The organism is Nonomuraea sp. NPDC049158, from assembly GCF_040648335.1.
Lineage (GTDB): Bacteria > Actinomycetota > Actinomycetes > Streptosporangiales > Streptosporangiaceae > Nonomuraea.
In genome coordinates this window covers 521,131-634,741 of the sequence record NZ_JBEZDM010000001.1, presented here as the reverse complement: position 1 = coordinate 634,741, position 113,611 = coordinate 521,131, and the positions used below count along the sequence as shown (strand labels likewise).

The following is a 113,611-nucleotide window of genomic DNA, read 5'->3' as shown; positions in this document are numbered from 1 at the left end:
TGGGGCTTCATCCTCTCGTGCGACGCGATCGGCATGATCCTCGGCGGCTTGCTGATGGTGCGGTTGCGGCCGCCACGGCTGCTGGTCACCGGCGTTTCCGCGGCCGCGCTGCTCGTACTGCCACTGGCGGCGTTCGCGGCCGGGGCGCCGCTGCCGGTGATCTGCGCGGCGTCGCTGTTCGCCGGGGTCGGTGTGGAGATCTCAGCGTCAACTGGATGACCACGATCCAGCAAGAGGTGCCGCACGAGAAGTTCTCGCGAGTCGCGTCGTACGAGGCGCTGGGCTCCTTCGGAATCACCCCCTTGGGAGCGGTCATCGCAGGCCCCGCCGCGGACCGGTTCGGCCTTGACCGAACGCTGTGGGCCGCGACCGGCGCGATCCTGGCCGCCACCGCGATGGTTCTTACTGTCCCGGACGTACGAAGAATGCGACGCGCACCAGAACAGGACGCGGCCCGCCGCCGCTGATCATTTGCCCGCGGCCACGGCCTTCAACTCGTCGAATGATTCTCGGATGAGTTGCGGGAAGTCTGGCTGGCCGGTGGCGAGCCAGCGCACGAACGCGATCTTGAAGACCGCGATCCCCGCCTCGGCGGCCAGGCTCGCGGCCATGTCCGCGACGCCGCGCAGGCGCAAGGCGTCGGTGAGCGCCGAGGCGAATGACTCGAGTTTGATCAGCTCACGCTCTCGAAGCTCCGCGTTCGCGACGATGATGGCCTGGCGCTGCCGGGAGTGTTCGCGGCGCTCCTGAAGCTGAGCGGCGGCGGCCTCAAAGGCCGCGGCAACCGCGTCGATCGGCGCTGTGGATTCAGGGGCCTCGCCGACGGAGCTCACGAGGAGCTCTTGCAGCGCGCCCCCGCCCCAGAACAGCACCTCGCGCTTGTCGGCGAAGTGTCGGAAGAATGTTCGCTCCGTGAGCCCCGCCCGGTTGGCGATCTCGGCCACCGTGGTCTGTTCGTACCCGCGTTCGCCGTAGAGCTCCATTGCCGCCTGCACCAGCCGGCCGCGCGCGTTCGGCTCCCATCGCCCCATGCCCTCGATCGTACCTTGATGACAGCGACTGACATGCTTGCTACTGTGATGACAGCAACTGACATCAGTCGACCGCTCGGCCGGCTCATTCGGAGGTCTTCTCATGCGTGTTTTCGTCACCGGCGCGTCCGGCTGGATCGGCTCCGCCGTCGTACCCGAGCTCATCGGCGCTGGTCATCGGGTCACCGGACTGGCACGCTCGGACGCGTCAGCCGCCGCCCTCACCTCGGCCGGGGCTCAGGTGCATCACGGCACACTCGATGATCTCGACGGCCTGCGGAAAGCGGCCGCCGCGTCGGACGGCGTGATCCACCTCGCGTTCAAGCACGACCTCGCCTTCTCCGGAAACTTCCAGGGCGCCGTCGACACGGACCGTCTCGCCGTCGAGACGATGGGCGAGGCACTCGTGGGTTCCGATCGACCGTTCGTCCTCGCCTCCGGGCTGGTCGGGCTGGCACCAGGGCGGGTGGCGACCGAGCAGGACGGGCGTGATCCCGCATCGGATGCGGCGCGGCCGAGCAGCGGTCCGCACGCACGTCAGGCCACCGCGCAGCTGACGCTCGCCCTCGCTTCCCGCGGCGTCCGCTCATCGGTCCTGCGACTCCCCCCGACGGTGCACGGCGAAGGAGACTACGGCTTCATGGCGACCTTGGTCGGCATCGCCCGCGACAAGGGCGTCTCCGGCTACATCGGCGACGGATCCAACCACTGGCCCGCGGTGCACCGGCTCGACGCCGCCCGCCTGTTCCGCCTGGCGCTGGAGCAGGCCCCGGCGGGGTCGGTGCTGCACCCTGTCGCCGACGAGGGCGTACCGATCCGCGCCATCGCCGAAGTGATCGGCCGGCATCTCGGCATCCCGGTGGCGGCCATCTCTCCGGAGAGCGCGGGCGAGCACTTCACCTGGCTGGCCGGATTCCTCGCGACCGACTGCCAGGCCTCGAGCACACTGACCCGCGAGCTACTGGGATGGCAGCCGACCCACCCCGGGCTCATCGACGACCTCGACAAGGGGCACTACTTCCACAATCCATCCGCTTGATCAGCTGCAGCACTCCAGACGAGTAGGTCCCGTCATCTCCGGGCTCACGGTGCGAATGCCTCGCCGTGCTCCTCATCGGGCAGCGGCTGAGCCGCCTGCGCCGCCAAGGCGGGATCGGCCAGGATTCGGGCGGTCGCCCGCCATTCAGCCGTAACTCGATGCAATGTGGCATGTACGTCGAGATCGACGACATCGCGAGTGGCGTCGACGATGTCACGAACGAATTCCTGACGCTCGCCATGCGAAAGATGGCGGACCCACGGGAAGACCACCGGTAGCGAACGTTCGACCGCCCGAGCCCCCTCATCGCTCGCAACCAGTGCGGCAAGCAGGCGAGACACGACATCGGCCGTCTCCTCGCGCTCCCGATCGTGCCGCGCGGTGGTGATGTACAGGTCTTCGCCGTCGCGGCGCTTGACATGCAACCGGTGCACTCGGTCGAGGGCGTCGGCGACTCGTTTGGAGTGCTTCGAGAGGTCGGAGAAGGGCACGGTCGGAGTGGCCATACGGCAAATCTACTTCGGAATAAATTCCGAAGTCAACGGAATCGGCCCTGGCCAAAGCGATCCCAGCCTGCCGCAGCCGGACGCGCTCAGGCCAAAGGTCCGCCTGCGTTCCGGAGGGCGGAGCCCTCCTGTGGGAGGACGCCCGAGCGCAGCGAGGACCATGCCTTTGTGGGGGTGTGGGGGGCGCCGAGCCCCCCACAGAACACAGCCTGACCCTCAGAGCGCGAAGCGCCCAAAGGGGAGGACCATGCTTGTCAGAGGTCGCCCTCGACCCGCATCACGCTGGCCACCGCCCGGACGATGTCCAGGTCGCGCAGGCCCTCCATGGTGGCCGTCAGTGCCGCGTCCGTTGCCCGGTGGGTCACGATGACGAGTTGGGCGTCGTCGCCGTGGCCCTCCTGGCGTACCGTCTGGATCGACACGTCGTGCTTGGCGAACAGGTCCGCCACCCGGGCCAGCACGCCCGGCTTGTCCGCCACGTCCAGTGCCACGTGGCAGCGCGTGACGGTCTCCCCCATGGGGTGCACGGGCAGGTCCGCGTACGTCGACTCCGAGGGGCCGCGCGTGCCCGCCAGGCGGTTGCGGGCCACCGCCACCAGGTCGCCGAGCACCGCCGAGGCCGTCGGTGCGCCGCCCGCGCCCTTGCCGTAGAACATGAGCTGTCCCGCCGACGCCGCCTCCACGAAGACCGCGTTGTACGCCTCTCCCACCCCGGCCAGCGGGTGCGTCCGGGGGATCATCGCCGGGTGTACGCGGACGCCGATGGAGCGGCCGTCGTCGGAGCGGGCGCAGATGGCCAGCAGCTTGATGACGTAGCCCATGGCCTTGGCCGAGGCCACGTCGGTGGCGGTGATCTCGGTGATGCCCTCGCGGTGCACCTCTTCCGCCGTCACCCGGCTGTGGAAGGCCAGGCCGGCCAGGATCGCGGCCTTGGCGGCGGCGTCGAAGCCCTCGATGTCGGCCGTGGGGTCGGCTTCGGCGTAGCCGAGCGTCTGGGCCTCCTCCAGGGCGTCGGTGAACGAGGCGCCCGTGGAGTCCATCTTGTCGAGGATGTAGTTGGTGGTGCCGTTGACGATGCCGAGGACCTGTTTGACGTGGTCGCCGGCGAGTGATTCGCGCAGCGGGCGCAGCAGCGGGATGGCTCCGGCCACGCTGGCCTCGAAGTAGAGGTCGCCGCCGCCCGTGCGGGCGGCCTCGTGCAGGGTGGCGCCGTCCTCGGCGAGCAGGGCCTTGTTGGCGGTGACGACCGACTTGCCGCTGGACAGGGCGGACACGATCAGCGAGCGGGCGGGCTCGATGCCGCCGATGACCTCGATCACGATGTCGACGTCGTCGCGGGTGACCAGCGACTCGGCGTCGGTGGTCAGGAGTTCGGGGGCCACCTCGACGTCGCGCTTGCGGCCCAGCCGGCGTACGGCCACACCGGCCAGCTCCAGCGGCGCCCCGATGCGGGCGGCCAGGTCGTCGCCCTGCTCGTGAATCAGCCGGATGACCTGCGAGCCCACCACCCCGCAGCCCAGCAGGGCCACTTTCAGCGGTTTCACAACTGCCCCCTCAACAGGTCGTCCTCGGTCTCGCCCCGCACGATGACGCGCGCCTCGCCGTCGGTGACGGACACCACGGCGGGCTTGGGCAGGTAGTTGTAGTTGCTGGCCAGCGACCGGCAGTAGGCCCCGGTGGCCGCCACGGCGATCAGGTCGCCCGGCGCGAGGTCGGCGGGCAGGAAGCAGTCGCGCACGATGATGTCGCCGCTCTCGCAGTGCTTGCCGACCAGGCGGCTGAGCATGGGCTTGGCGGAGCTCTCGCGGCTGGCCAGCACGGCGGTGTATTCGGCCCCGTAGAGCGCGGTGCGAACGTTGTCGCTCATGCCGCCGTCGACGCTGACGTACGTACGCAGCCCCTCGACGTCCTTGACCGTCCCGACCTCGTAGAGCGTGATCCCACCGGGCCCGACGATGGTGCGGCCGGGCTCCACGGTCAGCCTCGGCACCGGCAGCCCGGCGTCGGTGCAGACCTTGCTGACGATCTCGCGCAGGCCGTCGGCGATCTCCTTGATGTCGGGGGCCTCGTCGCCCTCGACGTAGGCGATGCCGTAGCCGCCGCCCAGGTCGAGCTCGGGCAGCACCACGTCGTGCTCGTCCTTGATCTGCACGAGCAGCGTGGCCAGGCGGCGCGCCGCCACCTCGAACCCGGCCGTGTCGACGATCTGCGAGCCGATGTGCGAGTGGAGCCCGACGAGCTCCAGCGCGGGCAGCGCGAGGATGCGGCGTACGGCCTCGGCGGCGGCGCCGGTGTTGAGCGACAGGCCGAACTTCTGGTCGTCGTGCGCGGTGGCGATGAACTCGTGCGTGTGCGCCTCGACCCCGGTCGTCACCCGGATCATGACCTTGGGCCGCGTGCCGTGCTTCTCGGCGAGGAACCCGAGCCGGGCGATCTCCTCGTAGGAGTCGACGACGATGTGCCCGACCCCCGCCTCCAGCGCCCTGGACAGCTCGGCGGCCGACTTGTTGTTGCCGTGCAGCGTGATGCGCGCGGCCGGGAAGCCGACGCTGAGCGCCACCGCCAGCTCGCCGCCGCTGGCCACGTCGAGGCCGAGGCCCTCGTCCTGGAGCCAGCGGACGATCTCCTTGCACAGGAACGCCTTGCCGGCGTAGTGGACCTCGGAGCCCGCGAAGGCCGTGGCGTAGTCGCGCATGCGCGCGCGCACGTCGTCCTCGTCGAACACGAAGAGGGGCGTGCCGTGGTCGCGGGCCAGATCGCGGACGTCCACGCCGCCGATCGTGAGCGCGCCATCGGTCCGGCTCGACGTTCGCGGCCAGATCGAGGGGTTGATCCGGTTGAGGTCGGCGGGCGCCAGCGGCGGGCGCTCGTGGGGCAGCATCTCTGCGTGCCGGTCCCCGGCGGGATGGACGAATCGACTCACCCGAACGAGGCTATCGGAACCGTCGAACCGCCCGGACCCGCTGCCCACGTATCGAGACGCGATCAAGCTCCACGAGGGATATTTTTACGCTTTTTCGCCCTTTGGCCGGATATTTTGCCAATCACAGACGCTCCGGCCCCGGCAACACCTTGAGCACCGCCGCCGCGAGCCGGACGCGCGCCGTGTGCACCGGTGCGGGCGGATCGTCCCCCACGGGTACGGCGGGGGCCAGCTCGTGGGCGTCGTGGTAGGCCGTCGCCAACCGCACCAGATAAGGCTCCCACCCCGGAGACCTGCTCAGCCGCCGCCCCGGCAGCTCGGCCAGCACCCGCAGCACGGCGCGGTCACGCGGATCGGCGAGCAGCTCCGGGCGGAACGGCCCGGCCGGGACACCCAGGTCACGCGCCCACCGCTGAACGGCCGCCGCCCGCGCGTGGCCGTAGCGCACGACGAAGCCCGGGTTCGCCCACGTGCGGGGGAAATCCGGCCAGCAGTCATCCGGTACGTCGAGCGGCTCCACGGAGTCCACCAGCGTCCCCGGTACGTCCACGACGATCCGCAGAAACCCGTTGTCCAGCACCTCACCGGAGACGCGCGCCGCCAGCGAGGCAGGAGGCACGCCGCGACGGAGCGCGGCGGCCGAGACGTAGACCGCCTCCCGCTCCCACGTCCCCTCCGGCACCGGCGGCTCCCCCAGCGCCTCGGCGAGCTGCTCCGGCGTCACAGGACAGCTCTGGACGCTAGATGAGCGCGTGCGGCTCGGCCGAGCCGTACTCGACCAGTTGGGCGGCCCCGAGCAGCCACCGGTCCTCCTCGCGTACCCGCACATAGCCGAACCGGTCGGCCGAGAACACCTTGATCCCGTCAGCCCGGCACTGCCGCATCAGCACCTCGTCCCACCCGTCCGTGAGGTCGGCGAAGCCGAGCTCACGGAGCGTGTTGCGACGGGCCAGGAGCGTGGCGCCGGCGATCTCCGGCAGGTAGGAGTATTCGGCGTCCGGCTGCTTGAGCAGGGTCGCCTGCGGCTTGCGGAGGTGGGCGTAGAAGGCGGCCTTGCCGACGATGTCGGCCGTGCTGAACAGGAACGCCCTGCGCAGGTCGGTCAGATAGTGGGCGCCGTAGACGTCGCGCGGGTCCATCACCGCGACCAGGTCGGCCTCGCACAGGTCGAGACCGTGGTTGAGCATGGCGCCCGTGCTGGCGGCCGGGTCGAGGTCGCGGAAGACCACGTCGACGCCTGTCAGGACCTCGCGGACGCGCTGCTCGGCCCCGCGCCAGGCGAACACCACCACCTGGGTGACCCCCGACTGCCTGGCCACCTGGGCCAGCGCGTGCTCCAGCAGCGCCGAGTCGGGCACCGGCAGCAGCACCGAGACGTCGAGCGTGGCGCGTACGGCGGGCAGGCCGATGGCCTCCAGCAGTTCGTCGGTCCGCTCGGACATCGTGCCGGTGGCGTGGGCGCGGCGCAGGGCCGCGTGCGCGCGGCGCGCGTCGGGCTCGGTGCCGATCGAGGTGTTGCAGGCCGCGAGCTCGGCCAGCACCCACTGCGGGGTGCCGGGCGGGCACTCGACGGCGGCGGGCCAGCGGTAGGAGGTCAGCACGTCGGGGTAGGTCAGGTGCTCGGGCAGCAGCTGGTCGAGGGTGAGCACCCGGTCGATGCGGCCGCCCGAGAGCGGGATCGGGTTGTGCACCCGCGGCTGCACCCCGAAGTGCAGGCGCGGCCAGCCTACGGTGAGGTCGTTGGTGAAGCGGTGCTCGAACAGCTCGGCGGCGGCCGTGTAGGGGGCCACGTCGCCCTGCGTGTGCCAGAACACCGTGCGGATGCCCCGCTCGGCGCACCAGGCCAGCAGGGCCTTGAGCCCCTCGCCCGGCTCGCCGGTGATCTCCTCGGCCCACGGCCCCCGGGTGACCGACTCGACCACGAGCAGGTGGGGCACCTCCAGCGGCAGCACCCTGGCGAAGTCGCGCGGCGTGAAGCCGGTCGTCTGCCGCCACTCGTAGCGCAGCAGCGCCTCGGTGTGCGGGTCGGCGATCACCGCGGCGGTGATGTGCGGGCGGGTGTTGGGCCCGGTGGGCACGCGGAACGGCTTGAGCTTGAACGAGGAGCCGTTGAGCGTACGCATGGAGGTGGTGGCCTGGTAGGCGGCGCCCGGCCGCTCGTCCTTGTCCTTGGCCGCGGCGGCGACCGGCTTGCGCTTGGGCGCGGTGGGTCGTTTGACCGGTTTGGCGGCGCCCTTGAGACCTCTGGCCAGGCGGACCGGGTTGCTCTTGCCGCTCCTGATCGCGTCGCCCAGCCGGTTCCAGCGGGCCACCTTGATCGAGGAGAGCTTCCAGTTGGCCACCTCGGCCTGGAAGCGCTGCTCGGCCAGCTCTTTGCGGAGCTTCTCGGCGGCGGCGCGCTCGATCTCCAGCCGCTCCTCCGCGTCGGTGAGCCGCTCGGCGAGCGCCTTGGCCTCCGCGGCGTGGTGCTCGGCCTCCACGAGCCGCGCCTGGGCCGCGTCCAGCAGCCTGGCCAGCTCGGCCGCGTGCTCGGCCTGGGCGATCGCCTCACGCAGCGCTCGCCTAGTGCTCTCCAGCTCAGTGCTCACCGAGACCTCCGATTCCTAGCCCGGCAAAGGATACTCTTTTGCGGGAAGCAGCTCGAAGGGATGAGATCCGGTGCAGTTCAACGTGCGGCCCTATGTCTGCGGCGGTCTCGGCCGGATCGACACCGTCATACTCGGCAAGCTCGCCGCCGCGGGGCCTCGGGTCAGACCGGCGCTCCAGACGGCCGAGGCGGCGCTGTTCAGCTCGACGCCGCTGCCGCCCTATCACCGCGCGGGGGGCTCGTTCGCGTTCTCCTGGGGTGAGCGCAGGCCCTCGGCTCTCGACGGCTGGATGTCCATCGCCGAGACGTACGAGGTGCCGGGGCTGATCGGCGACGGCCCGCGGATCACGCTGCACGCGGGCGCGCTCGGGCTGGTCGACGTCTATTACGTACGCCATGGCGACGCGATCTATTTCTCGTCCCTGATCCAGCCGTTGCTGTCGCTGGTCCCGGTCGAGATCGACTGGTCGGCCTGGGCATCGATCCTCCAGGTGACGTTCCCGCTCGGCGAGGCGACGCCCTACCAGCGGATCAAGCGGCTGCCGGGGTCGAGCGCGCTGGTGTTCGACGGCGAGCGGCTGGCCACCGAGCGCGGGCTGCCGCGCTGGCTGCGCCGCGAGCCGTACGAGAGGTGGACCAGCGCCCACGAGATCGTCGAGCTGCTGCACGAGGTCTACAAGGACTACGACGGGCGCAAGCTGCTGGTGCCGGTCAGCGGCGGCTACGACTCGCGGCTGCTGGCCAGCGTGGCGAAGGCGCGCGGGTTCGACGTGGAGTCCTGGACGACCAGCCCCGACGAGGGCACCGACACCGACATCGCCTTCGCCCGCTCGATCACCCGTGAGCTGGGCATCTCGCACCGGGTGATCACGCAGTCCGCCGACGCCTACCCCGGCGACGCGGCCGAGGTGGCGCGCCGGCTCGAATACCTGACGCCGCACCACGCCTGGTACGCCCCGTTCGCCAAGGAGGTGCAACGGGCGGGCCGGGTGCTGGTCGACGGCCTGGCCGGCGGCCCGCTGCTGAAGAACTTCATGGTGAGCGGGGCCGCGCTGGGGGCCACCTCGCAGGCCGAGCGGTCGGCCGCGGTGCTGAAGTCGCTCAGCCTCGGCGCCCCGTCACAGCCGTTCCTGTCGGCGGCGGCCGAGGCCTGGATGGAGGAGGCGGTGCGCGAGCAGTTCGACGCGGCGACCTCCATGCTGCACGGGCACCGGGCCGAGCTGCCGCTGTCGGTGCTGCACACCCGCACCGTGCGGGGCATCGCCCGCTCGGCGGTCAACCTGGTCGGGCCCGAGGCGTCGTTCGCGGCGCCGTTCATCCACCCCGACTTCTTCGACGCGGCGCTGTCGGTAGGGGTGGTCCGAAAAGACAAGGGCCGCTTCTATCGCGAGATCTTGCACGCCGCCAACCCGCGGGTGGCGGCCCTGCCGTCCACGAACGTGGTCAAGCAGCCGCTGCTGCGGGTCCCGCTGCGCTCAACGGCCGCTCCCGCGCGGGCGTACTCGCACCGCATGCTGGAGACCGTCGCCGCCCGGGTGCCCGAGCTGCTGTCGGATGAGCTGCACATGGTCATCGCGGGCGGCCCCGACGCGCTGACCCGGTTCAGCGGGTGGAACGACCGGTTCTGGGTGCGGGGGCTGGTGCTTTTCGGGCTCTGGCTGAGCGACTTCGAGAACGATCTCAGTGATGTGTCGTCCCCTTTCTGATGAACTCTCGGTAACATCACGGTTACGCAGTGATCTCGTGGGTATTAACTCGAGCACAGCACAAGCGGGTTCCGGAAAGCCAACGGGCTGGTAGTGTTCGGCCCGTAAGCGCCGCACAAGCGGGCACCGGGTCACAAATCCGGTCCGTTCAGGGCATGAGGTTCGCAGGGATGACGACCTCAGGCGGCGCGGTCACCAGCTAGTTAGCGCCGGGGAAACCGGTGACTCCGTCCTGCCCACATCTCCTTCTGTGAGCGACATATGATCAACGCATCCCCAGCACCGGAGCCGATTTCCGAGGCGTTCGTCTCGGAAGATCCCTCCTGGTACAAGCGGGCGGTGTTCTACGAGGTTCTTGTCCGAGGGTTCAAGGACTCCAACGGCGACGGCACCGGAGACCTGCGTGGTCTCACGGAGAAGCTCGGCTATCTGGAATGGCTGGGCGTCGACTGCCTTTGGCTACTGCCCTTGTACGAGTCGCCGCTGCGCGATGGCGGGTATGACATTTCCGACTACATGAAGATCCTTCCGGACTTCGGGGACCTCGGGGATTTCGTCCATCTGATCGAGTCGGCGCACGAGCGCGGGCTGCGGATCATCACCGACCTGGTGATGAACCACACGAGTGACCGTCATCCCTGGTTCCAGGCGTCGCGGCACGACCCGGAAGGGCCGTACGGCGACTTCTACGTGTGGTCCGACGAGCCGACCGGCTTTCCCGACGCCCCGATCATCTTCATCGGCGCGGAGGAGTCCAACTGGACCTACGACCCGGTGCGCAAGCAGTACTACTGGCATCGCTTCTTCCACCACCAGCCGGACCTGAACTATGACAACCCGGCTGTGCAGGAGGCCATGCTGGAGGTGCTGCGGTTCTGGCTGGACCTCGGCATCGACGGTTTCCGGCTGGACGCGGTGCCCTACCTGTTCGAGCGCGAGGGCACGGCGTGCGCGGGGCTGCCCGAGACGCACGCGTACCTGAAGAAGGTCCGCGCCGAGGTCGACCGCCTCTACCCTGACCGGGTGCTGCTGGCCGAGGCGAACGGCTGGCCCGAGGACGTCGTCGAATACTTCGGCGACCCCACCGTGGGCGGCGACGAGTGCCACATGGCCTTCCACTTCCCGCTCATGCCGCGCATCTACATGGCGGTCAAGAAGGAGACGCGCGAGCCCATCTCGGAGATCATGTCGCGCACTCCCAAGCTGCCCGACACGGCCCAGTGGGGCATCTTCCTGCGCAACCACGACGAGCTCACGCTCGAGACGGTGACCGAGGAAGAGCGCGACTACATGCACAGCGAGTACGCCAAGGACCCGCGCATGCGGGCCTACCTGGGCATCCGCCGCCGGCTCGCGCCGCTGCTGGACAACGACAGGGACCGGATCGAGCTGTTCACGGCCCTGCTGCTGAGCCTGCCGGGCTCGCCGATCATGTACTACGGCGACGAGATCGGCATGGGCGACAACATCTGGCTGGAGGACCGCGACGCGGTGCGCACGCCGATGCAGTGGAGCCCCGACCGCAATGCCGGCTTCTCCTCCGCCGACCCGGGGCGTCTCTACCTGCCCGCGGTCATGGACCCGATCTACGGCTTCCAGGCGGTCAACGTGGAGGCGCAGCAGCGCAGCGAGGGTTCGCTGCTCCACTTCACCCGCAAGATGCTGGAGATCCGCCGCAGTCACCCGGTGTTCGGCCTCGGTGCCTACACCGAAATGTGGTCCTCCAACAACAGCGTGCTCACCTACGTCCGCGAGTACGGCGACGACGTCATGCTGTGCGTGAACAACCTGTCGAAGTACCCCCAGCCGGTGGAGCTCGACCTGCGCCGCTTCACGGGCATGACGCCGGTGGAGGCGCGGGGCGGGGTGCACTTCCCGGTGATCGGCGAGCTGCCTTACCTGCTCACGCTGCCGAGCCACGGGTTCTACTGGTTCGCGCTGAAGAATCTCCAGGCCGCTGAGGTCGTCTCAGCGTGAGGTGACGGGCACCTGGGCGCGGGCCGCGCGGCGGGCCGGGATGAGCGCGACCGCGAGCGCCGCGCCCACGGCGACCAGCACGGCGACGATCAGCGTGAGGACCGAGGGCGGGCGGCCGATGCCCGCCCCGACTCCGCTGGTGTAGCCCTGGAGATCGATCAGCCCGGTCACGACCGAGGCCCCGGCCGCCGTGCCGGCCACGATGCCCAGCACGACCAGCAGCCCGGTCCCCGTCACCAGGGTGGCCATCACCTGCCGCGGGGTCAGCCCCATCGCCTTGAGCACGGCCAGATCGAACGCGTGGTCGCGCAGCCCCAGGGCGCTGGCCGTGAGCAGGTTGGCCAGGCCGATCAGCGCCAGCACCGCGATCAGCGCCACGATCACCACCCGGATGACCGACAGCCGGTCGGCCGGGTTGACCACCCGCTGCACGTCGAGGCTCTCCCCCGAGGCCGCCAGCAGCCTGTCGCGCACCTCGCCAGGATCGGCGCCCTTGCGCAGCGCGAGGGCGTAGAACTCGGGCGGCACGGAATCCTTGGCCGCCAGGCTGTCCAGCCCCACGGAGAGCACCTCGCCGTCGAGGTCCGGCTCCACCGTGCGGCCGACGATCCGTACGATCAGCGGCGAGCCGCCGACGGTCAGCCGGATCCGGTCACCGATCCTGGCGCCGAGCAGGTTGAGCAGCCCCTGCCCGGCGACGGCCTCGCCGGGCTGGCCGTACATGCGGCCTTCGACGACCGGGAACGGGTACGGCTCGGCCGAGCTGCCGATGGCGCGGACCCTGACCGAGCGGGCCGCCCCGGGGGCCAGGGCGTTGACGTCGGTGCCCGCGTAGACGCTCTGAACGGCCCTGTCGGACTCGGCGATGCGCTGGGCGTCGGCCGCCTCCAGCTTGCCCGGCCGGACGTACAGGCTGGCGTGCTGGCCCACCTGCTCGGGGTGGCTGAGGAAGTTGTCGAGCGTGGCCCAGACGCCGAGCCCGATCGTGATCATCATCATCGGCACGGCCAGGCCGAACGCGGTCAGGAACGCCGGCAGCTGCCTGGTGAAGGCGTCGCGGGTGCCGAGGATGAGCGCGGGTGGCAGCCGTACGAGCAGGCCCAGCCTGGCCAGGCGGGACAGGTGGCCGCGTGGCGGCGCCGCGGGGGCGCCGGGGATGGGCGGCGTGCGCCCGCCGCGCCAGGCGGGCACTCCGACCGCGGCGAGCACGGTCAGCGCGGTGCCGCCGACGATGGCCAGCACGGGCACGGGCGCGACGGAGGTCGTGCCGAGCACCGCCACGGTCACCGCCCATCCGGCGAGCGTGCCGACGCCGACGCCGAGCAGGCCGAGGGCGCCGTGCTCGACCAGGAGCAGCAGGGCGACCTGGCCCCTGGTGAAGCCCATCGACTTGAGCGTGGCCAGGTCGCGCAGCTGGCCGAGCACCCGCCCGCCGGCCGCGTTGGCCAGCGCCAGGGCGGCGGCGACCAGCCCGACCACGCCGAACAGCGCCAGCAGCGTGCCGAGCAGCCGGTTGTCGAGCTCCATCGCGGCGCGTACCTCGCGCCAGGTGTAGACGCGCTGCAGCTGGTCCTCCAGCATGACCACGACGCGCTGGGAGACGACCTGGGTGGCGTCGGGGTCGGCCAGGCGCAGGCCGGTCACCCACTCGCTGCGGCCGAGCATGGGCTCGATCCGGTCGAGCGTCGCCGGCAGCACCCAGGCCAGGCCGGGCGTCCACTCGGGGTAGAAGCCCTGCTCGGCGGAGTCGGCGATGCCGCGTACGTAGAGGGTGTGGCGCTCGCCGCTCAGCGCGATGATGGAGAAGGCGTCGCCGAGCTTGAGCCGCAGCGCCCTGGCGAAGGAGCGCTCGACCACCACGCCGTCGGACTGGGCGGGGTCGAGCCAGCGGCCTTCGGCCACGACCGGGTGCGCCACCCGGGGCGGCGTGGCGGGCATCGCGCGCAGCGCCGCGGGCTCCTTCTTGCCGTCCTGGACCACGGTGACGGGCGCGGACCTGTAGGGCCCCGCGGTCTGGGTGACGCCGTCGATGGCGCCCAGCCCGACCTGAGGGCTGTCCTTGGTGTAGAACCACACGTGGGCGCCGTCGGTCTGGGCGAACAGGCTGCGCCACGGGTTGGTGCCGTCTTCCAGCAGAGTGACGGCGGTGATCAGCGCGGCCACGATCCCGGCCACGGCGAGCACGGTGAGCAGCGCCTGGCCCCGCCTGGCCCGCAGGTCGGCCCTGATCCACCGGCTGCCCGCCCTGGCCGTGCTCATCGGAGGTCGATCACCTCGCCGGCCGTGCCCGTACGCCTGCGGGCGATGCGGCCGTCGTCGACGATCGCGCCGTCGAACAGCGACACCAGGCGGTCCGCCAGGGCGGCCACGCGGGCGTCGTGGGTGACCATGACGATGGTCTGGCCGTCCTTGTGCACGTCGCTGAGCAGCCGGAGCACGTCGCGGGTGTTGCGGCTGTCGAGGTTGCCGGTCGGCTCGTCGGCCAGCAGCACGCTCGGCTGGTTGGCCAGCGCGCGGGCCAGCGCGACCCGCTGCTGCTCGCCGCCGGACAGCTGGCCGGGCGCGGCGTCGGCGCGTTCGGTGAGGTTGAGGGCACCCAGGAGGTTCTGGCGGCGTTCGCGGGCGTCTCTGGGCGAGGCCCCGGCCAGCAGCGCGGGCAGCTCCACGTTGTCGGCCACGGTCATGTTGGCGACCAGGTTGAAGAACTGGAAGACGAAGCCCACCTTCTTGCGCCGCAGCAGCGCCCAGGCGCTCTCCGACAGCGTGTCGACGCGCTTCTCGTCGAGCCAGATCTCACCGCTGGTGCGGGCATCGAGCCCGCCGAGCATGTGCACCAGCGTCGACTTGCCCGACCCCGACGGCCCCATGATCGCGACGAACTCGCCCGGCTCCACCTGCAGATCCACCCCGCGTACGGCCGGTACGGGCACCGCCCCGTCGGAGTAGATCTTCACCAGGTTGACGGTCTTGATCACGCTCATGCCAGATCCTCCTGACACCGGGCCAGCCAGTCCAGGTCGGCCTGCAGGTGCAGCATGGCCCCCTCGATGAGCAGGACCGCGACGGTGTCGGCGGGCGCCGTGCGGGAGAGGAGGTCGTTGAGGTCGCTCATGAGCGAAAGATAGTGCCGGCGCTGCCGGTTGATGAGGGCCATCCGGTCGGCGATGCCGGTGAGCGGGGCCAGCACGAGCTTCATGAAGAACTCGTCGCGCACCCGGGGACCCTCGGTCGGCTCGTCCACCCAGGTGGTGAGCACGTCGCGGCCCGTGGCCGTCAGGTAGTAGACCTTCTTGTTCGGCCGGTTGGACTGCTCCACGTCGACGGCCCTGACCAGGCCGTCCTTCTCCAGCCTGCCGAGGGTCACATAGATCTGGCCGATGTTGGGAGAGGGATAGGCGCTGCCGAAGGTCTGCTCAAGGGCCTGTTTGAGCTCGTACCCGTGGGCAGGTTCCTTGGCCAGGAGCGCCAGCAGGTGCAACCGCAAGCCCCACCTCCCCCTTGTGTTACGGATGCGTTACGCGCTTCTCCGTTGACCGCCAGATTACATGTGTGCATAACATGAATGCATCTACCTAACACGAATGTAATCCTTCTGAACTGGGAGGTCATCGGGTGCATCGCTCGTTGCCCATCATGCTGGCCGCCTCTCTGGCGGCCGGGTGCGCGGCGACGGGTGACGAGGTCGGCGGCGATACGGGCACGGGCGGCACCGGCCCGATCACCTTCGCCACCGGACGCGACACGACGGCGTACCTGCAACCCCTGCTGGATCGCTGGAACCAGGCCCACCCGGCCGAGAAGGTGACGCTCCTCGAACTCCCCGAGGCCGCCGATGAGCAGCGCGCGCAGATGGTGGCCAACCTCCAGGCCCGGAGCAACCGCTACGACGTGCTCGGGCTGGACGTGGTGTGGACCGCCGAGTTCGCGGAGAACGGCTGGATCATCCCCCTGGAGCGCGGGCTCTTCCCGCTCGACAGGCTCCTGCCACCCGTCGTGGACACCGCGGTCTACAAGAACAAGCTGTGGGCGGTGCCGTACACGAGCAACGCCGGCCTCCTCTACTACCGAACCGACCTGATCAAGAAACCGCCGCGCACCTGGGCGGAGCTTCGCGAAAAAGCCCTAGAGATCACGAAAAAGCGAGACATCGGGGGTTACGCCGGGCAGTTCCTCGCGTACGAGGGGCTGACCGTGAACTTCTCCGAGGCCGTGCAGTCGGCGGGCGGGCAGATACTCAGCCCCGACGGCACGGAGGTGACCCTTGACCCGGCCAAGGCCAGGATCGCGCTGGACTTCCTCATCCAGGGCCTGCGCGAGGGCTGGATCCCCAAGGAGTCGCTGTCGTACAAGGAGGAGGAGTCCCGCCTGGCCTTCCAGGAAGGGCGGCTGGCCTTCGCCCGCAACTGGCCCCACGCGTACGGGCCGGCGACGGCCAAGCTCGGCGGCAAGTTCGCGGTGACCCGGCTGCCCGGGCTCAACGGCCCGGGGTCGAGCACGCTCGGCGGGGTCAACCTGGCCGTCAGCGCCTACTCCAAGCACCAGCACACCGCCCAGGAGTTCATCCGCTACTTCACGGGCCTGGAGAACGAGCGGCGGGTGCTCACCGACGGCTCGTTCCCGCCGGTGTGGACCGAGCTCTACGACGACCCGGCCCTGATCAAACGCTTCCCCTACCTGCCCGTACTCAAAGAGAGCATCCTCGCCGCCAAGCCGCGGCCGGTCAGCGCGAACTACAACCAGCTCAGCCTGGTGATCGCCAGCTCGGTCGCCAAGGCGCTGAGCCCTCCCTACACCGAGTCCGCCGACGATGTGGCGGCCTCCATGAAGTCCGAACTGCAAGAGATCATCAGAACACAGTGAGGCAGCCATGCGAAAAGCCAGAGCAGCAGCGATCCTGGCCGGGCTCGCGGTAGCGGTCGCCGCCTGCGGAAACGCACCGACGACCACCCAGCCCACAGCGTCGGGCTCAGCGCCGGCGAGCGACGGCGGGGGCAAGACGCTCCAGGGCGTCAAGCTCGAGATCGCCGCCAAGTGGACCGGCGAGGAGCAGAAGAACTTCGAAAAGGTGCTCAAGGCTTTCTCCGACAAGACCGGCGCCACGGTCACCTATGCCTCCACCGGTGAGGACACCGGTGCCTACCTCGGCCCGCGCATCCAGGGCGGCAGCCCGCCCGACGTGGCGGTCCTGCCGCAGCCGGGCCTGGTGCAGCAGTACGCCAAGCAGAACGCGCTGAAGCCGCTGACCTCCGAGGTCACTCAGGAGATCGACACCAACTACACGCCGTACTGGAAGGAGCTGGGTTCCGCCGACGGCAAGCCCTACGGCGTGCTGATCAAGGCCGCGCACAAGTCGCTGGTCTGGTACCGCGCGCCGGCGTTCGAGGACGCGGGCGTGCAGCCGCCGACGAACTGGGACGAGCTGGTCAAGGTGGCCCAGACGATCGCCGACTCCGGCACGGCGCCGTTCTCCCTCTGCGGCGCCTCCGGCTGGACGCTGACCGACCTGTTCGAGAACATCTACCTGTCGAGCGCGGGTCCGGACAACTACGACAAGCTCTCCAAGCACGAGATCCCCTGGACCGACCCCAGCGTGGCCACCGCGCTGCAGAAGATCCAGCAGATCGTGGGCAAGAAGGAGTTCGTCCTCGACGGCAGCTCCGGCGCGCTGCAGACCGACTTCCCGACCTGTGTGACCAAGGTGTTCAACCAGAAGAAGGCGGCCATGGTCATCGAGGCCGACTTCGTCGCCACCCAGGCGACGCAGGACGGCGCCAAGGTCGGCGAGGATGCCAAGATCTTCCCATTCCCCAAGGCCGGTGACACTGCTCCGGTCGTGCTGGGCGGCGACGTTGCGGTCGCGATGAAGGACTCCCCCGGCGCCATGGCGCTGCTGCAGTTCCTCGCCTCCAAGGAAGGCGGCGAGATCTGGGCCAAGCTGCCCGGTTACCTGTCGCCCAACAAGAACGTCTCCCCCGACAACTACCCGGACCCGCTGACCAAGCAGCTCGGGCAGACGATCATCTCCGCCGGTGACGCCGTCCGTTATGACATGTCCGACCTGGCGCCCAGCGCCTTCGGCGGCACCGACGGCAAGGGCGAGTGGAAGGTGCTGCAGGACTTCCTGCGCAACCCGAGTGACATCAAGGGCGCGCAGACCAAGCTCGAAGATGAGGCCAAGAAGGCCTGGAAGTAAGAGGTAAGGCCGTGACCGAAAAGGTGGACGGCCCGAAGGCCCCGCGCGAGGACGACACCTCGCGCGGGCCCGCCTCCGGACCGGCTGAAACCCCCCGCACGCAACGACGCCTCGGCCCTTCGCCGACGGTCGCGATCGCCTTCCTTCTCCCCGCGGCCCTGCTGCTGGGAATCTGGGTGGTCTACCCCATCGTCTACTCGATCTTCCGCAGCCTGTTCGACGCGACCGGCAGCGGATTCGTGGGCCTGGGCAACTACGCCACGATCTTCACCGACGCGGGCATGCTCACCACGATCAGGAACAACCTGATCTGGGTGGTCGTCGCCCCGATCGTGGTGACGACGCTGGGCCTGATCTTCGCGGTGCTCACCGAGCGCATCAAGTGGGCGACCGCGTTCAAGCTGATCGTCTTCATGCCGATGGCGGTCTCGCTGATGGCCGCGGGCGTGATCTTCCGGCTCGTGTACGACGAGGACCCGGGCAAGGGCGTCGCCAACGCCATCCTGACCACGGTGCACGACACGTTCTCCTCCTCCAAGGGCTACCCGGACGCGCGGCCCCGCGAGGGCGACCAGTCGGCGGTCGTGGCGGACAAGGGCGCGATCGTCACCAAGGCGCCCGTCCAGCCGGGCCAGCCGGTGCTGATCCCGATCGTCGGCATCAAGCCGAACATCATGCCGAGCGCCGCCCAGCCCGCCAAGGCCGCGCCGCCGGGCAACGCTCTGTCCGGAACGGTGTGGTTCGACTTCACCCCGGGCGGCGGCGGCAAGAACGGCGCGCCCGACGCCACCGAGAAGGGCCTGCCCGGCATGACCGTGGAGGCGGTCAAGGACGGCCAGGTGGCCGGCACCGCCACGACGGCCGACGACGGCTCCTTCCGCTTCGACGGGCTGGCCGCGGGTTCCTATGTCGTACGGCTGCCGCAGTCGAACTTCGAGGCGGCCTACCACGGCCTGACCTGGCTCGGCCCGACGCTCATCACCCCCGCGATCATCGGCGCGTTCGTCTGGGTGTGGGCCGGGTTCGCCATGGTGCTGATCGCGGCCGGGCTGGCGGCCATCCCGCGTGACTCGCTGGAGGCGGCCCGCATCGACGGCGCCACGGAGTGGCAGGTGTTCCGCCGGATCACCGTGCCGCTGCTGTCGCCGGTGCTGCTCGTCGTCTTCGTGACGATGATCATCAATACCCTGAAGGTCTTCGACCTGGTCTTCATCATCGCGCCGCCATCGGTCCAGCCGCAGTCGAACGTGGTCGCGCTGGAGATGTGGCGGGTCTCGTTCGGCGGTGGGAACAACCAGGGGCTGGGCAGCGCGCTCGCCATCTTCCTGCTCATCCTGGTCCTCCCCTTCATGATCATGAATATCCGCCGGTTCAGAAGGGAAGACACGTGACCACGGCAACCGCCCCGGCTTCTGCCGAGGTCTACGCGGGCGCTCCCCGCCGGAGTGTGATCACGCGCATCGCCGACCGTCTCGGCGGCGGCGCCGTCCAGGTCGTGATGGTGCTGCTGGGCCTGTTCTGGCTGGTCCCGACGCTCGGCCTGATGGTCGTCTCGCTGCGCACCCCGGCGGTCAACGGCGCCGAGGGCTGGTGGACCATCTTCACCAAGCCCGCCGAGCTGACCATCGAGAACTACAAGAACCTCCTGGCCAGCGGTTTCACCTCCTCCTTCTGGAACACCGTGTTCATCACGGTGCCGACCACGGTCCTGGTGATCGGGATCGCCGCGATGGCCGCCTACGCGTTCGCGTGGATGGACTTCCCGGGTCGTGACCTGTCGTTCCTGATCGTGGTCGGGCTGCTCATCGTGCCGATCCAGATCGCGCTGATCCCGGTCGCCATCTTCTACGGCGGCGTCGGCATCTTCGGCACGATCCCCGGCGTGGTGCTGTTCCACGTGGCGTTCGGGCTGCCGTTCGCGATCTTCCTGCTCCGGAACTTCTTCGTCGGCATCCCGGCCTCCCTGCTGGAGGCGGCGCGGATGGACGGGGCGTCGGAGCTGAAGATCTTCGTGCGGGTGGTGTTCCCGCTCGGCAAGCCGGCGATCGCCTCGCTCGGCATCTTCCAGTTCCTGTGGGTGTGGAACGACATGCTCATCGCGCTGGTCTTCGCGGACACGAACAACCAGCCGATGACCAAGGCGCTCCAGTCTCAGATGCGGCAGTTCGGGTCGAACGTCGACATCCTCTCGTCGGGCGCCTTCCTGTCGTTGATCATCCCGCTGGTCCTCTTCTTCGCCTTCCAGCGCTACTTCGTGCAGGGCATGATGGCCGGTTCGGTGAAGTAGCTCCACATGTGCCAGCCAGATGCGGGGGCATGGGCACCCGCCTGCCGAGGGGGGCAGGCGGGCGCCCGTAACGCTCTCTCTGACGGCCCCTAAAATTCACTCATGAAGCTCCTCGCGGCGGCGGTCGCCACCTTCATCGCTCTTGGCCCCGGCTCCGCCGGTGCGGGCGCCGGCGCCGAGGGCGCGGGTGATCCGTACTTCCCCAAGCAGGGCAACGGCGGCTACGACGCCACGCACTACGACCTCGCGCTGGGCTACGAGCCGGGGGCCAACCAGCTGAGCGGCGTGGCGACGATCGCCGCCCGGGCCACGCAGGAGCTGAGCCGCTTCGACCTGGATCTGGTCGACACCCTGACCGTGCGGTCCGTGGTGGTGAACGGCGCGGCGGCCTCCTTCCGGCGCAGCGGTCCTGAGCTCGTGGTCACCCCGCCCGGCAGGCTGGCCTCGGGGCACCCCTTCTCCGTCGTGGTCCGGTACGACGGCAAGCCGACGTACGTCGTCGACCCGGACGGCTCACACGACGGCTGGATCCGTACGGATGACGGGGTGTTCAACGCCAACGAGCCGCAGGGGGCCATGACCTGGTATCCCGGAAATCACCACATGACGGACAAAGCCACGTATCGCTTCACGGTGACCGTGCCGAGCACGCGGGTCGCGGTGGCGAACGGCGACCTGGTGTCGAAGACGTCCCAAGGCGGTCACACGACGTACGTGTGGGACGAGAAGGAGCCGATGGCCAGCTACCTCTCGACCGTCACCATCGGCAAATTCCAACTTTCCGACACCAAGATCGGAAATTTCCGGGTAATCACCGCCGTGGACCCGCGGAACGCTGCGAAAGCCGGAGACTTCGCGAAGCGCCACAAGCCCATCCTTGACTACTTCGGCTCGCTCTTCGGCCCCTACCCGTTCTCCTCGACCGGCGGCATCATCGACCGCGCGTCGGACGTCGGCTACTCGCTGGAGACGCAGACCCGCCCGATCTACCCCCAAGTGCCGAGCGAGCCGCTGCTCTCCCACGAGCTCGCCCACCAGTGGTTCGGCGACGCCGTGACGCCGACACGCTGGAAGGACATCTGGCTCAACGAGGGCTTCGCCACCTACGCCGAATGGCTCTGGCAGGACAAGCTGGGCACCAAGAAGCTCCAGGACTCCTTCGACGAGGCGTACCGCCGTACCCCGCAGGACGAGTTCTGGCAGACGCCCCCCGCCGACCCAGGCGGCGCGGCCGGGCTCTTCAAGGACGCCGTCTACTCCCGCGGCGCGATGACGCTGCATGTCCTGCGCGGCGCGGTCGGCGACCGCGCGTTCTTCACCATCCTCAGGACCTGGGTCAATGACCACAAGTACGGCAACGCCGACACCGCCGCCTTCATCGCCCTGGCCCAGCGAGTCTCGGGCCGGGATCTCGGCACGCTCTTCGACCAGTGGCTGTTCCAGCGGGGCAAGCCCACGCTGTGATCATTCTGGTACGGCCGCCCACCGGATTCGGACCGCAAGCCGTACCAGACCTGGCTAAGCTCAACAGCCATGGCCAGTCGTCCCTTGAACGAAGTCGTCGAAGCCGGATGGGCCAGTGCGCTGGAGCCCGTCTCCGAGCGCATCTCCCATATGGGCGAGTTCCTCCGCAACGAGATCGCCGAAGGCCGGCAATACCTCCCCGCGGGCGCCAACGTACTGCGCGCCTTCAACCAGCCCTTCGACGAGGTCAAGGTGCTGATCGTGGGCCAGGACCCCTACCCCACGCCCGGTCACCCCATCGGGCTGTCGTTCTCCGTCGCCGCCGACGTGCGGCCGCTGCCCGGCAGCCTGCTCAACATCTACAAGGAGATGGAGACCGACCTCGAGCTGCCGCGGCCGTCCAACGGCGACCTGACCCCGTGGGCCGACCAGGGCGTACTCCTGCTCAACAGAGTCCTCACCGTGATGCCCGGCAAGCCCGCCTCCCACCGGGGCAAGGGCTGGGAAGAGGTCACCGAGCAGGCGATCCGCGCGCTGGTGGCCCGCGACAAGCCGATGGTCGCGATCCTGTGGGGCCGTGACGCGCGCAACCTGGCACCGATGCTCGGCAGCGTGCCGCGCATCGAGTCCGCGCACCCGTCTCCGCTGTCGGCACGCAACGGATTCTTCGGCTCCCGGCCCTTCAGCCGCGCCAATGAGCTCCTAGTTCAGCAAGGCGCCGGTCCTGTCGAGTGGAAGCTGCCCTAGCATCTTCGCCATGAGTGATAACGAGAAGTTCCTGCGCCTGACGGTCGAGCTGACCGTCGAGGTGCTCGACGTGGACGCGCTGCAGGCCGCGGCGCTGGCCGAAATCCGGCACCCCGACGCCGACCTCACCGAGGAAGAGCGGGCCGAGCAGGTGGAGCTCGTCAACTCCGACGACACCGGCGCGTCGGCCCTGCAGTGGCTGATCGAGCCGGACCACGTCCTGCAGCTCGTCGACCACATCGACGAGATCGAGCCGCGCGAGGCCGTCCTGGGCGTCGAGCCCTCCGACGGCCCCAGCGAGGAAGAGGAAGAGGACGACCACGAGCACGCCTGAGTCCGGTGCGGGCCACGAGGTCTGTTCGATCAGCTTCGATCGGCATCGTGGCCCGCGCTGTGAGCTTTGAGAGGACACTGAGTTGATCGTCGCGTTCTCGATCACGCCGCTGGGCGTCGGCGAGGGGGTCGCCGAGCCGGTCGCGCGCGCCGTCAAGGTGGTGCGGGAGAGCGGGCTGCCCAACCGGACGGACTCCATGTTCACCACCATCGAGGGTGAGTGGGACGAGGTCATGTCGGTGGTCAAGCGGGCGGTGGACGCGGTGGCCGAGGTGGCGCCGCGAGTCAGCCTGGTGCTGAAGGCCGACCTCAGGGCCGGTGTCACCGACGGCATGACCAGCAAGATCGAATCTCTCGAACGCCACCTGTCCTGACCGGCGGTTGCGGCTGGGGTCGGCCAGGAAGGCGACCCCTGACCCGCCCGGGATTATCTGTCCGGACGTCCAGGCTTACGTGAGCGTTCATGGCTCGGTTAGTGTGAGCCGGTGTGATCACGAGGTGTTCTCTCCCCGTTCGTGGCTCGCCGCCGCCATCGTCGGCACCGTGCTCAGCACGGCCGTCGCCGTCCCGGCAGCCGCAGCCTCCTCCCCCGCCAAGGTCACCGATCCCGTACGCCACGTCGATCCGCTGATCGGATCGGCCAACGGCGGCAACACCTACCCCGGCGCCGTCCTGCCGTTCGGGATGATCTCGTGGAGCCCGACCAACACGGCGGGCGACCAGACCAACGCCGCAGGCGCCAACGGCTACTCCTACAACACCCCCCGCGTCAGAGGCTTCGCGCTCACCCACGTCAACGGCGCGGGGTGCCATCCGGGGGCCGCTGGCGACATCCCGATCATGCCCTTCGCCGGCCCGATCACGTCCTCACCCACCGCGGACACGACAGACTCGATCTACGCGAGCAGCTTCAGCCACGACAACGAGAGCGCACGGCCCGGCCGATACACGGTCACGCTGGACTCCGGCGTCAAGACCGACCTCGCGGTCACCACCCGCGCGGGCATGGGCGAGTTCACCTTTCCGAAAGGCGCACCCGCCAGCCTGCTGTTCCGCGTGTCCAACTCGCTCAACGGCAGCGAGAACGCCGAGATCACGATCGACCCCGCCACCCGTACGGTCACCGGCTCGGTGCTGACCGGCGCCTTCTGCGGCCGCCGGGCCAACGGCGGCGTCAACAACCGCAAGAGCTACTACCGGCTGCACTTCGCGGCCTCCTTCGACCGCGCCTTCTCCGGCACCGGCACCTGGGTGAACGGCGACCTGCGCCCCGGCACCACGACGGCCGCCGGCGGCGAGGGCTACGCCACCGGCGCCGACCGCGCCGGCCGCGGCTCCGGCGGGTACGTCAGCTTCGCCGACACCGATGTCCGCATGAAGGTCGGCATCTCCTACACCAGCCTCGCGGCGGCCAAGCGGAACCTGAGCCAGGAGATCTCGGCACGGGACGACGTCACGTCCGTGGCCGCCAGAGCCACCCGCGCCTGGAACGAGCGGCTCCGCTCAGTCGAGGTAGCCGGCGGCTCCACGGATCCGCTGACCACCTTCTACACGGCGATGTACCACTCCTACCTGCAGCCCAACGTCACCAGCGACGTCGCGGGCACCTACCTCGGCAGCGATCAGAAGGTCCACGGACTCGCCCGCGGACAGCGCGTCCAGTACGGCAACTTCTCCGGCTGGGACCAGTACCGCGCGCACACCCAACTCCTGGCGCTGCTCGAACCACAGGTCGCCGGCGACTACGCCCAGTCCCTGTACAACCTGGCGCAGCAGAACGGCGGCGTCTGGGACCGCTGGGTACACGTCAACGGCCCCACCCACGTGATGACCGGCGACCCGTCGGCCCCCGCGCTCGCCGGCTTCTACGCGCTCGGCGTACGCAACTTCAACGCACGCGCGGCCTTCGACTCCCTGCTCCAGCAGGCCACCGTGCCGCACCCGTCCGGCCTGTCCGACAAGGGCTGCCCCGGACAATGCGAGGGCCAGCGCCCCAACCTCGCCGAATACCTGCGGCTCGGCTACGCCCCCCAGGACACCTGCCACTGCTGGGGCGGCGCGGCGGAGACGCTCGAGGACGCGACCGCCGACTTCGCGCTCGCGGACTGGGCACGACGGCTCGGCCGCGACCGCGAACACGACCTGCTGCTGCCCCGGGCCGGCTGGTGGCGCAACACCTTCAACCCGTCAGCCGGCCAGGAGGGCGGCTACCAGCAGGCACGCAAGTCCGACGGCAGCTGGCTGTGGCCGTTCTCGGCCACCTCCGACGCCGGATTCGCCCAAGGCAGCAGCGCCACCTACACCTGGATGGTCCAGCACGACATCGCCGGCCTGGCCGCCGCCATGGGCGGCAAACAGCAGGCGGCCAAGCGACTCGACACCTTCTTCCACCGCGCCGACGGCACGTGGGCGACCGGCGGCGACGGCTTCCGCTACGACCCGACCAACGAGCCCGGCATCCACGTCCCCTGGCTCTACAACGCGCTGGCCCAGCCGTGGAAAACCCAGCAGACGGTACGCGCGATGGCGTCCCTCGTCTACAAGACCGGCCCCGGCGGCCTGCCCGGCAACGACGACCTCGGCACCATGTCCGCCTGGTACGTCTTCGCCGCCCTCGGCATGTACCCCCAGACGCCGAGCCGGGCCGAGATGCTGCTGTCCAGCCCCATCTTCCCCAAGGCGTGGATCAAGCGCGGCAACGGCACGACGATCACGGTCAGCGCCCCGCAGGCCGCCCCCGAGGCCGTCTACGTCCAGGACGTGAAGGTCAACGGCAAGACCCACACCCGCTCCTGGCTTCCCGAGTCCCTGCTGAACACGGGCGGCGACATCGTGGTGAACGTCGGCGCCGCCCCCAACACCTCGTGGGCGACCGGATCCGGCGACCTCCCCGTCGACCACGTCCCCACCGCCGGCACCCCCATCCCGAACCTGCCCGCCGCCTGCCAGCCGTCCGGCTCCTCCTGCGCGCAGAAACTCCAGTACGACGTGGACGGCGTAGCCACCACGGACGCCAAGTCCCAGGGCAACCTGGACGGCAAGGGCTGGAGCTTCCCCGCCGAGCAGCTGCCCGAGCCCGGCACGCGCACCGTGGCGGACGGCCCCTACCTGATTCCGGAGACCAAGGGCACGACAGGCAACTTCCACAGCCTGCGCGGCCAGCGCACCTACCTCACGCCAGGCCGCTACCAGGCCCTCGACCTGCTGGTCACGGCCGTGAACGGCGACCAGCAGACCGAGCTCACGATCACCTACGCGGACGGCACAACCTCCACGGCCCCGCTCAAGGTGACCGACTGGGCCGGCGCCGCACCCCACTTCGGCGAGGCGGCGGCACTCACGGCCGACACCCGCTACAACGTCAACAACACCGCCGACGGTCGCAGGGTGACCATCTGGCGGGTCTCGGTACCCGCCGACGCGACCCGCGAGGCGGTCTCGTTCACCAGCCCCGCGGTGCCGAACGTCAAGATCTTCGCACTCACGACCCGCGCGTGACCCGGTCGCGTGGGGTGCCTGCCTGGACGGGCAGGCACCCCACGCCGCATCTCCGTTGGCCTCGGCCATTCCAACGCACCAGCCACATCGGACTGGCTTCTTCCCCTCCCCGGAGGGGTGTCCCTCCCTGAGGACGCCAGCCGTCTTCTTCCCCTCCCCCTGAGGGGGTGTCCCTTCCTAAGGACGCCAGCCATAACGGACCGTCACCGGGACCGAGACGGTCGTGTGGCGAACCCCGTGAGTCACCACGCCAGGCGTCCCTTGACCGGCACAGTCCCGGTCAACCGTTGCGACCCCCGGCCGCCTGCTTCCGGTTCGCTGCTCACGGGATTTCGCCCTGCCCGCCCTCTAGTACATTTCGAGATATGTCTTGACCCGCCCCGCAGACGCGACATATCGTGTCGCTCGACAACAACGCGATACTACGCGTTCCAGGAGGTGGGTTGAGTGCACGAGCGAGTACCCGTTCTTGTCGTCGGCGCCGGTTACGCCGGGCTGAGCGCGGCAGCGCTGCTGGCCTGGCGTGGCGTGCCGGTCATGCTGGTCGAGCGACACCCCAGTACGTCGGTCCAGCCCAAGGCGTTCGGGATGGGACCCAGAGCCGTCGAGTTACTGCGGCCGGTGCCCGGGGTCGAGCAGTCGCTGCGGGACATCTGGCAGGGCATCGGTGACGGCATGCGCATCGCGATCGCGGCGAACCTGGCCGACCCGAACCCGCACATGATCATGACCGGCGACCAGGAGGACTTCGCCTTCCTCGCCGAGATCACGCCTGCCGTCCAGGTGGGCGCCCCGCAGGCGGAGGTCGAGCGGGTGCTGCGGGGCAAGGCCGAAGAGCTGGGGGCCGACCTGCGCTTCTCCACCGAGCTGGTCTCGCTGGAGCAGGACGCCGAGGGCGTCACGGCGGTCATCCGCGCCGACGGCGTCGACAGTGTCGTACGGGCCGACTACGTGGTGGCCGCCGACGGCTTCCGCAGCCCGCTCCGTACCCAGCTCGGCATCCCCACGTCGGGGAAGGGCGAGCTGGGGCTGATGTGCTCGATCATGTTCGATGCCGACCTGACCAGGCTGGTACGGGATCGCGAGGTCACGCTCTGGTACCTGCAGAACGAGGTCTTCACCGGCGTCATCGTGACCGGCACGGGCGTGGGCGCGCACGTGGTGGGCGTCAACTACGACCCCGCCAAGGGTGAGAGCGAGGCCGACTTCACCGAGGAGCGCTGCGTCGAGCTGGTACGAGTGGCGACCGGCGTGCCCGACCTCGACGTAAGGGTGCTCGACAAGACCACCTTCGCCATGGCGCACGTCCTGGCCGACCGCTACCGCGACGGGCGGGTGTTCCTGGCCGGCGACGCGGCCCACACGATGCCGCCCACCGGCGGGCAGGGCGGCAGCACGGCGCTCCAGGACGGCTGCGACATCGCGTGGCGGCTCTGGCTGGTGGCGACCGGGCAGGCCGGACCGGATTTCCTCGACACCTACGAAGCCGAACGCCGTCCCATCGGCACGCTGACGGCCGACGCGCAGCTCGCGAACCTCGGCCACCGGATGCCTCCGGCGATGCGTACCGAGTACCCGGAACCGCTCGAAGACCCCATGGCCGCCATGATCGGATACCGCTACCACTCCACGGCGATCCTGGAGGAGCCCGATGACGACGGAGCGATCCTGGAGGATCCGCGCGTACCGACCGGGCGTCCGGGCAGTCGCGCCCCGCACGTACCGCTCGACTGGGACGGGCAGCTGATCTCGACCATCGACCTGTTCGGATCGGGTTTCGTGCTGATCGCCGGGCCTGGGGGGCAGCACTGGATGGACGCGGGGCGGCTGATCAAGGAGCGGCTGCGCATCCAGCTGACGCGTGTGCTGGTGGACGAGGAGCTGATGGACGTCCAAGGCTGCTGGACGGAGAGGTACGGCGTGGACAGGGGTGGCGCCGTGCTGATCCGGCCCGACGGCTACGTCGCCTGGCGCTCGCCGTACGCCGACCCGGACCCCGCGACCACCCTCGAACGGGTGCTCCGGCAGGTGCTCAGCCGCTGACGGCGACTCAGGAGGCGCGCCATCGGCCGCCCGGTTCGCTGGATCGCCTCAGAAGAGGCGCAGCCGTCCGGTTCGCTGGATCGCCTCAGAAGAGGCGCAGCTGTCCGGTTCGCTGGGCTCGTGCCTCTCCCAGCCGGAGCGCGACGGCGGCCGCGAGCAGCAGGACTCCGGACAGTAAGGCCAGCCCGGCCAGCTCCCCGGCCAGGTCACCGATGCGCTGCCCGTCGAGCAGCGCACCACGTACGACCGCCAGGCTGCCGGTGAGCGGGAGCACCGAGCCGACGGCCCGGATCCAGCCGGGCAGCGCGAACACCGGCAGCCGTACCCCGCTGGCGAACCACATCGGATCGTCCAGCAGCGTGTAGAGGAAGGCGGCGTCCCTGGAGAAGATCAGCAGGCTGTTCAGGAACGCCCCCCACGCGACCGCGGGCACCAGCATGGCCAGGAAGACCACCGCGTACATGGCCGGGTGGGCCACGTTCACCACGTCCAGCAGCGTGAACATCGCCACCGCGAAACACACGAACAGCCAGGCGTTCTGCACCAGCGCGCCGAACCCGTTGGCGACGACCACGACCAGCCGGTTCGCGGGTGACAGGAAGAGGAGTTCCAGCGTGCCGGTCTGGCGCTCGAAGGAGAAGTGCCAGGCCGACTGCACCAGCGAGAAGAAGAACGTGAACCCGAGCGCGCCCGTGGCCAGGAAGGCGAGCAGCCGTTCCGGGTCGGCGGCGAGCGGCCAGCGCTCGGCGATGCCCGGTGTCGCGGCCAGCGGCCGGAGCGTGTAGTAGGTTTCGGCGAGCTTCAGCAACGGCCAGACCAGCATCGAGAGCAGGACCAGCTTGCTGCCGAAGATCTGGCGATGCTGCTTGAGCGCCTCGGCCCGCATGACCTTGACCGCGTGCCTCACGCCATCACCTGCCACCGGCTGGTGCGGTTGCCGAGCGCGCAGGCCGTACATCCGGTGCCGGTCTCTGTACGGCACCACGCCGGAGCCGCACCCGCCCGCGCCGGAGCCGCACCTACCTCCGCCCCGGCCCGCGCCAGAGTGCCACCGACCTCAGCCCACGGCGGAGTCGCGCCGACCTCCGCGCGGGTCCACGGCGGAGTGACGCCCATCCGGGGGCGGCACCACGTCGACGTCACGCCCAACCCCGTGCGGCAGGGCGACCAGCTCGTGTGCGGCGCGATCACGCGACCACCTCCAGGGAGCGGTCGCTCAGCGCGAGGATCGCGTCCTCGAGGGACGGCTCGACGATCTCCAGCCCGCCGAGCGCGCCGCCCGCCTCGATGATCGTCGTGGTCAGCGCCCCGGTCAGATCCTCCGGATGGTTCAGCTCGACCACCCCGCCCGGTGCTATGCGTACGCGGCTGTCTAAGGCCAGTACGGCGGCCTCGATCTGCGGCGACAGGTTCGTGACCGTGACCCGGACCGTGCGATGGCAACCGGTCTGGGCCATCAGCTCGGCCGGCGAGCCTGCCGCGAGATGGCGGCCGTCGCCGATCACGTACACGTGCTCGCAGAGCTGCTCGACCTCGGCCAGGTAGTGGCTGGTGAGGAGCACGCCCTTGCCCCGTTCGGCCAGCCCGGCCACGACCCTGCGCAGGTCACGGGCGATCGGCGCGTCGAGCCCCAGCGTGGGCTCGTCGAGCAGCAGATAGTCGGGGTCGTTGATCAGGCCCCGGGCGATGGACAGGCGCTGGGTCATGCCGCGCGAATACTGTTCGACACGGGTGGCGGCGGCGTCCGTCAGACCGACGAGGGCGAGCAGCTCCTCGATGCGCGGCTTGAGGACTTTTGTGGGGATGTCATAGAGCTGGCCGAAGTACCAGAGATTCTCCCGGCCGGTCATCCGCGCGTAGACCATGCGCTCGCCACCGGCGATCAGGTTGATCCTCTTGCGTACGGCATGCGGCTGTTTGACCGGGTCGAGGCCGCCCACGCTGACGGTGCCGGACGTCTGCCGGAGCAGGGTGGACAAGATCTTGATGGTGGTGGTCTTGCCCGCGCCGTTCAGCCCAAGCAGCCCGGTGACGCGGCCGCCGGGGATCGACAGGTTCAAGCCGTCAACGGCCACCTTCGCGCCGAACTCCTTACGCACATTCACTGTCTCGATCATCAATAACTCCGTTCCATGGCCCTACGCTCAGCCCAGGGCATCGCGAGTAATCCGGCGGCGGCGTAGGCGAGACCGAGCGCGACGGCGACGGCGAGGCGCCCCGGGTTCAGCCCGGTGCCGCCGGTGAAGACGCCGCGCACCACGTCCATGGCGGCCGTCACCGGCACCACCTCGCCGAGCCACCGGAACGCCTCAGGCAGGTACTCCCTCGGAAAGGTGAACCCGGACAGCAGGGCGATCGCGTGGAACACACTGTTCTGGGTGATGTGCGCCTCACCGGCGACGATCATCACGTTGCTCAGCACGGCCGACATCCCGAACACCGCCAGAGCCAGCCCCGCCACGGCCAGCACCGCGTCCACCGCCCCCGTGGGCGCCGGCCGTACCCCGAACAATGCCGCGCACCCGAACAACACGGCCACCTCCACCGCCACCGCCGTGAAGGCGAACGCCGAGAACCCCAGCAGGTACGGCAGGCGTCGCGCCGGGGCGACGAGCAGCGCGCCCATCGTGCCTTCGCGCTGCTCCTGGATCATCGCCTTGCCGGTCCAGAGGATGCCGTGGACGACGAACATGTAGGCGCCGGCGCCCACGGCGATGTACCCGAGATAGTCGTCGGTGCCTGCCTTTCCGCGGAACTCCGCGGATATCTCCCCACCCGCCACGGCCCGCAGCCCCAGGTAGGCCAGCCCGATGGTGAAGACACCCAGCAACAAAGTGCCGATGAAGTATGACCATGGGTAGGCCCGCCTGGTCACCAACCACGACCGTCTCAGGGTCGCCCATGCCACGCTCATAAGTCTCCTTTGGGAACTGACTAAGTTTCTATCAGAGACTCACTTGACGGTAAAGTCGGGGAATGGTCAGAGAGCTGCGCTCGCAGGACGCCGACTGCTCGATCGCCCAGGCAGCCGCCGTGATGGGCGACTGGTGGAGCCTGCTCATCGTCCGCGAGGTGACCCGCGGCCACCGCCGCTTCGACGACCTGCTGGGCGAGCTGGGCATTTCCCGCAAAGTCCTCACAGAACGCCTCAAGCATCTGGTGGAGCACGGGGTACTGACTCGTGAGCCGTATCAGAGCGGTCCGGTGCGGTACGAATACGTGCTCACGGACGCCGGCTGGGCACTGGCGCCCATGCTGATCACGATGCAGGACTGGGCGGACCGCTGGCTCCTCGGCGACGGCACTCTCACGGGGGTGGCGGCCCCACGAAGCGCAGAAGCCACCCGCATCCACGCCCTACTGGGCACCCACATCCCGGACCCGCTGCGCCTGCCCGCCGCCATCAACCATCCACCGCTCAACACTGATCCGACCAATAGCGCCCACTGCACCGACAGAGCCGAAAGCGCTAACCGGGCCGATAGCGTCAACCACCCATCTGCCACCACCCACTCGACCGGCACTGGCGCCCACACCCCAGCCATAAACGACCCCACCGGCACCACCCACCGCCCGCCGCCCACCACCAACGAGACGGACAACGCCAACCGGACCGACAGCGCCAACCATCCGCCGCCCACCGACCCCCTCGGCCCAGCCAATCGCCCACCAGAGACCGCCGACCCGAAAGGCACGCATGGCACGCATGGCACCCGTGACACCGGGGGCACGCCTGGCGTCGACCGCACGGGAGACAGGGGCGGCCCGAGGGTCCGTCCATCGGTCACCCTTGGCCGAACCGCCTCGACCGAGGAGCGAACGGCGTCGCTCGATGTCGTGGCCGACGCGCGGGCGACGGTCCTGTTCGCGTACCCGTCGACGGGCATGCCCGCGCCGCTACCGCCCGGCTGGAATCAAGTCCCCGGAGCAGCGGGCTGCACGCTCGAGAACCGTATCTTCCGTGACAGGCATCCCGAGTTCGCCGCCCATGACATCGCCATCCATGGAGTGAGCACGCAACGCCCCGACGAGCAGTCCGCCTTCGCCGCGGCTGAAGACCTCCCGTTCCCCCTGCTCTCGGACATGGACCTGCACCTGGCGGCGGCTCTCCGCCTCCCCACCTTCCGCGCCGGCCAAGCCCTGCGCCTCAAGCGCCTGATCCTGGTCGTGGACCGTTTCCGGGTGATCCGCCACGTCATCTTCCCCGTACTGGACATCCCGGCCGCCATCACCGAGGCACTGACAGCCGCCGAAGCCATCAGCTGACGGCAACGCAAGCACCTGACGACCCTCGTCCAGCACCCCCACCGGCGGTCCCCCGATCCTCGTCCAGCGCCCCTCCCGCCATCAGCCGACCCTCGAACAGCGCCCGCTCGCCATTCCCCGATGCTCGCCAGAGGATTAGCTGGCGAGCAGTTGCTCTCGCTCCGCCAGCAGTGCTCTGTGCTGGGCTTCCAGTTGCGTGGTGCGACCGGCCAATGCCTGAACGGTCTCGACGACCCACTGGGAGATCGAGGCCACCGCGTCGCGCGTCTTGTTGATGCGCTGATGTTTGAGCGCGTCAGTGATGATGTTGTCGAAGAACGAGTCCACGAACCACCGCGTGTCCACCTTGGGCATCTGGAGTTCGGCGACCCACCCGATGTCCGCCAGTTCGCGCGAGAAGACGTCGAGCGCTCGCTGGGCGTGCCAGGCGGCCTGGTCCGCGCTCGACAGGTGGCTGTGTTCGATCGCGTCGGCCAGCACACCGCCGCCGAGCATGTCCCAGGTCGACGCGCCGCGCGCCTTGTTCAGCAGCGTCAGGACGACGCCCAGCGCCTCGCGCGCGGCCTTGCCTGCTTGCCAGGCTTCAAGGTGTTCCCTCATGTCGGCTTGCGTGTCGGCCAGCTTCTTCGATGTCCCGAGCAGCTTCTGACCGCGTTCGTTGCCCAGGCCGATCAGGAGCCGCTCCTTGTCGGCCAGCAGCTTCTCGTACGCCTGATGTGCCCCCGAGATCGAGGCCAGTTCGCGGTCGGTGCCCTCCAGATCGGCGGTCAGATCATCGAGCCGCCTCCGCTGGCCGTGCAGCCGCTCCCAGGCGGCCTCGGCTTCGGCTCGTTCCCTGGCCAGCCGGTCCTCCTTGGGGCCCGCGACTGGGGCGGCGAGCAGGGCCAGGAAGCCGCCGAGCCTGCCTTCCAGGCGGGCGACGTCGTGCTGCTCTTTGGCCAGTTGTGTCTCCAACTGGCCGGTCAGCTCGGTGACCTCCCGAATCTGGTCGGCTGTCGCCTTCCGCCGGGTGGTCAGGTGATCGAATCGGCGAATCTGCTCGCGTGACTCACGTAATTTACGGTCAACGTCTGCGAAAGCGTCCACATGGGTTCTACGAATGGCGGCCATACGGGGTTCCTCCTGAAAAGGGTGTCGGCCGGTTTACGCCGCCGGCGCCGGGGGCTGGGGTGGGTCCATCTGGTTACTGCCGATGATGGCCTGCAGGTCGCATGCCGGGCTTCCTCCTGGAAGGGGTGGGGCGGTTTATGCCGCGAGAGCTGGGGACGGGCCCGTCAGGTCGCAGCCGAGGACGGTCGGCATGTCGTGGGTGGTGCGGTGGGTGGCGCACAGCCAGTCGTTGAGGGTGCCGGTGAAGCCCGACGGTGGGCCCACCTTGAGGTGGGTGACCTGGCCTGTGCCTGTGCCAGGGGGTGGGTCGGCCCTGAGGTAGGCGACCTGGCCCGCGCCCGAAACCGGGGCGACCTTGAGCCGGCCGATGCGGCCGTGGCTGGTCGGGTCCGTGTCGCAGGGGGTGAGGTGGACCATGAACGGTGAGCCGCCGTGCCCGGCTGAGGTCGCTATTCGCACATGGTCGTCGATTGAGCGCTCGGTGGCGTCCGGATGGGCCGCAAGGTAGGCCAGGTGATCGGTGACGAGGTGGTCTGCCACTCTGCGGAGCAGGCTCGTGGCGCACAGGCTGTGGGCACAGGCTGCGCCGTCCAAGGTGATCTCGGGCAGGGCGAAGCGACGTAGCCCTCGGGAGGTGACGCGCAGACAGTCGCAAGCGCCGGTGTCAGCCGGGTCCCACGGTGGGCAGGTGGCGTCCCCGTGCACTTGCACGTCCCAGCCCAGCCAGTCGTCAGCCAGCCGGAACACGGGTGACTCGCCGATTGCTGGAAAGGCAGCCGGGTCGTCTCCTCGCCTACGACCGACCGCCTGGGACCCCGATCCGCCGACGACGGACCCGAAAGCCGATCCGGACAGCGACCCAGAGACCGGGCCAGAGGTCGGGCCAGGGGCCGGGCCCGCCACCCGCCCCGGCGCCGGACCGGAGGGCGGACCAGAGGTCGGGTCGGCTACTCGCCCGGACATCGGACCAGACACCGGCCCAGCTACCGGCCCGCGCACCGGACTAGAGGTCCGCCCAGGCACCGGACCAGAAGTCGGTTGGAAGCCGCTGGAGCCGTGTTGTGGCGAGGGAGTGGTCCGGGTGTCGGTGTGTTGATCGCAGGTGAGCAGTGTGATGCCGGTCAGCGGGTCTATGACCAGCCCCTCGCACTCCTGCGCCACCGCGCGCGCCGCCGCGCGGGCCACCTGGATGCTGGTGGGTAGCGCGTGCGGGGGTGCTGTCGAGGAGACCACGACGTGCTGCTGGGCTCGGCGGAGCAGGTGGCGCTCCTCGATCGCGAGCCTGACACCGGCCGGTCTCCAGGGGGAGCGGTGATGGGTGACCGTCAGGAGCGGGCTGCCCAGGGCCGCGCTCACTGCCCGTCTGTAGGGCCTGCCGACCCGCCATGGCACGAACGACTCGATGTCGAAAGGGATGCGCTCGACGGGGATGACGAAGTGGGACGTCAGGCGGGCAGGCAGGGGGAGAGTGATCTTCACGAGAGCCTCCGGGGGTGCGGTGGGGCACCAGGATCGGCGATCGGGAGGTGGAGGCGTGGAGCCGAACGGCGTTCTGGGGATAAGTTTCGGCAGCCGGGGTCGGGGTGTGGACAAAGGACAGACCAAACATCCGACGAGACTCCTGCGGGCCGCCAGACCAAGGCCGAACCGACCAACGATGCTCAGAACGATGATCCAAGTCCGCTCTTCTGAAGGTCCAGACGGGCAATCCAGGCCCGCTCCTCTGGAGGTTCAGACAACTGACCCAGGCCCGCTCCCCTAAAGGTCCAGACAACCAACCCAGGCCCGCTCCCCTAAAGGTCCAGGAAAGGTCCAGGCGAGTGACCTAGACCCGGTCCACCTAAGGTCCAGACGATCCAGATGCTCCTGGATGGTCAGACAGCTGCTCCAAGCCCACTCCTCTGCCCACCAGGAGATCTGAAGATCGCCATACTCTGCCCAGGCAGCCAAACCCCATCTCCACCACCGGCGACCGGCTCGTCAGAGGCCAGCAGGGCCGCCCCCACCGACACCGGCAACGTCACCGAGTCCGCCCCGAAATTGACGGTGACGCAGACCGAGCCCCGCCACATCACCAGCCACTTCCCGTCCGGATCGAACTCCACCCGGACGCTGTCGAAATGCGGGTCCGACAGCTCGGGCAGCGCCTTACGCAGTGCGATCAGGTCGCGATACCAGCAGAGCAGCGACCAGTGGACCTCCTGCTTCAGCTCGTCCCAGTCGAGCTTGGAGCGCAGGAATGTCTCCTCGCGCGACGGATCGGGAGCGTCCCAGGCGTACCCGAACCCGTCGAACTCCTGCTCTCTCCGCCCGCCCTCGCTCTCCCGCAGTTGCGGGTCGACGTGGTCGGAGAAGAACAGGAACGGCGTACCGGCCCCCCACTCCTCCCCCATGAACAGCATCGGGGTGAACGGCGAGGTCAGCAGCAGCCCGGCGCCGAGTTTGAGCGCGGAGACGGGCAGCCGGTCGCCCAGGGGCCGGTTGCCGATCTGGTCGTGGTTCTGCAGGCAGGCGACGAGCCGGTGGCCGGGCACTCCGGCGAACGGCGCCCCGTGCGTACGGCCGCGGAAGCTCGACCAGCCGCCCTCATGGACGACACCGCGGGTCAGCACCTTGGCCAGCGAGGACAGGTCGGTGAAGTCGGCGTAGTAGCCGTGGCTCTCGCCGCTCACCGCGCAGTGCAGGGCGTGATGGACGTCGTCGTCCCACTGCGCGGTCATGCCCAGCCCGCCCGCGTCGAGGGAGCGGATCATGTGCGGGTCGTTGAGGTCGGATTCGGCGATGAGCGACAACGGCCTGCCCACCGCGCAGGACAGCGCGTCCACCCGGTCGGACAGCTCGGCCAGCAGGTGCGTGGCGCGCTTGTCGTGCAGCGCGTGTACGGCGTCGAGCCGCAGGCCGTCGATGTGGTAGTCGCGCAGCCACTGCAGGGCGTTCTCGATGAAGTAGCGGCGTACCTCGTCGGACCCCGACCCGTCGAGATTGACCGCCTCGCCCCAGTAGCTCCCGCTGAATCCGGCGAAGTAGGGCCCGAAGGGGTGCAGGAAGTTGCCCGACGGTCCCAGGTGGTTGTAGACGACGTCGAGCAGGACGCCGATGCCGGCGCGATGGCAGGCGTCGACGAACGACTTGAGCCCGTCGGGACCCCCGTACGTCTCGTTGACCGCGTACAGGTCCACCCCGTCATAGCCCCAATTGCGCCCCCCGGGCACCGGGGCCACCGGCATGACCTCCACGAAGTCCACGGACAGCTCGACGAGGTGCGGCAGCTTCTCGATGGCCGCCTCGAACGTGCCGGCCTGGGTGAAGGTGCCGATGTGCAGCTCATAGATCACCGAGCCGCGCAGGTCACGGCCGGTCCACTCGTGGTCGGCCCACGTGTAGCGCGCGTGGTCGTAGACGGCGCTGGGCCCGAAGACGCCATCGGGCTGGCGGCGGGAGCGGGGGTCGGGGTATGGGCCTTCACCGTCGAGTACGTACCGGTAGCGAGTCCCATGCCCGGCCTCGGGTACGTCGGCCGCCCACCAGCCGCCCTCACCGGCGGTCATCGCGCGACGCCCGTCGAGGACGTCGTCCAGGTCGACCTCCACGGTCGTGGCGTTCGGGGCCCACACCTCAAAGATCATGTCTCTCCAGCAGCGCGACGGGGTATCGGGAGAGCAGGTGAGCGAGGGGGACGCGACCGGTGAAGATGCCGCCGGTCAGCAGTTCGCGCCAGGTGCCGTTCGGGAGGGTCAGCGTGGTGCCGCCCCAGCCGAGACACATCTCCCGCTCCCCAGGCCATACATCCGCGGTCCGCGCATCCGCGGTCCGCACTCCAAGGGCACGGCGCGCGAGGCGGACGGGCAGACGCGTGGCGACCGCGACCGCGCGCGGCGGCTCGTCACCGCGCGCGAAGGCGATCGCGTGCTCCGCCGCCTCACCCTCCGCCAGAAGCGGTGTGTACGGCGCCGCGGGGTCGAGCCGGCGGCGCAGCCGCAGCGCCTGGGTCGTCACCGCGAGCTTGGCCGCGTCCCAGCGGGACACCGGCGACCGCCCGAACGTCACCGGCCGCCGATTGTCCGGGTCGACCAGCGAGAAATCGGTCATCTCATTGCCCTGGTAGACGTCCGGCACCCCCGGCATCATCAGCTGGACGACCTTGGCCCCCAGCGAGTTGGCCATGGCGAAGGCGTCGATGCGCTCGGTGAACTCACCCACCGGCAGCTTCACGGCCGCCGAAGCAAAGTCGCGAAGCCGCTGTTCGTACCCCGGATCCGGATTTATCCAGGAAATAGAGGTCTTCGCCTCCCGCGCCGCCTTGAGCAGGTATTCGGCGAACCGTTCGCCGGAGATCGGCCAGGCCGCCATGAGGTTCTGCCAGGCCAGGTAGTCGAGCCGCGGATCGAAGCTCACGGCCGCCGACCACTCCGACACCGCCTCCGCCCACTCGCCGGGCAGCTCCGACAGTACGGCCAGCCGGGCGCGTACGTCTTCCGACCGCTTGGTGTCGTGCGTGGACAGCGTGGTCATCGTGTACGGCCGCAGGTCACGGCAGAACGCGTGGAAGTCCGGCACCGAGACGCCGAACAGGTCCGGATCGCCACCGACCTCGTTCAGGCACGACAGGGGGAACCACCGGTACAGCGCAGTGTCCTCGACCCCCTTGGCCATGACCGGCCCGCAGGTCTGCTGGAACCGCGTGATCACGTCGGCGGGACCGTACAGGACCTGCTGCACGAACGGTTGCACGGCGGGCGAGCACGCGTCGGCGGCCCGCTCGACGATCTCCACCGATTCGGGCGGCGGCGGCTCGCCCGGCACCACGTACGCCCGGTACACCGGCATCGCGGCGAGCAACTCGGCGACGGCGGCCGGAGCGCAACCGGCGGCGCGGGCCAGGCGGCGCACCTCGGCGCCGAAGAACAGCTCGATGACCTCGCGCTTGGCCTCCGCCACCACCGGCCGGAAATCGCCGGGCAGGCCGGTGAGCCGGGTGAACAGCTCGACCAGCGGCGCCTCTCCGGCGGGGTCGACGAACAGGCCGTTGACCCGGTTCAGCACCTCGTAGCCGGTGGTGCCCTCGCACTCCCAGTCCTCGGGCAGCCGTTCGTCACCGATGAGGATCTTCTCCACGACCGTCCAGGCGCCGCCGGACCTGGCGCGCAGGCGTTCGAGGTAGCCGCGCGGATCGGCCAGCCCGTCCGGATGATCGACGCGCAGCCCGTCGGCCAGGCCCTCGTCGAGCAGCCAGAAGATCACCTCATGCGTGGCGAAGAGCACCTCGGGGTCCTCGACCCGCAGCCCGATCAGCGTCGACACGTCGAAGAAGCGCCGGTAGCCCGGCCCCTGACGCCAGTCGACCAGCCGGTAGTGCCCGGGGTGGGGGAAGACGTGCTCGTGATAGCGCAGCACGTCGCCGTCGACCACGGGCTCGACGTCGTCGCCGAGCACCGGCAGCGCCACCTTCCCGCCGTCCCAGTCGATGTCGAACCAGGCGGCGTACGGCGAGGCGGGGCCGTCGGCGAGTACGGACCAGAGCTGGACGTTGATCGTGTTCATGTGGTTGGGCACGATGTCGAGGACGATGCCGAGATCCTGTGCGGCCAGCTGCTGGGCCATCTCACGGAACCCCTTGGCGCCGCCGAACTCCGCCCTGATCCGGGAGTGGTCCGTGACGTCGTAGCCGTGCAGCGAGCCGGGCGTCGCCTGCAGGATCGGCGACAGGAACACATGGCTGACCCCCAGATCCCGCAGATATGGGGCGATCTCCCCCACCTGGGCGAACCCGAAGTCGGGCGTCAGCTGGACCCGATAGGTCGAGACCGGCCTAGACACGCCGGAGCACCCGTACGCTGCGACCAGGCACCGCGACCCCTTCCCCGGCTCGGCACATCCGGACGTCGAGGATGATCGGCATGGCGGTGTCGATCTCGGTCTGCCACATCTCGCCGTAGTCCTTCGGGACCGTGAACGTGATCATGTCGTGGTGGGCGTTGAACAGCAGCAGGAACGAGTCATCCCGGATCGGCCGCCCGCGCCGGTCGGGCTCGGTGATGGCCTCGCCGTTGAGGAAGACGGCCAGCGACTTGGCGTAGCCGACGTTCCAGTCACTGTCGGTCATCTCCTCCCCTGACGGCGTGAGCCACGCGATGTCGTTCAGGCCGCGCACCGGTTTGCCGTAGAAGAAGCGCCTGCGCCGGAAGACCGGATGCTTCTTGCGCAGCGCGGCCAGCCTCTGGGTGAACTCCAGCAGCAGCCAGTTCTCCCTGACGTCGGACCAGTCGACCCAGGTCAGCTCGTTGTCCTGGCAGTAGCCGTTGTTGTTGCCGTGCTGGGTGCGGCCCAGCTCGTCGCCGTGGGAGAGCATCGGCACGCCCTGCGACAGGAAGAGCGTGGTCAGGAAGTTGCGCTTCTGCTGCTCGCGCAGCGACTCGACGGCCAGGCCGGCCGGGCCCTCCGCGCCGCAGTTCCAGGACCGGTTGTCGTCGGTGCCGTCGCGGTTGCCCTCCTTGTTGGCCTCGTTGTGCTTGACGTCGTACGAGACCAGGTCCTGCAGGGTGAAACCGTCGTGACAGGTGACGAAGTTGATCGAGGCGGCGGGACGGCGGCTGTCGTCCAGATAGAGGTCGCTGGAGCCGGTGAACCTGGAGCCGAACTCCGGCAGCGTCGCCGGCTGCCCCCGCCACAGGTCGCGGATGGTGTCGCGGTAGCGGCCGTTCCACTCCGTCCATCGTGACGGGAAGTTGCCGACCTGGTAACCGCCCGGCCCGAGGTCCCACGGCTCGGCGATCAGCTTGACCTGCGACAACACCGGGTCCTGCTGGACCAGGTCGAAGAAGGAGCTCAGCCGGTCGACCTCGTGCAGCTCCCGGGCCAGGGTCGAGGCCAGATCGAAGCGGAACCCGTCGACGTGCATCTCGATGACCCAGTAACGGAGCGAATCCATGATCATCTGAAGCGCGTGGGGGGAGCGCATGAGCAGGCTGTTGCCGGTGCCCGTGGTGTCCAGGTAGTAACGCTTGTCGCCGTCGACCAGCCGGTAGTAGTCGGAGTTGTCGATCCCCCTGAGGGACAGCGTCGGCCCGAGATGGTTGCCCTCGGCCGTGTGGTTGTAGACGACGTCGAGGATGACCTCGATCCCCGCCTCGTGCAGCGCCCGCACCATGGCCTTGAACTCCAGCACCTGACCGCCCCGCTGCCCCTGGCTGGAGTAGCGGTTGTGCGGCGCGAAGAAGCCGATCGAGTTGTAGCCCCAGTAGTTGGTCAGCCCGCGCTGCTCCAGGAGGTCGTCGGTGACGTACTGGTGGACGGGCATCAGTTCGAGCGCCGTCACGCCGAGCTTGGTGAGGTGATCGATGATCTCCGGGTGGCCGAGTGCGGCGTACGTGCCGCGCAGGTGCTCGGGGATCTTCGGATTGCTGATCGTCAGGCCGCGCACGTGCGCCTCGTAGATCACGGTGTCGTGGTACGGCGTCGCGGGCGGCCGATCGTGTCCCCACCCGAAGAACGGATTTATCACGATAGAGCGGTGGACATAGGGCGCCGAGTCGGCGTCATTGCGCGCGTCGGGCTGCCCGAAAGGGTAGCCGTACACTGCCTCATTCCAGGTGACACCACCCTCGATCGCCATCGCGTACGGGTCGAGCAGCAGCTTGGCCGGATTGCACCGCAACCCGCGCGCCGGCTCGTAGGGCCCGTGGACGCGATATCCGTAGCGCTGTCCCGGACCGATGCCCGGCAGATAGCCGTGCCAGATGAACCCGTCGACCTCGGTCAGCGGCACCCTGGACTCGACGTTGGCCTCGTCGAACAAGCACAGTTCGACCTTGTCCGCGACCTCCGTATAGAGCGAAAAATTGGTGCCTGCCCCGTCATATGTCGCACCGAGAGGATAGGGGTCTCCCGGCCAGATTTCGATCATCGAGGCTCCCTTGCCGTCTTTCCCCATGTTCCGTTCCCTCGCTCCGCCGGACAAGCCCGGCCTCGAAGGAGGCGTCCGGCCCTGGCTGATCACAGGTCCTTCCCACCAGACGGCTGAACACGCTTCCCACCGGTGAGCCGCCCCTGACGGCGCGGTATCAGAGGCGACCCACGTTCACAGCATGCCTCGGGCATGCCGAGCTTTCTCGGACAGGGTTCGGATGGAACGGCCCCGCCGGATGACTTCGAGCAGCACCCAGTGCGGACTGCCGGCGCGCGGCCGGACGACCACCTCGGTGGCCCAGCAGGCGGCCGCGATGACCTCACGACCCTGCTCGACGACGGACGGCGTGGTCCCGGCCCGGCACCACAGCCAGACGCGCTCCCCGAACGGCGCCGGCGCGCACCACACGATGACCGGGATCTTGCCTCGCCTGTTGACGACGTACGCCTCGACGAGTCCAACGCGGATCCGGTGCGCGGTGACCACACACCGGATCCGCCCCCACGCCCCTGACCGCGCGGGCGGCCAGAGGACGATCACGGCGGGCACGGCCATGGCCGCCAGGGAGATGGGGCCGAACGAGGTCACGATCAGGTACGCGAGGAGTGGCAGGCAGATGACCGTCGCGACCTCATACCGCCACCGCCACAGCACGACCAAGGGGTTCGGCCGGGATATCGGGGTGGTGGCACGGTTCAGTTCGTCGAGGAACCGCCGGTTCATGGCCGCACTCTGCCCAGCCCCAGGCAGGCGCGGCACAGACCCTGCCTGGTGACGCCTTCGCCTTCGCAGGCGGCACACCGTACGTAGGTGTCGAACTCGGGGGCTCGATAGACCCTCATGAGCAGGGCGGGCCGGCGCACCTGCCAGCCCCGCCCTCTGGCTCTCGCGTCCAGTTCGGCGAACGCCCAGGCATCGAGGACTTCGAGGATGCTGACGAGGAGGCGACGGACGGGATGACGAACCGTTGATTTTAGGGTTATGTTGCTAACATCCATGGTGGATCGTCCTTCTGCTCTGGCAGCGGGGGATGGTCGTCCTTCAGCTGGGCCGGTGCGGCTACACCGGTCCAGCTTCGTGTCCGGTCGGCGATTCCGGCCCCGGCGGCGCTGATCCAAGCCGCCCCCCGGGACCGAGTCGCTCCTCCTACGGGCATCACGCCCTCCTTATCTCGGCGTCCCTTTGGGAGCTGTTTACCCGCAAATGCGGATGCCTATGGCAATTGCCATAGGAACATGTCGGTGACGTTTGCCTTACTCACATGCCACCGGCAATCACCTCGGCATAGGATCTCGGCACGGCGTCACGAAGAGGTGATCGGCCATGGCCAGATGGATGAGGGATGATGGCGAACCCGACCCTGCGCCAGCGGCAGCTGGCCGCCCGGCTGCGCGAGATGCGCACCGAAGCCGGGCTGAGCATCGCCGAAGTCGCCGAGCAACTGCTCTGCTCCCCAGCCAAGATCAGCCGCATCGAGACCAGCCAACGGCGCGCCAGCTTGCGCGACGTTCGCGACCTGTGCGGACTGTACGGAGTCGCCGACCCGTCGGAGCTGATGGCGTTCGCCAAGGAGGCGCAGCAGCTGAGCTGGTGGCAGGACTCCGAGGACGTGGGCTTCCGCCCGCTCATCGGCCTGGAGGCCGAAGCCGTCGAGATCTCCGAGTATGAGACCACGACGATTCCAGGACTGCTCCAGACCGAGGATTACGCCAGAGCCGTGATCCAGGGTTTCCTGCCGCGCATCGCGGGCGACGTGCTCGACGAGCGCGTGGCCGTCCGGATGAAGCGCCAGGAGATCCTGCACAAGTCGGCGCCGCCGCGCTACTGGGTCCTGCTTGACCAATCCGCGCTGCATCGCCATGTCGGCAGCCAGCAGATCATGGCGGAGCAGCTGACCCAACTCGCCGAGCTGAGCCACCTGCCGGACGTCACCATTCAGGTCGTTCCCTACACCGTCGGCGCTCACATGGGGTTCGACAGCGCCTTCATGCTGCTGGCGTTCGACCCGAACGCGGGCGTGGCCGACACCGTCTACCTGGACACGCTCGCCGGGCAGATCTTCCTGGAGAAGCCCAACCAGCTCATCCGGTTTCGGGAGGTGCTCAACCACCTGCGAGCCGCGGCGCTCCGCCCCGACGACTCCAGAAAACGGATATTGGAGCACCGCGACCTATTTGTCGCCCAAAAAGGCTGAAAACGATTTAGGCAAGCGCAGGCAAATGCCAGCGGCAACTGATAGCCAGGGCTTAGCATGTGGGGTTAGGCCTGAACTTCAAGCGCGCCGTTTTCGCATGTCAAGGGCCCACCTTGCAATCAGCCTGGCGCGCTCCTGCTAGGAGTCTCGCCATTCCTAGGCAGGAGAGTGACAAATGACCTCGCATCCTCAGCTGGAGCCTATGTGGAGGATCTCCTCCCACTGCAACAACGGCAGTTGTGTCGCTGTGGCCAAGCTTCCGAACGGTCGAATCGCCATTCGTGACACCAAGGTAGCTGAGGGCGACATCCTGCAGTTCTCTCCTGAAGAGTGGGCCAGCTTCATCGGGAGCATCAAGGGGTAACGCTCGACGGCATGCGGAGGGCAGGCATGAGTCGCCTGCCCCTTCCGTTGCATATGACCCATCAATCCCAGTATGGGATAGATGCCGGGTTACGATTGCGAGCACAATGCCCTGTCGCCGACCCCCTGCGAGGTACCGCATGAGTTCCCCCCAGGCTCCGCGTGATCTGACCTGGCACTCGTGCAACAACGGCAATTGCGTCGAGGTGGCAAAGCAAGCCGACAGAGTGCTCGTCCGGGTCGGGACCGACTCCACGGGCGTACATCTGTCGTTGACCCGGCAAGACTGGGAAGGCTTCCGGGACGGCGTCAAAGCCGGGACCTTCGACGCCGTCTAGCTGTCCCCTCATTCGCGATATATGCCCGTAGCAGCGGGGAAAGGTTTGACTCTTCCTTGCCCGGCTAATTACCCAGGCCATGGGCGGATTCAAGAAGTTCCTGCTGCGTGGCAACATCGTCGAGCTGGCGATCGCGGTAATCGTCGGAGCTACCTTCAGTGGGCTGGTTCAGGCGCTGGTCGCCGACCTGGTCACACCCCTGATAGGGGCGGTCACCGGGGGGACGCAGCCGAACTTCGCCGAATACTCCTTCACTGTCAACGGGAGTGAGTTCAAGTACGGTGACTTCCTCAACCACCTGCTCACCTTCGTGATCATCGCGACGGTGGTCTACTGGCTGGTCGTGCTGCCGATGAACCGGCTGATCAGCCTGTTCGACAAAGACGAGGCCGCGACGACCCGGGAGTGCCCGGAATGTCTGAGTGACATCCCGCTCGAGGCGCGCCGATGTGCTCACTGCACGGCGGAGCTGGTTCCGGAGTCCGAGAAGCCGCGCTAGACGCGGTCATGAAGGTGGGCGTTCCCGCTTGTGCGGGGGTGAGTGCCACCAACTGCTGCTCAATCCGACAAGATGAGCGGGTGAGCGTTGAGTTGATGGTCTGGGACGAGTCCGCGCCGATCAGCAGAGATCAGGCGCGGGCCGCCTACCTGGCGGTCAAGAAGACCGAACCCGTCGCGGGCGACGTGCCGGAGGTGGCCAAGGAGCTGCCCGGCGTGGTCACGGTCTATCCGGGGCATGTGCTGGTGACGATGGACCTCGACACGATGGACGAGATGTCGGCCCAGGTGTTCACCGTCGCACGGGCTCATGGGCTGGTCTGCTACGACCCGCAGCGCGATCTCGTGCACAACGTGGCGCCGCTCGGCGTCTACGAGGGCATGCAGCTGCACACCGGTGACGGGATGATCGTCCATGATCCGGACCTCGGGCTGGTGCACGACGTGCTGGCCACCATGTCGCCGCAGAACCCGTTCGTCACGCTGGTGAACTTCGGGCGCCACTTCATCCAGGTCTCCCCCGGCTACGAGCTGGAGTACAAGGAGGAGGCGCTGGCTCGGACGATGGTGGCCGAGCTGGCGGAGGTGCAGCGGGCCTTCCAGGAGTACGCCACCGGGGACCGGTCGTTCCTTGCCCGCCACGAGTGGACTGCCTAGACCACCTCGCGCAGCAGGTCCGGGTTGACGTTGCCGCCGGACAGCACCAGGACCGTCCGGCCCTCGGGGACGCGGCCCGACAGGTAGGCCGCCGTCGCGACCGCTCCGCTGGGCTCGGCCACCAGGCGGGCCGAGCGGGCCAGGTGGCCCATGGCGTGGCGGATCTCCTCCTCCGACACGGTGACGATGCCGTCCAGGTGCTCGCGCAGGTGCGCGAACGTCAGCTCCGACAGGTCGGCCCGCAACCCGTCGGCGATCGTACGGAAGGTCCGGGCCGGCTCCCAGGGCACCACGCGGCCGGCCGCCAGGCTCTCGGCCGCGTCGGCGGCGAGTTCGGGTTCGACGCCCAGCACGGTGACCTCCGGCCGCAGCGCCTTGACGGCCGTGGCGATGCCCGAGGCGAGTCCGCCGCCGCTGACCGGTACGACCACCACCTCGACGTCCGGCAGGTCCGCGACGATCTCCAGACCGATGGTGCCCTGCCCGGCGATCACCGCCGGATGGTCGTACGGCGGGACCATGGTCAGCTCCCGCTCCTCGGCCAGCTTGAGGGCCGCGGAGATCCGCTGCTCGGGCGGTACGACGACCAGCTCGGCGCCGTGCCCCTTGATCGCCGCCGCCTTGACCTCGGGCGTCCCCTCGGGCACCACGACGACGCACGGCACCCCGAACTGCTTGGCCGCGTACGCCAGTGCCTGGCCGTGATTGCCGGAGGAGTGGGTGACGACCCCGTCGGGCCGCAGCGACGCGACGGCGTTGTAGGCGCCACGGATCTTGAACGACCCGACCCGCTGCAGGCTCTCCGGCTTGACCCAGACCTCCCCCACAGGTACCAACGGGGTCCGCACCGCGACCGGCTTGATGCGCTGCGCCGCGTCCCGGATGTCATCAATTGTCACCAGCTCCATACCCGCACCCTAATCTTCGGTGATCGACACCAGGCGGCAGGAGGCGGTATCGGCTAAGTTCCGGAAAGAATCCACCACAGGAGCGCGCATGAGAAACCTGTATCCCGCCATCGAACCCTACGACTCGGGCCTGCTCGATGTAGGCGACGGTAACCAGATCTACTGGGAGGTCTGCGGCAACCCGGACGGCAAGCCCGCGGTCATGCTCCACGGCGGCCCCGGCGGCGGGTGCAGCGCCAAGCACCGCCGCCAGTGGAACCCGGAGCTGTATCGCATCGTCCTGTTCGACCAGCGCAACTGCGGTCGTAGCCTGCCGCATGCCAGCGATCCGGGCGTCTCGCTGGCGGCCAACACCACCTGGCACCTGGTCGCCGACATGGAGCGGCTGCGCGAGCACCTGGGCATCGACAGGTGGCAGGTGTTCGGCGGGTCGTGGGGCAGCACGCTGGCCCTGGCGTACGCGCAGACGCATCCGGACAGGACCACCGAGCTGGTGCTGCGCGGCATCTTCACCCTCCGCCCCGACGAACTGGGCTGGTTCTACCAGGAGGGCACCTCACGCCTCTTCCCCGACGTGTGGGAGTCGTTCATCGCGCCGATCCCTGTCGAGGAGCGCGGGGATCTGATCGCCGCCTTCCGCGCCCGGCTGGAGGGAGACGATCCCGAGGCGCGGCTGGCCGCGGCCAAGGCGTGGGCGCAGTGGGAGGGCAGCACGGTCACGTTGCTGCCCGATCCCGGGCTGGTCGAGGAGTTCGGCGAGGACAAGATGGCGCTGGCGTTCGCGCGGATCGAGAACCACTACTTCACGCATCTGGGCTGGTTCGAACCCGGGCAGCTGATCGCGAACGTGGACCGGATCCGCCACATCCCCGCCGTCATCGTGCAGGGCCGCTACGACGTGTGCACGCCCATGGCCACCGCCTGGGACCTGCACAAGGCCTGGCCGGAGGCGGGGTTCGAGGTGGTGGACGACGCCGGGCACGCCGCCACCGAGCCGGGCATCGTCAGTCGGCTCGTTGCGGCGACAGACGGCTTCGCGCCAGCCGTACCATCGGCGTGACGGCCCCCACCAGCAGCAGCGTGAAGAGCGGGGCCAGCGCCAAGCCGATCAGGAAGCCCGCGGCGACGTCGTGCGGATAGTGCACGCCGACGAACACCCGCGAGAACGCCATGACCGCCGCCAGCGGGAGCACCACCCAGGCCAGAGCGCGCCAGGCCAGGATGAGCGCCCCGGCGGCGCCGGCGGCGATGACGGAGTGGTTGCTCGGGAACGACCAGTCGCTCGGCGGCGGGCATTCGGCGATCGTCGGGATCCCGCCCCGGCACGGCCGGTCCTCCCTGACGAAGGTCTTCACGACCTCGCTGAGGACGTACGCGCACACCACGCCGGCGGGTCCGGCGATCGTGATGGCCAGGTCGCGTGCCGGCCCGTTCCTCTCCCGCCACCAGCACCACGCGAACAGCGCCGCGAAGAGGAACAGCCCGGCGTCGGTGCCCTTCTCGGCGAGAGTGTGCAGCCACGCGGGCGTGGAGAGGGCGAAGTCGACGATGTCGCGGTACAACAGGTGTCCAATCCGTGAACGGGCAATGGCCATAAACCCTATGGAACGATCACCGCTCGCCGCCTCCCCCGAACGTCCAAAGATGCTGAAAGCCGACCGATCCCCCAGAGAGCTCCGGCAGGCTCGCGTAGTCCCAGTTCAGAGCGGGTAGGGAGGCAGTCGTGATCGGAGAGCACGTGGTCGTCGGCTATACCGGCGAATCAGGGGGGCACGACGCTCTCGCCCTGGGTGCCGCGATCACGCGAGTCACCGGTGGCGAGCTCACCGTGGCCGTCATCTATCCGCCGGGCAGCCCGGGGTTGGCGGTCGAGGCACAGGCCGAGTTGGCGCACGCGGCGGAGGAGCTCGGCGATGTGCCGGCCGAGTACATCGCGTTCGAGAGCAGGGGCGCGGGGCGCGGGCTGTCGGTGCTGGCCAGCCGGATCAAGGCCGATCTGATCGTGGCCGGCTCGGCGGGCGGCGGGCAGGCCGGGCGCATCTCGATCGGGGCGACGACCGACAGCCTGCTCCACCTGTCGTCCGAGGCGGTGATGCTGACGCCCGCCGGCTACCGGGCGCCGGGCGAGCCCTCACGGCTGACGCTCGCCTACGTCCACCGCCCGCAGTGTGATGAGGCCGTCGAGCGGGTCGCGCAGGCCGCGCTCCGGCTCGGCGTGCCGCTCCGGCTGATCACGCTCGACCTGCGTACGGACGATCCTGGCCGGCTCGGGGACGACCTGGCGCTGGCCGTACGGCTGGCCTGGGAGTCGAGCGGGATCGAGGCCGAGACGGAGATCGCCGAGGGGCACGACGTGCCCGCGGCGCTGGAGACGGTCGAGTGGCTGCCGGGTGAGCTGCTGGTCTGCGCGGCCAGCGAGGACGCGCAGCCGCACCGGGTCTTCCTCGGGGAGCTGGCGATGAAGGTGCTGCGGGCGTCGTCGTGTCCCGTCACCGTGCTGCCGCGCGGCTTCTCCTGACCTCCTCATAGAGCTCCAGGTAGCGCTCGGCCATGACGGCCGGTGAGAAGCGGCGGCGGGCCTCCCCGCGGCACTCCTCGGGGTCGATCTCCTCTACCCGCAGCACCCACTCGGCCAGCTCCTCCTCCGTGTCGGCGAGGAAGCCGGTCCGGCCGTGGTCGATGATCTCGGGCAGGCAGCCCCGGCGCAGCCCCACGGGCGGCACGCCCAGGGCGAGGGCCTCGACGACGGCGGTGCCGCCGGGCTCGTCCCACTGGATGGGGAAAAGGGCGGCGCGGGCCGAGGCGTACAGGTGGTCGCGGGCCTCGCCCCCCACGGAGCCGACCCATCTGACCAGGTCGCCGTCGAGGTAGGGGGTGACCGCGTTGACGTGGTAGCGGACGTCCGGATGGCCGTTCAGCGGATGGTCCGGGTCCTGGACGACGGCGTCCAGCTCGGCGGGGCTGTTCAGGCCGCTCACCGGGCCCGCCAGGACCAGCGGGAGGCCGAGCTTCTGGCAGATTCTGGCCGCCACATGTGTGCCCTTGAGCCCGCAGACGCGGCCCATCGCGACGAGGTGCTCGCCCCGTTCGGTACGCAGGTCGCGATCGGCGAGCGGAGTGGCCAGGTGGATGGCGCCGAGCGAGGCGGCGCGCAGCGCGTCGGGCGCGCGGGCGAGCTGGGAGTTCGAGACGCCGTTGACCGCGATCGACCGCGGGAAGGCCCCATAGAAGGCGGCGTGCTTGCGCAGGTCCCAGTGCAGGGTGTGCAGGACCGGCGGGCCGCCGAGCGCGGACAGCACGGCCGGGCCGACCACCTCCAGGTGGTCATGGACGAGGTCGAGGTCGTCGCGGCGGCCGATTTCCAGCGCCACGCGGGCCTGGTGCGCGTGCGCGAGGCCCATCACCTGGTTGTACGGCTTCTGCAGCTCGGCGAACTGGCCGTCGTCGAAGACGCTGATCAGCTCGTCCACCTCGAGCGTGCTCGATCCCACGGAGGCCAGGACCACCCGCACCCCGCGCTCGCGCAGGGCGGGGACCAGCGTGGCCACCACGTTCTCGATCCCGCCGTAGCCCGGTGGCGGCACCCGTAGCCACGGTCCGGTGTTCACCAGGACGTTCATGCCACGCCCTCGACGGCGAGAGAGGCCAGCGGCGGGCGCTCGGCCACGGACATGTCCACCAGGTCGACCTGCCCGTCGAGCCCGAACTGCAGCAGCCGGTGGTCGGGAGACGTGGCGGACAGCACGCGGCCCTGGCGTTCCAGCCGCGACCACGCGGTGAGCATGATCTGGCCGGCCATCCGGCCGAGCGCGGGCATGGCCTGGTGCCCGTGCGCCCGCACACCCAGGTCCACCTGGGCCATCGCGTCCAGCCCGACCAGCTCCAGCAGGTCCACCAGCAGCCCGAACTCCACCCCGTACTCGGTGACGAACGGGACCCGTTCCAGCACCGCGCGGCGGGCGGCGTACTCCCCGCCGAGCGGCTGGACGAAACCTGCAAGTTCCGGCCAGAACATGTTGATCAGCGGCCTGGCGACCAGCTCGGTCACCCGCCCGCCCCCGCCGCGCCAGACCGCCCCGTCCGCGCCGGTGAAGGGCCGCTCGTAGGCGGCCTTGACGAACTGGATGGCGTTGTCGGCGAGCAGCGGCCCGAGCAGCCCGGAGACGAAGTTCGACGCGAAATTACGCAGGTCGGCGTCCACGAACACGATCAGATCCCCGCTGGAGGCCGCCAGCCCCTTCCACAGCGCCTCTCCCTTGCCGCTCAGCGGCGGCAGATGCGAGAGAACGGCGCCCTGCGCCACCACACGGGCCCCCGCCGCGGCCGCTCTGGCGGCGGTCGCGTCGGTGGAGTTCGAATCGACCACGATGATCTCGTCCACGAGCGGCGCCCGCTGGACGAGGTCTCGGCGGAGCACGGTGACGATCTCGCCGACCGTCCGCTCCTCGTCGCGAGCGGGCAGAATGACGGTGATCGTGGTCCTCCCCTTGGCCCGGAGGAGCGCCTCTACCGGCCACTCGGCTGCGACGCTCGAGTGGGGTCCGTACCAGTCCTGGACCCTGGCCAAGGCGCGCAGATCTGTCTCCATACGGTTAGCCCCGATCTCATCTGGTCAGGTTCGCGACATCTGCCCCGACGATGCATCATCGAACATGTTTGTTTCATTCTCCGTAAATGTGGGATAAGCCGGTCTGTGTTCCCCATCACGCGGGTCGGCATCATCGGTGCCGGAAATGTCGCCGCTCGCCACGCGGATGTCCTGTCGGGTTTCTCCGACGTGGTGATCGCGGGAATCGCCGACACAGATCCCCGAAGGGCCGGGGCTCTGGCCGCACGGCATGGCTCCCCTGCCTACAGCAGCCATGCCGACCTTCTGGATGCCGGCGGTTTGGACGCGGTCTATGTCTGTGTGCCTCCTTTTGCGCACGGTAACCCGGAAAAGGAGGCCCTAGAGTGCAATCTGCCGATTTTTGTAGAAAAGCCGCTTTCACTTGACCTCTCGACAGCGGAAAAGATCGCCGATGAAATCGATCGCCGTGGCCTCCCCTCGGCCGTCGGACATCATTGGCGTTACCTGGACATCGTTGACCAGGCACGCGAAGTGCTGGGCGACCGTCCAGTACGGCTGGCGCTGGGTCACTGGCTGGACAAGGTACCGCCGGTCGGCTGGTGGCTGAAGCCTGAGATGTCGGGCGGCCAGCTGGTCGAGCAGGCCATCCACATCCTCGACCTGGCCAGAGTCCTGGTGGGCGAGGTGACGATGGTGCACGCCGTACCGGCCGACAACGACACCGACGGAGAGGTCGACCGGGCCACGGCGGCGGTGCTGCGGTTCGCGGGCGGCGCGGCGGGGCTGCTCGCCGCCACGAGCCTGCTCGCGCGCAAACACCGGGCGGGGCTGGAGGTGCATGCCGAGGGCGTCTCGCTCGACCTGAGCGAGGACCGGCTGCTGGTGGACGGCGAGACCACGGTCCAGGACGGCGGGGCGGCGAAGGTACGGGTGGACCGGACCTTCATCGACGCCGTACAGGGCAAGGAGGCCGACGTGCGTGTGCCGTACCGGGAGGCGCTGAAGACCCACCGGCTCGCGCTCGCCCTGGCCCGGTCCGCGGCCTCACGGAAGCCGGTGACGACGCTCGATGGGTGAGGTGCTGAGCATAGAGGCGCCCGGCGAGGTCAGGCTGGTGGAAGAGAAGCTCGGCGCCGTGCCCGAGGGCGGGTTCCGGGTGGTCACCACGTACAGCGGGATCTCGGCGGGCACCGAGCTCACCTACGTCAAGGGCAGCAACCCTTACCTGGCCGCGACCTGGGATCCGGCGCTCGGGCTGTTCGCCGAGGGCACCCCGTCGATCGGCTATCCGGTACGCGGCATCGGGTACATGCAGGTGGGCCGGGTGGTCGAGACGCGCACCCGGGCGGTCCGCGAGGGCGCGCTGGTCGCGATGGCCTACGGGCACCGCACCGGCTACGTGGCCGACCCGATGAGCGACCGGTTCGTGGAGCTGCCCGGCGACCTCGACCCGATGCTCGGCGTCTTCGTCGCCCACATGGGGCCGATCTGCGCGAACGGGCTGCTGCACGCGGCCACCGACCTGCACGGTCCCGGTGTCGCGGACCTCGGTGACGGGGTACGCGGGCGGCGGGTGGCCGTCGTCGGCGCGGGCGTGGTCGGCCTGCTGACCGCCTCCTTCGCCCTCGCGTACGGCGCGGCGGAGGTGGTGGTCGTGGACGAGACCCCGGCCAGGCTGGACGTCGCCGTGGCGCTCGGCGCCGGGACCCTGGCCTTCGACGGGGACCCGGCCATCGAGTTGAAGCGACGCTGGCGGCACGCGCCCGGTGACCGCGGCGCCGACGTGGTCTTCCAGTGCCGCGGCAGGCCCCGCGCCCTCGCTCTGGCGCTGAAGCTGCTCAGGCCGCAGGGGACGGTGATCGACCTGGCCTTCTACACCGACGGCGCCGAGGAGGTGCGGCTGGGTGAGGAGTTCCACCACAACGGCCTGTCGCTGCGCTGCGCCCAGATCGGCCGGGTGCCGCGCGGGCTGGCCCACGCCTGGGACCGGGAGCGGCTGTCGTACGAGACGATCGCGCTGCTCAGACAGCGGGGCGAGCTGCTACGCGAGCACCTGATCACCGATGTCGTCGGCTTCGCCGAGGCCCCCCAGCTCCTGGCCGATCTCGCCGCCCGTAGGAGGCATACCGTCCAGGCCGTGCTCCGCGACCAGGTCGAGGATGAGCGCGGCTGACCAGCTGAAGTCGCGGCAGCCGTGGCCCTGGAGGGTGAACGGGTCGAAGTACTCGCGGAAGCCGGACTCGGCGACCGCCCTGATCATGCCGTCGGCCAGCGGGTCGGCCAGGTCCGGGCGGCGCTCCCGCAGGCCCTGCCAGACCAGCCAGGTCAGGTTGATCCAGCTCGGCCCGCGCCAGTAACGCGCCGGGTCGAACTCCGGCGCGGCGGGCGCGAAGCTGGGCAGCACGCCGTCCTTCAGCCCGAACCGGTCGAGCGCCGTGCCGATCAGCGCGTTGACGATGTCGCGCGGCAGGTCGGGCAGCATGAGCGGCACCAGCCCGGCGGCGCTGTTGGAGCGGATCGGGCAGCCGGTGAGCACGTCGCGGGAATGGAACAGGCCGTCGTCGTAGAGGTGCTCGACCATGGCCTCGGTGACCGCGGCGGCCTCGCGCAGGTGCGGCTCCGGGTCGCCGCCGCACACCTTCGCGATCTCCGCCAGCGTCAGCTCCGCCACGCCGTACGCGGCGTTGAACAGCGGGTCCTCGACGCAGAACGCGCCGGCCCGGCGGTAGCCGGTGTCGCGGTAGGCGCGGGCGAGCGCGATGTAGCGCTCGTAGTCCAGGTCGGTGGGCCGCTCGTCGGCGCTGACGGTGTCCAGATCCCGGCGCGTGAACGCGACGGACCCCGCGTCGACGGCGGCCAGCGGGACGTCCCAGGCCGGGCTGTTGTCCATGCCCGACTCCCACGGGTGCACGATCGAGATCAGCCCCTCGGGAGAGCGCCGCGCGGTGCGCAGGTACTGCTGCTGCGCCACCAGCCGGGGATAGAGCCGGCGCAGGAAGGTCGGGTCCGGCTCGGCCAGGTAGACCCGCCAGGCGGCCAGGGCGTGCACGGGCGGCTGCACGATGCCGGAGGTCGCCGAGCCGGACGGCGCCCGTGACTGCCAGAACTCGGGGCCGGGGAAGTAGGCGCCCTCGGGCACCCTGGGGTTGAACGCGATGTGCGGCACCCTGCCGTCACGCCACTGCGAGCCGAACAGCGCCAGCAGCTCCGACCTGGCCCGGCGCGGGGACCAGCGGGCGTTGCCGATCGCGACGAAGGCGGAGTCCCAGCTCCACTGGTGGGGGTAGAGACGCCGGGAGGGAACCGTGTAGCTGCCGTCCCAGTTGGCCACCAGCACGCGCACGGCGTCGCGGAGGATCACAGGAACTTCCTGATGAAGGCGGCCGTCTGCGGCAGGACGATCTCGGGCTCGCCGCGCAGGCGGCATTCGAGCGCGAGGTAGCCGTCGTAGCCGAGGGCGTCGAGCGTGGCCAGCTGCGCGCCCCAGTCGAGATGACCGGTCCCGGGCTCGTTCCGGTTGGACTCGCTGATCTGCATGTGCGCGAGGTAGGGGGCCGCCTCGATCAGCGAACGGCAGGGATCGTCCTCCTCGATGTTCATGTGATAGGTGTCGCCGACGACCTTGATGGAGTCCATCGAGCAGTACGACACGGCGTCGGCGAGGGTGTTGACCATGTGGTTCTCGTAGCGGTTGAGCGGCTCCAGCATGATCAGCACGCCGTTGCGCTGCGCGTGCTCGCCGAGCACCCCCAGTGCCTCGGTGAGCACCTCGCGGTCCTCCGCCGCGCTGCGCGGCGGCTCGAACGGCGGCAGCCGGCGCGAGAACTGCCCCCAGGAGGCGGGCGTCATCACCCCGACGCCACCGAGCTCGGCGATGACCGTGAGCTGCGATCTGAGCTGCTGGATCGCGTCCGTACGCTTGGCGGGGTCGAAGTCGCCGATGAAGTGCGGCATGTCCACGCACACCGTCGGCATGACCACGCCGTCGGCCAGCGCCCGCTTGAGCTCGGTCAGGCGGTTGGCGAAGTGGAAGTCGCCCTTCCCGCGCAGCTCGATCGCGTCGAACCCGGCCTCGATCGCGAACGCGAACTTCTCCTGCAGGGAACGGCCGGGCAGCAGCTGCTCCTGTGCCGCGAGCTTCACTGTGACTCCTCCTCTTGCGGTGCCTCTTGTCGCCAAGGCCCCTCTTGCGATGGCTCCTCCTCGAAGGCGAAGACGAGCTGGAGCACCTCGGACGGGTGCTTGTCGAGCAGGTCGAAGGCCCCCGGAGCGTCGCCGACGGGCACGACGTGGCTGACCAGGGCGCTCACGTCGACCTCGCCGTCGTGGACGAGGTCCATGAACGTGCGCTGCAGGCGTTCGACGTCCCAGCGGTGGGCCAGCCAGGAGGCGACGCCGCCGATCTGGGAGGAGACGAGCTGCACCTGGTTGTGGTGGAACTCCTCGCCCAGCCGCAGCCCGATGCCGTCGCCCTGGTAGAAGCCGCCGGCCACGACCCGACCGCCCTTGCGGACGGTCCTGATCGCCTCGTGCAGGCCCAGGTGGCTGCCGCTCAGCTCGATGGCGGTGTCGGCGCCCTCGATCCGCTTGCGGACGAACTCGGCCACGGAGCCGGAGGCGATGTCGAACGTCTCGCTCGCGCCGTAACGCCTGGCGAGTTCGAGGCGGGCCGGGATGGCGTCGGCGGCCACCACCCGGGCGCCGCTCAGCACGGCGAGGCGGGTGGCCAGCAGGCCGATGACGCCCTGCCCGAAGATCGCGACCTGATCGCCCAGGTGCACGTCGGCGGCGTGCACGGCATTGAGCGCGATCGCGCCCACCCGGGCGAAGACACCCCTCAGCGGATCGGCGTCCGGCGGCAGCACGTGGCCGACCAGCTTCTCGGCGGGCACCACGGCCTCGGCCCGGTGGCCCCAGATGCCCCAGACCAGGTGGCCGACCGGCGGATCGGTGACATCGGGCGCCGCCTCCACCACCTCGCCGACCTCCTGGTAGCCCCAGCCGGTCAGCGGGTAGGCGTGCGTCTGGCCGTCGAGGAACAGGCGCTGCTCTGTGTCCCACTTTCTGGTCAGATAGGGATTTGTGCCGCGATAGGCGGTCAGTTCGGTGCCGGCGGAGACGCCCGAGTAGATCGTGCGAACCCGCACGCAACCCGGTTCAAGCTCGGCGGGCGACTCCAGGCTGACGCGGACACGGCCTGGCTCTTCAAAGCTGATGACGCGCATTCCCCACACTTACGCTTTATGATCAATCGCAACTTAAAGGTTTAGTAGGTGTTTCTATACCATAGTTGCTCTCCCGGCACCCTTAAGTCAAATGACGGCCACCCCCGGCAACCAGCGAATTCGGGTTTCTCTCCGACTGTCTTCCGGTAAGCGATCTTACCGACATAACCCGCCTGGAGATCGCTTTCCGTGATCGGCGCGCCAGAAAGCCCGGGGACGGAACACGGACGGAGTACAGACGGGTCTCGGAATCGCCTACGTAGTTGCGACTTCTCGCTTCAGGGTAAGTGCGGCATATCCCCGGACGTAGGAGCGCGCCATGCCGAAGAAGGTAGTCGCCGTCCTCTCCATCGCGCTGCTGACGGCGGCCTCGACCGTCGCGTGTGGCGATGACGGCAAGAAGGCCGCCAACGAGATCACGGTCTGGACCGAGGAGAACCTCGACGATCGCATGACCGTGCAGAACCAGATCATCGCCGACTTCACCCGGAAGACCGGGATCAAGGTCAAGCTGGTCGGCGTGGCCGAGGACCAGTTCAGCCAGGTGGTCACCTCCGCCGCGGCCGCGGGGGACCTGCCCGACGTGATCGGGGCCCTCCCCCTGGCCTCCATCAGGGAACTGGAGGCCAACGACCTGCTCGACACGGAGACACCGGGTCAGGTCGTCGACAAGCTGGGCAGGAGCGGCTTCTCGGCGCGGGCGCTGGAGCTCGACAGCGCGGGCGGGAAGCTGCTGGCCGTACCGAGTGACGCGTGGGCGCAGCTGATCCTCTACCGCAAGGACCTGTTCCAGAAGGCCGGGCTGGAGCGGCCCGACACCTACGAGGCCCTGGAGGCGGCGGCCGCGAAGCTCACCACGGGTGGGGTCGCGGGCATCACGCTGGCCATCGCGCCGAAGGACTCGTTCACGGCGCAGAGCTTCGAGCATGTGGCGCTGGCCAACGACTGCCAGCTGGTCGACAATTCCGGAAATGTCACCCTTTCCTCACCTCAGTGCGTGAAAGCGTTCGCGTACTACGCGAAGCTGGCGAAGGACTACTCGGTCAAGGGCAAGCAGGACGTCGACTCCACCAGGGCCACCTACTTCGCCGGCAAGGCGGCGATGACCATCTGGTCGTCGTTCATCCTGGACGAGCTGGCGGGGCTGCGTAACGACGCCAAGCCCAGCTGCGCCGAGTGCAGGACCGACCCCGAGTGGCTGGCCAAGAACACCGGCGTGGTCACGGCGCTGAAGGGCCCCGACGGCACGCCCGCCCAGTACGGGGAGATCGTCTCCTGGGCCGTCACCCGGGACGCCGCCAAGGATGCCGCCGCGCAGTTCGTCACGTACATGATGAACGAGGGCTACGAGCGGTGGATCGGGATGGCGCCCGAGGGCAAGTTCCCGATCCGGAAGGGGTTCGCCGACAAGTGGAACAAGCTGCCCGCCGGGGTCGACGCCAAGAAGCCGCTCGCGGACGTCTATCCGGCCGAGGTGCTCGACGCGCTGCGCAAGAGCCCTGACACCTTCGCCCGCTGGGGCATCCCCCAGGGGCAGGGCAAGCTGGTCGGAGCCACGATGGGCGAGCTGCCCGTACCCAAGGCGCTGAGCGCGGTCGTGGACGGCTCGCTCACCCCGCAGGCCGCGGCGGCGCAGGCGAAGACCGACGTGGAGACCATCAAGCGCGGGATCCGGCAGTGACGGGACGGCGTGGCGGGACACTACGGGAGCAGGAGGGCAGGGCGGGGCTGGCGCTGATCTCCCCCACGCTGATCATCACGCTGGTCGTGGTGGTGCTGCCGCTGCTCTGGGCGATCATGCTGGCGTTCCAGGACGCGCGGCTGATCAACATCCGCCGGGTGGGCATCTTCGGGCACTACACGCTGGACAACTTCGGCTACGTCATGTCCGAGCCGGGATTCTGGACGTCCCTGGTCAACACGCTCGTCTACACGGTGGCGGGCACCGCGCTGTCGATCGCGATCGGGCTGGTGGCCGCCCTGGCGCTGCGCGACCGCTTCCGGGGCCGCACGTTGGTCAGGGCCTCGATCCTGGTGCCGTACGTGGCGCCGGTGGTGGCGGTGGCCTTCCTGTGGGAGACGATGCTGAACCCCCAGTTCGGCATCGTGAACTCCTGGCTGAGCACCCCCATCGCCTTCCTCACCCAGGCCAAGGGCACCTTTCTCGGCATCCAGGTGCCGGTGGCGCTGCTCACCGTGATCGCGTTCGAGGCGTGGCGGTATTTCCCGTTCGCCTTTCTGTTCATCCTGGCCCGGTTGCAGGCGCTGCCGGCGGAGCTGGACGAGGCGGCCGTGGTCGACGGCGCCACGCCGACGCAGCGCTTCCGGCATGTGATCCTGCCGCAGCTCTGGCGGATCATCGCGCTGCTGTCGGTGCTGCGGTTCGTGTTCACCTTCACCAAGTTCGACGACGTCTACCTGCTCACCGGTGGCGGGGCCGGCACGGAGGTGGTGAGCGTGCGCGTCTACAACTTCCTGACCGCACGCGACGACATCGGCGCCTCGGCCGCCCAGGCGATCGTGCTGGCGGTCGTCCTGGTCGTGTTCCTGACCTTGTATCTGCGATTCTTCTCGGGACGAGAAGGTGACCGATGAGCAGAGATCGGTTCGAGCGCGCTCTGTTTCGCGTGCTGAAGCCGCTGGTGATCCTCTTTCTGTTCGTGATCACCGCGTTCCCGTTCTTCTACATGGTGACACTGTCGTTCCGCGACATTCAGGAGCTGATCCTGGACCCCGGCTCGATCTGGCCGCGTAGCTTCACCTTCGACACCTACGCGAACGTGCTGACCAAGCAGGGTTTCCTCACCTTCATGCGCAACAGCGCCATCGTGGCGGTCACATCGGTGGCGATCACCCTGCTGATCTCGATCCCGGGCGCGTACGCGGTGGCCAGGCTGCGGTTCTTCGGGCGGCGGCAGGTGCATTTCCTGTTCCTGGCCGTGTACCTGTTTCCGGCGATCGTGCTGGCCATTCCGCTGTTCGTGCTCTTCACGATGATCGGACTTCGCGGGTCTTTGTTGGGATTGATCCTCGTTTATTGCGCGCAGACGGTGCCTGTCACGGTATACATGCTCCGCAATTACTTCGAGACCGTGCCGCAGAGTGTGGAGGAGGCGGCGGCGATCGACGGCTGCACGCGCCTGTCGACCATCTGGCGGGTGGTGCTCCCGCTGTCCAAGCCCGCGCTCATGGCCACCGGCCTCTACGCGTTCATGATCGCCTGGAACGAGTTCCTGTTCGCCCTGCTCTTCCTCGTCGAGAAACGGGAGAGCTGGACGGTCTCGCTGGGGCTCTCCCAGCTGGCGGGCAGTATCGAGATCCCGACGACGGTTCTCATGGCAGGATCGGTGGTTCTGACGCTGCCGATCGTGATCGTGTTCTTCGCCGGCGAGCGGCTCCTGACCGAAGGACTCACGGCGGGGGCGGAGAAGGGGTAGACCATGCTGACGGCAGGGCAGATCCTTCAGCTGATCCGCAATGGCACCTGCCGTACCCGCAAGGAACTCATCGCGTACACCGGACTGTCCCGATCGACGATCACCGAACGGGTGGACCGGCTGATCGAGGCGGGATACATCCACGAGTCCGGCTTCGGCATCTCCGGGGGCGGGCGACCGCCCTCGGTGCTCGACATCGACGCGACGAAGCGCCTGGTGCTGGTGGCCGACCTGGGCGCCGGCCACGTGCGGGTGGCGCTGACCGACCTCGCGGCCCGGTCGCTGGTCGAGGAACACTCCGAACTGCGCATCGACCGCGGCCCCGAGGCCGTCCTGTCCTGGGTACGGCTCGCCTTCCAGCGCCTGCTCGACCGCTCGGGACGGGTGTCGGACCAGGTGTGCGGCATCGGCCTGGACCTGCCGGGCTCGGTCGACCACGCCTCCGGCCGGGTGATCAGGTCCTTCCTCATGCCCGGCTGGGACGACCACCCGATCGGCCAGGCGCTGCGGGAGGCGTTCGATGTGCCGGTCGTGGTCGAGAACGACGCCAACGCGATGGCCTTCGGCGAGTGGTGGTCCTCCTGGCGGCGCAGCCGGTCGCTGATCCTCATCAAGGTCTCCACGGGCATCGGCACCGGCATCGTCCTGGACGGCCGGATCTATCGCGGCGTCGAGGACGCCGCCGGGAGCATCGGCCACGTCCGCCTGCGCGAGAGCGACGATCGCGTCTGCACCTGCGGCTCCCGGGGCTGCGTCGCCTCGCTGGCCAGCGGCCAGGCCCTCGCCGCCGACCTCGGCCGGCAGACCAGCCGCGAGGTCGTCCGCCTGGTCCAGGCCGGCGACCCGACGGCCATCGCCCGCACCCAGGAGGCCGGGCGCACGGTCGGCATCGTCCTCGCCACGGCGGTCAGCCTGCTCAACCCCGCCGTCCTGGTGCTGGCCGGTGACATGGCGGAGACCAGGGAGCACTACCTGACGGGCATCAGGGAGAGCGTGTACCGCCGCAGCCTGCCGTTCACCACCCGTAACCTGGAGATCGTGACGAGCACGCTGGGCGACCGCGCGGGGATCGTGGGGACCGCGGTGCTCGTCATCGACCACGTGCTGTCCCCCGCCGCCGTGGACGCCGCCTTCGCCAGTCCCCCGACGACGAACGTCGTGTGACGCCGCCGGCCGGTCATCGTGTGACGCCCCCGCCCGGTCATCGTGTGACGCCGCCGGCCGGCCCAGCCTGTCGGCGGCCCGGCTTCGGTCAGCCCAGGCTCGTGACGAGGCGGTCGCGAGCCTGGACGAGAGAGGGGCCGTACCAGGTCAGATCGCGTCCGCTCACCAGCGCGCACCGGTGGCCGGGAAACGACTCCGGCCCGTCCTCGGCGCTGAACGCGTAGGGCTCGTCGGGCAGGACCACCAGGTCGGCGCCCCGCGCAACCAGGTCGGCCAGCGGGATCTTGGGATAGCGCTCGGCATGACCGGCGTAGAGGTTGCCCACCCCGAGCCGGGCGAGCACGTCACCGGTGAACGTGTCGCGTCCCACCACCATCCACGGCCGCCGCCAGATCGGGATGATGGCCGTCCGGCGCACCTCCACCGGCTCGGCCCACACCGACTCCGCCTGGTCGAGCCAGTCGGGCCGCCCGGTCCGGCAGGCGTACCGGAACATCCGGTCGAGCGACCTGAACGCCTCGTCCACCGTCTCGATCCTGGTGACCCACACCGCGAGGCCCGCCTCGCGCAACGCGTCGACGTCCGGCTGCCGGTTCTCCTCGGCGTTGGCGAGCACCACGTCGGGAGCGAGCCGCCGGATGGCGTCGAGATCGGGGTTCTTGGTCCCCCGCACCCTGACGACGTCCAGGTCCGCCGGGTGCGAGCACCAGTCGGTCGCGCCGACCAGCGCCTCGGGGAGGGTCGCGGCAACGGACTCGGTGAGGGAGGGCACCAGCGACACGATCCGCCGGACGTGCGTGGGAACGGGGACGGGTACACCGGTGTCATCGAGGCTCACACTCGCACCTTAGACCGCCACCCGAACGACAAAAGGGACTAAAGGCAAGTAACGCCCAGCCTGCGGGAATATCGTCCCAAGGCAGGTCACAAATCCGTAGAATCCCGAGAAAAGATCGTTAACTATCGATCGGGGGATCGCTGGTTGGAGCGAGAATCGCTGGGCTTCGACCCGAACACGCCCAACGTCGCCCGGCTGTACGACTACTACCTCGGCGGGAAGGATCATTTCCCGGCCGACCGGCGAGCCGCTGAACGGCTGCTGCGGGTGGCTCCCGAGGTCCGTACCGCCGCCCGCGCCAATCGGGCCTTCCTCGGTCGTGCCGTACGCTTCCTCGCCGGCGCCGGCGTCACCCAGTTCCTCGACATCGGTACGGGTCTGCCGACGCGGGACAATGTCCACGAGGTGGCCAGAGCGGTCGCGCCGGAGTCGCGGGTGGTCTATGTCGACCATGACCCCGTCGTGCTGGTCCATGCCAGGGCGCTGCTGGCGGGCAGCGAAGGGATCACCGTGGTGGACGGCGATCTCCGCGATCCCCACGACCTGTTGAAAAATCCGGACCTGGTGGGGATGTTGGACTTCGACCAGCCGGTCGGCGTCCTCCTCGTCGCGATCATGCACTTCATCGGCGAGGCCGACGACCCCCTGCGCATCATGGCCGCCATCCGCGAATCCCTGGCCCCCGGCAGCTATGTCGTCATGTCCCACGGCACGAGCGACGCCCGCGCCGCCGCCGTCAGCAAGGGCACCGAGGTCTATCGCCGGGCCAGCGCGCCCCTGACCCTGCGTACCCGCCGGCGGATCGAGGAGCTGTGGGCAGGGTTCGAGCTGGTCGAGCCGGGCCTGACCTGGCTGCCGCAGTGGCGCCCCGACGAGGCCGACCTGATCGACCTCGCGGCCGGCCCCGAGTCGTCACTCATCCTCTGCGGGGTGGGCAGGAAGAACTGAAGACCCGGGGCGGCCCGGCGTAAGGCTCGGCCGAGCACCGGAGTGATCCGGCGTACGGCCTCGTCGAGCGCCGAGGCGACCCGGCGCTCGGCGCTCGGTCGGGTCTACTTGAGTGCGCTCAGCGCGCCCTCGTAGTCGGGCTCCTGGGTGATCTCGGGCACCAGCTCGGAGTAGATGACGCGGTTGTCGCCGTCGAGCACGACCACCGCGCGGGCGGCCAGCCCGGCCAGCGGCCCGCTCTCCTGCGCCACGCCGTAGTCACGCAGGAACTCGCGGCCCCGCATGAGCGACAGCATGGTCACGTTGTCGAGCCCCTCGGCGGCGCAGAACCGCTTCTGCGCGAACGGCAGGTCGGCCGAGACGCACAGCACCGCGACGCCGGGGTGCCCGGCGGCCACCTCGTTGAACCGGCGCACCGAGGCGGCGCAGACGCCCGTGTCGAGGCTCGGGAAGATGTTGAGCACCTTGGTCGCGGAGCCGAACCCGGCCAGCGTGGTGTCGGCAAGATCCCCGCCCACCAGCTGGAACGCGGGCGCCTGGTCGCCAGGCTTCAGAAACGTCCCGCCCACGGTGATCGGGTTGCCCTTGAAAGTGACGTCGGACATGAATACCTCCAGTTAGCGATCGTGCCCCGACCTGCAATCCTATCGACGCCCACGGGACCGCACAGAACCTCAACAGATCCTCAACACCCGCGGACCTACCTTCCTCTCATCGAGCACATCGAGCACATCGAGCACATCGAGAGAGGAACTCGACAAATGACCATCACCCTCCGCAAGTCGGTCGCCGCCCTGGTCATCGCCGGAGCCGCGTCCGCCGGCCTGGTGGCCGCCGCCCCCGCGCAGGCCAGCACGCTGGGCAAGGTCCCGTCCTGCGTGAGTCTCTGGCAGAAGACCGGCACTGTTAAGAAGACCGGATACGCCTACAACGGGTGCGGCCGGTGGATGAACATGAAGATCGTCTGGGCGCACGGCGCCGATGGCGCCTGCCAGTCCGTGGCCCCGAAGGGGACCATCTGGAGCAGGGTGCCCAGGGGCGTCCGCACGTTCGACGGCGCGAAGTACTGCTGACTCAGCACGTCGCGCCGGTTCAGAAGGTTGCGCCGGTTCAGACGTTGCGCCGGTACTGTCCCCCGGCCTCGAACAGCGCGTCCGTGATCTGGCCGAGTGAGCAGACGCGGGCCGCCTCCATCAACACCTCGAACGCGTTGCCGTCCGACATGGCGACGTCCCGCAACCGGGCCAGTGCTGCGGGGGCCTCGGCCCGGTTGCGGTCGTGGAAGGCGTGCAGGCGGTCGAGCTGGGACCGCTTCTCGTCCTCGGTCCCCCTGGCGAGCTCCACCTTCTTCTGGTGGGGCTCGTCGCCGCGTGGGTTGCGGAAGGTGTTGACGCCGATGATGGGCAGCGAGCCGTCGTGCTTGCGCGACTCGTACAGCATCGACTCGTCCTGGATCCTGCCCCGCTGGTAGCCGGTCTCCATGGCGCCCAGCACGCCGCCCCGGTCCGAGAGCCGCTCGAACTCCTGCAGCACCGCCTCCTCCACCAGGTCGGTGAGCTCGTCGATGATGAACGAGCCCTGGAGCGGGTTCTCGTTGCGGGCCAGGCCCCATTCGCGGTTGATGATGAGCTGGATCGCCATCGCCCGGCGTACCGAGTCGGCCGACGGCGTGGTCACGGCCTCGTCGAAGGCGTTGGTGTGCAGGCTGTTGCAGTTGTCGTAGATGGCGATCAGCGCCTGCAGCGTAGTCCGGATGTCGTTGAAGTCCATCTCCTGGGCGTGCAGGGACCGGCCCGAGGTCTGGATGTGGTACTTCAGCTTCTGCGAGCGCTCCGCCGCGCCGTACTTCTCCCGCATCGCGACCGCCCAGACGCGGCGGGCCACCCGGCCGAGCACGCTGTACTCGGGGTCCATGCCGTTGGAGAAGAAGAACGACAGGTTCGGCGCGAAGTCGTCGATCCGCATCCCCCTCGCCAGGTACGCCTCCACATAGGTGAAGCCGTTGGCCAGGGTGAAGGCGAGCTGGCTGATCGGGTTGGCCCCGGCCTCGGCGATGTGGTAGCCGGAGATCGACACCGAGTAGAAGTTGCGGACGCTGTTACGGGTGAACCACTGCTGGATGTCGGCCATCATCCGCAATGAGAACTCCGTGGAGAAGATGCAGGTGTTCTGCCCCTGGTCCTCCTTGAGAATGTCCGCCTGCACGGTCCCCCTGACGGTGGCCAGGGTCCGCGCGCGCAGCTCGCGCTCCTCCTCCTCATGCGGTCGGCGCCCGTGCTCAGCCTCGAACCGGTCGAGGGTCTGGTCGATCGCGGCGTTGAGGAAGAAGGCGAGGATCGTCGGAGCCGGGCCGTTGATCGTCATCGACACCGAGGTGCTGGGGCTCGTCAGGTCGAACCCGTCGTAGAGCACCTTCATGTCGTCGAGCGTCGCGATGGACACGCCGGACGTGCCTACCTTGCCGTAGATGTCGGGCCGCAGGTCCGGGTCGTGGCCGTACAGGGTCACCGAGTCGAACGCGGTGGACAGCCTGGTCGCGGGCTGGCCCTCGGACAGCAGCTTGAAGCGCCTGTTGGTGCGGAACGGGTCGCCCTCTCCGGCGAACATCCTGGTGGGGTCCTCGTCGTCCCGCTTGAAGGCGAACACCCCGGCGGTGAACGGGAACCGGCCCGGCAGGTTCTCGCCGCGCAGGAACCTGAGCAGCTCGCCGTGGTCGGTGTAGCGGGGCAGGGCCACGCGGGGGATGCGGTTGCCCGAGAGAGTCTCGCGCCAGAGAGGGGTGTGGATCTCCCGGTCGCGCACCTTCACGACCAGCTCGTCGGCGGAGTACTGCTCCCTGGTGACGGGCCAGTCGTCGAGCAGCGCGCGGCTCTCGTCGCTCAGCTCCCGCTCGGCCCCGGCCGCGAGCTCGGCCAGCCTGCCGTCGGTCCGGCCCGTAGTCTCGGCGCCCGTGCCGTCGGTGCCCGTACCGTCGGCGCTCGTACCGTCGGCGCTCGTACCGTCGGCGCTCGTACCACCGGCGCCATCTGCCAGGAGGGCCTGGACGGCCGTGAGCTGCTGGCGGCGGCGAGCCACCTCCGCCTGGGCGAGCGTCTCCGCGTGGTAGTCGCGGACGGTCTCGGCGATCTCGGCCAGGTAGCGGACCCGCGCCGGAGGGACGATCGCGGCGGCCACCTGGGACGTACGGCCGCGCACCGGTGCCAGCAGTCCCGGCCCGGTCCGCAGGCCCCTGTCCGCCAGCAGCGCCTTCAGGTGGTGATAGAGCGCCGTGACACCGGCGTCGTTGTAGCGGGCGGCGATCGTGCCGAACACCGGCATGTCGTCGGGCGCGACCCCGAAGGCCGCGCGGTTGCGCACCATCTGGCGGCGGACGTCGCGCAGGGCGTCCTCGGCGCCGCGCCGCTCGTACTTGTTGATCACGACGGCCTCGGCGAAGTCGAGCATGTCGATCTTCTCCAGCTGGGACGCCGCGCCGAACTCCGGGGTCATCACATAGATGGGCACGTCCACGTGCGGCACGATCCCGGCGTCGCCCTGCCCGATGCCCGGGGTCTCCACGATGACCAGGTCGTACCCGGCGGCCCGGCAGGCGGCGATCACGTCGTCGAGGCAGACGGGGACCTCGTTGGCGGCGCCCCTCGTGGCCAGCGAACGGAAGTAGGTCTGCGGGCCGAGGCTGTTCATCCGAATGCGGTCGCCGAGCAGCGCTCCCCCGCCGCGCCTGCGGGTCGGGTCGATGGCGATGACGGCGACGCGCAGCTTGTCGTCGTTGTCCACCCGCAGGCGGTGGACGAGCTCGTCGGTGAGCGACGACTTCCCGGAACCGCCCGTACCGGTGATGCCGAGCACGGGAGCGCGGTTGTCGCCCGAGCCGGGACCGGCGCGCAGGCCGTCCAGGAGCTCGGCCGGGGCGCGGCCCGACTCGATCAGGGTGATCGCCCTGGCCAGGGCCGCCTGGTCGCCGGAGCCGACGGCCTCGACCGAGGGAACGCCGTCCAGCTCGACGTCGCACTCCTCGATCAGCTTGTTGATCATGCCGGGCAGGCCGTACCGCTGGCCGTCCTCCGGCGAGAAGATGCGGGTGACGCCGCGGGAGTGCAGCAGGTCGATCTCGTCCTGGACGATGACGCCGCCGCCACCGCCGTAGACCTTCACGTGCCCGGCGCCGCGCTCGCGCAGCAGATCCACCAGGTAGCTGAAGAACTCCACGTGGCCGCCCTGGTAGGAGCTGATCGCCACGCCCTGCACATCCTCCTGGACGGCGGCGGTGACGATCTCGTCCACCGATCGGTTGTGCCCGAGGTGGATGACCTCCGCCCCCTGCGACTGGAGGATCCGCCGCATGATATTGATCGCCGCGTCATGGCCGTCGAACAGCGCCGCGGCGGTCACGAAACGGACTGGGTACGCCGGAACGTGCACGCCTGATCACTCCTTTGCGAGGGGTCCTTTACAAGATACTAGGACGTCCTACTAAATCCCAAGGTTTCAGGCAGGTAGCGATCCGGCATGCGAACAGGGCCAGGTTCTGGTTCGGGGAGGTCGTCAGCGATCTGTGCTGGTCAGGGCCGCTCGTACGGGTTGCGGCGGGTGGAGGAGCGGTGGGCGGCCACGAGAGTTCTGGCCGGCTCGGGAGTCTCGTCCGGGTCGGGCGGACCACCCACCCGGACCGGCTCGGGAGGCGCCTCCGCGTAGCTGGCGGACCTCGTCTTCTTCCCGACGGTCTTCTTCTCGACGGTCTTCCCGACGGTCTTCTTCTCGACGGTCTTCCGGACGGTCTTCTTCTCGATGGCCTTCCCGACGGTCTTCTTCTCGACGACGGCGGCCCGCATCTCCGACTTGGTGTGGCTGCCGCGGCGGCGGCCCGCGAGGCGGAAGGAGACCGCGACCGTGGTGAGCACCATCACGATGAGCAGGGCCAGCGGGGAGCCCAGGACGTCCAGCGGCGATCCCTGCGACACCGGCTGCGGCTGGCGGGCCAGCGGCTGCTCGGTGGTCCGGATCTCGTTCAGCGTGGCATTGGCCTTCACCAGGCGGGGTAAGCCGTAGCCGACGACCTTGTCCGTGTCACGGAACTTGCGCTTGAGCCAGACGTGGTCGACGTTGGCCTCGATCGTGTGGATCTTCTTGCCGTCGACCCGCTCGACGATGCCGACGTGGTCGATGCCCTTGTAGCTCTTGCCACCGCCCCAGTCGTAGAAGACCAGGGCTCCGGGCTCGGGCTGCTGGGACCAGGCGCGCTGCTTCATGAACCAGGACGCGTGCGAGGGGGTCCAGGCGAACTGGCCGACGTAGTCACCGATTCCGGCCTTGTCGGCCGCCCAGGCGATGAACATGTCACACCACGGCGCGTCCCGGTATTGCGGGTCCTTGACGCGATCCGCGTACCACTGTCCGAACTTGGTGAGCTGGCCGCCCTTCTCGCGGTAGCCGACTTCCCCGCGCACCTCTTTCAGCAGATTCTCCGCGATCGGGTCCAGAGCCCACTCCTCCCAGAAAAACCGGCAGATCAGGATGGACTGTAATAGCGAGATCCCTTGCGCGCGCCGAACAACGGCAAAGTGTCAACCTATGAGGCGAAATTTCGGTTATGGGGCTGGTGGGACTCCTGAGACTCCGTAGCAGGCGTGATCGACCTCAGGCTCCCGCGCCCACCCGGAAGATCTGCTCGTCGCCCGCGCCCGGCGCCACCACGTCGGCGACGATCACGGTCACGTTGTCGGGTGAGCCGCCCTCGTTGGCCAGGTCGATGAGCCGCTGGACGGCCGCCGCCGGGTCTGTCACCGTGGTCAGCACCTCGTGCAGGACCTCGGGCCCGAGCACGGTCGTCAGCCCGTCCGAACAGAGGAGATAGCGATCATCCGGCTCGGCCTCGCGCAGCGCCATGTCGGGCTCCGCCCTGCCCTCGCTGCCCAGCACGCGCAGCACCATCGACCGGCGCGGGTGCACGGCCGCTTGATCCTCTGTTATCCGTCCTTCGTCCACCATGGACTGCACAAGTGTGTGATCCTTGGTCATCTGGTAGAGAGCACCGTCGCGCAGCAGGTATCCGCGGGAGTCACCAAGATGAGCAAGGGCGAACCGGTAACCGTCCCACAGCATGGCGGTCACGGTGGTCCCCATCCCCCTGCGCGCCGGGTCGATGTCGGCCAGCTCCACCAGCCTGCGGGCCGCCTCGTGCACGGCGCCCTCCAGACCTGCCTCCAGGTCCGAGCCCGTCTCGGGAAGCGTGGCATCCATTTCGCGCATGACCGCGATCGCGGCCGAGCTGGCCAGCTCGCCGGCCGCGTGTCCGCCCATCCCGTCGGCCACCACGAGCAATCGGCCACTCGCGTAGCCGGAATCCTCGTTCTGCTCCCTGCGGCGGCCCACGTCTGATCCGGCGGCATAGCGGATGTTGTGCTTCATACCCAGCAGTAAATCATTGGTTGAAAGACTTCACAAGCAGATGCACTGAAGACTCTTGTGAACTACTGTGGGCTCCATGACCCACGACCCGACCGTGAACGCCGGGGACATAGCCCGGCTCGCCGGTGTCGGGCGGGCCGCGGTGAGCAACTGGCGCCGCCGCCACGACGACTTCCCTCTGCCCATCGGCGGCACCGCCAATCAGCCGTTGTTCTCGCTGCGCCAGGTCGAGTCATGGTTGCGGCGCTATGGGAAGTCCTACCAGGTCTCGCTGGGTGATCGCGTGTGGCAACGCCTGAAAGCGGCCGGCGATTTGCGGCTGGGCGAGTTGGTCGCGCAGGCTGGCGTGCTGCTGACCACGGGCGAGAGCAAGCTGGAGCCCGAGCTGGCCGATCTGGTGACTGAGCTGGCCGAACAGCACGATCCGCTCACCGCCTACGAATTCCTCTGCGAGCGCTACCTGGAGGCGCATTCCAGGCAGCTGTCCGTCACGCGTGACGACGTGGCCGAGCTGATGGTCGGCCTGGTCCGCACCGACGACGCGACGATCCTCGACCCCGCCTGCGGCGTCGGCACGCTCCTGCTCAACTCCGGGGCGGTCAAGGTGCTCGGCCAGGACCTCAGCGAGACCTCGGCGGTCATCACCGCCGCGCGGCTGCGGCTGCGCGGCGCCGAGGCGGCGGTCGTGCCCGGCGACTCGATGCGCCACGACGGCTTCGCCGGTGTGAAGGCCGACGCGGTCGTCTGCGACCCGCCGTTCAACGAGCGCGCCTGGGGCTACGAGGAGCTGACCGGCGACCCCCGTTGGGAGTACGGCCTGCCGCCCCGTGGCGAGCCTGAGCTGGCCTGGGTCCAGCACTGCCTCACCCACGTCAGGCCCGGCGGCATGGTGGCCGTGCTGATGCCCCCGGCCGCGGCCAGCCGTAAGGCGGGGCGGCGGATCCGGGCCAACCTGCTGCGCGCCGGCGCCCTGCGGGCCGTGATCGCGCTGACGGGCTCTGACCTGTGGCTGCTGCGCCGCCCGGCCGCGGGCGAGCGCCCGCCCTCCGACGTGCTGATCGTCGACGCCACGGCCGACCTGTCCATCGTCGATCCCGCGTGGCGGGCCTACCTCGACGAGCGCTCCGACCAGACCGTACGCATCATCGACCTGCTGGCCGACGAGGTGGACATGACCCCGGCCCGCCACCAGCGCCGCGACGACCTCGGCCGGGCGTTCACCGAGGCACGCGACCGGTTCCTGGCCGCGGCGGCCACCCCGCCCGATCTCAAGGTGCTCGACGAGCCGCTCGACCAGCCCGTCACCACGGTCGGCGACCTGATCAAGGAGGGTCTGCTGACCACGCTGCAGGCGCCGCCCAAGATGGCGACCGGCGGCGGCGACCTGCCGATGCTCACCGCCGACGACGTGACCAGTGGAGGCGCCGCCTCCGGCCGGGCTCCGGCGCAGCAGGGGCTCGTCCCGATCCAGCCGGGCGACGTGGTGGCGTCCTACTCCAGCGTGCGGGTGATGACCGAGGGCGGCTGCGTGCTCGGCCCGCATCTGACGCTCTACCGGGTCGACGCGCGCCGGCTCGACCCCGACTTCCTGGCCGGCCACCTGCGGGCCGCCGGCGGGCGCGCGACCACCGGCTCCAGCCGCTTCGACGTGCGCCGCACCCGCCTGCCCCGCCTCTCGCTGAAGGACCAGAAGTCCTACGGCGAAGCCTTCCGGCAGCTGGCCGTGCTCGAAGACGCCTTGCGCGAGACCTCGGCCCTCGGCCAGGCGCTGATCCGCCTAGGCCTTGACGGCCTGACCGACGGCCACCTGCGTCCGCAGTCCTGACGGTGTAGCTTTTTCCGGGAAAAGGCGGGGCTGGGAGGGGCAAATGGTCATCGGTGACCGCTATGTGCTCGACCATCTCCCGCTCGGTCAGGGCGGGATGGGTGCCGTCTACGCGGGTCACGACCGCCACCTCGATCGCCGGGTGGCGGTGAAGCTGCTGCACCTGCCGGGCGGCCCCGACGAGGAGCTCGAACGCCGCTTCATCCGCGAAGCCCGCATCCTGGCCCGGCTGGAGCATCCGGGCGCCCCGGTGCTCTACGACTTCGGCGCCCACGAACAGCGTCTCTACCAGGTGATGCAGTTCATCGAGGGCGTCACGGTGGCCGACGTGGTCAGCGAGCACGGCCCGCTGCCCGTGCCCTGGGCCGCCGCGATCGCGGCCCAGGCGTGCGCGGTCCTGTCGGCCGCCCACGCCCTGTCGATCTGCCATCGCGACCTCAAGCCGACCAACCTGATGCTCTGCCCCGACGGCAGCGTGAAGGTGCTCGACTTCGGCCTGGCCCTGCTGCGCGACGCCGACGTCACCACGTTCACCAGGATCGGCCAGATCCTCGGCACACCCGCGTACATGGCTCCCGAGCAGATCCAGCACGGGGTCGCCGAACCGCGCAGCGACCTCTACGCCCTCGGCTGCGTGCTGCACGAGATGCTGACCGGGCGGCAGCTGTTCACCGGGCCGACCGACTACGTGGTCTTCGAGAAGCAGGTCAAGGAGCGCCCGCCCGCGATTCCGGGCCTGCCGGACGCCGTGGGCGCGCTCCTGGCCGGGCTGCTGGAGAAGACGCCGGCCAACCGTCCCGCCGACGCCGACACGCTGTACGAGCGGCTGGAACCGTTCGCCGTCGGGCTGCCGATGCTGCCCGGCTTCCTGGCCAGGTCGCCGAGCCCGGGCCGGATGTACGCGCGGATGGTCGGCCGCGTCCTTAGCGGCTAGCCGAAATCCTCTGCTCGTTCATGGGAACAAATCTGTTAAGTCCCCATACAATCGCCACAAAATGGTTACAGCAGGGAGCGGAGCCCGTGGCTGATGCCATCTTCGGCGTCCTCGGTCCTGTTCGCGCACGTCACGCGACCGGGCGCCACATCCGTCTGAGCGGCAGGCAGCGCGCCGTGCTGGCCACCGTGCTGCTCAACGTCAACACGACCGTCTCCCGTGACCGCCTCATAGCCGCCGTCTGGGACGATCCGCCCCCGTCCGCCGTGGCCAACCTCCAGACGTACGTGGCCCAGTTGCGCAGGGCGCTGCAGCCGGAGGCCCGGCTGCATACCAGCGGCGCGGGCTACCTCTTCGAGGCCGCGCCCGACGAGCTCGACCTGCTCCTGTTCGAGGACGAGGTACGGCGAGCCCGGGTCGAATCCGATCCCGCCTCGGCCGCCCGGCGGCTCGAGCACGCCCTGGCCCTGTGGCGCGGCCGGCCCGCCGAGGACGCCTCGCTGGGGAACGTCATGACCCCCCGGCTGACCGAGCTGGAGGAGCGGCTGGCCGACGTCCGCGCCGACTGGGCCGACCTGCGGCTCCAGCTGGGCATGCACGATGAGGTGATCGGCGCCTTACGGGTGTTCGTGGCCGAGCAGCCGCTGCGCGAGCGGGCCTGGCAGCAGCTCATGCTGGCGCTGGCGCGCTCCGGCCGGCGGGCCGAGGCACTGGAGACCTACCGGCAGGCCCGCGAGGCGCTGGTCACCGAGCTGGGCATCGAGCCAGGACCCGAGCTGCGGCTGCTGCAGGCCGCCGTCCTGTCCGGCACCCCGTCCGCGAACAGACCGGAGCAGCGGGGCGCGATCTGCCAGCTGCCGGCCGACATCGCCGACTTCGTGGGCAGGTCCGAGGAACTGACGGCCATCACCACGCTCCTGCGCCCCGAGATCACGCCCACCGCCCTCCCGATCGTCACCGTCACGGGACCTCCGGGAGTCGGCAAGAGCACCCTGGCCGTACATGCCGCGCACCTGCTGCGCGAGGACTTCCCCGACGGCCAGCTCTACCTGCGGCTCTCCGGCGCCTCGCCGGCGCCGCAGGAGCCCGGCGCGCTGCTGGCGGAGGTGCTGCGGGCCCTGCGCGTCGAGGGCGACTCGATCCCCGACACGGTGGCCGAGCGGGCCGCGCTCTACCGGTCGCTGCTCGCCGACAAGGCCGTGCTCGTGGTGCTCGACGACGCCGCCGACGGGCTCCAGGTGGCGCCGCTGCTCCCCGGTACGCCGCGCTGCGCCGTACTGGTGACGAGCAGGGGTCCGCTCATCGCGCTGCCCGGCGCGGTCGCGGTCTCGCTGGGCGTGCCACCGGAGCGCGAGGCCCGGGAACTGCTGGAGAGCGTGGCGGGCGGCTCACGCGTACGAGACGAGCCCGACGCGGCGCGGGCCATCCTGCACGCCTGCGGGCGGCTGCCGCTGGCCGTCAGGGTCGCCGGCGCCCGGCTCGCCGCCAGACCCGCCTGGTCGCTGAAGGACCTCGCCGCACGACTGGCCGTCACCGGGGCGCCGCTCGACGAACTGGCGCTCGGCGGGCAGAACGTACGGGCCCACTTCGTGGCGAGTTACGAGGTGCTGTCCGCGCCCGCGCGCCGCGCCTTCCGCCTGCTGGGGCTGGCCGGGCTGGAGAGCGCCGCGGACTGGAGCGTGGCGGCGCTGATGGGCGTACCGCGGCGCGAGGCGGAATCCGCGGTCGAGACGCTGGCGCTGGCCGGCCTGGTCACGGCGAACGAGGTGGACGAGAGCGGCCAGCCCCGTTACCGCATGCACGACCTGCTGCGCGCCTTCGCCCGCGAGCGCGCGGAGGCGGAGGAGAGCCCGGCCGGACGGGCCACCGCGCTCCTGGGGTTCGTCGAGGAGTGCCTGGCCCGATTACGCGCGGCGGCGCTGGAGTACCCCCCGCCCATGCGGCCCTCCATGGACACCGTGCCGCCACCCGTGGAGTCCGCGCGGGTGGACGGCGGCTGGCAGCGCGCGTGGCTGCACGCCGAGCGCAAGACGCTGGCCGACGCCGTCGCGCTGGCCGAGCCCGTCACCGCCGCCGAGCTCGCCCAGCGGCTGGCGCCGTTCCTCGTGGCGCACGGCTTCTTCGCCGAGGCGATCGGCCTGCTGGAGAACGTCGCCGAACGGACCGGCGACACCCACACGACCATGCTGATCCGCCTGGTCAGGGCCGACATCCTCACCGACCGCCGCCGGACCGCGCTCGCCGAGCCCGAGCTGCGGCTGCTGATCGACTACTTCGAGGGCGCGGGCGACCGGCACGCGGTCGCGTACGCGCTGGCCACGCTGGCCATCTGCGAGCTGATCTCCGGCCGGCACGAAAGCGCTCTCACGCTCGTCACCCGCTCCTTGCCGCTCTTCGAGGCGTACGGGGACACCAACGGGCTGATCAGCGCGCTGGTCACGACCTCAGGGATCCACCTCGACCGGTCCGAGTACGACCTGGCGATAGCGACCTGCCGGCGTGGCCTGGAGCTGGCGGCCGACCCGCGCTTCGCCGACTTCGCGATCAGGTTCCGCCGCGTGCTCGGCATCGCGCACTTCGAGCTGGGCGAGGTCGAGACCGCGATCGGGCACTACGAGGCGAGCATCGAGGCCAGCCGTGAGCTGGGCTGGGGCACCGGCGAGCGGATGGCGCTGCGCAGGCTCGGCCAGGCGTACTCCGAGCTGGGCCGCTACGAGCTCGCCGCCACCACGCTCGACCGGTGCGCCGCCATGTTCGCCCGGGCGGGCGACGGCCATGGCCAGGGGATGACGTTCTACGCGCGGGGCGAGGTCAGTCTGAAGCAGAGCCGGCCTGACGAGGCGCTGCACTACTTCCAGCTCTGTCTCGACCTGGTCGAGGAGCCGATCTGGCGGGCGAGGGCGGCCGAGATGGTCGAGCGCCTGCGCCACGACCCGGCCTGAACGCGCTCCTCTCAGTGGCTCGGGCGTCCAAGGACAGTGCGCTGTGCCATCGGGACGTGATCGGCAGGTACGGGCTGTAGATTCCTTCCGTGCTCTCCCACATGGCGAACTCCCGCGCTGAGACGGCGGTGCGGCCGCGCCTGGCCGCGGTGAACGCCCGCGCCGAGACGGTGCGGCCGCGCCTGGCCGCAGTGGACGCCCGCGCCGAACTGGCGTGGCCGTGAGGCGGCCGACGCTGGAGGCGGTCGCCGCCCGCGCTGGGGTCTCGCGCGCCACCGCGTCCCGGGTGGTCAACGGGCAGACGACGGTGGCGCCGGACATCCGGGACGCCGTCCTGCGGGCCATCGACGAGCTGGGCTATCTGCCCAACCCGGCGGCGCGCAGCCTGGTCACCCAGCGCACCGACTCCGTCGCTCTGGTCGTCTCCGAACCGCCGACCAGGGTGTTCTCGGAGGACCCGCTGTTCGCCACGGCCATCCGCTCAGCCAGCGTCGAACTGGAGGCGGCCGACAAGCAGGTCGTCCTCATGCTGGCCTCCTCCCCCAAGAGCCATGCGCGAGTGGAGCGCTACATCGCGGGCGGCCACGTGGACGGCGTCATGCTCATCTCCATGCACGGCGCCGACCCCCTGCCCACCGCACTGTCCCGCCTGCGCGTCCCGGTCGTCTCGTACGGCAGACCCGCCGTACCCGTCAACATCCCGTACGTCGACAACGACAACGTCGGCGGCGCGGAGGCGGCGGTCCGCCACCTGGTCGAGGCAGGCAGACGCAGAATCGCCACGATCGCCGGCCCCCAGGACATGATCGGCGGCCAGGACCGCCTCACGGGCTACCACAACATCCTGCGCGACTCCGACCGCCGCTCCATCGTCGCGGTAGGCGACTTCACCCGGCAGTCCGGCGCGGTGGCCATGCGCCAACTGCTGGGCGACGACCCCGGCCTGGACGCCGTCTTCGTGGCGAACGACCTGATGGCTGTAGGCGCTCTACAGTCACTCCGGCTGGCCGGCCGACGAGTGCCTGACGACGTGGCGGTGGTGGGCTTCGACGACATAGAGGCCGCCAAGTACACCGAACCCCCACTGACCACCGTGCGACATCCGGTTCCTGAACAGGCGGCGGCCATGGTGCGATTGCTGCTGGGTCTGTTCACCGGCGGCTCCGCCGAACCCATCATCCTGCCCACCGAACTGGTCGTCCGCGAATCCGCCTGAAAGCAAGGACCTCCCCTATCGGGCGCTTCGCGCCTTGGGGGCTTCGGGCTGTGTTGCCGGGGCTGACGCCCCCATTTACCAGCAAGGTCCTCGCTCTTCGCTCGGGCTGTCTTCCTTGGGGGCTTCGCCATTCGGCGGGGGCCTGCCGGCCCCCGTGCCCCCCGGCGGCGAGCCTGCTTCAAGGGCAGCCTTGATTACCCATGAACCGAACGTCGGGCAATGGCAACAGATGCCTTCGAAGTGGGAAGCCTGGGCATGCTGGCGAGATTCCGAGCAGTCCAGGGAGCGCACACCGGGACGACCAGGTCGGCGGACAGATGCCGGTCCCGGCTCTTGGCCTCCGCATTGCTTATTTCCAGGCTGGTGGTTCGGCGATCCAGTGATGTTCTACGCGTGGCGGGGCGTCAAAGTCGGGCGGGCGTCACGTACGAGAATGTGGCGGTTCTTGCGACGTACCTTCCGCGCAGGAGGATCGAGACGTGCCTCCTAGGAGGACGCCCGCCGACCGCAGATTTCGCCAGCCGCCCCATTCCGGCAGACGCACATGATCACCGCTCCGTAGATGTAGCGCGGGTGACGTGCCAACAGATCGGCTTCTACGCGCTGGACGCTGCCATACACCGGAACCCCGGACGGGGCGCTCACCAGCGCCCGCGTCAGGTGTTCGACGGCGGCGTCGAACACGTTGGTCACACCGAGCGATCCCCGGTCAGCGCTCGAAACGCGCCATGCGTACAAGACGTCTGCGGTCCGGAGCACAAGTGTCTCTGACATGGAGTCGCTCCCCATCTGTGGTCACGTTTCGACACACAGATGGTGGGCCGCTGGCGGTGCCGTAAGTGACCCAGTGAGGGTCACCAGGGTCAGGTGGCATGACACCACTTGGCGAAGCTGCTGAGGCTTTCGGCGTCGGACCTCTTGAGCCTGCGCAGAATCGCGACGTCTTCGCGGACCCAGAGGTGATCGCGGGTGTGTTGGGGGGCGATTCGGCGGGCGTTCCTCAAGCTCTCGAACGCGCCGTCCGGCAGCCCGGCCCAAAGCTGGGCACGAGCCAACTCGATGTAGAAGCCGGAGCGGCGCTCGTCGGGAAGTTCCTGGGGCGGAGCCCAACCGCGGGCTACCTTTAGCGCCCGCTGGACGCGGTCGCCGCCCAGGCTGACGGCGACTGACACCTCGTGGATCCGCACAGAGGAAGGGCCGAACGCCGTGCCGGTGTACACGCCTTCGGGGACTTGGTCGCCGAGTCGACGGGCTTCGGCCAGGTGAGTGTCGGCTGCGTCAGCGACGCCGGCACGACCTGCGAGGACGGCCGCACGCATGTGCAGGGCGCCGCGTGCCACCACAGCGGGTGCACGGTCAGGTGGCGGGGCCGCGTCGATGGCGATTTCCAGCGCGTGCAAACCACGCTTATGCGTGCCAGCGGCGAAAAAGGTCTCCGTGCGAACATAGGCGATGGTGGTGTTCAGGACGTTGTCGTCGGCCTGCGGGCCGGCCCAGCGCATGAGCTCGATGAGTCTGGCGGATAGGTCGTAGGCGCCGAATTTGTAGGCGACAGCGTCAGCTGAGCGGCACGCGGAAACCAGCAGAGCGGCGATCTCGGACCGCTGGTGGCCAGGCACGGTGTGTCTGGCGCGGAGCAGTTCGGCGAGCAGGTCTGGCAGGTGGCGACTGATCTGGACGTACTGCGCGGCGAGCCGCCAGTTGACCGTGTCGCGGACGGCCGAACGGAGCAGAGGCAGGGAACGGACAGGCCCATCGTCTGGCAGATCGTAGGCGGCAATCACGGCAGAAAGGGCAGGCAGTGACTGCTGGACGCGGGAGCCGGTCTGTGCGCGGTCGGCCAGGAGGACGGCGGGATCGATGCGCATGGCTGTGGCAAGTGCTTCCAGGACACCGTCGCCGACGCCTCGTGCGCCGCGTTCGATCTTGCGGAGGGTTCCGACATGGATGTTCGCGGCATCGGCCAGTTTCTGCTGCGTCAGACGCGTGACACGTCGGTGATATGCGATGCGTCGGCCTACCGCGCCGTGAGGGTCTGCAGGCATACGGGCTCCCGTTCGAGGCGTCCACTGCAGACTGTAGTCGCACGGTGACAGATACGCTCAGCCCATGGACTACCGGGTGGCGATCGTCGTGAGTTCCATCAGCGTGGTGATCCGCCAGTCGGCCCTCGCGGCAATGGGGTGATCGGCCCATAGATGTCCCCACGGTCCGCGGCGGATGTGCGCGACCAGCAGTCCCGCCGCCTTGGCCGGGACGACGTCATCGGCCGGGTTGTCGCCGACATAGACGACCTGGCGGGGCTCAGCGTCGGCCAACTCGATGACGTGCGCGAAAAACGTCGGGGCCGGCTTCGCGACACCCCACTCCCCCGAGGTGGCGATGGCGTCGGCGGGCAGGTCGAGCGCGCGCAGCAGATCCGCGGCCCGGCTGGTCTGGTTCCCGGCGATCACGATGCGGTGGCCCGCGTCCCTCAGCATGGTCAGGGCCGGCCGGACGTCGGGGTAAAGATCAGTTTCGTCGAGATATTCGCCGCGACCAGTCGCCTCACGGGCAGCACTTTCGGCGTCCATGTCGATATCTGGGCGCAGGAGCCGGACGGCGTCGGCGTTATCGTGACCTCGGGCGACGACGGCTCCGACGAGCGCGGACAGGGTATGCCTGGGCACATCGAGCCACTCAGCCCATGCTGCCCAGTAGCGGTCATCGCAGACGATGGTCTCACCAACATCGAAGACGAAGGTCTTTATCACTGGGCGAGCATATGGGTCGTGGTACGGCTGGCCGCATTGCAGTACTGCCACGACCTTGAAGTCAAAACTCGCAATGATGTGACTGCCCCGTCCGGTCTCCAGCAGCTCGGAAACCTCCTCTAAGGTGAAACCAAGTCGCAGCGCGGCCTTGACCACTCTGAGCAGGGTGATCATCTGGGGCGTAGCCCGCCAGGGCTGCGCTCCGGTTCGGCGATCAGGCCGCGCCGCTCGTAACAGCCCCGGGTCTGGATGCGGAGGTCAGTTGCGTTCGCGGCGGAAGTCGGCGGGGGTGCGGCCGTACCAGCGGTGGAAGGCGCGGCGCAGCGCTCGCACGTCGATGTAGCCGACGCGGGCGGCGATCGTGTCGATGGTGAGTCCGGTGTCGCGGAGAAGGCGGGTGGCCTCGGCCTCGCGGACCTTCTCCACCTCCTCGCGCCAGCTGGTGCCCTCCTCGTGCAGCCTGCGCTGAAAGGTGCGGGAGCTCATGGTCATCCGCTTGGCGACCCTGTCGAGCGCCGGCGGTCCGTCGGCGAAGCTCGCGGCGATCTCGGCGTGCACCTTGTCCAGCCAGCCCAGGATCAGCCTGGCGTTGGCGACCGTATGGACGGCATGGTCACGCACGATGGCCGCCAGGGCGGGGTCGGCGCCGGGCAGCGGCGCGGTCGCGTCAGGGGCGGAGAAGGTGACCGATGAGACCGGTGCGTTGAACTGGACGTCCGTCGTGCCGTACATCTCGAGGAGATCGCCGCGCGATCTGGGTGGCTCACCGGCGACGGTGATGGCGACGGGCGTGACCGGGCGGCCCAGCGCCGTGCCGGCCTGCTGGATCAGCAGGCCCAGGACGAACTCGCCGATCAGTTCGCCGACGCGGCCGAAGGTGGAGACCGGCCGGGTGGCAACGGTGAGGCGGCCCGCCGGGTCTTGCTGGACGATGAACGCGCTGTGGGGGTCGGTGATGGCGGGAATGTGCTGTGCCGCGAGTGCGAACGCCTCGGTCAGGTCGGCCGAGGACTTGATGACGTAGTCCCAGACGTGGAACCGGCCGGGAGTCCACAGCCGTGCGACCCGGGGAGCACCCCCTGCCTCGGCGAACGCGGCGGAGGAGATCTCCCAGACGCGCGTCAGCATCTTCGTCGGCACGCGGATGCCCTCCTGGTCGAGGACACCTACTCCGGGGAGACGCTTGAGCTCCTCCTCGGAGACACCTGCGGTTCTCGCCGCTTCGAGGACAAGGCGCACCACATGGGGAGGCATGGACCCGTTTGTCACGCCTGCACCCTAGAGCAGGCGTTGGCGGATTCGGATCCGTTCGTGGCGCGTTCTGGTCTCATCGTCGGCGCACCGCGATCCATACCGTTGTTCACACCGGCGACAAGTGTTCACAACGGCGACAAGGAGAGCGGAGACATCGTGCCGACCGCGAAGATGATCATCTACCCGGTCAGTGACCTAACCAAGGCCAAAGAGGTGTTCACCCCGCTCATCGGGGTCGAGCCCTACGTGGACGAGGTCTACTACGTCGGTTACCGGACCGGCGATCAGGAGATCGGCTTGAACCCCCGCGGGCATCGGCAGGGTATGGCGGGACCGGTCTGCTACTGGCAGGTCGAGAACATCCGGCAGACCCTGCGGCGCCTCCTCGCCACCGGGGCCGTTCTGCGGCAGGACGTCACCGACGTCGGCGGCGGCCGCCTGGTGGCCACCGTTGCCGATGCCGACGGCAACGACCTCGGCCTCCTGCAGGACCAGTGAGCATCGCGCTCGCGACCAGTCTCACCGGCGAACAACCGCGCCGGGGTGACGTCCCGGGCCCTGCCTGCACATATCACCCAGCACCACATAACAAGGAGTAAGACATGAAGGCACACGTCAGCTCGATCCTTCTTGGCGTCCGGGACATGGACCGGGCCAAGCAGTTCTACACCGAGGGGCTCGGCTGGAAGATCCAGAACGACTACGGCATCTCAGTGTTCTTCGAATCAGACGGAGCCTCGCCCGTCGGCTTCTACGGCCGCAAAGGCCTGGCCGACCAGGTGGGCACGGACCAGGAAGGCAGCGGCTTCAGCGGACTGGTTCTGACCTACGTCGTCCGCAGTGAGACGCGGGTCGACGAGATCATGGCGGAGGCCGAGAAGGCCGGCGCCACGGTCCTCAAGCCCGCCGGCGCTCTGCCGTGGGGCGGGTACGGCGGCACCTTCGCCGACCCGGACGGCTACATCTGGAGTCTCGGCTACAGCGCCCAAGGAACCGACCAGCCCTACGCGGAGTAGCCGCGATCTTTGTCTCACAGCCGTCCGGGACGGCGGGGCGCGTGCCGCTGCCGTCCCGGACGGCTGTGACCCCGGGTGCGAGCAGCGGGAGCGGCGGTCGGAGCCGCCCGGGCGGGATCCGCGGTGAACCGGCAGGACGAACAGGAGAAGATCATGAAGTTTCGGGCCTACGTTGAGCCACCTGAGCCCATGCGGGGTCTAGAAGTTCCGTCCGAGGCGGTAGCAGCGCTCGGCGGGGGCATGCGGCCGCCGGTGACGATCACAGTCAACGGGCATTCCTGGAAGAGCCGGGTCGCTCTCCTGCGCGGCCGCCACTTGCTCGGCCTCAGCAACGCCAACCGGCGGGCCGCGGGTGTTGCGATCGGCGACGAGGTCGAGGTCGAACTGGAGCTCGACACCGAGCCGCGCGTTGTTGCCGAGCCAGAGGACTTCGCCCGCGCCCTGGACGAGGACCCCGTCGCCCGCGCCGCGTACGACAATCTTGCGTACAGCCACAAGCGTGAGCACGTGCGTGCGATCGAGAGCGCGAAGAAGCCCGAGACACGTCGGCGGCGTATCGAGAAGGCCATCTCCACCCTGGGGCTGAACGAGAAGCCTGAACTGGTGAAGGAACTGGGCCGCAGCCTCCCGCCGCACAGTCCTATCGTTGGCTGATGCGCACACCCCATATTGACCGCCCAGCCGATCTCGACGTGGTACGTGAGTCCTATGACCGGGTGGCCGACAACTACGCCCACATGGTGCTGACGACGGGATTCGGCGACATCCGTACCCACCCATGGCTCAAGGCGTCAATCGACGCCTTCGCCGACACCGTGCGCGAGCTCGGGCCTGTCCTCGACGTCGGCTGCGGACCCGGAACGGTGACCGCCTACCTTGCCGAACGCGGACTCGACGTGTCCGGGGTGGATCTCTCTCCCCGCATGATCGAGAACGCGCGCCGACTTCATCCGCAATGCCGCTTCAGCGTCGCCTCTGCCACCGATCTCGACCTTGATGAAGCATCCCTTGGCGGCGTGCTGGGGTGGTGGTCGCTGTTCAACCTGCCCCGTGACGTCCTTCCTCAGGTTCTCGCCCTGTTCGCGCGTGCGTTGAAGCCAGGCGGACACTTCATCACCGCGACACACGTCGGCGACGAAGAAGTGGTGCGCACCGAGGCCTACGGAGGCGTGCCCGTTCGTTGGACGACACGTAAATGGCGTCCGGAACAGCTTGTGGACCTGATCGAGCGGGCTGGACTGCACCCGGTCGCCGAACTTCGGCTCCCTGCGGATGAACAGACCGGGCCGGGTGTGGTCGTCATGGCCAAGCGACCTGGCTGAGGGTCAGGCGTCCTGCGGGTTCACCCCGACGAGACAGCCGCGTCGGCCCGCCGCTGGAGTGCGTCCAGCACGTCGATCCGCTGCTCGGGCACCCGAACCTTCAGGCCCATGGCGCCGTCGGCGATGGTGAGAGTGAAGGTGAAGAAGGAGCAGCAACCGTTCTCCCGGGCCGCCAGCTCAGCGGCCCGGGCCGCGTTCTCCGGGGTGAAGATCAGATCCAGCCGAAGCCGGGTGGGGTCCGGCCGCTGGACTGCCCGTACGACCTCGGCGAACAACGCGTCGAACTCGGCCACCCGCAGCGGCTGCTCGGCGGTGGGCAGGGCGCACGCAGAGGGGACCCACTGCTGGCCAAGGGCTATGTCCTGGTGTGTCATATCTCGACGGTAAACCTGGACCTAAGTACCGGATGCAAGCCCTGCCGCTACCGGACCATGCGGTATTTCAGCGTGGTATGTCGTGGAACCCCGGGTGTTCACGCTCGGGAGGAAGCGGCAACGTAGGGGCCTGTCAAGGGTCGAGCGGCGCAGTGGCGCCGTCTTTCGGGGAGCGGTTCAGTCTGGATGTTTCTGGTTGTCGATGTATTCCTTGAGGATCGTGAGTGGTGGGCCGCCGCAGGATGCGGCGAAGTAGGAGGGTGACCAGAGGTGCCCACCCTGCAGATGCTTGCGGACATGGGCCGGGTACTCCTTGCGCAGCAGTCGCGCCGAGACGCCCTTGAGGCTGTTCACCAGCGTCGACAGGGCCACTTTCGGCGGATAGTGAACGAGCAGGCGCACGTGGTCGGAATCTCCGCTGAACTCGACCAGCTCGGCTCCGAAGCTGTCACAGACTTCGATCATGATGTCTTCGCAGCGGGTGAGGATCTCGTCGGTGAACACGCCACGCCGATCCTTCGGCATGAAGACCAAATGCGCATGAAGGCTATATACGACACTACGGCCCCGTCTGACGTAGGGGTTCGGTTCCCATCGCGGTGACATGGACCCAATGATAAAACGTTCGAAGTGAAGATGGTGGTGCAGGTCAAGATCCTGCCGACGCCTGAGCAGGCGGCGGCGCTGGAGGCGACCCTGCGCGCTTGTAACGATGCCGCCACGTGGGTCTCCACGGTCGCCCACGAGCAACGGGTGTTCAGCAATTACGACCTGCGTAAGCATGCCTACCGGCAGATCAAGGACGAGTACGGGCTGGCGGCTCAGGCCGCGCAGCACGTCATCAAAAAGGTCGCCGACGCCTACACGACGCTGAAGTCCAACATCCGTGCGGGCAACCTGGGCGCGCCAGGCTCCCGGCGGCGCGAGCGAGCCGAGGGCAAACCCATCGCCTTCCGCCCCCAGGCGGCGCAACCGTTCGACGACCGGTGCCTGTCATGGCAGATGAACGCCCAGACGGTGTCGATCTGGACCGTGACCGGGCGCATGAAGAACATCGCGTTCACCGCCTCCGCCGATCAGCTCACGACACTGGCCGCCTACCGCAAGGGCGAATCCGACCTCGTACACCGCGACGGCATGTGGTTCCTGATCACCACCTGCGACCTCCCGGACCGGCCCGTGCGAGTCCCGGACGGATTCGTGGGCGTGGACCTGGGCATCGCCAACATCGCCACGACCAGCGACGGCATCCAGCGGGATCCGCAACCGGGTACGGCTCCGCAAGCCCCAGCGGGTCACACTGCACTCATGGAGTTTCCACCAACTCGGCGTGTTCATCGCCCACAAGGCAGCCCGCGCCCAGATCGCACTCATCTATGTGGATCCGGCTTTCACCTCACAGATGTGTTCAGTCTGCGGGCATGTGGACAAGAAGAACCGGACCAACCAGGAAACCTTCCTCTGCACGTCGTGCGGCTTCGCTGAGCACGCCGACGTCAACGCGGCCCGCAACATCGCCTCACGCGGTGCCGCGGACTGGGCAGTGAGTCACGCTGCCGACGACGCGGCCTGAACCGTCGAATCCATCGACGGCGAGGAGCTGCAAGCTCGGTCGTTTACTTTACGACCGAGAAGCTGACGTGCGTGACCAGACTGGTGCCCGACACCTCGCCGACCGGTTCAAGGTTGGTGTCCCCGACGCCGTCGAACAGCCGCTCACCCCGGCCGAGGATCACCGGCGCGACATGCAGGCGCAGCTCGTCGATCAGACCCGCCGCCAGGTATTGGTTCACCGTCAGCGCACCGCCCGCGATGGCGACGTCGCGGTCTCCGGCGGCCTCGCGGGCCTGGGCCAGAGCCGCCTCGATCCCCTCAGTGACGAAGTTGAACACCGTGCCGCCCTTCATCGGCAACGGCTCGCGCGGGTGGTGGGTGAGGACGAAGACCGGCGCGTGGTACGGCGGCTCGTCGCCCCACCAGCCGTTCCAGTCCATGTCCCAGGCGTCCCGGCCGGGGCCGAACATGTTGCGGCCCATGATGAAGGCCCCCGCCGCCGTGATGCCCTCGATCACCGCCGCATGCGCCTCGGGCTCGTCGAACATCCAGCTGTGCAGGCGCTGCTCCGCGCCCTCGCCGAGCGGGTTCTCCAGACTCTGGTTCGGTCCCGCTACGAAGCCGTCGAGGGACATCGCGATGTCACAGGTGACCTTGCTCATCTCACTACCTCCTATGTTGGGCGCTCTTTCATGAGGGAGTCGGAGCCGCCCGCCTGTTCTTCACATGGTCCGGTGAGACGCCGGTCACATTTCCCGGGATCCGGTCACACTCCTGGGTGCGCTACCGCTCTCAGTTGGTGACCCTGGAACGTGGGAGGAGCATATGGTGAGCGAGCAGGCGACCAGCGTCTTCACCGGCCATCGCGAGCTGCTGTTCTCGATCGTCTACAACATGCTGGGCAGCGTCGCCGACACCGAGGACGTGCTGCAGGAGACCTGGCTGGCCTGGGCGCCCAGGAGCGAGGCGGGCGAGGAGATCCTCAATCCGCGCGCGTACCTGGTGCGGATCGCAGTCAATCGGGCGCTGGCCCGGCAGGAGAGCATCAGCCGGCGCCGGGAGGACTATGTCGGTCCTTGGTTGCCCGAACCGCTCATCACCCAGCAGCCGGATGCCGTGGATCCGGCGGTGCGGGCCGAGTCGGTGTCGATGGCGCTGCTCGTGGTGCTGGAGACGCTCACCCCGCTGGAGCGGGCGGTGTTCGTCCTGAACGAGGTATTCGGGTACGCCCACACCGAGATCGCCGGCATCCTGAACCGCAGCCCGACGGCGATCCGCCAGCTCGCTCACCGCGCCCGCGAACATGTGCACGCCCGCCGCCCGCGTTACCAGGCCGACCCGCGGATCCGCCAGGAAGTGACGGAGCGGTTCATCGCGGCCGTGGCCGGCGGTGACCTCGACGCGCTCATGCGGGTCCTGGCGCCGGACGTGGTCATGTGGGCCGACGGCGGAGGCAAGGCACGGGCCGCCGGGCTGCGGCCGCTCCACGGGCGGGACAAGATCGCCCGCTTGATCGTCGGAAACGCGACCCTGCATCCTGTCGCGGACCTCAACATCCGCTTCCGGACCGTCAACGGCGATCCGTCGGCGCTGCTGCTGTCCGGTGACACCACGTTCGCGGTCATCGTTCTCGACCTGGTCCCCGACGGGACGCAGGTATGCGGCATCTACGCCGTGACCAACCCCGACAAACTCTCCCACCTGGAAAGAGGCACCGCATGATTCTGGTATCCGGAGCCACCGGCAACATCGGCCGTCCGCTCGTCGCCGAACTGGCCGTCAAGGGTGTGAAGGTACGCGCCCTGACCCGTACCCCCGAGACGGCCCGCTTCCCCGAGGGAGTCGAGGCCTGCGACAGCGCCAGCCCCGACTTCGACGGCGTGACCGCCCTCGTACTGAACATCTCGGGCGGCTCCGTCGCCCTGCTGGAGGGGGCCAGGACGGCTGGGGTACGGCGGGTCGTCACCGTCTCGGCCCTGGTGGTCGCCGAGGAGGAGAACCCTGAGGAGGGCAGCAACGCGGCGATCCACCGGGAGCTGGAGGCGGCGGTGGAGGCCGCCGCCCCGGAATGGACGCATCTGCGCCCCGGCGCCTTCGCCGCCAACTCCTTGCGCTGGACGCCCCAGCTCCAGGCCGGAGACGTGGTCCGCGGACCGTACGCCCAGGCCCGTACCTCGCCGATCCACGAGGCGGACATCGCCGCCGTCGCCGTACGGGCACTGCTCGGCGACGAACTGCTGGGCCAGGCGCCGACGCTGACCGGGCCGCAGGGGCTGTCCTTCGCCGAGCAGGTGGAGATCATCGGCTCGGTGGTGGGCCGGCCGCTGCGGTACGAGGAGATCAGCCCGGAGATGGCCGCGCAGGCGATGATGGCGCACGGGGTGCGCAAGGAGCAGGTCGACTCGCTGCTGAGCTATTTCGCGGACAGCATCGGGAAGCCCGTACCGATCACGGGCGAGGTGGAGCGGATCCTCGGCCGCCCCCCGCGCACCTTCGCCGAGTGGGTCGCTGACAACGCCGACGCCTTCCGGCAGTGACCCGGGCTGGTTACCTGCCCGTCTTCGTGGACCAGAGCGGCGTCCTGCCGTCGTAGAGGACGACATTGCCGTCATCCTGCACCTCGAGTCGTGCCCCGGGGTTCTTGCCGGTCTCGGAGTTCCACAACGGCGTCTTGCCCAGGTAGACGACCAGGTTGCCGTCCTTCTGCATCTGGGTGACGGCCCCGGGGTTGCCTCCAGTCTTGGAACTCCACAGGGCCCGGCGGGCGCGGTAGAGCACCAGATTGCCGTCTTCCTGCTGGACGAGCTGGTAGTCGCCGTTGCGGGAGCGGACGTACTGGTTCGGCTTGAGCGCGTAGCCCGGGGCGAGCACGCTGATCGTGGCATGGCGGTTCCACACCGGCGTCTTGCCGTCGTAGATCACCAGATTGCCGTCGTCCTGCACCGCGAGGCGGGCGCCTGGACTGTCTCCGGTGTTGGACGCCCACAGGGGCGTCCTCCCCCGGTAGACGACCAGATTGCCGTCGCTCTGCATGGCGGCGAACGCGCCGGGGCTGTCGCCGGTCTGGCTGCTCCACAGCGGCGTCTTCCCCCGGCACAGCACCAGGTTGCCGTCCTCCTGCTGCTGCAGGACGTAGGCGCCGTCGGACGAGCGTACGGAGTCGCCGGCCTTCAACGTCTGACCGGGGTTCAGCCATACGGTACGGTCGGCGCTCACCGCCGCCGTGGCGCGCTTCGCCTCCGCCCAGGCCGCTGGTGAGACCGAGGCCACCGCCATCGTGCTCGCCAGCGCCAGCGCACCGATGTACATAGACGTTCTTCTCATGTGTCCCCCTGCATGTGGATGATCAAGCGAGAAGGACGCTATCCAGACATGGTCGGCGATCGGCTCATTTCGAAATGCCTGGAACTTTTGTCACAGCGCTCCGATCACCACGGCGACCAGGATCAAAGCGACGAGGGCGGAACGGAGCGCCGCTAAGAGGACCGGGCGCTGATCACTCATGAGGGCCCTGCCAGGAGGTCATTCCGGCACGTGGACGACTAATGCACGCCATGCGTCAACCGTAGGTTGACGCAGGACATTGGTCAACCCAAGGTTGACCCGGCCAGCTTGTCGCCTGCGGCGCAGGCGTGAGGGGGGCCGTGTCATTACCCTGAAGAGCCCGCCCTGCCACATCGACGCGATCTAAGCGAAGGTAAAGGGACAAGACACCGGCGCTCCGAACCGACGCCAGCGGGACAGCAGGCGCGACCCGGATGGCGCACGTGGGCCTACGCCTCGCAGGCATCAGCACGTTCCTGCGGGGCCGGCTCGCGGCGCGAGGCTCTCCAGACCATCTGGTTACCGGCCACGCCAGTCTTTCCGCCCGCCACAGATCAGGAGCCGATATGTCGTCTGCCCAGCCGTCTCCCGCCCAGAAGCTGCTCGGCGACTTCGCGCCGAAGATGGTCCAGCTGACCGACGACGTCCTGTTCGGCGACGTCTGGAAACGCGGGGGCCTCTCCCCGCGGGACCGTAGCTTGATCACCGTCGCGGTCCTGGCCGCCACCTCGCGCCCCGACCAGCTGGCGAGCCACCTGCGCCTGGGCCTGGACAACGGGCTCACCCGGGAAGAGCTTGTCGAGGCCCTCACCCACATCGCCTTCTACGCGGGATGGCCCAGCGGCATGGGCGGCCTCACCCAGCTCAAGGCCATCGTCGAGAAGGACGAGAAGTAGCAGTTCGAAAGGTAACCGCCATGCAGTTCGTCACCCTGAACAACGGCGCCCGGATGCCGATCCTCGGCTTCGGCGTCTACCAGATCCCAGTCGAGGACACCGAACGTGCCGTCTCCGAGGCCCTGGCGGCCGGCTACCGCCTGCTGGACACTGCCGCCGCCTACGGAAACGAGGAGGCCGTCGGGCAGGCGATCAAGAGCAGCGGCATCGCACGCGAGGAGCTGTTCGTCACCACCAAGCTGTGGGTCCAGGACGGCCCCCGCCCAGGAGAACACCCGCCGCGCCTTCGAGACGTCCCTGAGCAAACTGGGCCTGGACTACCTCGACCTGTACCTGATGCACCAGCCCTTCGGCGACGTCTACGACCAGTGGCGCGCCATGGAAGCCCTCAACCGCGAGGGCCACGCCAAGGCGATCGGCGTCGCCAACTTCTACCCCGACACGGCAAGTCGGTGGCGCAGGTGGTGCTGCGCTGGCTGACCCAGCGCGGCGTCGTCGCCATCCCCAAGTCGGTGCGTGCGCAGCGGATGGCGGAGAACATCGACGTCTTCGACTTCCAGCTCACCGACGAGCAGATGGCCCAGATCGCCACCCTGGACACCGGCAGCTCGCTGTTCTTCGACCACCACGACCCCGAGATCGTCGCCTGGCTCGCCAAGCGCCGCCTGGACGCCTGAATCCGCACGTTCCGGGGCGAGCGTCGCAGTCGGTCCGCTTGCTGTCGCTTGCCCCACTCGCCTCCGCCGCCGGCTCCGTCCGCGAAGGGCCCATCTGTGACTCGACAGGACCCCACCACCGCGGCACGGCGCACCTTTCTGCGCGCCGCGCTGCTGACAGGAATCACGGCCGTGACCGTACCCCACCTCACCAGCTGCTCAGCCGCGAAGAATGACGACACCCGCAACGGCCGGCAGACATCGCCGAGCACGCCCGCGACCGGCAAGGCACGGAGCAAGGTGCTGCTCGCCTACTTCTCCCGCCCGGGTGAGAACTACTACTACGGCGGGCGCACCACGCTCAAGGTCGGCAACACCGAAGTAATGGCCGGCAAGATCGTCGTCCCCTTCACGACCCACGCCATGAGCGGCCTGGGCACCACCGCCCGGGACTACACGGCCTCCTGCCCTGGCGCGACCTTCGCCGAGGGACTGGCGGTCCAGGGTGAAGAAGTCGAGCACGCCGACGACGACATCAACGCCTGGCTACAACGCGTCGGTCTTACTGTCTCCTGAGCGAACCCTGGAGGCGAGCTGGTCAGTAACCGCTGGTGACCCGTACTCCGGAGCCGATAGAGCGTGGGATGCCGACGTTGTCGACCAGGTTGCCGGTCGACGCGATGGACAGCGCGTTACCCCTGCCCCTCCTGAACAGCAGGCCGGTCTCCTGTCTGGTGCCGTGGCCGAGGATGGTGTTGCCCGTCACGGCGGCGTGTCCTTTGCCGTAGTTCACATCGTCGAGGGCGAGGAAGACGAAGCGAGCGTCCTGCCGTGTCGTCCTCGACTGGGCCATGTTGCCGAATTTGTGGATGCGGTTGTTGGAGATCGTGGTGCCCGCTTCGCCCTGGAGGTCGCAGCGGATGCCGTAATAGGTCTGCTTCGGGGTGGCCTTCGTGCCGAAGTCCTCGATGTAGTTGTCGCGGATGGAGGTGCCGAAGCAGCGGTGGGCGTCGATGGCGTGCTTCGGCGTCGCGTACAGGTGCAGGTCGCTGAATGTCCACCCGGCCGAGTTCTCCGCTTCGACGCCGCTCTCGCCGCTGAAGCCGATCCACGAGCGCTGGAACGTCCAGTCGGTCACCGCGTTGCCGGGGTCGACCACCTTGAGGCCGGAGCCGCCCGCCCGCTCGATGTAGACGTCGCTGATCACGCTGTTGACCATGGTGTTGCGGAGCTTGGTGCCGTTCTTGGAGGGATTGCTGACGCGGATGCCGTCGCTGGGCGTGCCGAGGATGTCCATGTCGTAGATCCGGCTGTCCCACGAGCGCAGCATCAGGCCCACCGTGCCGGTGTTGTGGTCGCGGTTGCCGTCCAGCGTCAGGCGCTCGATGCGTACGGGGTCGGAGCTGTACGCCTGGTCGGTGACCCAGGACTCCGAGGCCAGCATGGCAGGCAGGTTCGCGCCGTCCGCCTGCTTGATCACCGTTCCGGCCTTGGCGTCGCCCCGGTACGTCCGGCGGCCGCGCAGGGTGATGGTCCTGTTGATCAGGCACGGGCCCTTGAACACGACCTCGTCGCCCTCCTTGGAGGCGTCGATGGCGGCCTGGATGCTCCTTGCGTCGGTGGCCGTGTTGGCGCAGGTGGCGTTCACCCTCGCGGCTATGGCCGGAGCCGGGGCCAGCGGCTGGATCACCACCGCGCTGCCGGAGGCGGCCAGCGTCAGGGCGATGGCCCCCGCGGTCTGGCGTGAGCATGGTTGAGGCACGTGCAATCCCCTTCCGGGCATTCCGGGCATTCCGGAAATGACCTGAGGACCGCGGCGTGTGAACGTCCCCCGACGCCCCTGCGGTCTCCGGTGCCGAGCCTCATGGATGCTCTCCGATCCGCTTGGGAGAACTCCCCAGACCTGCCCGAAACTTGGTGCCTAGCCGAATGGTTCCAGTGACTCTCCAGTGGGTTCCGGTAGTTCCAGTCGCGTCCCGGCCCCTGCCTGACGCATGGCCGGGCGCGGGTGGTCAGCGGGGCGAGGGTGCGAGACGGACGGTCGCCGAGTTCCGGGTGATCGACAGCACTCGTACGGTCAGCGCGCCGACCGAGCCGTTGCCGCCGACGCTCAGCGTCGTGGACGAAGAGACGCCGGGCCCCGTGCCCTGGACCTCTACCGTGGCGCCGATGCGCGCGATCGACAGCGTGGTGAAGCCAAGGGTGCTGGAGACGGGGAAGCTCACCGGCTTGGTGATGGTGATCTTGCACTTCCCGTCGAAGCAGTCGCTGACGTCGTGCGTCTTCGCCGCCGCGGTCGCGGTCGCAGCCGAAGCCGCGGCGATGGGCGCGCCGGAGATGGCGGTGGCAGCGCAGGCGAGCACAAGGCAGGTTGTGGCCATCCGATGCATGGTGTCCCTTTCGGTGGTCTCCGTCAGATCAAGCGACCTGATGTGACTGATCAGCTACCAAGGGTAGTGACGCGAAGAACGCCTAGACGTGGAAGACACGCAGCTGGAGCGCCAGCGTGGTGGAGCAGCCGACCAGCGTGGTCAGCTCGAACACTCGCCGGGCACACCGGAAACGTGCTACCCGTTGGGGATGCCCAACGAAGATGATCTTTACATCGGAGCGTCGGAGGACCACGTCGATGCCGTCACCGCGGTCGCGGTCTCCCCGGACGGAAAGATGGGGGCGACCGGCGCGCGCTCCGGCGAGATCCGGCTGTGGGATCTGCGCCATGGCCGGCTGACCGCCTATGTGGGAGGGCTGCAAGGCGGACCTGTGAACAGCGCCGCGTTCATCGGCAACGCCAGGCAGCCCAAGTTACTGACCACAGGCCCATCGGCCTCGCTATGGACGGTGAACGCCGAGGCCCTGGAATGGCGGCAGCTCCCCTGGGACGGCGGACGGCTCCTCACGTCCTCGGACCGAGAAGCGGTGCTCAGGCAGTGTGGAGACCTTGGCTGGCTGGGCGTCTTCGGCCCCCTCTCCGGCAGCATCAAGTCGAACTCCCCGATGGCATTGGGACGCACCGCCTCCGGCCTGATCGTCGTGAGCGGTGACGAGGGCCTGATCAGGGCCTGGCGGCGGCCTTCTGGGGAGACCTACGGCGACGCCGGGCTCGTGTGGGCCTTCGGCGGCGATGCGGCGGATCAGCGGCTGACGCGCTGTTGCGACCGGTGGCGGCTCGTGGTGTCCCCGCGTCGCGGCCAGGTGGTCGTTCTCGACGCGGAGACCGGGGCGACCATGACCGCGTTCGCCCCGCCCGCCCGGCCGACGGCGATCGCGGCGCACCCGGACCGGCCGCTGGTGGTGCTCGGGGGGAGAGACGGTTCGCTGTCGTGGTGGGATGCCCGCTCGGGGCACTGCCTCGGGCGCGTTCAGGCGCATGGCGGCCGCGTCCGGGCGTTGGCGCTCGCCACCGGCACGGACCTGGTGATGTCGGTTTCCCAAGATGGAACGGCCGCGCTCTGGCGGCTGCACGGCCGTAAGCCCGTCGGCCGCTTCACGCCCCCGACACCCTCCGGCCCCCGGGAGCTGACCCATGTGGCCGGTACGCCGGACGGGCGGTGCTGGCTGATCGGCGGGCGCGGCGGCCAGGTCCACGTTCTCCACTGGTCCGGCCATGCCGGGCTCGTGCCGCGACGCGTCGGCCGCCCCTCCTGGGCGATGAACGGCGGTGACGTGGAGACCCTGCTCGACGACGTCCGCCACCACTGGGACAACGGTCCGGCGAGCGTGGCCGCAGTACGTGAGCTGGCCTCGAGCGACCTCGACGAAGCCTGGCACAAGACTGCGGCGGACGCGCTGGCGGAGCTGATCGGGAACGGTGCGGACCCGGCGGCCCGGGAGGCCGCGGTGATCGCGCTGGCGGAGATCGACGAGGACGAGGCCACCACCGCCCTCTACCGGATGTTCGATCGTCACGACGGCCACGGTTCCGCCGAGCGGTTGCTGGCGTACTTCACCGGCGAGGACGAGCCCACGACGGAGCGGCTCATCGCGAGCCTGCCCGGGATCGGCAACTTCCTCGGCGTGCTCACCTCGGCCACCTTGGGCGAACGGGGCGCTACCGCGGTCCCGGCGGTACAGGCGGCGCTGCGCGCTTTTCCCTTCCCGACCCGGGACGACGCCGACCACTGGTTCCGTGACGAGTCGACCAAGTACCGGCTGATGCACGCCCTCAGGCAGGCCGGTGCGGCTGCGGCGCCCGCGACGCCGACCCTGCTGGCCGTGCTGGAGGACGACGAGATCTACCGGGACACCCGGCACCAGGCGAAGGTGACCCTGCAGGCGATCGGCCTCCCGGAGACGGCCGACACGATCGCCGCCGAGGTCCGGCGGCGGGCCGACCTCGTCGTCCACGACGAGAACGGCGAGGACGACGAGGACGAAGGGTGCAGCCTCCTGCTCGAGGTGCTGCTGGGCATGCCGCCCGCCGCTCTGGCGGCCTCCCATGAGGTCGGACCGGCGCTGGAGGCGGTGCGGCGGCGCTTCGGCGACGGCATCAGGACGTACGAGGACGACGGCGAGACTCGCGAGCACACGGTCTTTGAGATCCGGCTCGCTGACTATATCGACGAGAAGCTCGCCGAGCAGATCAAGAGGTGAGCAGCCCACGGACGTGGGAGACGACCGCGTCCACACGGCTACCCGGGCGCACGCTCGCCCCGCCTCGCGGCGGTAGGTAACGGCACACCGTCAGCGTGGTGCGAGGCGGATGGTCGCCGACTTCTGGGTGACCGACACCCTCACGGACAGGTTGTTGATCGTCCCCCGGCCGCCCGAGCCGAGCACCACGGTCGAGGAGACGCCGGGCCCCGTACCCTGCACCTTCACCATGCCGGAACCGACTCGCGCGATGGACAGCCGGGTGAAGCCGTACCGGGTGGAGATGCGGAATTTCACCGCTTTGGTGATCGTGATCTTGCACTTCCCGTCGAAGCACGCGCGTACGTTCGGCGGCTTCGCGGCCGCGGCCGCGGTCGGAGCGGCAGCTGATGCCGGAGCGGCGAAGATGGGGACGGCGGTGATGGCGGCGAAAGCGAGTGCCAGGCAGGTTGTGGCTGTTCGATGCATATTGTCCCTTTCGTTGATCTCAACATACGGCTCGGACGGCTCAACGGCCTAGACGCGGAAGACACGCAGTTGGAGTGCCAGGGTGGTGTAGTAGCCGACCAACGTGGTCAGCTCGAACACCACGCGCTCCCCCAGCCGCGCGTACTCCGCGTCGTCGAGGTCGGCCCGTGCCACCAGCGCCCTGGTGACGCCGAGCACCGCGGCCTCCTCCTGATCCGGCAGTTCCAGCGGCGCGCCGGTGCGCAGCGCCGCGAGTTCGTCGTCGGTCAGGCCTAGACCGCGCCCGATCTCCTCGTGGATCCGCTGCTCGAAGGCGCTGTCGCAGTGGCCGGCCACGACCAGGATCGCGATCTCCCTGGCCCGGGCGCTCAGCACGGAGCGGTAGCGGATCGCCGCGCCGAGCTCCTGCAGCGCGTCGCCCACCGGCGGGCTGAGCAGCATCGCGTTGAACGGCCCGATCAGCCCGCCCTCGTCGTCGAGCATCGCGGTGCCGCGTGGGCCCGCGGTGATCTTCTCGTAGAGGGCCAGGGCGTCGGCGTCGAGGTGGGTAGGCGGCTTGGACGGCAGGCGTTTCACGCCAGCGATGTTAGCCAGACCGTCGTGTCGGACGGCAGGGCGCCGTCCTCCAGGGGTCCGCTGGTCAGCAGCACCCGGCCCGGTGGCAGCGGTACGGGGGCGGCGCCCAGGTTGGACACGCAGGTCAGGCCGGACTCCCGGGTGAAGGCCAGGACGTCCGGCCCCATCGTGAGCCACGTGAGCGTGCCGTCGCCGAGGAGGTCGCGGCGGTGGGCGAGCGCGGTGCGGTAGAGGTTGAGCATCGAGCCGAGGTCGGCCGACTGGGCCTCGGCCGTGACCTTGCGCCAGCCCTCAGGCTGCGGCAGCCAGGTAGAAGAACCGCCGAAGCCGAACGGCGGCTCGTCGCCCGCCCACGGGAGCGGCACCCGGCAGCCGTCCCTGCCCCGGTTGGTGCCGCCCGAGCGGTGGTACATGGGGTCCTGGCGCTGGTCGTCGGGCAGGTCCTCGACCTCCGGCAGGCCGAGCTCCTCGCCCTGGTAGACGTACACGCTGCCGGGCAGCGCCATGGCCAGCAGGGCCGCCGCCCTGGCCCGGCGGTGGCCGAGCTCCGGGTCGGAGGGCACGCCGTGCAGGCGCCCGCCGTGCGCGAACGCCGTGTCCGCCCGGCCGTACCTGGTCACCGGGCGGGTGACGTCGTGGTTGGACAGGACCCAGGTCGGCGGGGCGCCGACCGGCGCGTGCGTGGTCAGCGTGAGGTCGATGACCCGGCGCAGTTCGGCGGGCTCCCACGGGCAGGCCAGGAAGTCGAAGTTGAAGGCGGTGTGCAGCTCGTCGGGGCGCAGGTAGCGGGTGAAGCGTTCCTGGTCGGGCAGCCACACCTCGCCGATCAGCACCCGGTCGCCGTACTCGTCGGCGACCTCGCGCCAGCGCCGGTAGACCTCGTGCACCTCGTCGAGGTCCTCGTACGAGGTGTCCGACTTGAACAGCAGGGCCGCCGAGTCGATCCGGAAGCCGTCGACGCCGCGCTCGAACCAGAAGCGCAGCACGTCCTCGAACTCGCGGTGGACCTCCGGGTTGTCCCAGTTGAAGTCCGGTTGTTCGGGAGCGAACAGGTGCAGGTACCACTGCCCGTCGGCGACCTGGGTCCAGGCGGGCCCGCCGAAGATCGACTGCCAGTCGTTCGGCTCGTCGCGGAACCAGAACCGGTCCCTGGCCCCGCGGTCGGTCAGCGCCTCCTGGAACCAGGTGCTCGCCGTGGAGCTGTGGTTCGGCACCACGTCGATGATGACCTTGATGTCGAGCTCGTGCGCCTCCTCGATGAACGTCTCCGCCTCGGCCAGCGTGCCGAACACCGGCTCGATGCCCCGGTAGTCGGCCACGTCGTAGCCGCCGTCGGCCATCGGCGACGGGTACCACGGGTTCAGCCAGATGGCGTCGATGCCGAGATCCTTCAGGTACGGCAGGCGCGAGCGCAGCCCGGCGAGGTCGCCGATGCCGTCACCGTTGCCGTCGGCGAAGCTGCGCAGGTAGACCTGGTAGATCGCGGCCCCCCGCCACCACGTTTGCGACATGCGCTATCCCTTAATGCTCCCGGCGGTGAGGCCCGCCATGATGTGCCGTTGGAAGATGAAGAAAACGATGATCATCGGGATACTGGAGATGACCAGGCCGCCCATGATCTGGTTCTGGCTCACCGCGCCGGCGGTCTGCGACAGGCCGACGCTGACCGTCATGTTCTCGCTGTCGGTCATGACCAGCAGCGGGAGCAGGAAGTCCTTGAAGGCGGTGACGATGGTGAAGATGGAGACCACGCCGAGGATCGGCCTGGAGATCGGCAGGATCACCGACCACAGGACCCGCAGCGGTCCGGCGCCGTCGATCTGGGCCGCCTCGACCAGTTCCCGTGGGATGGAGTCGAAGAAGCGCTTGAGCAGGAAGATGTTGAAGCCGTTGGCCGCCGCGGGGAACCACAGGCCCCAGGCGTTGTTCAGCAGGTGCAGGTCGACGATCGTGACGTACAGCGGGATGATCACCACCATCGGCGGGATCATCAGCGTGGCCAGCATCGCGCCCAGCACCACGTTCCCGAACATCGGCCGCAGCTTCGACAGCGCGTACGCCGCCGCGACGTCCACCGCCATGGAGAACAGCCAGGCGCCCAGGGCGTAGAACGCGGTGTTCTTCAGCAGTACGCCGATGTCGAACAGGTCCCACGCCTCGATGAAGGCGTCGAACGTGGGGTGGGCGGGGAACAGGGTCGGCGGCATCTGGGCGATCTCCTCGCCCGTCTTCATGGCGCCGGTGATCATCCAGTAGAGCGGGAAGACGAAGACCAGGGTGGAGCCGGTGACGACCGCGACCAGGACGGTCCAGTAGATGCGCCGCCCCCATCTGCTGTTGAGCTGGTGCGGCGAGACGATGGTACGAAACTGCACCTCGATGCGCTTCGGCGCTCTCTTCTCCCGCCGCCCCCCGGTGGCAGCCCGGGCGCCGACGGAGATCATGCCTTGTCCTCCCGAGTCAGCCGGAGCTGGAAGGCGGCGAAGGCGAGGAGCACGATCATGAGCATCATGCCGAGCGCGCCGCCCGCGCCGTAGTCCTGGAGCGTGAACGCGAACTGGTACATCTGAAAGGCGACGGTCATCGTGGCGTCCTCCGGGCCGCCGCCGGTGAGCATGTACGGCTCGATGAACACCTGCATGGTGGCCACGACCTGCAGCATCAGCATGAGCAGCAGGATCAGCCGGGTCTGCGGGATGGTGACGTGCCTGATCCGCTTGAAGATGCCGGCCCCGTCGAGCTCGGCCGCCTCGTACAGCTCGGGCGGGATGTTCTGCAGCGCGGCCAGGTAGATCAGCGTCGCGCTGCCCATGTTCATCCAGGTCGCGACGATGACCAGGGAGATCAGCGCGGTCGAGGAGGAGTCGAGCCAGGCCAGGGCCGGGATGTGGAAGAAGTCGAGCAGCTGGTTGAACAGCCCGGGCCCGGGATCGAAGAACCACCTGAACAGCAGCACCGCGACGATCGGCGGCAGCATGACCGGCAGGTAGACCACGAACCGCAGGTAGGCCCGGGCGTGGCGCAACTCGTTGAGCACCAGGGCCATGACGAACGGCACGGCGTAGCCGCAGAGCAGGGCGAGTGCCGTGAACTCCACGGTGTTCAGCCACGCCTTGCCGAACGACGGGTTCTGGACGACGGTCAGGAAGTTGTCCAGTCCCACCCAGGTGGGCGGGTTGACCAGGGTGGTCTTCTGGAAGCTGAGGACGAACTCCCTGATCATCGGATACCACGCGAACACCGCGAAGCACGCCAGCGCCGCGCACAGGAACCCGTAGGCGGTCAGATTGCGCCTGAGGACACGCATCCAGGTCAGCCCTTGGTCGCCAGCATCGAGTTGGCCTTGGTCTCGGCGTCGGAGAGCAGGCTGTCGATGTTGGCGTCCTGGCGGCTCAGCACGCCCGACATGGCCACGTCGAGGATGGCGTACAGCTCCTGGGCGTGCACCGGCTCGGCCTTCGGCGGGATGGTGGCGGCGGCGTCCACGTACGGCTGGTAGTTCGCGACCGGCAGCGTGGCGTTCGCCGTGCGGTCCTGCTTGATCGCCTTGCCGGTGGCCGAGTCGCCGAAGACGTCGTTGTCGGGTACGCCGACGGGGTTGCCGAGCGTCTTGCCGCGGGCGAAGTCGAACCGGCCCTTGCCCGCGGTGTTGAAGCGGAAGTCGACCCACTCCAGTCCCGCCTTGGCCTCGGCGGGGGTGGCCTTCGGGTTGATCATGTACGCCTCGCCGCCGCTCAGCGACGCCTTGGCCTCGGGGAAGCCGGTGATGCCGTAGTCGGCGACGCTGCCCTTGAACTTGTTGACGACGTCGGTGACCACATCGGGCGCGCCGAGCATCATGCCGACCTTGCCGCTGCCCATCGCCATCATCAGCGACTCCCAGCCGACCAGGAGCTTGTTGCCCATGCTGTTGTCGACCCAGCGCATGTCGTGCAGGTTCTGCAGGACGGCCTTGCCCTCGGGCGAGTTGAACGCGGCCTTCTTGCCGTCGTCGCTCACCATGCTGCCGCCCCGGCCGTAGATGGCCTGGGTGAAGTGCCAGCCGCCGGTGTTGCCGCCGGAGTATTCGCCGTAGCCGACGTACCCGGCGCCGAGTCCGGCGATCTTCTTGGCCGCCTCGCGGACCTCGGCCCACGTCTTGGGCGGTGTGTTCGGGTCGAGCCCGGCCTTGGTGAACAGCGCGCGGTTGTAGACCAGGCCCACGCCGTAGTGCACGTTCGGCACGCCGTACACCTTGCCGTCCTTGGTGACCAGCTCCCTGACGTCGGAGCGCAGATCGTTCCAGTTCTTGATCTCGCTGGTGTACGGGGTGATGTCCAGCGCCTGGCCCTGGCTGATCACGTCGTTGTAGTTGGTCACGGGCACCACGAAGACGGTCTCCATCTGGCCACCCGCCAGCTTGGGCCCGAACGTCTTGGGGTCGTAACACGGCTGCTGGTCCGTGCTCTTCACCGTCACGCCGGGGTGCGCCTTCATGAACGTGGCCACGTCGTCGTCCCAAGCCTGCCGCTCCTTGGGCGCGGACTTCGCCGGCTGGCAGGCCACCGTGATCGACACCGGGGCGGCTCCGCCCGCCGTCGACTTGGCGGGCTCGCCCGAACCACAGGCCGTGGCGGACAGACCGAGAACGGTGACGACTAACAGTCCGGTGGATTTCTGCATGGGCTGACCCTTCTAATGCGAGGTGCCCACACCATAGGTTCGCCGACCGATCTCCGCAATATTCCGACTGTGCTTTGCAAGATAACGACTGGATTACGGCAGGTCGCGTTCAGCGACCTGCTGCAGGCTGCGGGGTTCAGCGCCTACGCCTTGCGTGCGGTGGACGCGCGTACGACCAGCTCCGGCTCGAACAGCAGCTCGTCGGCGGGGACCACGGCCTTGTCGATCTGGGCGACCAGCAGGTCCACGGCGGCCCGGCCCATCGCGTCGATCGGCTGGCGGACCGTGGTCAGGGGCGGGTCGGTGCAGTTCATCAGCGCCGAGTCGTCGAAGCCGATGACCGACACGTCGGCCGGCACGGTCAGCCCCGCGCGCCGGGCGGCCCGGACGGTGCCGAGCGCGAGCAGGTCGCTGGCGCAGATGACGCCGCTCACCCCCCGCCTGACCAGCCTCGCGGCCGCCGCGTGCCCGCCTTCCAGCGAGAACATCGTGTGCTCGACCAGCTCGGGATCGCCACCCCCCGCGAGGAACGTCTCCAGCTTGCGCCGCGACGGCATGTGGTCCTTCGGCCCGAGCACCATGCCGACGCGCTCATGGCCAAGCGCCCGCAGGTGGGCCAGGGCCATCTCGGCGGCCACGATGTCGTCGCACGACACCTGCGGGAAGTCGAGGTGGGCGACGGCCGCGTTGACCAGGACCGTGGGCAGCTTACGCTCGTGCAGCAGCGCGTAATGGGCGTGCGAGGCGTCGGCCTGCGCGTAGTGGCCGCCGGCGAAGACCACGCCGCTGACCTGCTGCTGGAGCAGCAGATCGACGTAGTCGGCCTCGGAGACGCCGCCGACCGTCCTGGTGCAGAGCACCGAGGTGAAGCCCTGCTGGGCCAGCGCGCCGCCGACCACCTCGGCGAACGCGGGGAAGATCGGGTTCTGCAGCTCGGGCAGCACCAGGCCGACCAGCCGGGCCCGGTCGCCGCGCAGCTGGGTGGGGCGCTCGTAGCCGAGGACGTCGAGCGCGGTCAGCACGGCCTCGCGGGTCGCCTCGGACACCCCGGGCTTGCCGTTGAGCACGCGACTCACGGTCGCCTCGCTCACCCCGACCTTCTTGGCCACCTCTGCGAGTCGTCGTGTCATGCGCAAACTATAAGGCCGATCACGCAAGTGCTTGCAACCGCTTACGTGGATCCGACGTCTCCTGCTTGCGGCCGGTCGCTGCCGATATTCAGCGTGCTCAACCGCTCTGACCAGCCGTCCCAGCCGACGGAAGGCCACGCTTGTCAGTCAATTGTTTGCGCAATGTCGTCGAAATATTGCTGCCATCTGCTGGACATCTTATGGTTCGGCCATCGTCTTCCTCGAAGGGCCATCCCCCATGAGAGCTGTCCTAGCCGCCCTTGCGTTAGTCATCGGAGTCCTGGCCGCCCCCGCGTGGGCGGCCGACACCAACCTCTCCGCCGGCAAGACCGCCACCGCGAGCAGCTTCACCGATGTCTATCCCGCCCCCAACGTCACCGACGGCAACCAGGCGACCTACTGGGAGTCGGCCAACAACGCCTTCCCGCAGTGGGTGCAGGTGGACCTCGGCTCGGCCGCCACCGTGAACCAGCTGACGCTCAAGCTCCCGAGCGGCTGGCCGAGCCGTACGCAGACGCTCACCGTGCTGGGCAGCGCGAACGGGACGAGCTTCAGCACCATCAAGGACGCGGCCACCTACACCTTCAACCCCACGGCGACGATCCCCGTCAGCGCCTCCGGCACGCGCTACGTGCGCCTCCAGATCACCGCGAACAGCGCCTGGCCCGCCGGTCAGCTCTCCGAGTTCGAGGTGGACGGCGAGGCGGGCGGCGAAGATCCCGGTAACGGGACGAACCTGGCGACCGGCAAGCCGATCACCGAGTCGTCGCACACCCACACCTACGTGGCGGCCAACGCCAACGACGGCAACGTTCAGACGTACTGGGAAGGCGCCGCCTACCCCAACACGCTGACCGTGCGGCTCGGCGCGAACGCCGACCTCACCTCCATCGTGCTCAAGCTCAACCCCGACCCGGCCTGGGCCCGGCGTACGCAGACCATCCAGGTGCTCGGCCGCGAGCAGAGCGCCACCGGCCTGTCGAGCCTGGTGGCGCAGGCCGTCTACACCTTCGACCCGGCCACCGGGAACTCCGTGACGATCCCGGTGACGGCCAAGGTCGCGGACGTGCAGCTCAAGATCACCGCGAACTCGGGGGCGCCCGGCGGCCAGATCGCCGAGTTCCAGGTCTTCGGCACCCCGTCGGCCAATCCCGACCTCACGGTCAGCGGGCTGACCGCGTCGCCGGCGGCTCCGGTCGAGACCGACGCGGTCACGTTGTCGGCCACCGTGAAGAACTCCGGCACCGCCCCCTCCGCCGCGACCTCCGTCAATTTCTACCTGGGCACCGTCAAGGCGGGCACCGCGAACGTGGGCTCCCTGGCCGTCGGCACCTCGGCCACCGTGTCGAGCGCCATCGGCGCGCGGGACGCGGGCACCTACCAGGTGAGCGCCAAGGTCGACGAGGACGGCAAGGTCGTCGAGCTGAACGAGGGCAACAACACGGCCACCGCCTCGCTGACCGTCAAACCCGTCGACACCGCCGACCTGGTCGCGGCGCCGGTGGCCTGGACGCCGGGCAATCCCGGGCAGGGCGACACCGTGACGTTCTCGGTGGGGATCAAGAACCAGGGCACCATCGCCTCCAGCGGCGGCTCCCACGGCATCACGCTGACCGTCGCCGACGAGTCCGGCACGGTCGTCAAGACGCTGACCGGCGCCACCAGCGGCGCGATCGCCCCGGGCGCCACCGCCGGACCGGCCGGGCTCGGCACCTGGACCGCCGCCAACGGCAGGTACACGGTCAAGGTGGTGCTGGCCGACGACGCCAACGAGCTGCCGGTCAAGCGGGCCAACAACACCAGCACGCAGCAGCTGTTCGTCGGGCGCGGCGCGCACATGCCGTACGACACCTATGAGGCGGAGGACGCGGCCATCGGCGGCGGCGCCACCCGCATCGGCCCGAACAGGACCGTCGGCGACCTGGCCGGCGAGGCGTCCGGACGCCGGGCGGTGACGCTGGGGACCAACGGCTCCTACGTCGAGTTCACCACCAGGGCGGCCACGAACACGCTGGTCACCAGGTTCTCCATCCCGGACGCGGCGGGCGGCGGCGGGAACTCCTCGACGCTGAACGTCTACGTCGACGGCACCTTCCTCAAGACCATCGACCTGACCTCCCGCTACGCCTGGCTCTACGGCCCCGAGTCGGGTCCCGGCAACTCCCCCGGGTCCGGGGCGCCGAGGCATATCTACGATGAGGCCAACCTGCTGCTCGGCACCACGGTCCAGGCGGGACACAAGATCAAGCTGCAGAAGGACGCGGCCAACGGCTCGACGTACACGATCGACTTCGTCGACCTGGAGCAGGTGACGCAGATCCCGAACCCGGACCCGGCGCACTATGCCGTACCTGCCGGTTTCACCCACCAGGACGTGCAGAACGCGCTCGACAAGGCGCGCCAGGACAGCACGCTCGTCGGCGTCTACCTGCCCGCGGGCGACTACCAGACGGCCAGCAAGTTCCAGGTGTACGGCAAGGCGGTCAAGATCGTCGGGGCCGGGCCGTGGTTCACCAGGTTCCTCTCACCGTCGGGCCAGGAGAACACCGACACCGGCTTCCGAGCGGACGCCACGGCCAACGGGTCGACGTTCGCGAACTTCGCCTCCTTCGGCAACTACACCTCCCGCAACGACGGCCCCGGCAAGGTCTTCGACCTGGCCGAAGTGGCGAACATGGTGATCGACAACATCTGGGTGGAGCACCAGATGTGCCTGCTCTGGGGCACCAACACCGACAACATGACGATCAAGAACTCGCGCATCCGCGACACGTTCGCGGACGGCATCAACATGACCAACGGCAGCACCGGCAACCTGGTCTCGAACATCGAGGCCCGCTCGACGGGCGACGACAGCTTCGCGCTGTTCTCGGCCATCGACATCAACAACGGCGAGCAGCGGGACAACGTCTTCGAGAACCTGACCTCGTTGCTCACCTGGCGGGCCGCTGGGGTGGCGGTCTATGGCGGGTACGCCAACACGTTCCGGAACATCTACGTCGCCGACACGCTGGTCTACTCGGGCGTCACGATCAGCTCGCTGGACTTCGGCATCCAGATGCTCGGCTTCGGGGCCAGCCCGCCCACGAGCTTCGAGAACATCTCGCTGGTCAGGGCCGGTGGGCATTTCTGGGGACAGCAGACCTTCCCGGCTATGTGGGTGTTCTCCGCTTCCAAGGTGTTCCAGGGGATCAGGGTCAGCAACCTGGACATCGTCGATCCGACCTACCACGGGATCATGTTCCAGACGAACTACGTGGGCAACCAGCCGCAGAACCCGGTCAAGGACACGATCTTCACGAACGTGTCGATCAGTGGGGCCCAGAAGAGTGGTGACGCCTTCGACGCCAAGTCCGGCTTCGGGGTCTGGGCCAATGAGCTGCCTGAGCCGGGGCAGGGGCCGGCTGTGGGGGCTGTGACGTTCAACAACCTGAGGTTCGGCAACAACGCGCAGAACATCAAGAACACGACGTCCACCTTCACGATCAACGTCAACCCCTGACAACCCGGGGGTCCGCCACGCGACCGTCTCGATCCATGTGACGGTCGCGTGGCGGCTGAGGTCCTTCGGGCGGAGGAAGAAGGCGGTCCGTCGTGACAGCGGGCTCTAGGGAGGGACACCCTCTTCAGGGGAGGACGGATGCCGTGCTAGATGTCGGCCCTGGTGGGGAGGCCCTGCCAGTCGCTGGCGCTGGTTATCGCGGCGGCGCTCAGTAGCGTCCCGCGGTGCAGGCGCTCCGGCGGGGTCAGCCCGTCCAGGGCGGCGCTGATGTAGCCGGCCACGAAGGCGTCGTTCGCGCCCGCGGTGTCCACGATCGGCACCTGCAGGCCGGGCGCGTCGTAGCGCATGCGGTCCGCCCGTACGCTCGCGCCCTTCAGGCCGCGGTTCACCACGACCTCGCGCTCGGGCGTGAGCGCGGGCTTGACCAGGTCGAGCTCGTCCTGGCCGAGGAAGAGCAGGTGGGAGGCGCAGGCCAGCTCGCCCAGCACCTCCTCGGCCTCGCGTACCGACGGCCAGAGCTCGGGTACGTAGTCGACGGCGAAGGAGATGGCCACCTCGGCGGTCTTGGCCGCGCTCACGGCCGTACGGACCGCCTCCAAGGTGTCCCTGCCGAGCCCCGCCGTCAGGCCGGTGACGTGCAGCATCTTCGCGGAGCCGATCCGGTCGATGGGCACGTTGCCGGGCTTCAGGCTCGTACCGGCCGATCCCCCGCGGTAGTGCGTGAGGCGCTGCTCGCGGCCCACGCGCGCCTCCCGGAGCAGCAGCCCGGTGTGCGCGCCCTCGATGACCCTGACGTCCGCCGCGTCCACGCCCTCGCCCCTCAGCACGCTGAGGACTCTGGCGCCCAGCTCGTCGTTGCCGACTTTGCCCAGGTAGGCGGCCCTGTGTCCGAGCCGGGACAGGGCGATGGCGAGGTTGAACTCCGGGCCGGTGACGTCCAACCGGGCTTCGGTCTCATGACGTACCCGGCCACTGGACACGACCCCCAGTGCCTCACCGAGCGTGTAGACGTCGGTCATGCGGCAGACTGTAGTCGGTCAGGGAATCACAAATCGGATTTTTTGGTAACGGTCCTGGTCAAGACCGTGATCAAAGATTTTCTGTAACTTTAGCGAACTTTTTCCCCATCTCGTGCCTCAAAGTAGTAGAGGAGGCTGGCTATCCCGAGCCGGCCTCAGCAAAACGGGGATACGAGAGGAATCAGCACCCTCATGAAGAACATCGCTGTAGGACTCGTCTCTGCCCTTGTGGGCGGGACACTTCTGATTTCGGGCGCCGGGGCCGCGTCGGCTACGACGAAGGCTCCGACCGTCGATATCAGGGACATCGCACCGAACCCGGTCGTGGTCAAGGCCGGCAGCGAGACGGAGGCCTTCTTCAAGGTCGACGCCAGCTCGGACGTCGAGAAGGTCCAGCTCAGTGTGGAGCCGGTCAACCCGGTCGCCCGCACCCTGCGGGCCAAGGACGTCAACAAGGTCGAGAGCTGGCGCTTCTCCGTCCCGTTCAACGAGAACGACCAGGACGGCAAGTGGAAGGCCGTCGCCCAGGCGTACGACAAGAACGGCAAGGTCGTCGACACCGACACCGCGTTCTTCGCCGTAGAGATCCAGAAGGGCAAGGCGCAGACGCGCATCTCGCGCTTCAGCGCCGACCCGTCGAAGGTCCGCAAGGGCAGGACCATCTGGTTCTCCGGTCGTCTCCAGGTCAACGACGACGACCGCTGGAAGGGCGTCCGCGGTGAGCGGGTCAGCATCTTCTACAAGGCCAACGGCTCCAGCGGCTGGAAGTGGGTCGCCTCCGACCGTACCGGCTGGAACGGCAAGATCGAGGCCCAGACCCGCGCCTACAAGAGCGGCGTGTTCAAGGCCGTGTACGCGGGCGACGACGAGCTCGAGGGCGCCACGAGCGACACCGACTACGTGCGGGTCGTCCCGCGCTGGTTCCGCTAAGAACACTGGCTCCGCTGAGCGGACGCCTAGCTAGTCGCATCTGAACGGAAGCCCGGTCCCCGTGTGGGGGCCGGGCTTCCGTCTTGTCCGGAGCTTGACCGTTCTGCGCCGCGCCTTTCGTGAGAGACGACAGCCGACGGGTAGCTTCGAGGTATGGCTGATGATCTGTTGAAGGAGTTCGATCCGTTCGACGGTTTCGACGCGGAGGCGGCCAGGCTCGACCGCTTCTTCGCCGGTCTGGACGACGCCGGATGGGCGCGGCCGTCGCGCTGCGAGGGGTGGTCCGTCCGCGATGTCCTGGGTCATCTGGCGGGTGAGGAGCTCTACAACCACGCCTGTCTCGACGGCAACGTGCAGGACCTGCTGGCCCGCCTCGCCAGGGAGGGCGTCAACGGCTTCCACGACTTCAACGAGTGGAGCGTACGACAGCGCCGGGACATGCCCGTCGAACAGGTGCTGGCCGAATGGCGTACCGAGAACGCCGACACCCGGCGCCGCATGCGGGAGCTCGGCCGGGACGCCTCGCTCGACACGATGGCCGGCCCGTACCCGGTAGGGTTGCAGGCCTTCCACTACGACTCCGAGTACGCCACGCACGCCGACGACGTCGGCGCGCCGGTGGCGGAGGAGGAGGCCGCGGGCCGGACGCGCTGGCGGGTGGCGGTGGGCCGGTTCGCCCTGTCGGAGCAGGAGGCGGAGGTCCAGGTGGAGCAGACGGCCGAGGAGCGGGTCGTGGTGCGCACGGACGGGTTGAGCGCGACGCTGTCGCCGCAGGATTTCGTCGAGGCCACGGTGGGGCGCCTGCCTGACGGCCACGATCTCGACCCGCGGATCGCCTCGGCTCTGAGGTGCCTGGCCTGAGCTACCGGGATTTGAGGCTCAGGTGCGTTTTGTGTGAAGGCTGCGCTTTGACGGCGGACGCGTGTTCGCTCAGGCGGTGATGACACCTAGCACGAGCAACAGTACGGCGATCACCCCGAGCAACGCGATCAGCCAGATGTGCGCCCCGGCCCACGACTGCATGCGCTCGCGGTACGCCCCCGCGTCCGACCCTGTCTCGATCTTGTTGATTGCGGCTACCCGCCGCGCCATGTCGGGGTCTTCCAGCTCAAGTGCCTGCTCGATTTCCCCGAGGATGCGGCGTTCCCTTCCGGTTAGACTCATTCTGACCACCATCACTCCACGCCGGTGAAAGCCATGTACCCGCTAGTAGCCGGCACATGCGGGCTTCCACCGGCGGAAGTAGCGATCAGACCTTGCCGTAGCGCTGCTTGAAGCGCTCGACGCGACCGGCGGTGTCGAGGACCCGTCCGCGCCCCGTGTAGAAGGGGTGGCTCGCCGAGGAGACGTCGACGTCGACGACCGGGTAGGTGTGGCCGTCCGCCCACTCAACTGTCCTGTCACTCGTCAGGGTCGAGCGGGTGAGGAAGGCGAACCCGACGCTCGGGTCGCGGAAGACGACGGGCTGGTACGAGGGGTGCAGGTTCTTTCTCATGGTCCCTGCAACCGTACGACAATGGTTTTCATTCCCTGGATTCTCGTCCGCCGCGTCGCCGACGACCGGGATCACCCGGGGGCCCGCCCAGTCCAGCGCGGCGGGGTCGCGTTCGACGGCGACCACGGTGGCCTCGTCCTTGAGGAGGCGTTCCACCACGGCCCGGCCGATGCCCCGGCCGCCGCCGGTGACGACAAAGGTGCGATTCATGTCACAGTGTCCATAGCTTGATGAACGGGAACGAAATCATTCGTGATCGCCTCGTCTGCTCGCCTGATCGGTGCGCTGGCGATCACCCAGACCGCCGGGTACGGCATCCTTTACTACGCTTTCTCGGTCTTCATCACCCCGATGGCTCGCGATATGCACGCGGAGGTCGCCGAACTCACCGGCGGGATAACACTGGCCGTACTCGTCTCGGCGCTCGTGGCGCCGCCCATCGGCCGCTGGCTCGACCGGCGCGGCGGGCGGGCGCTGATGACGGCGGGCTCGGCGCTCGGCGCGGCGGCCGTGCTCGCCTGGTCGCAGGTGCACACCCTGGCCCAGCTCTACCTGGTCTGCGTGGTGCTCGGCGTCGCGTCCGCGATGGTGCTGTACGAGGCCGCGTTCGCGGTGATCGTCGCCTGGTTCGACGCGGCGCGACGGTCGCGGGCCCTGCTCGCCGTGACGGTCGTCGCCGGCTTCGCGTCCAGCATCTTCCTGCCCTTGACCGGCTTCCTCGTCGATCGGTACGGCTGGCGGCAGGCCCTGGTCATCCTGGCCATCGGCTACGCCTTGACGGCCGTACCCCTGCACTTCCTGGCGGTACGGAGCCGCCCCTCTCCTGAGGTCGTGGACCGGGACGTCGTCGGGGCGGCGCTGCGGGAGCGGCCGTTCTGGCTGCTGGCGGCGGCGTTCCTGACGCAGACGGGCGCCGTGTCGGTCATGGGCGTGCTGCTGGTGACGTACCTGATCGCGCTCGGCCACTCGCCCCTCTTCGCGGCGACCGTGGCGGGCCTGCTCGGCGTGCTGTCGGTGACCGGGCGGCTGGTGACCACGGGCCTGCAGGGGCGTTGGCCGGTGGCGTTGATCACCGCGACCGTGTTCGGATCGCAGGGCGCCGCCGCGTTGGTGCTGCCGGTCGCCGGGCGGAGCGTGGCGGGCGCGATCTGCGGCGTGGTGCTGTTCGGGCTGGGGTTCGGGGTGGCCACGATCGCCCGTCCCGCGCTGCTCACCGAGCGGTACGGCACCAGCGCCTACGCGACGCTGAGCGGGGCCCTGGCCCTGCCGATCACCGTGGCCAAGGCCGTCGGCCCGCTGCTCGCGGCGGGAGTCGCGCAGCTGGCCGGATATCCGGCGGTGATGGTTTCCCTGGCGGCGGCCTGCGGGCTCGGCGCCCTCTCCCTGGTGGCCTACGATCGCCGTGGGCGAACAGAGCGAACGGCCTCCGGCGAACACGTAAGGTAGCCGCATGGATACCCCCACCGAGGCTCTCCACCGCGTGTTCGGCTACGACACCTTCCGGGCCGGACAGCAGGAGATCATCGATCACGTCGTCGACGGCGGCGACGCGCTGGTGCTCATGCCGACCGGCGGCGGCAAGTCGCTGTGCTACCAGATCCCCGCGCTGGTCCGCGCCGGGGTCGGGGTGGTCATCTCGCCGCTGATCGCGCTGATGCAGGACCAGGTCGACGCGCTGACGGCGCTCGGCGTGCGCGCGGGATTCCTCAACTCCACCCAGGACTTCGACGAGCGACAACGGGTCGAGGCGGCCTTCCTCGCGGGCGAGCTCGACCTGCTCTACCTGGCGCCGGAGCGGCTGCGGGTCGAGACGACGCTGCGGCTGCTGGCCAAGGGCGAGATCTCGCTGTTCGCCATCGACGAGGCGCACTGCGTGTCGCAGTGGGGACACGACTTCCGCCCCGACTACCTGGCGCTGTCGGAGCTGCACGAGCGCTGGCCGGAGGTGCCGCGCATCGCGCTGACCGCGACCGCCACCCCGGCCACCCACGCCGAGATCGCCTCGCGGCTCCGGCTGGAGCAGGCCCGGCATTTCGTGGCCAGCTTCGACCGGCCCAACATCAACTACCGCATCGCCACCAAGAGCGAGCCGAAGCGCCAGCTCCTCGACTTTCTGCGCACCGAGCACGAGGGCGACGCGGGCATCGTCTACTGCCTGTCGCGCTCCTCGGTCGAGAAGATCGCGGCCTTCCTGGTCGACAACGGCATCGCCGCCGTGCCCTACCACGCGGGCCTCGACAACCGCACCCGCGCCGCGCACCAGGCGCGCTTCCTGCGTGAGGACGGGCTGGTCGTGGTGGCCACGATCGCGTTCGGCATGGGCATCGACAAGCCCGACGTACGCTTCGTCGCCCATCTCGACCTGCCCAAGTCCGTCGAGGGCTACTACCAGGAGACCGGCCGGGCCGGGCGCGACGGGCTGCCCGCGTCCGCCTGGATGGCCTACGGCCTGCAGGACGTGGTCCAGCACCGGCGGCTGGCCATGGAGGGCGACGAGGCCCACCGGCGCCGCCAGGTGCTCCACCTCGACGCGATGCTGGCGCTGTGCGAGACGGTCGGGTGCCGCCGGGTGATGCTGCTCGACTACTTCGGGCAGAAGGACTCCCAGCCGTGCGGCAACTGCGACACCTGCCAGGCGCCGCCCGAGTCGTGGGACGGCACGGTCCCCGCCCAGAAGGTGCTCTCCACGGTGTTGCGGCTGCGCCGCGAGCGGGGGCAGAAGTTCGGCGTCGGGCAGATCGCCGACATCCTGCTCGGCAAGAAGACGGCCAAGGTGCTGCAGCACGGCCACGACTCGCTGAGCGTGTTCGGGGTGGGCGCCGATCTGGGCAACACCGAGTGGCACGGGGTGGTGCGCCAGTTGCTGGCGCAGGGGCTGCTGGCCGTCGAGTCCGACTACGGCGCGCTGGTGCTCACCGACGCGAGCGCCGACGTGCTGCGCGGGCAACGCGAGGTGCGGCTGCGCCGCGATCCCGAACGGGCCGCGCGGGCGAAGACCGCCAAGACCGGTGCCAAGGACCGTCCCGTGGTGGAGCTGCCGGCCGATGCCGCGCCGGTCTTCGAACGGCTGCGCGCGTGGCGGGCGGCTACGGCCAAGGAGCAGGGGGTGCCGGCTTACGTGATCTTCCATGACGCGACACTGCGGGAGATCGCGACACTGTCGCCGTCGACGCTGGCGGAGCTGGGGACGGTCAACGGGGTGGGCGAGAACAAACTGGCCAAGTATGGCGACCAGGTCCTGGAGACGCTCGCGTCGTGACCTGGAGTGCTCGTGGGCGGCGGTTAGTGGGGGCGACGGCCGCACGAAGATCGGCCGTCGCCACCACGCTGCTCGCCCTGATCTCGGCGCTGGGCTTCACCGCCGCGCCGACAGGGCCGCACATGCACTCATCGGTCTGGTACGGCCTGGGGTACAGGGCCGCCCTCGCACTCATGCGCCGCTATCCGTACCCGCATCTCGACCGGATCATCCGTCGGCGGAACCCCTGATTAGCGAGCAGATCACCCGTCGGTGCTCCGTTTCCCCACAGATGGGTGGATAGCGACGACCAGACGGTGAGGCCGTCCACCCTCGGCCTGCTCGTCGTGATACTTGCTGACCAGCGAAGCCACCACTCCGGACAGCTCCTCGGCGAAGGCCGCACGGTCGGCGGCCGAGGCGAAGCGGACCTCGCCGTCGATGCCGAACGTCGCCACCCGCCTCTTGGCCTTGGTGGCACCGGTGATGAGGGCGCCCACGTCGCGTACCAGGCGAGCGGCCAGGGCGAGCAGCCAGCGGGCCGAGAGCTGGTCGGGGGAACGGGACGGGTCGGGCTGGACCGCCGACAGGGCCGTCGGCGAGATGACGTAGGAGGCGGCCGATGCTTGCATGACGCGTTCGGTGCAGTTGCCCTTGCGCCGCTCCTCGACGAGTTCGACCAGACCGTGGCTTTCCAGGGCTCGGAGGTGATAGTTCACCTTCTGCCTGGCCAGACCGACCTTGGCGGCCAGCATCGTGGCCGAGCCCGGCTCGGCGAGCTCGGCCAGCAGCCGGGCGCGTACCGGATCCAGCGACGCCTCGGCGGCGGCCGGATCCTCAATCACCGCGACTTCGTACATGGCTCCACGCTGACACCGACAATTAATGCTGTCAAGCTACTTCCTGTTGTCAGTCCAGTGGGGGTCGCGGCCCAGGTAGGCGAGCAGACGGTCCTGAGCTGGGGCTCGGGGGGCTGTGTTCAGGGGTACGCCGAATCGGGCCGGCCGGTCGGCGTCCGTGACGAAGAGCCGGGCCAGCGGGAGGAGCTCGGCCGCCACGTCCGCTGGGATGGGACGAGGGTGACCGCATGTTCGGGCCACGTCCCAGGCGTGCACGGCCACCTCGACGGCGCCGACGGCGGACACCATCGCGGCCGTCAACGGGCAGCCACCGACGGAGACGACCGCGTCCTTGGCGCCCGCCCAGGCGTGGAGCAGGCCGGTGGCACGGTTTCGCAGGCCGTCATTGCCGTGTCCGTGGTCGTGGCCATCGCGGTCGCGATCGCGGTCGCGGGGGTCGTCGCTCAGCGGGGGGACAAGGGCGACGTGTCCTAAGGCTGCGGCTTCCGTCAGTGCCGCGAACGCGTCGTTCGTGTGTGTCAGCAACGTCCGTAGGTCCCAGCCGTGGCACGGGGTTGGACGGTCCAGATCGGCGGGCGTGACGAGGCGCAGGCAGCCCAGCGCGTAGTCGACGGTCCGGTCCAGCAGAGCGAACCCGCCGAGCCAGGCATCATCGGCGGCGTGGGTCGTGGGTGGGGGCTTTCGCATCTTCGCCGCCTTCTCGTCTGTCCTCGTCATGTCTCGTCTGTGCTGACAAGGCGGCGAGGGGAAAGTCACCGGTCCTACGACACGACAGTCCCTGTGGCCGGTGGCCGACTTCGGGTGTGCGCGCACGAGCTCGAAGACCCGCTGACCGCCCGCAGGTTCCGTTACACCAACATCCTTCTCACCGGCAACAACCGTTCCTTTCGCCCCAGAGCTTCTACTCTGGAGGTCGAGCGGGAGGACTTCTCATGAGCGTGCTCGGCAGGCTGTTCGACAGGTACCTCGGGCTGCCGGAGGCGGTGGTCGATGATGTGGCGGTTACTCGTGATCTGCGGGTCTCGATGCCCGACGGCGTGGCGCTGCTCGCCGATCGCTACCGGCCGCGCGGTGCCGGGCCGCTGCCCGTGGTGTTGATGCGCACCCCGTACGGAAAGCACCGGATCGACGCGAAGGCGTTCGCGAGCGTGCTGGTCAGGCGCGGGATGCAGGTCGTCGTCCAGAACACCCGGGGCGTCTTCGGCTCCGGCGGCCGGTTCCACGCCTTTCACCAGGAGAAGGACGACGGCCTGGCCACGGCGGCGTGGTTGCGCGCGCAGCCGTGGTGTGACGGGCGGCTGGCCATGGCGGGGGCCAGTTATCTCGGGTTCACGCAGTGGGCGGTCGGGCCCTACCTGGATCCGCCGCTGGAGGCGATGGGGCTCGGGATCACGGCCGGCGAGTTCGTCAGCACGTTCTATCCGGGCGGCGTGATGGGCCTGCACAACACGCTGGCCTGGTCGGCGCTGATCGGCACCCAGGAGGAGGCGCCCCTGGGCGGGCTGCTGCCCGACCCCCGCAAGGAGCGGCGCGTACGGCGGGCCATGGCGCACGTCCCCATCGGCACGTCCGACCTGGTGGCGATCGGCAAGCCCGTACCGTTCCTGCGCGAGGTGGCCGCGCACGCGGAGCCGGGCGACGACTTCTGGGCGGCCACCGACCACCGCGCGGCGGCGGCCGAGATGACCACGCCGACGAGCATGGTGACCGGCTGGTGGGACCTGTTCCTGCCCGCGCAGCTGCGTGACTTCGCCGCGCTGCGGAAGGCGGGGCGGCGCAGCCGGATCACGATCGGCCCATGGGGCCATGATTCGGGCGCGCTGCGTGCCGTGCTGATCGACCAGGTGTCGTGGCTGTCGGCGTATCTGCTCGGCGACACCGCCCAACTTCACCGGGCACCGGTACGCC

At 69.1% G+C, this 113,611-nt stretch carries 105 protein-coding genes and 2 pseudogenes (2 of these 107 running past the window's edge); 54 read left to right on the top strand and 53 right to left on the bottom strand.

Going from position 1 to position 113,611, the window contains the following annotated elements:
* Together AB0B61_RS02770 and AB0B61_RS02765 are read left to right on the top strand one after the other, a co-directional pair.
* Positions 1-219, top strand: the 3' end of a protein-coding gene (locus AB0B61_RS02770; protein ID WP_358427681.1) for an MFS transporter. 357 nt of this gene lie to the left of the window's left edge; only the last 219 of its 576 coding nucleotides appear in the window; the start codon falls outside the window, past its left edge; the stop codon is at positions 217-219.
* Complete coding sequence (locus tag AB0B61_RS02765; protein ID WP_358426925.1) at positions 216-467, top strand: hypothetical protein; 252 nt, start codon at positions 216-218, stop codon at positions 465-467. Before AB0B61_RS02770 ends, AB0B61_RS02765 begins: the two co-directional genes overlap by 4 nt.
* On the opposite strand, the gene AB0B61_RS02760 is transcribed toward AB0B61_RS02765, so the two are convergent.
* The gene (locus AB0B61_RS02760; RefSeq protein WP_358426922.1) at positions 468-1,031 is read right to left on the bottom strand and encodes a helix-turn-helix domain-containing protein; all 564 of its coding nucleotides are present in this window, start codon (positions 1,029-1,031) and stop codon (positions 468-470) included.
* A 103-nt stretch (positions 1,032-1,134) separates the two neighbouring features.
* On the opposite strand from AB0B61_RS02760, the gene AB0B61_RS02755 reads away from it, so the two are divergent.
* Positions 1,135-2,070, top strand: a complete 936-nt coding sequence (locus tag AB0B61_RS02755; RefSeq protein ID WP_358426919.1) for an SDR family oxidoreductase — start codon at positions 1,135-1,137, stop codon at positions 2,068-2,070.
* 44 nt (positions 2,071-2,114) lie between these two features.
* On the opposite strand, the gene AB0B61_RS02750 is transcribed toward AB0B61_RS02755, so the two are convergent.
* The 5 genes from AB0B61_RS02750 to AB0B61_RS02730 all read right to left on the bottom strand — a co-directional run bounded on the left by AB0B61_RS02750 (position 2,115) and on the right by AB0B61_RS02730 (position 8,087).
* Positions 2,115-2,576, bottom strand: a complete 462-nt coding sequence (locus tag AB0B61_RS02750; RefSeq protein WP_358426916.1) for a hypothetical protein — start codon at positions 2,574-2,576, stop codon at positions 2,115-2,117.
* Between the two features lie 254 nt (positions 2,577-2,830).
* A complete protein-coding gene (locus AB0B61_RS02745; protein WP_358426913.1) occupies positions 2,831-4,120 on the bottom strand; it encodes a homoserine dehydrogenase in 1,290 nt (429 codons plus the stop codon).
* Positions 4,117-5,499, bottom strand: a complete 1,383-nt coding sequence (lysA, locus tag AB0B61_RS02740; protein ID WP_358426910.1) for a diaminopimelate decarboxylase — start codon at positions 5,497-5,499, stop codon at positions 4,117-4,119. Before lysA ends, AB0B61_RS02745 begins: the two co-directional genes overlap by 4 nt.
* Before the next feature lie 121 nt (positions 5,500-5,620).
* Entirely contained in the window at positions 5,621-6,223 is a 603-nt protein-coding gene (locus AB0B61_RS02735) for an anticodon-binding protein (RefSeq protein ID WP_358426907.1), read from the bottom strand.
* A gap of 16 nt (positions 6,224-6,239) precedes the next feature.
* Positions 6,240-8,087 carry a hypothetical protein gene (locus AB0B61_RS02730; protein WP_358426904.1) on the bottom strand — a complete coding sequence of 616 codons (1,848 nt, stop codon included), beginning with the start codon at positions 8,085-8,087 and terminating at the stop codon, positions 6,240-6,242.
* Positions 8,088-8,157: 70 nt separating this feature from the next.
* Between AB0B61_RS02730 and AB0B61_RS02725 the strand changes: the two genes are divergently transcribed.
* Both AB0B61_RS02725 and treS read left to right on the top strand, forming a co-directional pair.
* Positions 8,158-9,792, top strand: a complete 1,635-nt coding sequence (locus AB0B61_RS02725) for an asparagine synthetase B family protein (protein WP_358426901.1) — start codon at positions 8,158-8,160, stop codon at positions 9,790-9,792.
* Positions 9,793-10,053: 261 nt separating this feature from the next.
* Positions 10,054-11,769, top strand: coding sequence for a maltose alpha-D-glucosyltransferase (gene treS, locus AB0B61_RS02720; protein WP_358426898.1), 1,716 nt, complete (start codon positions 10,054-10,056; stop codon positions 11,767-11,769).
* Here treS and AB0B61_RS02715 read toward each other — a convergent pair.
* From AB0B61_RS02715 to AB0B61_RS02705, 3 genes are read right to left on the bottom strand one after another with little or no spacing between them, the layout of a single operon-like run.
* Positions 11,761-14,028 (bottom strand): FtsX-like permease family protein, encoded by a 2,268-nt coding sequence (locus tag AB0B61_RS02715; protein WP_358426895.1) that lies wholly within the window; start codon positions 14,026-14,028, stop codon positions 11,761-11,763. The genes treS and AB0B61_RS02715 overlap by 9 nt on opposite strands.
* Complete coding sequence (locus AB0B61_RS02710) at positions 14,025-14,750, bottom strand: ABC transporter ATP-binding protein (protein ID WP_358426892.1); 726 nt, start codon at positions 14,748-14,750, stop codon at positions 14,025-14,027. Before AB0B61_RS02710 ends, AB0B61_RS02715 begins: the two co-directional genes overlap by 4 nt.
* Entirely contained in the window at positions 14,747-15,253 is a 507-nt protein-coding gene (locus AB0B61_RS02705; protein ID WP_358426889.1) for a PadR family transcriptional regulator, read from the bottom strand. Before AB0B61_RS02705 ends, AB0B61_RS02710 begins: the two co-directional genes overlap by 4 nt.
* A 128-nt stretch (positions 15,254-15,381) precedes the next feature.
* Between AB0B61_RS02705 and AB0B61_RS02700 the strand changes: the two genes are divergently transcribed.
* The 10 genes from AB0B61_RS02700 (at position 15,382) to AB0B61_RS02655 (ending at position 28,334) form a co-directional block, all read left to right on the top strand.
* Positions 15,382-16,629, top strand: a complete 1,248-nt coding sequence (locus tag AB0B61_RS02700) for an ABC transporter substrate-binding protein (protein ID WP_358426886.1) — start codon at positions 15,382-15,384, stop codon at positions 16,627-16,629.
* 7 nt (positions 16,630-16,636) lie between these two features.
* Entirely contained in the window at positions 16,637-17,962 is a 1,326-nt protein-coding gene (locus AB0B61_RS02695) for an ABC transporter substrate-binding protein (RefSeq protein WP_358426884.1), read from the top strand.
* 11 nt (positions 17,963-17,973) lie between these two features.
* Positions 17,974-19,353 (top strand): ABC transporter permease subunit, encoded by a 1,380-nt coding sequence (locus tag AB0B61_RS02690; protein ID WP_358426881.1) that lies wholly within the window; start codon positions 17,974-17,976, stop codon positions 19,351-19,353.
* Positions 19,350-20,249, top strand: coding sequence for a carbohydrate ABC transporter permease (locus tag AB0B61_RS02685; RefSeq protein WP_358426878.1), 900 nt, complete (start codon positions 19,350-19,352; stop codon positions 20,247-20,249). The genes AB0B61_RS02690 and AB0B61_RS02685 overlap by 4 nt, the downstream gene beginning before the upstream one ends.
* A 102-nt stretch (positions 20,250-20,351) precedes the next feature.
* Complete coding sequence (locus tag AB0B61_RS02680; protein ID WP_358426875.1) at positions 20,352-21,713, top strand: M1 family metallopeptidase; 1,362 nt, start codon at positions 20,352-20,354, stop codon at positions 21,711-21,713.
* Between the two features lie 69 nt (positions 21,714-21,782).
* Entirely contained in the window at positions 21,783-22,460 is a 678-nt protein-coding gene (locus AB0B61_RS02675) for a uracil-DNA glycosylase (RefSeq protein WP_358426872.1), read from the top strand.
* Positions 22,461-22,470: 10 nt separating this feature from the next.
* The gene (locus tag AB0B61_RS02670) at positions 22,471-22,794 is read left to right on the top strand and encodes a hypothetical protein (RefSeq protein ID WP_357646772.1); all 324 of its coding nucleotides are present in this window, start codon (positions 22,471-22,473) and stop codon (positions 22,792-22,794) included.
* Positions 22,795-22,876: 82 nt separating this feature from the next.
* A complete protein-coding gene (locus tag AB0B61_RS02665; RefSeq protein WP_358426869.1) occupies positions 22,877-23,167 on the top strand; it encodes an MTH1187 family thiamine-binding protein in 291 nt (96 codons plus the stop codon).
* 124 nt (positions 23,168-23,291) lie between these two features.
* Positions 23,292-26,291 carry a GH92 family glycosyl hydrolase gene (locus AB0B61_RS02660; protein ID WP_358426866.1) on the top strand — a complete coding sequence of 1,000 codons (3,000 nt, stop codon included), beginning with the start codon at positions 23,292-23,294 and terminating at the stop codon, positions 26,289-26,291.
* Between the two features lie 447 nt (positions 26,292-26,738).
* Entirely contained in the window at positions 26,739-28,334 is a 1,596-nt protein-coding gene (locus tag AB0B61_RS02655) for an FAD-dependent monooxygenase (RefSeq protein WP_358426863.1), read from the top strand.
* Positions 28,335-28,419: 85 nt separating this feature from the next.
* On the opposite strand, the gene AB0B61_RS02650 is transcribed toward AB0B61_RS02655, so the two are convergent.
* The 4 genes from AB0B61_RS02650 to AB0B61_RS02635 are packed head-to-tail and all read right to left on the bottom strand — an operon-like array spanning position 28,420 to position 31,248.
* Positions 28,420-29,241, bottom strand: a complete 822-nt coding sequence (locus tag AB0B61_RS02650; protein ID WP_358426860.1) for an ABC transporter permease — start codon at positions 29,239-29,241, stop codon at positions 28,420-28,422.
* The gene (locus AB0B61_RS02645) at positions 29,238-29,525 is read right to left on the bottom strand and encodes a hypothetical protein (protein ID WP_358426857.1); all 288 of its coding nucleotides are present in this window, start codon (positions 29,523-29,525) and stop codon (positions 29,238-29,240) included. The genes AB0B61_RS02650 and AB0B61_RS02645 overlap by 4 nt, the downstream gene beginning before the upstream one ends.
* Complete coding sequence (locus AB0B61_RS02640) at positions 29,522-30,451, bottom strand: ABC transporter ATP-binding protein (protein WP_358426854.1); 930 nt, start codon at positions 30,449-30,451, stop codon at positions 29,522-29,524. The genes AB0B61_RS02645 and AB0B61_RS02640 overlap by 4 nt, the downstream gene beginning before the upstream one ends.
* The gene (locus AB0B61_RS02635; protein WP_358426851.1) at positions 30,451-31,248 is read right to left on the bottom strand and encodes an ABC transporter permease; all 798 of its coding nucleotides are present in this window, start codon (positions 31,246-31,248) and stop codon (positions 30,451-30,453) included. The genes AB0B61_RS02640 and AB0B61_RS02635 overlap by 1 nt, the downstream gene beginning before the upstream one ends.
* Before the next feature lie 62 nt (positions 31,249-31,310).
* Between AB0B61_RS02635 and AB0B61_RS02630 the strand changes: the two genes are divergently transcribed.
* Positions 31,311-32,600, top strand: a complete 1,290-nt coding sequence (locus tag AB0B61_RS02630) for a winged helix-turn-helix transcriptional regulator (RefSeq protein ID WP_358426848.1) — start codon at positions 31,311-31,313, stop codon at positions 32,598-32,600.
* Between the two features lie 135 nt (positions 32,601-32,735).
* Here the strand turns inward: AB0B61_RS02630 and AB0B61_RS02625 are convergent, their stop codons facing one another.
* The 6 genes from AB0B61_RS02625 to AB0B61_RS02600 form a co-directional block, all read right to left on the bottom strand.
* On the bottom strand, positions 32,736-33,686 hold the full coding sequence (locus AB0B61_RS02625; protein WP_358426845.1) for a hypothetical protein: 951 nt from the start codon (positions 33,684-33,686) through the stop codon (positions 32,736-32,738).
* Positions 33,687-33,845: 159 nt separating this feature from the next.
* Positions 33,846-35,189, bottom strand: a complete 1,344-nt coding sequence (locus AB0B61_RS02620; protein WP_358426842.1) for a hypothetical protein — start codon at positions 35,187-35,189, stop codon at positions 33,846-33,848.
* 395 nt (positions 35,190-35,584) lie between these two features.
* Positions 35,585-37,336: a malto-oligosyltrehalose trehalohydrolase gene (treZ, locus tag AB0B61_RS02615; RefSeq protein WP_358426839.1), complete on the bottom strand. Its 1,752-nt coding sequence runs from the start codon at positions 37,334-37,336 to the stop codon at positions 35,585-35,587.
* A complete protein-coding gene (gene treY, locus AB0B61_RS02610; RefSeq protein WP_358426836.1) occupies positions 37,326-39,527 on the bottom strand; it encodes a malto-oligosyltrehalose synthase in 2,202 nt (733 codons plus the stop codon). The genes treZ and treY overlap by 11 nt, the downstream gene beginning before the upstream one ends.
* The gene (glgX, locus tag AB0B61_RS02605; protein WP_358426833.1) at positions 39,520-41,613 is read right to left on the bottom strand and encodes a glycogen debranching protein GlgX; all 2,094 of its coding nucleotides are present in this window, start codon (positions 41,611-41,613) and stop codon (positions 39,520-39,522) included. The genes treY and glgX overlap by 8 nt, the downstream gene beginning before the upstream one ends.
* Positions 41,614-41,787: 174 nt before the next feature.
* On the bottom strand, positions 41,788-42,339 hold the full coding sequence (locus AB0B61_RS02600; RefSeq protein ID WP_358426830.1) for a hypothetical protein: 552 nt from the start codon (positions 42,337-42,339) through the stop codon (positions 41,788-41,790).
* Between the two features lie 619 nt (positions 42,340-42,958).
* On the opposite strand from AB0B61_RS02600, the gene AB0B61_RS02595 reads away from it, so the two are divergent.
* The 5 genes from AB0B61_RS02595 to AB0B61_RS02575 all read left to right on the top strand — a co-directional run bounded on the left by AB0B61_RS02595 (position 42,959) and on the right by AB0B61_RS02575 (position 45,666).
* The gene (locus tag AB0B61_RS02595) at positions 42,959-43,810 is read left to right on the top strand and encodes a helix-turn-helix transcriptional regulator (protein ID WP_358426827.1); all 852 of its coding nucleotides are present in this window, start codon (positions 42,959-42,961) and stop codon (positions 43,808-43,810) included.
* Between the two features lie 175 nt (positions 43,811-43,985).
* On the top strand, positions 43,986-44,174 hold the full coding sequence (locus AB0B61_RS02590) for a DUF397 domain-containing protein (RefSeq protein WP_358426824.1): 189 nt from the start codon (positions 43,986-43,988) through the stop codon (positions 44,172-44,174).
* 139 nt (positions 44,175-44,313) lie between these two features.
* A complete protein-coding gene (locus AB0B61_RS02585) occupies positions 44,314-44,511 on the top strand; it encodes a DUF397 domain-containing protein (protein WP_358426821.1) in 198 nt (65 codons plus the stop codon).
* A 79-nt stretch (positions 44,512-44,590) separates the two neighbouring features.
* The gene (gene mscL, locus AB0B61_RS02580) at positions 44,591-45,010 is read left to right on the top strand and encodes a large conductance mechanosensitive channel protein MscL (RefSeq protein ID WP_358426818.1); all 420 of its coding nucleotides are present in this window, start codon (positions 44,591-44,593) and stop codon (positions 45,008-45,010) included.
* A gap of 80 nt (positions 45,011-45,090) precedes the next feature.
* Complete coding sequence (locus tag AB0B61_RS02575) at positions 45,091-45,666, top strand: hypothetical protein (protein ID WP_358426815.1); 576 nt, start codon at positions 45,091-45,093, stop codon at positions 45,664-45,666.
* Here AB0B61_RS02575 and AB0B61_RS02570 read toward each other — a convergent pair.
* Positions 45,663-46,574: a threonine/serine dehydratase gene (locus tag AB0B61_RS02570; RefSeq protein ID WP_358426812.1), complete on the bottom strand. Its 912-nt coding sequence runs from the start codon at positions 46,572-46,574 to the stop codon at positions 45,663-45,665. The two genes, AB0B61_RS02575 and AB0B61_RS02570, sit on opposite strands and share 4 nt — an antisense overlap.
* 88 nt (positions 46,575-46,662) lie before the next feature.
* Here AB0B61_RS02570 and pip point away from each other — a divergent pair, with 88 nt between their 5' ends.
* Positions 46,663-47,634, top strand: coding sequence for a prolyl aminopeptidase (gene pip / locus AB0B61_RS02565; RefSeq protein ID WP_358426809.1), 972 nt, complete (start codon positions 46,663-46,665; stop codon positions 47,632-47,634).
* On the opposite strand, the gene AB0B61_RS02560 is transcribed toward pip, so the two are convergent.
* A complete protein-coding gene (locus AB0B61_RS02560; RefSeq protein WP_358426806.1) occupies positions 47,579-48,136 on the bottom strand; it encodes a phosphatase PAP2 family protein in 558 nt (185 codons plus the stop codon). The genes pip and AB0B61_RS02560 overlap by 56 nt on opposite strands.
* A gap of 161 nt (positions 48,137-48,297) precedes the next feature.
* On the opposite strand from AB0B61_RS02560, the gene AB0B61_RS02555 reads away from it, so the two are divergent.
* On the top strand, positions 48,298-49,092 hold the full coding sequence (locus AB0B61_RS02555; RefSeq protein ID WP_358426803.1) for a universal stress protein: 795 nt from the start codon (positions 48,298-48,300) through the stop codon (positions 49,090-49,092).
* Here AB0B61_RS02555 and AB0B61_RS02550 read toward each other — a convergent pair.
* Positions 49,064-50,194 (bottom strand): glycosyltransferase, encoded by a 1,131-nt coding sequence (locus AB0B61_RS02550; protein WP_358426800.1) that lies wholly within the window; start codon positions 50,192-50,194, stop codon positions 49,064-49,066. The two genes, AB0B61_RS02555 and AB0B61_RS02550, sit on opposite strands and share 29 nt — an antisense overlap.
* Complete coding sequence (locus AB0B61_RS02545; protein WP_358426797.1) at positions 50,191-51,162, bottom strand: glucosyl-3-phosphoglycerate synthase; 972 nt, start codon at positions 51,160-51,162, stop codon at positions 50,191-50,193. The genes AB0B61_RS02550 and AB0B61_RS02545 overlap by 4 nt, the downstream gene beginning before the upstream one ends.
* 105 nt (positions 51,163-51,267) lie before the next feature.
* On the opposite strand from AB0B61_RS02545, the gene AB0B61_RS02540 reads away from it, so the two are divergent.
* Both AB0B61_RS02540 and AB0B61_RS02535 read left to right on the top strand, forming a co-directional pair.
* On the top strand, positions 51,268-52,221 hold the full coding sequence (locus AB0B61_RS02540) for a Gfo/Idh/MocA family oxidoreductase (protein ID WP_358426794.1): 954 nt from the start codon (positions 51,268-51,270) through the stop codon (positions 52,219-52,221).
* Positions 52,214-53,317 carry a zinc-binding alcohol dehydrogenase gene (locus AB0B61_RS02535; protein WP_358426791.1) on the top strand — a complete coding sequence of 368 codons (1,104 nt, stop codon included), beginning with the start codon at positions 52,214-52,216 and terminating at the stop codon, positions 53,315-53,317. The genes AB0B61_RS02540 and AB0B61_RS02535 overlap by 8 nt, the downstream gene beginning before the upstream one ends.
* A 1,184-nt stretch (positions 53,318-54,501) precedes the next feature.
* Here AB0B61_RS02535 and AB0B61_RS02530 read toward each other — a convergent pair.
* Together AB0B61_RS02530 and AB0B61_RS02525 are read right to left on the bottom strand one after the other, a co-directional pair.
* Positions 54,502-55,287: a sugar phosphate isomerase/epimerase family protein gene (locus AB0B61_RS02530; protein WP_358426788.1), complete on the bottom strand. Its 786-nt coding sequence runs from the start codon at positions 55,285-55,287 to the stop codon at positions 54,502-54,504.
* Entirely contained in the window at positions 55,284-56,291 is a 1,008-nt protein-coding gene (locus tag AB0B61_RS02525) for a zinc-binding alcohol dehydrogenase (protein ID WP_358426785.1), read from the bottom strand. The genes AB0B61_RS02530 and AB0B61_RS02525 overlap by 4 nt, the downstream gene beginning before the upstream one ends.
* Positions 56,292-56,688: 397 nt before the next feature.
* Here AB0B61_RS02525 and AB0B61_RS02520 point away from each other — a divergent pair, with 397 nt between their 5' ends.
* From AB0B61_RS02520 to AB0B61_RS02505, 4 genes are read left to right on the top strand one after another with little or no spacing between them, the layout of a single operon-like run.
* Complete coding sequence (locus AB0B61_RS02520) at positions 56,689-58,050, top strand: extracellular solute-binding protein (RefSeq protein ID WP_358426782.1); 1,362 nt, start codon at positions 56,689-56,691, stop codon at positions 58,048-58,050.
* Positions 58,047-58,964, top strand: coding sequence for a sugar ABC transporter permease (locus AB0B61_RS02515; protein ID WP_358426779.1), 918 nt, complete (start codon positions 58,047-58,049; stop codon positions 58,962-58,964). Before AB0B61_RS02520 ends, AB0B61_RS02515 begins: the two co-directional genes overlap by 4 nt.
* The gene (locus tag AB0B61_RS02510) at positions 58,961-59,806 is read left to right on the top strand and encodes a carbohydrate ABC transporter permease (RefSeq protein WP_358426776.1); all 846 of its coding nucleotides are present in this window, start codon (positions 58,961-58,963) and stop codon (positions 59,804-59,806) included. Before AB0B61_RS02515 ends, AB0B61_RS02510 begins: the two co-directional genes overlap by 4 nt.
* Before the next feature lie 3 nt (positions 59,807-59,809).
* A complete protein-coding gene (locus AB0B61_RS02505) occupies positions 59,810-60,970 on the top strand; it encodes an ROK family transcriptional regulator (RefSeq protein ID WP_358426773.1) in 1,161 nt (386 codons plus the stop codon).
* An 88-nt stretch (positions 60,971-61,058) separates the two neighbouring features.
* On the opposite strand, the gene AB0B61_RS02500 is transcribed toward AB0B61_RS02505, so the two are convergent.
* A complete protein-coding gene (locus AB0B61_RS02500) occupies positions 61,059-61,808 on the bottom strand; it encodes a helical backbone metal receptor (protein ID WP_358426770.1) in 750 nt (249 codons plus the stop codon).
* A 144-nt stretch (positions 61,809-61,952) separates the two neighbouring features.
* Between AB0B61_RS02500 and AB0B61_RS02495 the strand changes: the two genes are divergently transcribed.
* Positions 61,953-62,756 (top strand): SAM-dependent methyltransferase, encoded by an 804-nt coding sequence (locus AB0B61_RS02495; RefSeq protein WP_358426767.1) that lies wholly within the window; start codon positions 61,953-61,955, stop codon positions 62,754-62,756.
* A gap of 104 nt (positions 62,757-62,860) precedes the next feature.
* On the opposite strand, the gene tpx is transcribed toward AB0B61_RS02495, so the two are convergent.
* A complete protein-coding gene (tpx, locus tag AB0B61_RS02490) occupies positions 62,861-63,361 on the bottom strand; it encodes a thiol peroxidase (protein ID WP_358426764.1) in 501 nt (166 codons plus the stop codon).
* Positions 63,362-63,517: 156 nt separating this feature from the next.
* Here tpx and AB0B61_RS02485 point away from each other — a divergent pair, with 156 nt between their 5' ends.
* Complete coding sequence (locus AB0B61_RS02485) at positions 63,518-63,829, top strand: hypothetical protein (protein WP_358426761.1); 312 nt, start codon at positions 63,518-63,520, stop codon at positions 63,827-63,829.
* Between the two features lie 37 nt (positions 63,830-63,866).
* On the opposite strand, the gene icmF is transcribed toward AB0B61_RS02485, so the two are convergent.
* From icmF to AB0B61_RS02470, 3 genes are all read right to left on the bottom strand, one after another.
* On the bottom strand, positions 63,867-67,178 hold the full coding sequence (gene icmF, locus AB0B61_RS02480; protein WP_358426758.1) for a fused isobutyryl-CoA mutase/GTPase IcmF: 3,312 nt from the start codon (positions 67,176-67,178) through the stop codon (positions 63,867-63,869).
* Positions 67,179-67,318: 140 nt separating this feature from the next.
* A complete protein-coding gene (locus tag AB0B61_RS02475) occupies positions 67,319-68,203 on the bottom strand; it encodes a CHAP domain-containing protein (RefSeq protein WP_358426755.1) in 885 nt (294 codons plus the stop codon).
* 190 nt (positions 68,204-68,393) lie between these two features.
* Positions 68,394-69,164, bottom strand: coding sequence for a protein phosphatase 2C domain-containing protein (locus tag AB0B61_RS02470; RefSeq protein ID WP_357646837.1), 771 nt, complete (start codon positions 69,162-69,164; stop codon positions 68,394-68,396).
* A gap of 76 nt (positions 69,165-69,240) precedes the next feature.
* On the opposite strand from AB0B61_RS02470, the gene AB0B61_RS02465 reads away from it, so the two are divergent.
* The 5 genes from AB0B61_RS02465 to AB0B61_RS02445 all read left to right on the top strand — a co-directional run bounded on the left by AB0B61_RS02465 (position 69,241) and on the right by AB0B61_RS02445 (position 76,081).
* A complete protein-coding gene (locus AB0B61_RS02465; protein WP_358426752.1) occupies positions 69,241-70,989 on the top strand; it encodes an N-6 DNA methylase in 1,749 nt (582 codons plus the stop codon).
* A gap of 43 nt (positions 70,990-71,032) precedes the next feature.
* Complete coding sequence (locus AB0B61_RS02460; protein ID WP_358426749.1) at positions 71,033-71,923, top strand: serine/threonine-protein kinase; 891 nt, start codon at positions 71,033-71,035, stop codon at positions 71,921-71,923.
* Between the two features lie 86 nt (positions 71,924-72,009).
* Complete coding sequence (locus AB0B61_RS02455; RefSeq protein ID WP_358426747.1) at positions 72,010-74,865, top strand: BTAD domain-containing putative transcriptional regulator; 2,856 nt, start codon at positions 72,010-72,012, stop codon at positions 74,863-74,865.
* 89 nt (positions 74,866-74,954) lie between these two features.
* On the top strand, positions 74,955-75,089 hold the full coding sequence (locus AB0B61_RS02450) for a hypothetical protein (RefSeq protein ID WP_358426744.1): 135 nt from the start codon (positions 74,955-74,957) through the stop codon (positions 75,087-75,089).
* Positions 75,086-76,081 (top strand): LacI family DNA-binding transcriptional regulator, encoded by a 996-nt coding sequence (locus AB0B61_RS02445; RefSeq protein ID WP_358426741.1) that lies wholly within the window; start codon positions 75,086-75,088, stop codon positions 76,079-76,081. Before AB0B61_RS02450 ends, AB0B61_RS02445 begins: the two co-directional genes overlap by 4 nt.
* A gap of 486 nt (positions 76,082-76,567) precedes the next feature.
* On the opposite strand, the gene AB0B61_RS02440 is transcribed toward AB0B61_RS02445, so the two are convergent.
* From AB0B61_RS02440 to AB0B61_RS02425, 4 genes are all read right to left on the bottom strand, one after another.
* On the bottom strand, positions 76,568-76,774 hold the full coding sequence (locus AB0B61_RS02440) for a hypothetical protein (protein ID WP_358426738.1): 207 nt from the start codon (positions 76,772-76,774) through the stop codon (positions 76,568-76,570).
* Between the two features lie 170 nt (positions 76,775-76,944).
* Positions 76,945-78,126 carry a helix-turn-helix transcriptional regulator gene (locus tag AB0B61_RS02435; protein ID WP_358426735.1) on the bottom strand — a complete coding sequence of 394 codons (1,182 nt, stop codon included), beginning with the start codon at positions 78,124-78,126 and terminating at the stop codon, positions 76,945-76,947.
* 69 nt (positions 78,127-78,195) lie between these two features.
* Positions 78,196-79,008 carry an HAD-IA family hydrolase gene (locus AB0B61_RS02430; protein WP_358426732.1) on the bottom strand — a complete coding sequence of 271 codons (813 nt, stop codon included), beginning with the start codon at positions 79,006-79,008 and terminating at the stop codon, positions 78,196-78,198.
* Between the two features lie 84 nt (positions 79,009-79,092).
* A complete protein-coding gene (locus tag AB0B61_RS02425; protein WP_358426729.1) occupies positions 79,093-80,103 on the bottom strand; it encodes a helix-turn-helix domain-containing protein in 1,011 nt (336 codons plus the stop codon).
* 141 nt (positions 80,104-80,244) lie between these two features.
* Here AB0B61_RS02425 and AB0B61_RS02420 point away from each other — a divergent pair, with 141 nt between their 5' ends.
* From AB0B61_RS02420 to AB0B61_RS02405, 4 genes are all read left to right on the top strand, one after another.
* Complete coding sequence (locus tag AB0B61_RS02420) at positions 80,245-80,586, top strand: glyoxalase (RefSeq protein ID WP_358177899.1); 342 nt, start codon at positions 80,245-80,247, stop codon at positions 80,584-80,586.
* 104 nt (positions 80,587-80,690) lie between these two features.
* Entirely contained in the window at positions 80,691-81,104 is a 414-nt protein-coding gene (locus AB0B61_RS02415) for a VOC family protein (protein WP_358426726.1), read from the top strand.
* A gap of 123 nt (positions 81,105-81,227) precedes the next feature.
* A complete protein-coding gene (locus AB0B61_RS02410; protein ID WP_358426723.1) occupies positions 81,228-81,758 on the top strand; it encodes a YdeI/OmpD-associated family protein in 531 nt (176 codons plus the stop codon).
* Positions 81,758-82,426, top strand: coding sequence for a class I SAM-dependent methyltransferase (locus tag AB0B61_RS02405; protein ID WP_358426720.1), 669 nt, complete (start codon positions 81,758-81,760; stop codon positions 82,424-82,426). Before AB0B61_RS02410 ends, AB0B61_RS02405 begins: the two co-directional genes overlap by 1 nt.
* A gap of 20 nt (positions 82,427-82,446) precedes the next feature.
* On the opposite strand, the gene AB0B61_RS02400 is transcribed toward AB0B61_RS02405, so the two are convergent.
* Together AB0B61_RS02400 and tnpA are read right to left on the bottom strand one after the other, a co-directional pair.
* On the bottom strand, positions 82,447-82,800 hold the full coding sequence (locus AB0B61_RS02400; RefSeq protein WP_358426717.1) for a hypothetical protein: 354 nt from the start codon (positions 82,798-82,800) through the stop codon (positions 82,447-82,449).
* 177 nt (positions 82,801-82,977) lie between these two features.
* On the bottom strand, positions 82,978-83,406 hold the full coding sequence (gene tnpA, locus AB0B61_RS02395; protein ID WP_358427678.1) for an IS200/IS605 family transposase: 429 nt from the start codon (positions 83,404-83,406) through the stop codon (positions 82,978-82,980).
* Positions 83,407-84,130: 724 nt separating this feature from the next.
* On the opposite strand from tnpA, the gene AB0B61_RS02390 reads away from it, so the two are divergent.
* Positions 84,131-84,373: a transposase gene (locus tag AB0B61_RS02390; protein WP_358426714.1), complete on the top strand. Its 243-nt coding sequence runs from the start codon at positions 84,131-84,133 to the stop codon at positions 84,371-84,373.
* Between the two features lie 43 nt (positions 84,374-84,416).
* Here AB0B61_RS02390 and AB0B61_RS02385 read toward each other — a convergent pair whose 3' ends face one another.
* Complete coding sequence (locus AB0B61_RS02385; protein ID WP_358426711.1) at positions 84,417-85,016, bottom strand: dihydrofolate reductase family protein; 600 nt, start codon at positions 85,014-85,016, stop codon at positions 84,417-84,419.
* Positions 85,017-85,179: 163 nt separating this feature from the next.
* Here AB0B61_RS02385 and sigJ point away from each other — a divergent pair, with 163 nt between their 5' ends.
* Both sigJ and AB0B61_RS02375 read left to right on the top strand, forming a co-directional pair.
* Complete coding sequence (sigJ, locus tag AB0B61_RS02380) at positions 85,180-86,076, top strand: RNA polymerase sigma factor SigJ (protein ID WP_358426709.1); 897 nt, start codon at positions 85,180-85,182, stop codon at positions 86,074-86,076.
* Positions 86,073-86,891 (top strand): NAD(P)H-binding protein, encoded by an 819-nt coding sequence (locus AB0B61_RS02375; RefSeq protein ID WP_358426706.1) that lies wholly within the window; start codon positions 86,073-86,075, stop codon positions 86,889-86,891. The genes sigJ and AB0B61_RS02375 overlap by 4 nt, the downstream gene beginning before the upstream one ends.
* Positions 86,892-86,901: 10 nt before the next feature.
* Here AB0B61_RS02375 and AB0B61_RS02370 read toward each other — a convergent pair whose 3' ends face one another.
* Positions 86,902-87,678, bottom strand: a complete 777-nt coding sequence (locus AB0B61_RS02370) for a hypothetical protein (RefSeq protein WP_358426703.1) — start codon at positions 87,676-87,678, stop codon at positions 86,902-86,904.
* 566 nt (positions 87,679-88,244) lie between these two features.
* Here AB0B61_RS02370 and AB0B61_RS02365 point away from each other — a divergent pair.
* From AB0B61_RS02365 to AB0B61_RS02355, 3 genes and pseudogenes are all read left to right on the top strand, one after another.
* Complete coding sequence (locus AB0B61_RS02365) at positions 88,245-88,574, top strand: carboxymuconolactone decarboxylase family protein (RefSeq protein ID WP_358426700.1); 330 nt, start codon at positions 88,245-88,247, stop codon at positions 88,572-88,574.
* A gap of 20 nt (positions 88,575-88,594) precedes the next feature.
* Positions 88,595-89,251 (top strand): annotated as a pseudogene (locus AB0B61_RS02360) (aldo/keto reductase).
* A 96-nt stretch (positions 89,252-89,347) separates the two neighbouring features.
* The gene (locus AB0B61_RS02355) at positions 89,348-89,806 is read left to right on the top strand and encodes a hypothetical protein (RefSeq protein ID WP_358426698.1); all 459 of its coding nucleotides are present in this window, start codon (positions 89,348-89,350) and stop codon (positions 89,804-89,806) included.
* Between the two features lie 22 nt (positions 89,807-89,828).
* Here AB0B61_RS02355 and AB0B61_RS02350 read toward each other — a convergent pair whose 3' ends face one another.
* The gene (locus tag AB0B61_RS02350) at positions 89,829-90,992 is read right to left on the bottom strand and encodes a hypothetical protein (protein WP_358426695.1); all 1,164 of its coding nucleotides are present in this window, start codon (positions 90,990-90,992) and stop codon (positions 89,829-89,831) included.
* Positions 90,993-91,242: 250 nt separating this feature from the next.
* The gene (locus tag AB0B61_RS02345) at positions 91,243-91,611 is read right to left on the bottom strand and encodes a hypothetical protein (RefSeq protein WP_358426692.1); all 369 of its coding nucleotides are present in this window, start codon (positions 91,609-91,611) and stop codon (positions 91,243-91,245) included.
* A gap of 199 nt (positions 91,612-91,810) precedes the next feature.
* Between AB0B61_RS02345 and AB0B61_RS02340 the strand changes: the two genes are divergently transcribed.
* Positions 91,811-93,823, top strand: coding sequence for a hypothetical protein (locus AB0B61_RS02340; RefSeq protein ID WP_358426689.1), 2,013 nt, complete (start codon positions 91,811-91,813; stop codon positions 93,821-93,823).
* Positions 93,824-93,913: 90 nt separating this feature from the next.
* Here AB0B61_RS02340 and AB0B61_RS02335 read toward each other — a convergent pair whose 3' ends face one another.
* From AB0B61_RS02335 to AB0B61_RS02305, 7 genes are all read right to left on the bottom strand, one after another.
* Entirely contained in the window at positions 93,914-94,291 is a 378-nt protein-coding gene (locus AB0B61_RS02335; RefSeq protein ID WP_358426686.1) for a hypothetical protein, read from the bottom strand.
* Positions 94,292-94,339: 48 nt separating this feature from the next.
* A complete protein-coding gene (locus tag AB0B61_RS02330; protein WP_358426683.1) occupies positions 94,340-94,867 on the bottom strand; it encodes a carboxymuconolactone decarboxylase family protein in 528 nt (175 codons plus the stop codon).
* Complete coding sequence (locus AB0B61_RS02325) at positions 94,864-96,378, bottom strand: glycoside hydrolase family 13 protein (RefSeq protein WP_358426680.1); 1,515 nt, start codon at positions 96,376-96,378, stop codon at positions 94,864-94,866. The genes AB0B61_RS02330 and AB0B61_RS02325 overlap by 4 nt, the downstream gene beginning before the upstream one ends.
* Positions 96,379-96,381: 3 nt before the next feature.
* Positions 96,382-97,311 (bottom strand): carbohydrate ABC transporter permease, encoded by a 930-nt coding sequence (locus AB0B61_RS02320; RefSeq protein WP_358426677.1) that lies wholly within the window; start codon positions 97,309-97,311, stop codon positions 96,382-96,384.
* Positions 97,308-98,174 carry a sugar ABC transporter permease gene (locus tag AB0B61_RS02315; protein ID WP_358426674.1) on the bottom strand — a complete coding sequence of 289 codons (867 nt, stop codon included), beginning with the start codon at positions 98,172-98,174 and terminating at the stop codon, positions 97,308-97,310. Before AB0B61_RS02315 ends, AB0B61_RS02320 begins: the two co-directional genes overlap by 4 nt.
* 5 nt (positions 98,175-98,179) lie before the next feature.
* On the bottom strand, positions 98,180-99,529 hold the full coding sequence (locus tag AB0B61_RS02310; RefSeq protein ID WP_358426671.1) for an extracellular solute-binding protein: 1,350 nt from the start codon (positions 99,527-99,529) through the stop codon (positions 98,180-98,182).
* Positions 99,530-99,672: 143 nt separating this feature from the next.
* Complete coding sequence (locus AB0B61_RS02305; protein WP_225290240.1) at positions 99,673-100,659, bottom strand: LacI family DNA-binding transcriptional regulator; 987 nt, start codon at positions 100,657-100,659, stop codon at positions 99,673-99,675.
* A gap of 238 nt (positions 100,660-100,897) precedes the next feature.
* Here AB0B61_RS02305 and AB0B61_RS02300 point away from each other — a divergent pair, with 238 nt between their 5' ends.
* The gene (locus AB0B61_RS02300) at positions 100,898-104,161 is read left to right on the top strand and encodes a discoidin domain-containing protein (RefSeq protein ID WP_358426668.1); all 3,264 of its coding nucleotides are present in this window, start codon (positions 100,898-100,900) and stop codon (positions 104,159-104,161) included.
* 146 nt (positions 104,162-104,307) lie between these two features.
* On the opposite strand, the gene AB0B61_RS02295 is transcribed toward AB0B61_RS02300, so the two are convergent.
* Positions 104,308-105,180: a sugar kinase gene (locus tag AB0B61_RS02295; protein ID WP_358426665.1), complete on the bottom strand. Its 873-nt coding sequence runs from the start codon at positions 105,178-105,180 to the stop codon at positions 104,308-104,310.
* Positions 105,181-105,372: 192 nt separating this feature from the next.
* Between AB0B61_RS02295 and AB0B61_RS02290 the strand changes: the two genes are divergently transcribed.
* Entirely contained in the window at positions 105,373-106,110 is a 738-nt protein-coding gene (locus AB0B61_RS02290) for a hypothetical protein (RefSeq protein WP_358426662.1), read from the top strand.
* 153 nt (positions 106,111-106,263) lie between these two features.
* Positions 106,264-106,971: a maleylpyruvate isomerase family mycothiol-dependent enzyme gene (locus tag AB0B61_RS02285; RefSeq protein ID WP_358426659.1), complete on the top strand. Its 708-nt coding sequence runs from the start codon at positions 106,264-106,266 to the stop codon at positions 106,969-106,971.
* A 69-nt stretch (positions 106,972-107,040) separates the two neighbouring features.
* Here the strand turns inward: AB0B61_RS02285 and AB0B61_RS02280 are convergent, their stop codons facing one another.
* The 3 genes and pseudogenes from AB0B61_RS02280 to AB0B61_RS02270 all read right to left on the bottom strand — a co-directional run.
* A complete protein-coding gene (locus AB0B61_RS02280; RefSeq protein ID WP_358426656.1) occupies positions 107,041-107,274 on the bottom strand; it encodes a DUF3040 domain-containing protein in 234 nt (77 codons plus the stop codon).
* A gap of 85 nt (positions 107,275-107,359) precedes the next feature.
* Entirely contained in the window at positions 107,360-107,605 is a 246-nt protein-coding gene (locus AB0B61_RS02275) for a type B 50S ribosomal protein L31 (protein WP_225290234.1), read from the bottom strand.
* Positions 107,606-107,710: 105 nt separating this feature from the next.
* Positions 107,711-107,815: pseudogene (locus tag AB0B61_RS02270) on the bottom strand (SDR family NAD(P)-dependent oxidoreductase); the annotation flags it as partial.
* A 42-nt stretch (positions 107,816-107,857) separates the two neighbouring features.
* Here AB0B61_RS02270 and AB0B61_RS02265 point away from each other — a divergent pair.
* Genes AB0B61_RS02265 through AB0B61_RS02255 form a run of 3 tightly spaced genes read left to right on the top strand, consistent with a single transcriptional unit; the run spans position 107,858 to position 111,094 of the window.
* Positions 107,858-109,051, top strand: a complete 1,194-nt coding sequence (locus AB0B61_RS02265; RefSeq protein WP_358426653.1) for an MFS transporter — start codon at positions 107,858-107,860, stop codon at positions 109,049-109,051.
* A 4-nt stretch (positions 109,052-109,055) separates the two neighbouring features.
* Positions 109,056-110,864 carry a DNA helicase RecQ gene (gene recQ, locus AB0B61_RS02260; protein ID WP_358426651.1) on the top strand — a complete coding sequence of 603 codons (1,809 nt, stop codon included), beginning with the start codon at positions 109,056-109,058 and terminating at the stop codon, positions 110,862-110,864.
* Complete coding sequence (locus AB0B61_RS02255; RefSeq protein WP_358426648.1) at positions 110,861-111,094, top strand: hypothetical protein; 234 nt, start codon at positions 110,861-110,863, stop codon at positions 111,092-111,094. Before recQ ends, AB0B61_RS02255 begins: the two co-directional genes overlap by 4 nt.
* 12 nt (positions 111,095-111,106) lie before the next feature.
* On the opposite strand, the gene AB0B61_RS02250 is transcribed toward AB0B61_RS02255, so the two are convergent.
* Both AB0B61_RS02250 and AB0B61_RS02245 read right to left on the bottom strand, forming a co-directional pair.
* Positions 111,107-111,703, bottom strand: a complete 597-nt coding sequence (locus AB0B61_RS02250; protein WP_358426645.1) for a helix-turn-helix domain-containing protein — start codon at positions 111,701-111,703, stop codon at positions 111,107-111,109.
* Between the two features lie 36 nt (positions 111,704-111,739).
* Positions 111,740-112,390, bottom strand: coding sequence for a TIGR03086 family metal-binding protein (locus AB0B61_RS02245; RefSeq protein WP_358426642.1), 651 nt, complete (start codon positions 112,388-112,390; stop codon positions 111,740-111,742).
* Between the two features lie 245 nt (positions 112,391-112,635).
* Here AB0B61_RS02245 and AB0B61_RS02240 point away from each other — a divergent pair, with 245 nt between their 5' ends.
* Positions 112,636-113,611 carry the 5' portion of a CocE/NonD family hydrolase gene (locus AB0B61_RS02240; protein ID WP_358426639.1) on the top strand. Its footprint extends 653 nt past the window's final position, so 976 of the gene's 1,629 nt are visible here — the first part of the coding sequence; the start codon lies at positions 112,636-112,638; its stop codon lies beyond the right edge, outside the window.

Excerpts from the sequence above, each read along its gene's own strand:
- AB0B61_RS02325 (WP_358426680.1), bottom strand. The coding sequence starts at position 96,378 with ATGTCGCAAACGTGGTGGCGGGGGGCCGCGATCTACCAGGTCTACCTG.
- AB0B61_RS02470 (WP_357646837.1), bottom strand. The coding sequence starts at position 69,164 with ATGAAGCACAACATCCGCTATGCCGCCGGATCAGACGTGGGCCGCCGC.
- pip (WP_358426809.1), top strand. The coding sequence starts at position 46,663 with ATGAGAAACCTGTATCCCGCCATCGAACCCTACGACTCGGGCCTGCTC.
- AB0B61_RS02430 (WP_358426732.1), bottom strand. The coding sequence starts at position 79,008 with ATGATCACCCTGCTCAGAGTGGTCAAGGCCGCGCTGCGACTTGGTTTC.
- AB0B61_RS02405 (WP_358426720.1), top strand. The coding sequence starts at position 81,758 with ATGCGCACACCCCATATTGACCGCCCAGCCGATCTCGACGTGGTACGT.
- AB0B61_RS02345 (WP_358426692.1), bottom strand. The coding sequence starts at position 91,611 with ATGGCCACAACCTGCCTTGTGCTCGCCTGCGCTGCCACCGCCATCTCC.
- AB0B61_RS02465 (WP_358426752.1), top strand. The coding sequence starts at position 69,241 with ATGACCCACGACCCGACCGTGAACGCCGGGGACATAGCCCGGCTCGCC.
- AB0B61_RS02295 (WP_358426665.1), bottom strand. The coding sequence starts at position 105,180 with ATGACCGACGTCTACACGCTCGGTGAGGCACTGGGGGTCGTGTCCAGT.
- AB0B61_RS02310 (WP_358426671.1), bottom strand. The coding sequence starts at position 99,529 with ATGCAGAAATCCACCGGACTGTTAGTCGTCACCGTTCTCGGTCTGTCC.
- AB0B61_RS02635 (WP_358426851.1), bottom strand. The coding sequence starts at position 31,248 with ATGAGCGTGGCATGGGCGACCCTGAGACGGTCGTGGTTGGTGACCAGG.
- AB0B61_RS02510 (WP_358426776.1), top strand. The coding sequence starts at position 58,961 with ATGAGCAGAGATCGGTTCGAGCGCGCTCTGTTTCGCGTGCTGAAGCCG.
- recQ (WP_358426651.1), top strand. The coding sequence starts at position 109,056 with ATGGATACCCCCACCGAGGCTCTCCACCGCGTGTTCGGCTACGACACC.
- AB0B61_RS02370 (WP_358426703.1), bottom strand. The coding sequence starts at position 87,678 with ATGAGAAGAACGTCTATGTACATCGGTGCGCTGGCGCTGGCGAGCACG.
- AB0B61_RS02365 (WP_358426700.1), top strand. The coding sequence starts at position 88,245 with ATGTCGTCTGCCCAGCCGTCTCCCGCCCAGAAGCTGCTCGGCGACTTC.
- AB0B61_RS02600 (WP_358426830.1), bottom strand. The coding sequence starts at position 42,339 with ATGAACCGGCGGTTCCTCGACGAACTGAACCGTGCCACCACCCCGATA.
- treZ (WP_358426839.1), bottom strand. The coding sequence starts at position 37,336 with ATGATCTTTGAGGTGTGGGCCCCGAACGCCACGACCGTGGAGGTCGAC.
- AB0B61_RS02535 (WP_358426791.1), top strand. The coding sequence starts at position 52,214 with ATGGGTGAGGTGCTGAGCATAGAGGCGCCCGGCGAGGTCAGGCTGGTG.
- AB0B61_RS02400 (WP_358426717.1), bottom strand. The coding sequence starts at position 82,800 with ATGACACACCAGGACATAGCCCTTGGCCAGCAGTGGGTCCCCTCTGCG.
- AB0B61_RS02335 (WP_358426686.1), bottom strand. The coding sequence starts at position 94,291 with ATGCATCGAACAGCCACAACCTGCCTGGCACTCGCTTTCGCCGCCATC.
- AB0B61_RS02280 (WP_358426656.1), bottom strand. The coding sequence starts at position 107,274 with ATGAGTCTAACCGGAAGGGAACGCCGCATCCTCGGGGAAATCGAGCAG.
- AB0B61_RS02640 (WP_358426854.1), bottom strand. The coding sequence starts at position 30,451 with ATGATCGAGACAGTGAATGTGCGTAAGGAGTTCGGCGCGAAGGTGGCC.
- tpx (WP_358426764.1), bottom strand. The coding sequence starts at position 63,361 with ATGTCCGACGTCACTTTCAAGGGCAACCCGATCACCGTGGGCGGGACG.
- AB0B61_RS02290 (WP_358426662.1), top strand. The coding sequence starts at position 105,373 with ATGAAGAACATCGCTGTAGGACTCGTCTCTGCCCTTGTGGGCGGGACA.
- AB0B61_RS02550 (WP_358426800.1), bottom strand. The coding sequence starts at position 50,194 with ATGAACGTCCTGGTGAACACCGGACCGTGGCTACGGGTGCCGCCACCG.
- AB0B61_RS02320 (WP_358426677.1), bottom strand. The coding sequence starts at position 97,311 with ATGATCTCCGTCGGCGCCCGGGCTGCCACCGGGGGGCGGCGGGAGAAG.
- AB0B61_RS02520 (WP_358426782.1), top strand. The coding sequence starts at position 56,689 with ATGCCGAAGAAGGTAGTCGCCGTCCTCTCCATCGCGCTGCTGACGGCG.
- sigJ (WP_358426709.1), top strand. The coding sequence starts at position 85,180 with ATGGTGAGCGAGCAGGCGACCAGCGTCTTCACCGGCCATCGCGAGCTG.
- AB0B61_RS02545 (WP_358426797.1), bottom strand. The coding sequence starts at position 51,162 with ATGGAGACAGATCTGCGCGCCTTGGCCAGGGTCCAGGACTGGTACGGA.
- AB0B61_RS02505 (WP_358426773.1), top strand. The coding sequence starts at position 59,810 with ATGCTGACGGCAGGGCAGATCCTTCAGCTGATCCGCAATGGCACCTGC.
- AB0B61_RS02760 (WP_358426922.1), bottom strand. The coding sequence starts at position 1,031 with ATGGGGCGATGGGAGCCGAACGCGCGCGGCCGGCTGGTGCAGGCGGCA.
- AB0B61_RS02755 (WP_358426919.1), top strand. The coding sequence starts at position 1,135 with ATGCGTGTTTTCGTCACCGGCGCGTCCGGCTGGATCGGCTCCGCCGTC.
- AB0B61_RS02485 (WP_358426761.1), top strand. The coding sequence starts at position 63,518 with ATGACCATCACCCTCCGCAAGTCGGTCGCCGCCCTGGTCATCGCCGGA.
- AB0B61_RS02305 (WP_225290240.1), bottom strand. The coding sequence starts at position 100,659 with ATGACACGACGACTCGCAGAGGTGGCCAAGAAGGTCGGGGTGAGCGAG.
- AB0B61_RS02340 (WP_358426689.1), top strand. The coding sequence starts at position 91,811 with ATGCCCAACGAAGATGATCTTTACATCGGAGCGTCGGAGGACCACGTC.
- AB0B61_RS02435 (WP_358426735.1), bottom strand. The coding sequence starts at position 78,126 with ATGCCTGCAGACCCTCACGGCGCGGTAGGCCGACGCATCGCATATCAC.
- AB0B61_RS02570 (WP_358426812.1), bottom strand. The coding sequence starts at position 46,574 with ATGGAGCTGGTGACAATTGATGACATCCGGGACGCGGCGCAGCGCATC.
- AB0B61_RS02710 (WP_358426892.1), bottom strand. The coding sequence starts at position 14,750 with ATGAGCGTGATCAAGACCGTCAACCTGGTGAAGATCTACTCCGACGGG.
- AB0B61_RS02300 (WP_358426668.1), top strand. The coding sequence starts at position 100,898 with ATGAGAGCTGTCCTAGCCGCCCTTGCGTTAGTCATCGGAGTCCTGGCC.
- AB0B61_RS02585 (WP_358426821.1), top strand. The coding sequence starts at position 44,314 with ATGAGTTCCCCCCAGGCTCCGCGTGATCTGACCTGGCACTCGTGCAAC.
- mscL (WP_358426818.1), top strand. The coding sequence starts at position 44,591 with ATGGGCGGATTCAAGAAGTTCCTGCTGCGTGGCAACATCGTCGAGCTG.
- AB0B61_RS02460 (WP_358426749.1), top strand. The coding sequence starts at position 71,033 with ATGGTCATCGGTGACCGCTATGTGCTCGACCATCTCCCGCTCGGTCAG.
- tnpA (WP_358427678.1), bottom strand. The coding sequence starts at position 83,406 with ATGTCACCGCGATGGGAACCGAACCCCTACGTCAGACGGGGCCGTAGT.
- AB0B61_RS02680 (WP_358426875.1), top strand. The coding sequence starts at position 20,352 with ATGAAGCTCCTCGCGGCGGCGGTCGCCACCTTCATCGCTCTTGGCCCC.
- glgX (WP_358426833.1), bottom strand. The coding sequence starts at position 41,613 with ATGATCGAAATCTGGCCGGGAGACCCCTATCCTCTCGGTGCGACATAT.
- AB0B61_RS02675 (WP_358426872.1), top strand. The coding sequence starts at position 21,783 with ATGGCCAGTCGTCCCTTGAACGAAGTCGTCGAAGCCGGATGGGCCAGT.
- AB0B61_RS02595 (WP_358426827.1), top strand. The coding sequence starts at position 42,959 with ATGATGGCGAACCCGACCCTGCGCCAGCGGCAGCTGGCCGCCCGGCTG.
- treS (WP_358426898.1), top strand. The coding sequence starts at position 10,054 with ATGATCAACGCATCCCCAGCACCGGAGCCGATTTCCGAGGCGTTCGTC.
- AB0B61_RS02375 (WP_358426706.1), top strand. The coding sequence starts at position 86,073 with ATGATTCTGGTATCCGGAGCCACCGGCAACATCGGCCGTCCGCTCGTC.
- AB0B61_RS02275 (WP_225290234.1), bottom strand. The coding sequence starts at position 107,605 with ATGAGAAAGAACCTGCACCCCTCGTACCAGCCCGTCGTCTTCCGCGAC.
- AB0B61_RS02670 (WP_357646772.1), top strand. The coding sequence starts at position 22,471 with ATGAGTGATAACGAGAAGTTCCTGCGCCTGACGGTCGAGCTGACCGTC.
- AB0B61_RS02765 (WP_358426925.1), top strand. The coding sequence starts at position 216 with ATGACCACGATCCAGCAAGAGGTGCCGCACGAGAAGTTCTCGCGAGTC.
- AB0B61_RS02245 (WP_358426642.1), bottom strand. The coding sequence starts at position 112,390 with ATGCGAAAGCCCCCACCCACGACCCACGCCGCCGATGATGCCTGGCTC.
- AB0B61_RS02630 (WP_358426848.1), top strand. The coding sequence starts at position 31,311 with ATGGTCAGAGAGCTGCGCTCGCAGGACGCCGACTGCTCGATCGCCCAG.
- AB0B61_RS02250 (WP_358426645.1), bottom strand. The coding sequence starts at position 111,703 with ATGTACGAAGTCGCGGTGATTGAGGATCCGGCCGCCGCCGAGGCGTCG.
- AB0B61_RS02385 (WP_358426711.1), bottom strand. The coding sequence starts at position 85,016 with ATGAGCAAGGTCACCTGTGACATCGCGATGTCCCTCGACGGCTTCGTA.
- AB0B61_RS02695 (WP_358426884.1), top strand. The coding sequence starts at position 16,637 with ATGCGAAAAGCCAGAGCAGCAGCGATCCTGGCCGGGCTCGCGGTAGCG.
- AB0B61_RS02315 (WP_358426674.1), bottom strand. The coding sequence starts at position 98,174 with ATGCGTGTCCTCAGGCGCAATCTGACCGCCTACGGGTTCCTGTGCGCG.
- AB0B61_RS02750 (WP_358426916.1), bottom strand. The coding sequence starts at position 2,576 with ATGGCCACTCCGACCGTGCCCTTCTCCGACCTCTCGAAGCACTCCAAA.
- AB0B61_RS02590 (WP_358426824.1), top strand. The coding sequence starts at position 43,986 with ATGACCTCGCATCCTCAGCTGGAGCCTATGTGGAGGATCTCCTCCCAC.
- AB0B61_RS02415 (WP_358426726.1), top strand. The coding sequence starts at position 80,691 with ATGAAGGCACACGTCAGCTCGATCCTTCTTGGCGTCCGGGACATGGAC.
- AB0B61_RS02285 (WP_358426659.1), top strand. The coding sequence starts at position 106,264 with ATGGCTGATGATCTGTTGAAGGAGTTCGATCCGTTCGACGGTTTCGAC.
- AB0B61_RS02715 (WP_358426895.1), bottom strand. The coding sequence starts at position 14,028 with ATGAGCACGGCCAGGGCGGGCAGCCGGTGGATCAGGGCCGACCTGCGG.